The sequence below is a fragment of the Secundilactobacillus hailunensis genome (assembly GCF_005405185.1).
Taxonomy (GTDB): domain Bacteria; phylum Bacillota; class Bacilli; order Lactobacillales; family Lactobacillaceae; genus Secundilactobacillus; species Secundilactobacillus hailunensis.
On sequence record NZ_BJDO01000003.1, the window covers coordinates 1 to 115,343 of the forward strand.

General features: G+C 44.4%; 106 protein-coding genes, 1 pseudogene and 1 other annotated feature (1 of these 108 running past the window's edge). Of the genes and pseudogenes, 32 read left to right on the plus strand and 75 right to left on the minus strand.

Translation table 11 applies throughout. The features are described 5' to 3' along the window. Positions 1-181: 181 nt before the first annotated feature. The 25 genes and pseudogenes from rpmF to FFM73_RS01360 all read right to left on the minus strand — a co-directional run bounded on the left by rpmF (position 182) and on the right by FFM73_RS01360 (position 23,622). Positions 182-361, minus strand: coding sequence for a 50S ribosomal protein L32 (gene rpmF, locus FFM73_RS01245; RefSeq protein WP_137629976.1), 180 nt, complete (start codon positions 359-361; stop codon positions 182-184). Positions 362-414: 53 nt separating this feature from the next. Further along, positions 415-978, minus strand: coding sequence for a YceD family protein (locus FFM73_RS01250; RefSeq protein WP_137629977.1), 564 nt, complete (start codon positions 976-978; stop codon positions 415-417). Positions 979-1,069: 91 nt separating this feature from the next. Further along, entirely contained in the window at positions 1,070-2,206 is a 1,137-nt protein-coding gene (locus FFM73_RS01255) for a nucleotidyltransferase (protein ID WP_137629978.1), read from the minus strand. Between the two features lie 31 nt (positions 2,207-2,237). Continuing rightward, positions 2,238-2,972, minus strand: coding sequence for a class I SAM-dependent DNA methyltransferase (locus FFM73_RS01260; protein WP_137629979.1), 735 nt, complete (start codon positions 2,970-2,972; stop codon positions 2,238-2,240). Then, positions 2,969-3,325, minus strand: a complete 357-nt coding sequence (rsfS, locus tag FFM73_RS01265) for a ribosome silencing factor (protein WP_137629980.1) — start codon at positions 3,323-3,325, stop codon at positions 2,969-2,971. Before rsfS ends, FFM73_RS01260 begins: the two co-directional genes overlap by 4 nt. Before the next feature lie 13 nt (positions 3,326-3,338). After that, on the minus strand, positions 3,339-3,950 hold the full coding sequence (gene yqeK, locus FFM73_RS01270) for a bis(5'-nucleosyl)-tetraphosphatase (symmetrical) YqeK (protein WP_137629981.1): 612 nt from the start codon (positions 3,948-3,950) through the stop codon (positions 3,339-3,341). Further along, positions 3,943-4,575 (minus strand): nicotinate-nucleotide adenylyltransferase, encoded by a 633-nt coding sequence (locus tag FFM73_RS01275; protein ID WP_137629982.1) that lies wholly within the window; start codon positions 4,573-4,575, stop codon positions 3,943-3,945. Before FFM73_RS01275 ends, yqeK begins: the two co-directional genes overlap by 8 nt. A gap of 33 nt (positions 4,576-4,608) precedes the next feature. Continuing rightward, entirely contained in the window at positions 4,609-4,923 is a 315-nt protein-coding gene (yhbY, locus tag FFM73_RS01280) for a ribosome assembly RNA-binding protein YhbY (RefSeq protein WP_089136632.1), read from the minus strand. 12 nt (positions 4,924-4,935) lie between these two features. Next, positions 4,936-6,075 carry a ribosome biogenesis GTPase YqeH gene (yqeH, locus tag FFM73_RS01285; protein WP_137629983.1) on the minus strand — a complete coding sequence of 380 codons (1,140 nt, stop codon included), beginning with the start codon at positions 6,073-6,075 and terminating at the stop codon, positions 4,936-4,938. Further along, positions 6,059-6,601 (minus strand): YqeG family HAD IIIA-type phosphatase, encoded by a 543-nt coding sequence (locus FFM73_RS01290; RefSeq protein ID WP_137629984.1) that lies wholly within the window; start codon positions 6,599-6,601, stop codon positions 6,059-6,061. Before FFM73_RS01290 ends, yqeH begins: the two co-directional genes overlap by 17 nt. Positions 6,602-6,735: 134 nt before the next feature. Then, positions 6,736-7,089 (minus strand): 50S ribosomal protein L20, encoded by a 354-nt coding sequence (gene rplT, locus FFM73_RS01295; RefSeq protein WP_089136634.1) that lies wholly within the window; start codon positions 7,087-7,089, stop codon positions 6,736-6,738. 71 nt (positions 7,090-7,160) lie between these two features. Next, the gene (gene rpmI / locus FFM73_RS01300; protein WP_054654993.1) at positions 7,161-7,358 is read right to left on the minus strand and encodes a 50S ribosomal protein L35; all 198 of its coding nucleotides are present in this window, start codon (positions 7,356-7,358) and stop codon (positions 7,161-7,163) included. A gap of 30 nt (positions 7,359-7,388) precedes the next feature. Next, positions 7,389-7,910: a translation initiation factor IF-3 gene (infC, locus tag FFM73_RS01305; RefSeq protein WP_089136635.1), complete on the minus strand. Its 522-nt coding sequence runs from the start codon at positions 7,908-7,910 to the stop codon at positions 7,389-7,391. 41 nt (positions 7,911-7,951) lie between these two features. Next, positions 7,952-8,082, minus strand: a sequence feature (ribosomal protein L20 leader region). Between the two features lie 116 nt (positions 8,083-8,198). Beyond that, positions 8,199-10,142, minus strand: a complete 1,944-nt coding sequence (thrS, locus tag FFM73_RS01310; protein WP_137629985.1) for a threonine--tRNA ligase — start codon at positions 10,140-10,142, stop codon at positions 8,199-8,201. 358 nt (positions 10,143-10,500) lie between these two features. Beyond that, a complete protein-coding gene (dnaI, locus tag FFM73_RS01315) occupies positions 10,501-11,427 on the minus strand; it encodes a primosomal protein DnaI (protein ID WP_137629986.1) in 927 nt (308 codons plus the stop codon). A gap of 2 nt (positions 11,428-11,429) precedes the next feature. Further along, on the minus strand, positions 11,430-12,791 hold the full coding sequence (locus FFM73_RS01320; RefSeq protein ID WP_171001148.1) for a DnaD domain protein: 1,362 nt from the start codon (positions 12,789-12,791) through the stop codon (positions 11,430-11,432). 14 nt (positions 12,792-12,805) lie between these two features. Beyond that, positions 12,806-13,312, minus strand: coding sequence for a transcriptional regulator NrdR (gene nrdR / locus FFM73_RS01325; protein ID WP_137629988.1), 507 nt, complete (start codon positions 13,310-13,312; stop codon positions 12,806-12,808). Between the two features lie 11 nt (positions 13,313-13,323). Then, complete coding sequence (coaE, locus tag FFM73_RS12945; protein WP_171001156.1) at positions 13,324-13,959, minus strand: dephospho-CoA kinase; 636 nt, start codon at positions 13,957-13,959, stop codon at positions 13,324-13,326. A 36-nt stretch (positions 13,960-13,995) separates the two neighbouring features. After that, positions 13,996-14,805, minus strand: a pseudogene (gene mutM, locus FFM73_RS12950) (bifunctional DNA-formamidopyrimidine glycosylase/DNA-(apurinic or apyrimidinic site) lyase); the annotation flags it as partial. 21 nt (positions 14,806-14,826) lie between these two features. After that, positions 14,827-17,487, minus strand: a complete 2,661-nt coding sequence (gene polA, locus FFM73_RS01335; RefSeq protein WP_137629990.1) for a DNA polymerase I — start codon at positions 17,485-17,487, stop codon at positions 14,827-14,829. Between the two features lie 166 nt (positions 17,488-17,653). Continuing rightward, positions 17,654-18,358 carry a Bax inhibitor-1/YccA family protein gene (locus FFM73_RS01340; protein WP_137629991.1) on the minus strand — a complete coding sequence of 235 codons (705 nt, stop codon included), beginning with the start codon at positions 18,356-18,358 and terminating at the stop codon, positions 17,654-17,656. A 118-nt stretch (positions 18,359-18,476) separates the two neighbouring features. Beyond that, complete coding sequence (gene murC / locus FFM73_RS01345; protein ID WP_137629992.1) at positions 18,477-19,808, minus strand: UDP-N-acetylmuramate--L-alanine ligase; 1,332 nt, start codon at positions 19,806-19,808, stop codon at positions 18,477-18,479. Positions 19,809-19,957: 149 nt separating this feature from the next. Next, on the minus strand, positions 19,958-22,552 hold the full coding sequence (locus FFM73_RS01350) for a DNA translocase FtsK (RefSeq protein WP_137629993.1): 2,595 nt from the start codon (positions 22,550-22,552) through the stop codon (positions 19,958-19,960). A gap of 89 nt (positions 22,553-22,641) precedes the next feature. Beyond that, positions 22,642-23,277 carry a YtpR family tRNA-binding protein gene (gene ytpR / locus FFM73_RS01355; RefSeq protein ID WP_137629994.1) on the minus strand — a complete coding sequence of 212 codons (636 nt, stop codon included), beginning with the start codon at positions 23,275-23,277 and terminating at the stop codon, positions 22,642-22,644. Between the two features lie 27 nt (positions 23,278-23,304). Further along, positions 23,305-23,622, minus strand: coding sequence for a thioredoxin family protein (locus FFM73_RS01360; RefSeq protein ID WP_089136644.1), 318 nt, complete (start codon positions 23,620-23,622; stop codon positions 23,305-23,307). A 132-nt stretch (positions 23,623-23,754) separates the two neighbouring features. Between FFM73_RS01360 and FFM73_RS01365 the strand changes: the two genes are divergently transcribed. After that, positions 23,755-24,081, plus strand: a complete 327-nt coding sequence (locus tag FFM73_RS01365; protein WP_137629995.1) for a PepSY domain-containing protein — start codon at positions 23,755-23,757, stop codon at positions 24,079-24,081. 98 nt (positions 24,082-24,179) lie between these two features. Here the strand turns inward: FFM73_RS01365 and trmB are convergent, their stop codons facing one another. From trmB to FFM73_RS01380, 3 genes are all read right to left on the minus strand, one after another. Continuing rightward, on the minus strand, positions 24,180-24,815 hold the full coding sequence (trmB, locus tag FFM73_RS01370; protein WP_137629996.1) for a tRNA (guanosine(46)-N7)-methyltransferase TrmB: 636 nt from the start codon (positions 24,813-24,815) through the stop codon (positions 24,180-24,182). A 114-nt stretch (positions 24,816-24,929) separates the two neighbouring features. Next, the gene (locus FFM73_RS01375) at positions 24,930-26,141 is read right to left on the minus strand and encodes an ABC transporter permease (RefSeq protein WP_137629997.1); all 1,212 of its coding nucleotides are present in this window, start codon (positions 26,139-26,141) and stop codon (positions 24,930-24,932) included. Beyond that, a complete protein-coding gene (locus FFM73_RS01380) occupies positions 26,134-26,871 on the minus strand; it encodes an ABC transporter ATP-binding protein (RefSeq protein WP_137629998.1) in 738 nt (245 codons plus the stop codon). Before FFM73_RS01380 ends, FFM73_RS01375 begins: the two co-directional genes overlap by 8 nt. Before the next feature lie 128 nt (positions 26,872-26,999). Here FFM73_RS01380 and FFM73_RS01385 point away from each other — a divergent pair, with 128 nt between their 5' ends. The 3 genes from FFM73_RS01385 to FFM73_RS01395 all read left to right on the plus strand — a co-directional run bounded on the left by FFM73_RS01385 (position 27,000) and on the right by FFM73_RS01395 (position 28,792). Continuing rightward, positions 27,000-27,437 (plus strand): HIT family protein, encoded by a 438-nt coding sequence (locus tag FFM73_RS01385; protein ID WP_137629999.1) that lies wholly within the window; start codon positions 27,000-27,002, stop codon positions 27,435-27,437. A 15-nt stretch (positions 27,438-27,452) separates the two neighbouring features. Further along, the gene (locus FFM73_RS01390; protein ID WP_137630000.1) at positions 27,453-27,779 is read left to right on the plus strand and encodes a hypothetical protein; all 327 of its coding nucleotides are present in this window, start codon (positions 27,453-27,455) and stop codon (positions 27,777-27,779) included. 122 nt (positions 27,780-27,901) lie between these two features. Beyond that, a complete protein-coding gene (locus tag FFM73_RS01395; protein WP_137630001.1) occupies positions 27,902-28,792 on the plus strand; it encodes a peptidylprolyl isomerase PrsA in 891 nt (296 codons plus the stop codon). A 52-nt stretch (positions 28,793-28,844) separates the two neighbouring features. On the opposite strand, the gene FFM73_RS01400 is transcribed toward FFM73_RS01395, so the two are convergent. The 7 genes from FFM73_RS01400 to argS form a co-directional block, all read right to left on the minus strand. Beyond that, positions 28,845-29,831, minus strand: a complete 987-nt coding sequence (locus FFM73_RS01400) for a 3'-5' exoribonuclease YhaM family protein (protein WP_137630002.1) — start codon at positions 29,829-29,831, stop codon at positions 28,845-28,847. A gap of 37 nt (positions 29,832-29,868) precedes the next feature. Beyond that, positions 29,869-32,520: an ATP-binding protein gene (locus tag FFM73_RS01405; RefSeq protein ID WP_171001150.1), complete on the minus strand. Its 2,652-nt coding sequence runs from the start codon at positions 32,518-32,520 to the stop codon at positions 29,869-29,871. Then, positions 32,501-33,730, minus strand: a complete 1,230-nt coding sequence (locus FFM73_RS01410; RefSeq protein ID WP_137630004.1) for a metallophosphoesterase family protein — start codon at positions 33,728-33,730, stop codon at positions 32,501-32,503. Before FFM73_RS01410 ends, FFM73_RS01405 begins: the two co-directional genes overlap by 20 nt. 77 nt (positions 33,731-33,807) lie before the next feature. After that, positions 33,808-34,149 (minus strand): YlbF family regulator, encoded by a 342-nt coding sequence (locus FFM73_RS01415; protein WP_137630005.1) that lies wholly within the window; start codon positions 34,147-34,149, stop codon positions 33,808-33,810. Positions 34,150-34,299: 150 nt separating this feature from the next. Continuing rightward, positions 34,300-36,417 (minus strand): PBP1A family penicillin-binding protein, encoded by a 2,118-nt coding sequence (locus FFM73_RS01420; protein ID WP_373278616.1) that lies wholly within the window; start codon positions 36,415-36,417, stop codon positions 34,300-34,302. A gap of 139 nt (positions 36,418-36,556) precedes the next feature. Then, a complete protein-coding gene (gene argR, locus FFM73_RS01425) occupies positions 36,557-37,024 on the minus strand; it encodes an arginine repressor (RefSeq protein WP_089108245.1) in 468 nt (155 codons plus the stop codon). A gap of 308 nt (positions 37,025-37,332) precedes the next feature. Next, a complete protein-coding gene (gene argS / locus FFM73_RS01430) occupies positions 37,333-39,024 on the minus strand; it encodes an arginine--tRNA ligase (RefSeq protein ID WP_137630006.1) in 1,692 nt (563 codons plus the stop codon). A gap of 470 nt (positions 39,025-39,494) precedes the next feature. Here argS and FFM73_RS01435 point away from each other — a divergent pair, with 470 nt between their 5' ends. Continuing rightward, a complete protein-coding gene (locus FFM73_RS01435; RefSeq protein WP_137630007.1) occupies positions 39,495-40,925 on the plus strand; it encodes an APC family permease in 1,431 nt (476 codons plus the stop codon). Positions 40,926-41,000: 75 nt separating this feature from the next. Here FFM73_RS01435 and FFM73_RS01440 read toward each other — a convergent pair whose 3' ends face one another. The 11 genes from FFM73_RS01440 to FFM73_RS01490 form a co-directional block, all read right to left on the minus strand. Further along, entirely contained in the window at positions 41,001-41,516 is a 516-nt protein-coding gene (locus tag FFM73_RS01440) for a folate family ECF transporter S component (RefSeq protein ID WP_235874422.1), read from the minus strand. A gap of 130 nt (positions 41,517-41,646) precedes the next feature. Further along, complete coding sequence (locus FFM73_RS01445; RefSeq protein ID WP_137630008.1) at positions 41,647-42,408, minus strand: ABC transporter ATP-binding protein; 762 nt, start codon at positions 42,406-42,408, stop codon at positions 41,647-41,649. Beyond that, on the minus strand, positions 42,389-43,351 hold the full coding sequence (locus tag FFM73_RS01450) for a FecCD family ABC transporter permease (RefSeq protein WP_137630009.1): 963 nt from the start codon (positions 43,349-43,351) through the stop codon (positions 42,389-42,391). The genes FFM73_RS01445 and FFM73_RS01450 overlap by 20 nt, the downstream gene beginning before the upstream one ends. Before the next feature lies 1 nt (position 43,352). Then, on the minus strand, positions 43,353-44,240 hold the full coding sequence (isdE, locus tag FFM73_RS01455) for a heme ABC transporter substrate-binding protein IsdE (protein ID WP_137630010.1): 888 nt from the start codon (positions 44,238-44,240) through the stop codon (positions 43,353-43,355). Between the two features lie 13 nt (positions 44,241-44,253). Then, positions 44,254-45,090 carry an NEAT domain-containing protein gene (locus tag FFM73_RS01460; protein WP_171001151.1) on the minus strand — a complete coding sequence of 279 codons (837 nt, stop codon included), beginning with the start codon at positions 45,088-45,090 and terminating at the stop codon, positions 44,254-44,256. 95 nt (positions 45,091-45,185) lie between these two features. Continuing rightward, complete coding sequence (locus tag FFM73_RS01465) at positions 45,186-46,724, minus strand: hypothetical protein (RefSeq protein WP_137630012.1); 1,539 nt, start codon at positions 46,722-46,724, stop codon at positions 45,186-45,188. Between the two features lie 102 nt (positions 46,725-46,826). Continuing rightward, positions 46,827-47,456, minus strand: coding sequence for an NEAT domain-containing protein (locus FFM73_RS01470; protein ID WP_179951349.1), 630 nt, complete (start codon positions 47,454-47,456; stop codon positions 46,827-46,829). Positions 47,457-47,840: 384 nt separating this feature from the next. Further along, positions 47,841-48,233, minus strand: a complete 393-nt coding sequence (locus tag FFM73_RS01475; protein WP_137630013.1) for a hypothetical protein — start codon at positions 48,231-48,233, stop codon at positions 47,841-47,843. A gap of 136 nt (positions 48,234-48,369) precedes the next feature. Beyond that, a complete protein-coding gene (locus FFM73_RS01480; RefSeq protein ID WP_137630014.1) occupies positions 48,370-50,358 on the minus strand; it encodes a cation:proton antiporter in 1,989 nt (662 codons plus the stop codon). Positions 50,359-50,435: 77 nt separating this feature from the next. After that, a complete protein-coding gene (gene map, locus FFM73_RS01485; RefSeq protein WP_137630015.1) occupies positions 50,436-51,227 on the minus strand; it encodes a type I methionyl aminopeptidase in 792 nt (263 codons plus the stop codon). A gap of 30 nt (positions 51,228-51,257) precedes the next feature. After that, on the minus strand, positions 51,258-51,806 hold the full coding sequence (locus tag FFM73_RS01490) for a TetR family transcriptional regulator (protein ID WP_137630016.1): 549 nt from the start codon (positions 51,804-51,806) through the stop codon (positions 51,258-51,260). Positions 51,807-51,996: 190 nt separating this feature from the next. Between FFM73_RS01490 and FFM73_RS01495 the strand changes: the two genes are divergently transcribed. Genes FFM73_RS01495 through FFM73_RS01510 form a run of 4 tightly spaced genes read left to right on the plus strand, consistent with a single transcriptional unit; the run spans position 51,997 to position 55,413 of the window. After that, entirely contained in the window at positions 51,997-52,764 is a 768-nt protein-coding gene (locus FFM73_RS01495) for a lysophospholipid acyltransferase family protein (RefSeq protein ID WP_137630017.1), read from the plus strand. After that, positions 52,761-53,582, plus strand: coding sequence for a glycosyltransferase (locus tag FFM73_RS01500; protein WP_137630018.1), 822 nt, complete (start codon positions 52,761-52,763; stop codon positions 53,580-53,582). The genes FFM73_RS01495 and FFM73_RS01500 overlap by 4 nt, the downstream gene beginning before the upstream one ends. 11 nt (positions 53,583-53,593) lie before the next feature. Beyond that, positions 53,594-54,538, plus strand: coding sequence for a glycosyltransferase family 8 protein (locus FFM73_RS01505; protein ID WP_137630019.1), 945 nt, complete (start codon positions 53,594-53,596; stop codon positions 54,536-54,538). Next, complete coding sequence (locus tag FFM73_RS01510) at positions 54,535-55,413, plus strand: lysophospholipid acyltransferase family protein (RefSeq protein WP_235874423.1); 879 nt, start codon at positions 54,535-54,537, stop codon at positions 55,411-55,413. Before FFM73_RS01505 ends, FFM73_RS01510 begins: the two co-directional genes overlap by 4 nt. Here the strand turns inward: FFM73_RS01510 and FFM73_RS01515 are convergent. Both FFM73_RS01515 and FFM73_RS01520 read right to left on the minus strand, forming a co-directional pair. Then, on the minus strand, positions 55,377-58,475 hold the full coding sequence (locus FFM73_RS01515; protein ID WP_137630021.1) for an AAA family ATPase: 3,099 nt from the start codon (positions 58,473-58,475) through the stop codon (positions 55,377-55,379). The two genes, FFM73_RS01510 and FFM73_RS01515, sit on opposite strands and share 37 nt — an antisense overlap. Then, entirely contained in the window at positions 58,472-59,614 is a 1,143-nt protein-coding gene (locus tag FFM73_RS01520; RefSeq protein WP_137630022.1) for an exonuclease SbcCD subunit D, read from the minus strand. Before FFM73_RS01520 ends, FFM73_RS01515 begins: the two co-directional genes overlap by 4 nt. A gap of 158 nt (positions 59,615-59,772) precedes the next feature. Here FFM73_RS01520 and FFM73_RS01525 point away from each other — a divergent pair, with 158 nt between their 5' ends. The 4 genes from FFM73_RS01525 to FFM73_RS01540 all read left to right on the plus strand — a co-directional run bounded on the left by FFM73_RS01525 (position 59,773) and on the right by FFM73_RS01540 (position 62,419). Further along, the gene (locus FFM73_RS01525) at positions 59,773-60,267 is read left to right on the plus strand and encodes a methylated-DNA--[protein]-cysteine S-methyltransferase (protein WP_137630023.1); all 495 of its coding nucleotides are present in this window, start codon (positions 59,773-59,775) and stop codon (positions 60,265-60,267) included. A gap of 71 nt (positions 60,268-60,338) precedes the next feature. After that, complete coding sequence (locus tag FFM73_RS01530; RefSeq protein WP_137630077.1) at positions 60,339-60,911, plus strand: LOG family protein; 573 nt, start codon at positions 60,339-60,341, stop codon at positions 60,909-60,911. 109 nt (positions 60,912-61,020) lie between these two features. Continuing rightward, the gene (locus FFM73_RS01535) at positions 61,021-61,509 is read left to right on the plus strand and encodes a hypothetical protein (protein WP_137630024.1); all 489 of its coding nucleotides are present in this window, start codon (positions 61,021-61,023) and stop codon (positions 61,507-61,509) included. 100 nt (positions 61,510-61,609) lie between these two features. Next, the gene (locus tag FFM73_RS01540) at positions 61,610-62,419 is read left to right on the plus strand and encodes an alpha/beta hydrolase (protein WP_373278619.1); all 810 of its coding nucleotides are present in this window, start codon (positions 61,610-61,612) and stop codon (positions 62,417-62,419) included. A gap of 60 nt (positions 62,420-62,479) precedes the next feature. On the opposite strand, the gene FFM73_RS01545 is transcribed toward FFM73_RS01540, so the two are convergent. The 3 genes from FFM73_RS01545 to FFM73_RS01555 all read right to left on the minus strand — a co-directional run bounded on the left by FFM73_RS01545 (position 62,480) and on the right by FFM73_RS01555 (position 65,248). After that, positions 62,480-62,950 carry a glutathione peroxidase gene (locus FFM73_RS01545; protein WP_137630026.1) on the minus strand — a complete coding sequence of 157 codons (471 nt, stop codon included), beginning with the start codon at positions 62,948-62,950 and terminating at the stop codon, positions 62,480-62,482. Positions 62,951-63,095: 145 nt separating this feature from the next. Then, positions 63,096-64,622 carry an NAD(P)H-dependent oxidoreductase gene (locus FFM73_RS01550; protein WP_137630027.1) on the minus strand — a complete coding sequence of 509 codons (1,527 nt, stop codon included), beginning with the start codon at positions 64,620-64,622 and terminating at the stop codon, positions 63,096-63,098. Further along, positions 64,622-65,248, minus strand: a complete 627-nt coding sequence (locus tag FFM73_RS01555) for an NADPH-dependent FMN reductase (RefSeq protein WP_137630028.1) — start codon at positions 65,246-65,248, stop codon at positions 64,622-64,624. The genes FFM73_RS01550 and FFM73_RS01555 overlap by 1 nt, the downstream gene beginning before the upstream one ends. Before the next feature lie 327 nt (positions 65,249-65,575). Between FFM73_RS01555 and FFM73_RS01560 the strand changes: the two genes are divergently transcribed. After that, complete coding sequence (locus FFM73_RS01560; protein ID WP_137630029.1) at positions 65,576-66,127, plus strand: PadR family transcriptional regulator; 552 nt, start codon at positions 65,576-65,578, stop codon at positions 66,125-66,127. Further along, positions 66,127-67,710 (plus strand): MFS transporter, encoded by a 1,584-nt coding sequence (locus tag FFM73_RS01565; RefSeq protein ID WP_137630030.1) that lies wholly within the window; start codon positions 66,127-66,129, stop codon positions 67,708-67,710. The genes FFM73_RS01560 and FFM73_RS01565 overlap by 1 nt, the downstream gene beginning before the upstream one ends. 63 nt (positions 67,711-67,773) lie before the next feature. Here the strand turns inward: FFM73_RS01565 and FFM73_RS01570 are convergent, their stop codons facing one another. From FFM73_RS01570 to scrK, 8 genes are all read right to left on the minus strand, one after another. Next, a complete protein-coding gene (locus FFM73_RS01570; protein ID WP_137630031.1) occupies positions 67,774-68,424 on the minus strand; it encodes a TetR/AcrR family transcriptional regulator in 651 nt (216 codons plus the stop codon). A gap of 11 nt (positions 68,425-68,435) precedes the next feature. Further along, positions 68,436-69,581, minus strand: coding sequence for an ABC transporter permease (locus tag FFM73_RS01575; RefSeq protein ID WP_137630032.1), 1,146 nt, complete (start codon positions 69,579-69,581; stop codon positions 68,436-68,438). Next, the gene (locus tag FFM73_RS01580) at positions 69,578-70,303 is read right to left on the minus strand and encodes an ABC transporter ATP-binding protein (RefSeq protein ID WP_137630033.1); all 726 of its coding nucleotides are present in this window, start codon (positions 70,301-70,303) and stop codon (positions 69,578-69,580) included. Before FFM73_RS01580 ends, FFM73_RS01575 begins: the two co-directional genes overlap by 4 nt. Before the next feature lie 112 nt (positions 70,304-70,415). Continuing rightward, entirely contained in the window at positions 70,416-70,661 is a 246-nt protein-coding gene (locus FFM73_RS01585) for a YdeI/OmpD-associated family protein (RefSeq protein WP_137630034.1), read from the minus strand. Between the two features lie 106 nt (positions 70,662-70,767). After that, positions 70,768-71,517 (minus strand): DUF6198 family protein, encoded by a 750-nt coding sequence (locus FFM73_RS01590; protein ID WP_137630035.1) that lies wholly within the window; start codon positions 71,515-71,517, stop codon positions 70,768-70,770. Positions 71,518-71,540: 23 nt separating this feature from the next. After that, positions 71,541-71,939 carry a VOC family protein gene (locus FFM73_RS01595; RefSeq protein ID WP_137630036.1) on the minus strand — a complete coding sequence of 133 codons (399 nt, stop codon included), beginning with the start codon at positions 71,937-71,939 and terminating at the stop codon, positions 71,541-71,543. A gap of 41 nt (positions 71,940-71,980) precedes the next feature. Next, positions 71,981-72,988: a zinc-dependent alcohol dehydrogenase family protein gene (locus tag FFM73_RS01600; RefSeq protein WP_137630037.1), complete on the minus strand. Its 1,008-nt coding sequence runs from the start codon at positions 72,986-72,988 to the stop codon at positions 71,981-71,983. Between the two features lie 30 nt (positions 72,989-73,018). Continuing rightward, positions 73,019-73,903: a fructokinase ScrK gene (gene scrK / locus FFM73_RS01605; RefSeq protein WP_054654205.1), complete on the minus strand. Its 885-nt coding sequence runs from the start codon at positions 73,901-73,903 to the stop codon at positions 73,019-73,021. 435 nt (positions 73,904-74,338) lie between these two features. Between scrK and FFM73_RS01610 the strand changes: the two genes are divergently transcribed. After that, on the plus strand, positions 74,339-75,517 hold the full coding sequence (locus FFM73_RS01610; RefSeq protein ID WP_137630038.1) for an RNA-guided endonuclease InsQ/TnpB family protein: 1,179 nt from the start codon (positions 74,339-74,341) through the stop codon (positions 75,515-75,517). Between the two features lie 151 nt (positions 75,518-75,668). Next, on the plus strand, positions 75,669-76,655 hold the full coding sequence (locus tag FFM73_RS01615) for a LacI family DNA-binding transcriptional regulator (protein WP_137630039.1): 987 nt from the start codon (positions 75,669-75,671) through the stop codon (positions 76,653-76,655). A gap of 113 nt (positions 76,656-76,768) precedes the next feature. Here FFM73_RS01615 and FFM73_RS01620 read toward each other — a convergent pair whose 3' ends face one another. The 5 genes from FFM73_RS01620 to FFM73_RS01640 form a co-directional block, all read right to left on the minus strand. Next, a complete protein-coding gene (locus tag FFM73_RS01620) occupies positions 76,769-77,377 on the minus strand; it encodes a cadmium resistance transporter (RefSeq protein ID WP_171001152.1) in 609 nt (202 codons plus the stop codon). Between the two features lie 157 nt (positions 77,378-77,534). Further along, a complete protein-coding gene (locus FFM73_RS01625) occupies positions 77,535-81,251 on the minus strand; it encodes a DUF5776 domain-containing protein (RefSeq protein WP_137630041.1) in 3,717 nt (1,238 codons plus the stop codon). A 202-nt stretch (positions 81,252-81,453) separates the two neighbouring features. Further along, positions 81,454-82,065 carry a matrixin family metalloprotease gene (locus FFM73_RS01630; protein ID WP_137630042.1) on the minus strand — a complete coding sequence of 204 codons (612 nt, stop codon included), beginning with the start codon at positions 82,063-82,065 and terminating at the stop codon, positions 81,454-81,456. 575 nt (positions 82,066-82,640) lie between these two features. Further along, positions 82,641-84,815: a KxYKxGKxW signal peptide domain-containing protein gene (locus FFM73_RS01635; protein ID WP_137630043.1), complete on the minus strand. Its 2,175-nt coding sequence runs from the start codon at positions 84,813-84,815 to the stop codon at positions 82,641-82,643. 322 nt (positions 84,816-85,137) lie between these two features. Next, entirely contained in the window at positions 85,138-85,425 is a 288-nt protein-coding gene (locus FFM73_RS01640) for a putative quinol monooxygenase (RefSeq protein WP_137630044.1), read from the minus strand. Between the two features lie 356 nt (positions 85,426-85,781). Here FFM73_RS01640 and FFM73_RS01645 point away from each other — a divergent pair, with 356 nt between their 5' ends. The 4 genes from FFM73_RS01645 to FFM73_RS01660 all read left to right on the plus strand — a co-directional run bounded on the left by FFM73_RS01645 (position 85,782) and on the right by FFM73_RS01660 (position 95,347). Next, complete coding sequence (locus FFM73_RS01645; protein ID WP_137630045.1) at positions 85,782-87,287, plus strand: BglG family transcription antiterminator; 1,506 nt, start codon at positions 85,782-85,784, stop codon at positions 87,285-87,287. Beyond that, on the plus strand, positions 87,277-89,409 hold the full coding sequence (locus FFM73_RS01650; RefSeq protein WP_171001153.1) for a MucBP domain-containing protein: 2,133 nt from the start codon (positions 87,277-87,279) through the stop codon (positions 89,407-89,409). Before FFM73_RS01645 ends, FFM73_RS01650 begins: the two co-directional genes overlap by 11 nt. A 490-nt stretch (positions 89,410-89,899) precedes the next feature. After that, entirely contained in the window at positions 89,900-92,248 is a 2,349-nt protein-coding gene (locus FFM73_RS01655; protein ID WP_137630047.1) for a hypothetical protein, read from the plus strand. Between the two features lie 303 nt (positions 92,249-92,551). After that, positions 92,552-95,347, plus strand: a complete 2,796-nt coding sequence (locus FFM73_RS01660) for a KxYKxGKxW signal peptide domain-containing protein (RefSeq protein WP_137630048.1) — start codon at positions 92,552-92,554, stop codon at positions 95,345-95,347. Positions 95,348-95,519: 172 nt separating this feature from the next. On the opposite strand, the gene FFM73_RS01665 is transcribed toward FFM73_RS01660, so the two are convergent. Next, a complete protein-coding gene (locus tag FFM73_RS01665; protein WP_137630049.1) occupies positions 95,520-97,298 on the minus strand; it encodes a KxYKxGKxW signal peptide domain-containing protein in 1,779 nt (592 codons plus the stop codon). A gap of 443 nt (positions 97,299-97,741) precedes the next feature. Continuing rightward, a complete protein-coding gene (locus FFM73_RS01670) occupies positions 97,742-98,185 on the minus strand; it encodes a hypothetical protein (protein WP_137630050.1) in 444 nt (147 codons plus the stop codon). A gap of 209 nt (positions 98,186-98,394) precedes the next feature. Here FFM73_RS01670 and FFM73_RS01675 point away from each other — a divergent pair, with 209 nt between their 5' ends. Continuing rightward, the gene (locus tag FFM73_RS01675) at positions 98,395-98,790 is read left to right on the plus strand and encodes a hypothetical protein (protein WP_137630051.1); all 396 of its coding nucleotides are present in this window, start codon (positions 98,395-98,397) and stop codon (positions 98,788-98,790) included. 135 nt (positions 98,791-98,925) lie between these two features. Here the strand turns inward: FFM73_RS01675 and FFM73_RS01680 are convergent, their stop codons facing one another. Both FFM73_RS01680 and rihB read right to left on the minus strand, forming a co-directional pair. Further along, positions 98,926-100,155: a NupC/NupG family nucleoside CNT transporter gene (locus FFM73_RS01680; RefSeq protein WP_137630052.1), complete on the minus strand. Its 1,230-nt coding sequence runs from the start codon at positions 100,153-100,155 to the stop codon at positions 98,926-98,928. Positions 100,156-100,177: 22 nt separating this feature from the next. Continuing rightward, positions 100,178-101,110, minus strand: a complete 933-nt coding sequence (gene rihB, locus FFM73_RS01685) for a ribosylpyrimidine nucleosidase (protein WP_137630053.1) — start codon at positions 101,108-101,110, stop codon at positions 100,178-100,180. Between the two features lie 110 nt (positions 101,111-101,220). Between rihB and yeiL the strand changes: the two genes are divergently transcribed. The 4 genes from yeiL to FFM73_RS01705 all read left to right on the plus strand — a co-directional run bounded on the left by yeiL (position 101,221) and on the right by FFM73_RS01705 (position 103,268). Next, on the plus strand, positions 101,221-101,904 hold the full coding sequence (gene yeiL, locus FFM73_RS01690; protein ID WP_137630054.1) for a transcriptional regulator YeiL: 684 nt from the start codon (positions 101,221-101,223) through the stop codon (positions 101,902-101,904). 135 nt (positions 101,905-102,039) lie between these two features. Continuing rightward, positions 102,040-102,546 carry a DUF7679 family protein gene (locus tag FFM73_RS01695; RefSeq protein WP_137630055.1) on the plus strand — a complete coding sequence of 169 codons (507 nt, stop codon included), beginning with the start codon at positions 102,040-102,042 and terminating at the stop codon, positions 102,544-102,546. Positions 102,547-102,678: 132 nt separating this feature from the next. Next, the gene (locus FFM73_RS01700; RefSeq protein WP_171001154.1) at positions 102,679-103,119 is read left to right on the plus strand and encodes a MarR family winged helix-turn-helix transcriptional regulator; all 441 of its coding nucleotides are present in this window, start codon (positions 102,679-102,681) and stop codon (positions 103,117-103,119) included. Next, positions 103,119-103,268, plus strand: a complete 150-nt coding sequence (locus FFM73_RS01705; protein WP_137630057.1) for an amidohydrolase family protein — start codon at positions 103,119-103,121, stop codon at positions 103,266-103,268. Before FFM73_RS01700 ends, FFM73_RS01705 begins: the two co-directional genes overlap by 1 nt. A gap of 75 nt (positions 103,269-103,343) precedes the next feature. On the opposite strand, the gene mmuM is transcribed toward FFM73_RS01705, so the two are convergent. Next, positions 103,344-104,291: a homocysteine S-methyltransferase gene (mmuM, locus tag FFM73_RS01710; RefSeq protein ID WP_137630058.1), complete on the minus strand. Its 948-nt coding sequence runs from the start codon at positions 104,289-104,291 to the stop codon at positions 103,344-103,346. A gap of 125 nt (positions 104,292-104,416) precedes the next feature. On the opposite strand from mmuM, the gene FFM73_RS01715 reads away from it, so the two are divergent. Continuing rightward, complete coding sequence (locus FFM73_RS01715; RefSeq protein ID WP_137630078.1) at positions 104,417-105,793, plus strand: amino acid permease; 1,377 nt, start codon at positions 104,417-104,419, stop codon at positions 105,791-105,793. A 151-nt stretch (positions 105,794-105,944) separates the two neighbouring features. On the opposite strand, the gene FFM73_RS01720 is transcribed toward FFM73_RS01715, so the two are convergent. The 3 genes from FFM73_RS01720 to FFM73_RS01730 form a co-directional block, all read right to left on the minus strand. Further along, the gene (locus FFM73_RS01720; RefSeq protein ID WP_235874424.1) at positions 105,945-106,943 is read right to left on the minus strand and encodes a serine hydrolase; all 999 of its coding nucleotides are present in this window, start codon (positions 106,941-106,943) and stop codon (positions 105,945-105,947) included. Continuing rightward, positions 106,924-107,646, minus strand: a complete 723-nt coding sequence (locus tag FFM73_RS01725) for a hypothetical protein (protein WP_137630059.1) — start codon at positions 107,644-107,646, stop codon at positions 106,924-106,926. Before FFM73_RS01725 ends, FFM73_RS01720 begins: the two co-directional genes overlap by 20 nt. Before the next feature lie 232 nt (positions 107,647-107,878). Then, on the minus strand, positions 107,879-108,904 hold the full coding sequence (locus tag FFM73_RS01730) for a LacI family DNA-binding transcriptional regulator (RefSeq protein ID WP_137630060.1): 1,026 nt from the start codon (positions 108,902-108,904) through the stop codon (positions 107,879-107,881). Between the two features lie 186 nt (positions 108,905-109,090). On the opposite strand from FFM73_RS01730, the gene FFM73_RS01735 reads away from it, so the two are divergent. Next, positions 109,091-109,459, plus strand: a complete 369-nt coding sequence (locus FFM73_RS01735; RefSeq protein ID WP_137630061.1) for a hypothetical protein — start codon at positions 109,091-109,093, stop codon at positions 109,457-109,459. A 174-nt stretch (positions 109,460-109,633) separates the two neighbouring features. On the opposite strand, the gene FFM73_RS01740 is transcribed toward FFM73_RS01735, so the two are convergent. After that, positions 109,634-110,155 (minus strand): transcription repressor NadR, encoded by a 522-nt coding sequence (locus FFM73_RS01740; RefSeq protein ID WP_137630062.1) that lies wholly within the window; start codon positions 110,153-110,155, stop codon positions 109,634-109,636. A gap of 192 nt (positions 110,156-110,347) precedes the next feature. Between FFM73_RS01740 and FFM73_RS01745 the strand changes: the two genes are divergently transcribed. Further along, positions 110,348-111,760 (plus strand): nicotinate phosphoribosyltransferase, encoded by a 1,413-nt coding sequence (locus FFM73_RS01745; protein WP_137630063.1) that lies wholly within the window; start codon positions 110,348-110,350, stop codon positions 111,758-111,760. A 92-nt stretch (positions 111,761-111,852) separates the two neighbouring features. Here the strand turns inward: FFM73_RS01745 and FFM73_RS01750 are convergent, their stop codons facing one another. Further along, positions 111,853-112,110 carry a hypothetical protein gene (locus FFM73_RS01750; protein ID WP_137630064.1) on the minus strand — a complete coding sequence of 86 codons (258 nt, stop codon included), beginning with the start codon at positions 112,108-112,110 and terminating at the stop codon, positions 111,853-111,855. Between the two features lie 232 nt (positions 112,111-112,342). On the opposite strand from FFM73_RS01750, the gene FFM73_RS01755 reads away from it, so the two are divergent. Then, positions 112,343-114,478 carry a hypothetical protein gene (locus tag FFM73_RS01755; protein WP_137630065.1) on the plus strand — a complete coding sequence of 712 codons (2,136 nt, stop codon included), beginning with the start codon at positions 112,343-112,345 and terminating at the stop codon, positions 114,476-114,478. A gap of 288 nt (positions 114,479-114,766) precedes the next feature. On the opposite strand, the gene FFM73_RS13160 is transcribed toward FFM73_RS01755, so the two are convergent. After that, complete coding sequence (locus FFM73_RS13160; RefSeq protein WP_137630066.1) at positions 114,767-114,934, minus strand: amidohydrolase family protein; 168 nt, start codon at positions 114,932-114,934, stop codon at positions 114,767-114,769. 16 nt (positions 114,935-114,950) lie between these two features. Here FFM73_RS13160 and FFM73_RS01765 point away from each other — a divergent pair, with 16 nt between their 5' ends. Together FFM73_RS01765 and FFM73_RS01770 are read left to right on the plus strand one after the other, a co-directional pair. Beyond that, positions 114,951-115,124, plus strand: coding sequence for a transposase (locus FFM73_RS01765; RefSeq protein ID WP_137630067.1), 174 nt, complete (start codon positions 114,951-114,953; stop codon positions 115,122-115,124). A 127-nt stretch (positions 115,125-115,251) separates the two neighbouring features. Next, positions 115,252-115,343, plus strand: partial view of a TMEM175 family protein gene (locus FFM73_RS01770; protein WP_137630068.1) — the 5' end (the start) only. Its footprint extends 481 nt past the window's final position; only the first 92 of its 573 coding nucleotides appear in the window; the start codon lies at positions 115,252-115,254; the stop codon falls past the right edge of the window.

Here is a 115,343-nt window from a genome sequence, read left to right on the forward strand (position 1 = left end):
CGTATTTTTTTGGAACGCGTCTGGTTCAAACCATTGTCCAAAAAACTGCCAACTAAAAAAGCACCTAGACCAATTGAGGTCTAAGTACTCCTATAAATCTAAATCAACTCTACTTGACGAAGCGCCAAAAAAAGAAGCAGCCAGAGACCGCGGTTCTCTTGGCTGCTTCTTTTTTAATTAATTAGTTGTTAGTCTTAACAACCTGACGACCATCATAGAAGCCGCAGTTAGGGCAAACAACGTGTGACATACGTAATTCACCACAGTTTGGGCAAGCACTCAAATTAGGTACTTGCAACTTAATGTTTCCTCGACGCATACGTTTCTTCGTCTTAGAAGTTTTACGTGCTGGTACAGCCAATGGAAACACCTCCTTATTTTAAAATTATCCACTAGTGAAAGATTTTTAAAGCCTTACTTTTCATCGCCTTTCGACGACTCATCAAAGAAGTTTTTCAACTTAGCAAGACGTGGATCAACAGTTTGAGAATCTGATTCATCGGCCTCTTTGTCGCCCTCAACCGTTACCTGCCAGCCGTGGCCTTCTGGTAACTGATCAGCTGACTGTTCAGCCTTCGTCAGTACTTGCATCGGAATCTGCAATAACAGATTGTCAGCAATTGCTTTATCAACATCGATCTCGTCATCTGCGACCACCAAAACTACGTCGGTCTTTTCGTACCGGTCTACGGCTGCCTGTGAGGCAACGTAAAACTCAGTAACGTCAAACGCCATTGGTAGTTCAACGGGTGCTAATGAACGGGTTGATGGGACTGTCATAGTGGTCTTAACGTGCGCATAAAACAACGCATCGCCACCATCTTCGACACTCACCATCCCATTGATGTGAACTGGGGTTACGTCAAGCACTTCATCCGGATATCTTTCCATCAGATCTGCTTTTAAATCCAGGACCTCATCGAATTTAAGTGGTTCATGCCGGTACTCTTTTTGTAACTCGGATAACGACAATTTCAATTCAGTATCCTCCTAACGCAACTTTATTATTATAACTATGGCTTGTGGGGATGTCAAGGGAATTTACATGACACGTGGTAAACAATTTCAATTAAACAATGACGGCGTGCCGCAGTCGGTCTTGATCAATACCACTCACCATCTGGCGCAGCAAACCAGCCTGGTAATCAAGCCGGTATGGGCCATTGATCCAATCATCGGACACACGGGAAATTAACGGTAGCTCTAACCGTTTTTTCAGCCGGCTGAGGTGTTGTTGCCCAATGCTGTTAAAACCCAGCACACGCGCATATCTGACCTCAGTCGGCAACTCCACCCGGTTGACCTGCAGCAAAATATACACGCAGAGCCGCTGCAACCGCGCATAGGTAAATCGTTTCGTTTTAGCATCACGCAAAAACTGTTCAAAGCTTGAACTGGTCAGTGCGGCTTGCTTCAATCGATACTCAATTCCTTCGCTCATTTGATAGATCTCATGGAGGTCAGCCAACGATGTAGAAAGGATCTGGTACCTCAAGTACGGCCAATAATCGTCCCAGGTCACCTGCTGGTCCTCCCGTAATGCTGTGGCCGTTGCAGGCGGCACCATTTGGTCAACGGCTGTTTGCTGGCCATTTTTTATCGCTTGGCGAATAGCAGCACCACTGGCAATCGTCGCATTAGTATCAATGGCGGTCTCCTGATGAGCACTGCCCTGCCTTTTAATGGGTAGGATCTCCAGTGGCTGTTTTAATTGCTGTATAGCTGCTACATAACTGAATCCCAGGATATCGTTAGACGCCCGAAGATCCAGCCCCGTTTGCGACTGGAGATAGTCATTAAACAGCGTGGGATACGTTTCATCAAACTGTTTAAAATGACTAGCAGCATGGGCTGGCTGATTAGCGACCAGCTTAGCAAAATTAAGTTGCGGATGTTCAGCGCCAAACGCCAAGCTGGTACAGCCTAATTGCGATAGTAACAACACGGCACCCTTCGCAAATAAATCAGCAGGCTGCACGGCAAATTGAAAGGGCAGCTCAACCACGAGATCAACGCCCGCAGACAGTGCCAGTTTTGTCCGCTGCCACTTATCCAATAACGCCGGTTCGCCACGCTGCATCCAGTTACCGCTCATCACAACCACGGTCACGTCAGCGTCAGCTCGTTTCTGGGCCTGATCAAGCTGGTAAGCGTGGCCGTTATGAAACGGATTATATTCCGCCACGATTCCTAATATCTTTGCGATACTGCCGCCCCCTCAAGCTCAGACGATAGTCTTACTTGGTGCAAACAAAAAACCACCGCGTCGTATCGGCCTGCACACTGGTCTGACCAAAATCAGCACTCACTTCAACCTGCTTAAAACCGGCAGCCTTCAGCAACCGTTGATAAACGGCTAGTTCGTAGGTCCGTTCATGGTGCAGTTCAGCGACTTCATCGTAGGCAGCCTTAGTTTCATTATAGGTAAAGAAAGTCAGATCATGGTCCACTGAATGGGGCTCGTCACCCGCTTCACTGGACCACATGAACGCCCGATTCGTATCGCGGAAATTATACATGTAACCCGGATAAACGGTATCGGTTTGATACGGCGAGATCACGTCAAACAAAAATTGCCCATCATCGTCTAGATGACGTGCAACTTGTTCAAATGTTGTGGCCAGCGCTTTTTCATCAGGAAGATAGCATAATGAATCAGCAAAGCAGGTCACGGTGTGATAGATATCTAAGTCACTCAGATCCAGCATATTACCTTCAATTAACGGTAACGTCACCTCAGCCTCACGGGCATGCTGATCAGCCAGACTGAGCATTTCGTCTGACAGGTCAAAACCAGATACGTTATAGCCGTCTTTTGCTAGCAGTACGGCTAACCGGCCAGCACCGCAGGCCAATTCCAGTAACGGCTGCTGTTTATCTAAAACTCGCCGTTCAACAAATGATTGCCATTCAAGGTACAACTCGCTGTCAAACAGCTCATCGTATAGCTTGGCAAAGGTCTGATAGATCATGCTTCGACCCAATCATCAACGTTAACTAGCGGTGCTTCTGACCATAATTTTTCCAAATTATAATGGGCCCGTTCATCCTTTTGGAACACGTGCACCATTACGTCACCCAGGTCGATCAAGACCCAGCGAGCAGCGTTACGGCCTTCGATCCGTTTAACTTCAATCCCAGCTTTTTCACAAGCTTCCTGAACATTATCAGTAATCGCTTGAACTTGACGACCAGAAGTCGCGTCAGTGATCATGAAGTAATCCGTGATCAGACTCACATGCTGCATATCTAAGGCCACAATATCTTCCGCCCGCTTATCTGAAGCGGCTTTAACAACAACTTCCAAAATATCTTTACTGTTCATTAAAAATCCTCCGTTAATCTTTCAGTCCGCTTTGGGGAACCCAAGCGTTGTAAGTATCAATCGTTTTCGGATAAATCCGTTGATTATTTTCTAACAGGTACATTAAGGTATGCTTGGTCTGATAAGCGACTGCTAATTCAAGGCTTTGTGACGTCAGCAAACGCGCCTGCTCAACGCCATCGAAGTCGCGGGCCGGCTCAATATAATCCGCCATGTAAATAATCTGCGCTAACGTCGTCATATACCGGTTACCAGTGGTATGGTAACGCACCGCATCCAAAATTTCTTCATCATAGATGCCCAGCTCACTCTTGATCAACTCAGCACCGACCAAACCGTGCCAGATGGCGTTGTTCCAATTAACCAAATCTGGATCCAGCTGATAGTGATGAATGGCCTCAATAAAGTCTTCATCCGGCCGCTGCTTGGCATAATCGTGAACTAAACCAGCAATCGATGCCTTTTCAACGTTCACACCGTATTGTTTCGCTAACTTGACCGCGGTGTGCTCAACGCGCTGAACGTGGGCAAACCGCGCCGGCTTTAACTGTTTTTCAATCTTAGCCAGTAGCTGGTCACGACTATCAGCTGTGTACCGACCCGTATACGTTACTTCTTTACTCATGATATAACTGTCGCTCCTTAATGTACTTTGCGACTGAATCCTTTACAAAGTACCTGATAGATTGTCCCTGTCTGATCCGGCTGCGGATCATGGATGAACTAATATCAATTAAAGGAATATCAACCCACAGGATTGGGTATTTAGATGTCACCGGGTAGTTGCCGCGTCGCACACCAACAAACTGCACCAGTTTGACTAGATCGTCAATCCGGTGCCATTTTGGCAAATAATCGACCATGTCACCGCCAATAATAAAGTAGTATTCATTTTCAGGATGTTTGCGTTTCAATTCCAGCATCGTATCGTACGTGTAACTGATACCGCCACGCTGGACCTCCGCTAGTTCGATGCCAAAATTAGGGTTGTCGGCAATACTAGCCGATACCATTTTGACCCGGTCAGCAGCATCAATCGCTACTTTCCGGTCAACGTGCGGCGGATTTGCGTCCGGCATAAACAGCACCCGATCAAGTCCCAACTGCGTCATGACTTGGTCGGCCATGATCAAATGACCCACGTGCGGCGGATTGAACGTCCCTCCCAAAATACCAATGCGTTTCTTACTGACAGAAGCGGCTAATTGTTGAACAACCTTAGTCGCCGTTTGCTCGACTACCTTAACCATCGTGATTTCCCCTTACTTCAAACTTCAAAATGATTACGCTAATTTTTTAACTTGTAATGAAAGATCCTGATACTTCTCTTCTGATGCTGGTTGGAACAAGACTAGTACCCGGCCAATCGTTTGAACCACTTGGATCCGCGTGTTGTTTTCAATATAAGCTTGGACCTCTTCAACCGTTTCGTCAGCACTCTGCTGCAAGTTAATCTTGATGAGTTCCCGCTTTTGCAGGGCACCGTCTAACTGGGCCAGCCAAGTTTGGTTAAGCCCGTTCTTACCAACGGAAAAGATTGGGTTTAAATGGTGTGCCTGCGCACGCAAAAACCGTTTTTGTTTACCTTTTAAATTCAAATTGATTTCTCCTTATATCATTGCTCGACGAACCACAACACCCACGCCTTCAGGAGCGTAGCCAGCAACCACCGTCCCAGCCGGAACGGTGATCCAGCCTAAGCCTTCAAAGACTAGATCGCTTTTATCAGTGATCTTAAATTCGTGTCTTACCAGTGGTGGCAGGTCATTATCGGGACTTTCTGGCGGCGTCAGAAGATCACCGACGTGCTTGTCATAAAAGTTATCGGCATTTTCTAACTTAGTCCGGTGCAGCGGTAACGTATTTTCAACGTACACGGTAAAGCCGTGCTTAGGACCAGAAACGTAATCAAACCGCGCAACCCCTGCTAAAAAGACCGTCTGCTGAGCGTTTAACTGATAAACTTTCGGCTTGATCTGCTTTTGCGGTGTCACGATTTTAAGTTCTTTACCCGATAAATAATGGGCCATTTGTGACGGATGGATGATTCCTGGTGTATCTACTAATACGTGGTCGTCACCCAGTGGAATTTCAATCTTATCCAAGGTCGTTCCGGGGAACCGTGACGTGGTGATCACGTCCTTGGCACCGGTGCTGCGACGGATAATTTGATTGATCAAAGTTGATTTCCCTACATTAGTAACACCCACGATGTAAACATCCCGGTTACCGCGGTGCTTATCAACCTTTTCTAAAAATTGATCCACCGATTGATTAGTTTTAGCCGATAATAGGGAAACATCGATGGGGCGAATCCCCTGTTCATTGGCACGTTGCCGTAACCAGTCGCGTAACTTCGACCGGCGTAATGAACTTGGCAATAGATCTTCTTTGTTACCCACTAACATGACCGGATTATCACCGACAAACCGGTGCAGGCCAGGAATGATCGAACCGTTAAAGTCAAAGATATCGACCACGTAAACGATCAAAGCGTTAGCATCACGAATCTGGGTCAATAACCGCAGAAAATCGTCGTCTGTCAGACCAACTGGCACAATTTCATTGTAGTGCCGTAATCGAAAACAACGCTGACAGTATAGTTCACCGGTTTCAAGCCCCTTATCCAGCGCCGATTTTGGTGTATAGCCCGGACGATTCTTTTCCGTTGTCTGAATCTGGGCGCCGCAACCGATACAATAAACGGTTTCGCCATCAACTAATACTTCATCTTTATTTGTTTCGCTCATGAATTAAGTCCTTTCGAAACTTGAGTTCTGGATGCTTTTTAAGCATTGCGTGCATCACAAATCGTTCAAAGAAACGATTGATTTTCGTATTCCACGCATCACTTTCAATAATTGGTCTCACCAAAATGCTTGGAATCCCGCTAAAATTAGCAGCAGCCACGTCTGTGAGTAATTGATCGCCAACCATGACAACTTCATTTTTACTAACGTGATATTGACGCATTGCCCGCCGAATACCACCAGAAAACGGTTTGAGCGCACGGGAAATGAAGGGTAACTGTAAAGCAGCCACCGCTTTTTTAACTCGGCGATGGGAATTGTTCGACACAACCACCAACTGGATATCTTCACGTTCAAGTGACGTCATCCAGTCTCTTAGCTCTTCAGTCCCATAAGGATTATTCCAGGCAATGAGGGTGTTATCAAGATCCGTCAAAACGACTCTGATTCCTAAGTGTTTCAATTCCTTAGGGTTAATATCATAAGTCGCGTTAATCATCCAAGTTGGTGTAAATTGTGATAACATTACAGACTCCTTTATCCTACACTGAAAGTTTATTATACGAGATTTTCACCCATATTACTACGATTATGGCGTATCTCTAATGAATAAACAAAAACGAGGTTGGAAGTCTTCATCCAGCCTCGTTTAGGTTTAAATTATAATGCCTTTTTTGCTTCGTCAGCTAATGCCTTGAAAGCATCAGCATCGTTAACAGCTAAGTCAGCTAGCATTTTACGGTTAACTTCGACGTTGGCTTGCTTTAAGCCAAACATCATCTTGCTGTAGCTTAAACCGTTGATCCGGGCTGCTGCATTGATCCGAGCAATCCAAAGACGACGGAAATTACGCTTGTTGGCCTTCCGGTCACGGAAAGCGTATTGGCGACCCTTCATGACTTGATCCTTAGCAACCTTAAACAAACGGTGCTTTGAACCACGGTAGCCCTTAGCTAATTTAAGAATCTTTTTGTGACGTGCGCGTGTTACTGTTCCACCTTTTACTCGTGGCATATTGAATTCCTCCTAATACTTACGGTTATCATCGTTATAAAACGATTAAATTGTGTTCCCTCTTATCAAAATTACTTTTGCAGTAATTGACGGTAAGTTTTCTTAATCGTGTTAGATTTCATCATTGAAGTCCCACGTAATTGACGACGTTGCTTCTTAGTCTTACCGTGGAAACGGTGACTCGTATAAGCATTCGCACTCTTAATGCCGCCCTTGGCAGTAACTTTAAAACGCTTGGCGCTGGCGCGGTTTGTCTTCATCTTTGGCATAATCGAAAATCCTCCTCAAATACTAAACAACTAGTCTTCTTTTTTTGGTGCAAGCATCAAAAACATGCTCCGTCCGTCCATCTTTGGGCGTTGTTCAACAGAAGCAACATCGCTTGTTTCTTCAGCCATCCGGTTAAGAACTTGACGGCCAATATCCTTATGGGTAATAGCCCGACCCTTAAACCGAATTGAAACCCGAACTTTTTCACCCTTACCCAAGAACTTTTTAGCGTTCTTAAGCTTGGTATTGAAATCGTTCGTATCAATTGATGGACTTAAGCGAACTTCCTTAACGCTAACGACCTTTTGCTTCTTGCGGGCTTCACGTGCTTTCTTTTGCATCTCGAAACGGTACTTCCCGTAATCCATGATCCGGGCAACCGGTGGCTTTGCTTTCGCTGCCACTAAAACAAGATCCAAATCTGCATCTTCAGCCAGTTGAAGCGCATCACGCTTACTCTTAATGCCCAGTTGTTCGCCATCATTACCGATCAACCGTACTTCACGAGCGCGGATTCCTTCGTTAACCATCATATCGTTTGCTATGGTCATTCACCTCCGAGTGAGTTTAAAAAACAATCAAATATAAGTCTTGCCCAAATAAATAACGGGCACGCAATTGCGCACCCGTTAAATACCCAAACCCTTTCAGGTCCGGTTTATTTACGTATCAGCCAGGCAGCGTGAGCCACGAGGCGAGAAGCGGGTGCTTCTACTTACATTTTTTCAACTCCACTAATATACCATGACAGGCAATATTAGTCAAATCACTTGACTTTAAGCTCACGAATAACAAGTATATCCCTATTAATTCATGTGTCAAGCCACTTTTTTAAATTATTAGCCTTTGTAATTACTGTAATGGGCAATGTCATCCAAAACTTCGTCTCTGAACTTGTCAGCGCTCATGGTCTCACTGTTTTGTTCACCGTACTTACGAACACTAACAGCTTGGTCAGCCATTTCTTGATCACCAACAACTAAGGTGTATGGAATCTTGTGCGTTTGGGCATCACGAATCAAGTAGTTCATCTTTTCACCACGGTGGTCAACTTCGGCACGAACACCAGCAGCCAGCAATTTCTTGCTGAGACTTTCAGCATATTTACCATGCTTGTTGTCACTCACTGGGATGATCTTAACTTGCTTAGGTGCTAACCAAGTTGGGAAGGCACCCTTATAGATTTCAGTTAAGTAAGCAATGAAGCGTTCCATCGTCCCAACAATCCCACGGTGAATCATAACTGGACGGTGGTCTTCACCATCAGCACCAACGTACTTCAGGTCGAAGCGTTCTGGCAGCATGAAGTCCAATTGAATGGTTGACATGGTTTCATCATTACCCAAAGCCGTCTTAGTTTGGATATCCAGCTTAGGACCATAGAAGGCAGCTTCACCTTCAGCTTCGTAGTAGTCCAGGCCAAGGTCATCCATGGCACCCTTCAGCATGGTTTGGCTACGGTTCCACATTTCGTCATCATCGAAGTACTTTTCAGTGTTCTCAGGGTCACGGTATGAAAGTCGGAAGCTGTAATCATTGATGTTGAAGTCCTTGTAAACGTCCATGATTAAACGCAGGATCTTCTTGAATTCGTCTTGGACTTGATCCAAGGCAACGAAGGTGTGGCCATCGTTCAAGGTCATTTCACGAACCCGTTGCAAACCGGATAAGGCACCAGACTTTTCGTAACGATGCATCATCCCAAGTTCAGCAATCCGTAGTGGTAATTCACGGTATGAACGGATGTGGTGGTTGTAAATTTGAATATGGCTTGGGCAGTTCATAGGACGCAGTTCAAGCATTTCGCCATCACCCATGTCCATTGGTGGGAACATATCTTCACGATAATGTGCCCAGTGACCAGAAGTCTTGTACAGATCAAGGTTAGCAAGCACTGGAGTGTAAACGTGCTTGTAGCCATCGGCAACTTCCTTATCGATAATGTAACGTTCGATAGTCCGACGAATGGTAGCACCGTTTGGCATCCAGTATGGTAAGCCGGCACCGACTTTAGGATCAACGAAGAACAGGTCCAGATCGTTACCAATAACACGGTGGTCATGTTCACGAGCTTCTTGACGGGCTTGTAGATCAGCATCAAGATCAGCTTGCTTGTAGAATGCGGTCCCGTAGATCCGTTGGAGCATTGGGTTGGATGACTTACCTTCAAAGTAAGCACCGGCAACGGATAATAGACGGAAGAACTTGATGTCGCCAGTATTGTCGAAACTAACACCGCTAGCTAAGACGGAAACACCATCGATTTCGTAAAATGGAAATTCAGTCTTGTCACTGTCTTCAACCAGCTTAGCTTCGTATGAAGTGCCTTCGAGTTTCTTCAAGGCATCTGCCTTGCTCAAGACCACGTGCTTGATAGCTAATTTTTGATTAATGAAAGCTTGGACTTTGTCAGTAACGGCAGGTAATGAATCAACACTGACCTGACCATCCTGCTTATCAGTATCCACGTAAAAGCCGTCTGCATCGCCGACTTCTGAACCAAACTGAATCTCAGGGAAGGTTTCCTTCAAAGCAACCTTAGTGAGCAAGGCAACGGATTGACGTAAAACTGCCAAACCATCTGCGCTGTCCTTCGTCACGATTTCAATCTTGCCATCGCGCTTCAAAGGAGCGTTTAAATCGATCAATTGGCCATCTAACTTACCGGCAACCGCCTTTTTAGCTAAACTGATAGCGATTGACTGTGCCACATCTTTAGTGGTTGCATCGGCATCAAACTGTCGTTGCTTGCCATCTGGGAACTGTAACGTAATATCTGCCATTCTACTCTTCTCCTTTTATCTACTTGCTTCAAATGTTGAAAACCACCGAACCCGTGAAACTAAAAAATCCCGGTATGCACATTACTGTACATACCGGGACGTCTCTACGCGGTTCCACCCGAAATTCATCTGATCCATACTGCGAACCAAACCTTCATTCAGTGATAACGGGACAGCCGATGCGGTATTTCCACCGCACATTCGAGAAAGTGGTAACTTAGAATCGCTCACAAAGCACTTCCAGAAGTGGTGCTTCTCTCTTGGAGAGTTCAGCTAAATCTTGTCTTTCAAACATTTAAAATTTCTTTGAATTTGCTTACAATTCACATTAAACCACTTTGAAAAATAAGTGTCAACTCTATTTTTGCCGACGGTTTTCACCAATCATTTCAATTTCCTGCGATAAGAAGCGAATGCGTTCCATCAGCCGTTTGGCTTTTAAAGGCTCCACGTCACCCTTTTGCGTCTCAGCGAGGTGTTCTGTTTCTAACTGTTTCATTGAAAAATTCGATGAAAAGAAAGTTGGTAATTCGTTTTGCATCCGGTATTCCAAAATGACCCCTAAAATATCGTCACGGACCCAAGCGGACATCGCGTCAGCGCCAATATCATCGATCATCAGAATCTGCGCCTGCTTAACATCATCCAACCGGCCAGCAACCTGATTGCTGGCAATAGCATTCTTCATTTCAACCGCAAAACTGGGGAAATGCACCAGCGTGGTCTTGATGCCCATATCGGCCAGCTGATTAGCTATGGCCCCCAGCAAATAAGTTTTACCGACCCCAAAACTGCCGTACAGATAAAGTCCCTGATGGAAGTGTTTTTGATCCTTCGAATAAGCTTCAATAAAGGCCACCGCTGCCTGTAAGGCCTGCGTCCGGTCCGCATCGTTAATGAAATCATCAAACGTGGCGTTTTTGACCAGCTTAGGCATCATGATGGCATTAACTCGACGCTTCAAAGCCGCCTGCTTTAACTTGTCTTTTTGCTCATCCGTGGGTTGATAAGAAACTTCAACCAGGTGGTCACTTAAGACTAATTTGGGTTCATAACCGGGCGCAAACGTGGTCTCTCCCGCAGCCAGCTTATTGCGCTCGTTAACGTATTCATAAAGCTTAGCTGACGAGCGGTCGATCTGTTCCGCATTCAACTGATCAGCATGCTGCTTTAAAAACGCCTGCACGTCAGCATCCTGATATACGGTATTCATCAATTTCTGGTAATTAGCATTGAGCTGGTGTTGATCCATGTAACGTTTCATCGACTCACTAATATTTTCCACTGCTAGTCACCTCCATTTCGCAGTTTTTTGAGTTTATCCAGCTGCGCGTTAAATTGTTCTTTGTCAGACTGGGTCAACGGCTTTTTAGTGGTTGGCTGATAGTCGTTCTTGGCCCAATCCGGCAAGGTTTCTTTGATATTTTTCTGATTGTTTCGACGCCGGCCGGTTTTCGGTTTATCCCGGTCCGCCTTGAACTTGCGGATACTAGCGAGCGCATCCTCTGGTGTCTTAACACCGTCTTGTGCCCAGCGGTTAGCAATCGTATCCGTCAGTCGCTGCGTAATCGTAGCGTTATTTAAATCAATCAGCACTTCGTAAATTAAAATGTTGATTACCGGGCTAGAAAAAATTTGCTTGCTGGCAATTTGTTCAACGATCCGCTGTTCACCACTGGCAACGTAGCCGCCCTGCTGTTGCCTAATCTGCGCTAAAAAGGCCATCGGTTCGTACTGCTTAGCAGCGGCGATCAAGGCTGTCTCCTCTTGGCTTTCACTCGCCTTTTTAGCAGTGACCGTCTTTTGCGGTGCCACTACCGGCGTCGTTTCGCTCTGATAGGCTGCTGCAACCGTTCGCTTGAACTGCGTTGCATCCAGTTTATTGGTCGCTAAATTAGTGGCATCACCAATATAGCGCGCCATCTCAGTTTCATCGATGCCGTACAGCAGGTGTTCATTGATAATCAGCTGGCGGTACTGCTGCAGATCGCTTAAATCAATGTAAGATCGTTTAAGCAGCTCAGCTAATAACCCAAAATCAAAGTCGGGCGCAGTGGGCTGTTCAGGTTCAACAGCCGTTTGACCCTGATCAAAAGCCGCCTTAGTGGCTTCAATCAGCTTCGGTGGTGTGGCAATCAGTCGATGATCTAACGAAAAAACGTCTAAAAACGATTTCGAGATCTCATGCCACTTATCCCGTTTCAGCTGACGTGGCAAAAAAGCCTGCCGCAGACGTTCAAATTGCCGTTCACCGACGACTTCTAATAGCAGCAGGCTTAACAGATCATCCTTGAAAAACATCTCACCGCTAACCGGTTGCTGCAGTTCGTAGATCAACTCCGGCATGCGGTCTGGCTGATTTTCGTACGTGCGTAACAGACTGGCAGCTTCTAGCCGCTGACGGGCCGATTCAAGGGCCGACATGCTGATATTTAGCAGTGCCAAGAGGTCCGTATGGGTGACCTCGACTTTTAAATCAGCCGTCAAAGCGACCTGGCGCCACATCACGGTTGCCAGGCTATAGGCTGACACGCCTAAAATTGGCTGATAGAGGAGGTCTAACACTCGCCGGCGTTCATCTTGAAGCCGTGTCGTGGCCACAATGGCAACCGTTGTTTTTGGCATGAGTGGTTGTTTTGACTCCACCATGATTATGCCCCGTTTCATTTCGACTTGTCTGATTTATCGGATTTATCAGAAGAAGCTCCTTTTTGCTTATCCTTTTTCATCACATCTTTGAGTTCTTCTAGGAAGACACTCATATCCTTGAACTGACGGTAAACACTCGCAAAACGGATGTAGGAAATCTCATCGATATCTGCTAGCCGTTTCATGACGTATTCACCGATCAATTGACTGGAAACTTCATTTTCACCCAGCGCACGGACTTCGTTTTCAACTTCGTCCACCAGCTTAGTCATAACATCCATGCCCACTGGCCGTTTTTCCGCTGAGCGAATAATGCCCCGTAAGATCTTCTCACGATTAAATTCTTCACGGGTCCCATTTTTTTTAATCACTAATAATGGTGTGGCTTCGATGCGTTCAAAGGTCGTGAAGCGAAAGCCGCAGTTTTCGCATTCACGGCGCCGTCTGATCACTCGACCTTCATCCGTTGGCCGAGAATCAACGACCCGTGACCCATTATGGTGACAGTGTGGACAGTGCATAGTCTCACCCCTTATTCTTTATCCTTCAATTTAGTTTTTTTAGTTTCAATTAATGAGCCGAAACCGGCTTCATTCAGCCATCTTACCACTTGCGCTTTCGTTTTATCAACCGCGTGGCTGTTATCGATCACCACATCGGCCCGATTGACCTTTTCAGCCAATGGTAACTGCGAGTTGATCCGTGCCAAAGCGTCTTTTTTAGACAATTGGTTCCGTGCCATCAAGCGCTTCAACTGCAGCTGTTCTGGAATGGTAACGACCATGATCTCGTTGACGCCAGAAGCGCCGTGCGCCTCAAATAGCGTGGGGGCGTCATACACGACCAGCGGTACTTTGCGCCGGCGATAGCCCTGTAATTTACGGACAACTGCCGTCTTGATCAATGGCCCCATAATTTCATTCAACTGGATCAAAGCTTTCGGCTGACTAAACACCAGAGTGCCTAGTGCATGCCGGTCTAACGTGCCATCTGGTTGGATCATCTGCCAGCCAAAGGTACTTTGAATGGCTTTTAGCCCCTTAGTCCCCGGTTCAACCACCTTACGAGAAACGAGATCCGCGTCAATGATCGGTACCCCGTATTCCTTGAAGAGGTCGCTAACGGCTGATTTACCCGTTGCAATCCCGCCAGTCAGGCCAAGAACCATCGTCTCACTAGGATGTTCACGTAATACCTGACAGTCTGGACAAAAATGAGTACCCCGTTGAGCCACCTTGATTTTTTCAATCGGGGTGCCGCAACGAAAACACGGTTCACCTTTACGCCCATAGACCTTTAAATGATTTTGAAATTCACCGGCTTCACCATAGGCGGTTGAAAACGAGTGTACAGTCGTTCCGTGACCAGCGATTGCCCGGTCAATTTCCGCGATGATATTTTGCCGTAGCTGCCGAATTTGAAATTCAGGGATCGTGTTAGCCGGCTGTTCCGGATAAATGCGGCTTAACCACAGCGTTTCATCTACGTAAATGTTGCCTAGACCAGCAATGTTACTTTGATCCAGTAAGAAGGGCTTAATCGCCTTTTTGCTTTTACCAAAAATCTGCTTCATGTAGTCCACTGTCAACGTTTCTGCCGTTGGCTCCGGCCCCATTTTCTTTAGACCAGGGACTAATTGTGTCTCCTCACCCGTCTTTAACAGGTGCATCCGGCCGAATTTACGGGTATCGGTGTACCGCAGATCACGGTCATCATCAAGATGGAACACCACGTGAGTATGCTTCGTGATGGGGTTGCCAGCCGGCTGCACATCATATTTACCTTCCATTCGCAAATGTGACACCATGGTCAGTTCATCATTGAAGCGAAATAAGAGATACTTTCCCCGCCGGTCGATGCGTTCAATCGTTTTGCCAGCGAGCAGTTTTTTAAATCGATCAGCCTCAGGTGAGACCATTTTTTCATAATAGACATCCACGGTCGAAATTTTAGCGTGGCCCACTAGTCGTGTTAACCCCCGTCGAACCGTTTCAACCTCTGGTAATTCTGGCATCCAAGACACTTCCTTGTTTGATTACTTGGCTTCATACCAAGTATTGCCGTAATGGGATTCCACTTTTAATGGAATTTCCAGTTTGACAGCTGAATCCATGATACTTGGGACTAATTTTTCCAGTGTGGGGATCTCCTCGGCAGGTGCTTCAAAGATCAGCTCATCGTGGACTTGCAGCAGCATGGTCGCCTGCAAGTCTTTAATCGCATCTTCCATGTTGATCATGGCAATTTTAATGATATCGGCCGCACTGCCTTGAATTGGTGTGTTCATGGCAGTCCGTTCAGCAAATGACCGCTGGTTGAAGTTCCGCGCGTTGATATCCGGCAGATAACGACGGCGATGGGCAATCGTTTCAACGTAACCCTTGTCCTTAGCGGAAGCCACGATATTGGTCATGTATTTTTTAACGCCGGGATACTCTTCAAAATAAGTATCGATGAATTGGCGCGCCTGTTTCCGGGTGATCCCGATATTTTGCGAAAGGCCAAAATCACTGATTCCGTATACGATTCCAAAGTTCACGGCCTTGGCCTGACGCCGCATATTCGGATCAATTTCGGCATCCGGTCCTAAATGAAAAATGCGCCGAGCAGTAGACGCGTGAATATCTTCGCCCTCTCTAAAGGCTTCCTGGAGGTTAGCGTCATGGGTAATATGTGCTAATACCCGCAGTTCAATTTGTGAATAGTCCGACGAAAAGATCTGCCAGCCCTTGTGACTAGGGATAAACGCCTGACGAATACGCCGGCCTTCTTCGGTGCGAATCGGAATGTTTTGCAAGTTAGGATCCACGGAAGATAGCCGCCCGGTTTGCGTTAACGTCTGCAAGTAACGGGTGTGGACCTTCTGATCGGTACTGTGAACTACTTTTAGTAATCCTTCGACGTAGGTCGACTGAATTTTAGAGATTTGCCGATACTTCAAAATATTTTCAACGATGGGTGCTTCAGCAGCCAGTTTTTCCAGTACATCCACGGAAGTTGAGTAACCGGTCTTGGTCTTTTTAATCGGTGTTAAGCCTAATTTTTCAAATAAAATGTGCTGTAGTTGCTTGGGCGAGCCAATGTTAAATTCTTCGCCAGCCTCTTGAAAAATGGTCTGCTGAGTCTGCGCTAGCAGTTCAGTAAACTCACTTTGCATGGCTGTCAACCGGTCAGTATCAACCATGATCCCCGCAATTTCCATGTGTGCTAGGACATAGGCCATCGGTAATTCTAGCTTGCGGTACAGCTCGCTTTGCTCATTATCTTCCAGCTGTTTAAAGAGTGACTTCTTCAACGCTTCAATCGTGATCCCCTTGCGCGTTAAATGCTCAAAGAAGATTTGGTCATCATCTGGGATAGCACGTTTAGCACCCTTCCCATAGACTTCCTCATCCGATTGAATCTGATGGTAGCCATGCTGAAATGCTAAGCGGCCAAGGTCATTGCTGTTTTCGTTAGTATCCAGCAGATACGACGCTAATAAAAGGTCAAAATCAACGTGGGCTAAATGGATTCCCAGCCGGTTTAAGCCAACGTAAGTTCGTTTGACGTCGAAAACGTCCTTTTGAACTTTGTCGCCACTTAATAGAGCCTTCAATGGCGCCTGTTTTAACAGGTCGACATCACGACTCACAAACCACTTGTCGCCTTCACCGATCACAAAGCCCGCAAAAGTTGACGTATGGTAATTAGCTTCAGGCATTTCCAGGTAAAACGACATGTGGTCGTTAAACTGGTCCAGGTCGTTTAAATGATCAGCGGTCAGCACCGTAAACTTGACGGGCTTTAATCCCAAAACATCTTCATCACCAGAGTCTGCGTTCATTTTATTTAAAAATGACTGGAAGTTCATTTCCTGATAGAACTCAACCAGCGCATCACGCTGATCACCCTTGTAAGTCAGGTCACTGAGCTTAATTTCAAGCGGTGCATCCCGCCGAATGGTCGCCAGGTCGCGAGATTGAAAAGCGGAATCCTTATCTTCAATCAGGTGTTCCTTCATTTTTTTAGCCGTGATTTTATCAATGTTATCGTAGACGCCATCAATGGTATCGTACTTCTTGATCAAAGAAACCGCCGTCTTAGGGCCGACACCGGTAACCCCGGGATAGTTGTCGGAAGTATCTCCTTGCAGTCCCTTGATTTCAATAATCTGGTTAGGGTGCACGCCTAATTTTTCTTCCACGTGTTCTGGAGTATAGGTTTCAACTTCAGTAACCCCTTTTTTAGACACTGCAACACTGGTTTTATCAGAGGTCAACTGAGTCAGATCACGATCTCCAGTGAAAATGGTCGTTTCATAACCAGCTTCTTCGGCCTGCTTTGCCATGGTTCCGATAATGTCATCGGCTTCGTAATTTTTTAATTCGTAAGATTTAATGCCGCGAGCGGTCAATAATTGACGGATCACTGGCATCTGCTCTAAAAGTTCTGGCGGGGTCTTAGAACGACCACCCTTATAATCGGCATATTTTTTGGTCCGAAAAGTCACTTTCCCCGCATCAAACGCTACCAATGCTTCAGTGGGCTTAACTTGTTCCAGCATAATATCGAGCATCCGGTTAAAGCCAAAAATCGCATTGGTATGCAAACCGTCTGCGTTCGTGAAACTATTCAATGACGTGTACAGCGCAAAGAAAGCTCGAAAAGCCACACTGTTGCCATCGATAAGTAATAATCGTTTTGATTCAGTCATCGTTAGCCTCCGCAATTTGTCATAACTCTAGTTTACCAGAGAATTTAAGCAATTAAAAATCAGTTCAGCGGTAAATTAACCTGCTGTTATTCTAGTCTTCCAAATTAGCAAAAAAAGTAGCGCACAATGTACGCTACTTTTTTGAATGGTTCATATTTTATTCAAATTAATCCCGGTCACCCATGCCGCCAAAGATCTGCAGTAACAGAATGAACAAGTTAACAAAGTCCAAGTAAAGCTGCATGGCACCAATGATTGCCAGTCCAGTAGACGTGGTGGTGCTGCCATCACTTTGTAAGTAGATTCGCTTCATCTTTTGACTATCTGAAGCGGTCAACGCTGTGAAAATCACTACCCCAATAATGGAGAAGACAAATGCGATCAAAGAACTCTTCAGCAAAATATTGATTAGGAAGGCAACAATCAGTGCAATCAGAGCTGCGCTTGCCTGAGCACCAACTCGAGACAAGTCGCGCTTAGTTGCGACACCATAAACTGCCATTGCAATGAAGATCGTCGCACTAGAAACGAACGCACTGGCAATCGTTGTGCCGGTGTAGACTAACGCGTACATCGACAAAATACCACCGGTCAATAACGCGTAAACCATTAATAACACAAAACTAACGGCTGGCCGTTTCATTGCTTGACCGCTAACTAGGAATGGAAAGACAAACCAAACAATGATTGGCACGATTCGGTATGAACCGGTAAAGAGCGACATCAAGGATGGCGTGGTGGTGACGTAAAGTGCAGCCACTGCTGACAGCAGCACAGCTACCGCCATCCACCCATACATCTTGGTTAAAAATTTGTTCAAACCAACATCCGCATTGACCACACGCCGCGGCTGTTCATCGAAATTGTTCATCAAGGTTCCTCCTTCTATTATTCTTATTAACGATACATTCTAACAATCTTAGAATAAAAAGCAATGAAAAACGATTGTCTGGGTTAGAAATAGATTATCCTTTAGAAAATATTAAGCTTTAATTATTCTTTAAAGACAGGTGACTCAATAATTCTTCATAAGCCCGTTCGTACTTCTGGACATCGCCGGCACCCATAAAGACGACAACGGCATCATGGTAATCAAGCAGTGGTGACATATTATCCAATTTCAGGATTTCGCCGCCCTTATTGATCTTTTTAGCCAGATCTTCGCTGGAAACTTTACCGTTGGATTCCCGGGCTGAACTGAAGATATCAGTCAAATAAACTTGATCAGCATTATTCAACGCCTTAGCAAAATCGTCCATCAACGCAATTACCCGGCTAAAGGTATGGGGCTGGAAGACCGCAATGACTTTCTTGTCAGGATACTTTTGACGTGCTGCATCTAAGGTTGCTCGAATCTCTGAAGGATGGTGGGCATAATCATCAATAATGGTCATGTCAGCAACTTTACGTTCAGCAAACCGACGCTTAACACCCTTAAAGCTTAAAATTTCATCTTTGATAGCGTCCAGGTCAACTTCTTCAAAGTAAGCCACCGCGATAACTGCCAAGGTATTCAAAACGTTATGTTCACCAAACAGCGGAACGTGATAGTTGCCTAAGAATTCATCGTGATAGTAAACGTCAAACTGTGAACCCTTAGTGGTCCGCTTAATATTGCGAGCCTGAAAATCATCTTTGTCACCAGTACCGTAATAGTAAATCGGCACATCTGACTTCAGCCGACGCAGATTTTCATCGTCGCCCCAGGCAAAGATACCCTTGGTCACTTGGTTAGCAAACGTCTGGAAAGCACTGAACACATCGTTGATATCCTTGTAATAATCAGGGTGATCAAAGTCAATGTTGGTCATAATGGCATAGTCGGGCTTAGCGGCTAAGAAATGACGCCGATACTCGTCAGCTTCGTAAACGAAGAAACGGGCATTAGGTGTCCCCTTGCCAGTCCCATCACCGATCAGGTAACTGGTTGGTGCAATTCCGGACAACACGTGTGAAAGTAAACCAGTCGTACTGGTCTTACCATGAGCGCCGGCAACCCCAATACTGGTATAGCCTTCGATTAACTTACCCAGGAATTCATGGTACCGGTAGACCGGTAGACCCATGTCCCGTGCTTTTTTGATTTCTGGATGATCATCCGTGAAGGAATTCCCAGCAATGACCGTTAAGCCCTCGTGAATATTCGCTTTGTCGAATGGGTAAACCGGAATTTTCGCCTGTTCCAGTCCGCGTTGCGTAAACGTGTACTGGGTAATATCTGATCCGGCTACCTTATAACCTTTGTCGTGTAAGATGAGCGCTAATGAGCTCATCCCTGATCCTTTGATTCCAACAAAATAATACGTGGTTGTGTTGTCCATCAAAATCCTCTTTTCATCGTTTCAATGATTAATTTAGGCCGACTATTGCTGGTTAATCAGCCATCATTGGTCCATATCAATATTTTAGCAGAGCGAACACATCTTGAACAGTGCATTTTATGCAATGTAACATGAGTGGCTTTCACTCTTTAATCGGTTCTTGGCGCACGCATTTCAGCCAGCTGTTTTTCAGTGAGAAAAACATCGCGAGGCTTTGAGCCGTTTTGTGCCGAAATATACTGCTTGTCTTCCAAGGTATCAATTAAGTTGGCCGAACGGTTGTAACCAATGGAAAAGACCCGTTGCAGCTTAGAAGTCGAGACCGTTTTTTCCTGAACAATATAGTCCAAAACTTCCGGCAGCAATTCATCTTGGCTCTCAGCAACCTGCTGTTTTGCCAGCAGGCCGTCGGGATCAAACGCATAGTGCGGTTTGCCTTGTGTCCGGACAAAGTCAGTGACGCGGTCAACTTCTTTATCAACGTAGGTGCCTTGCAGCCGAACCGGTTGGGAAGCACCGTTGCCAAGAAAGAGCATATCGCCCTTCCCTAGCAGACGTTCAGCACCGGACGTATCAATAATGGTCCGTGAATCAACTTGCGATGATACCATAAAGGCCACCCGTGTTGGAATATTGTTCTTGATAGTGCCGGTGACAATATCCACGCTTGGCCGTTGCGTGGCAATCAGCAAGTGAATCCCCGCTGCCCGCGCTTTTTGCGTGATCCGCACGATGTAGTCTTGAACCTCACTAGAAGCCATCATCATCAAATCAGCTAATTCATCAATGACGATCACGATGTATGGCAGCTTTTGTGCATCATTATCCGTTAGTTCGGCACGCTCATTATATTGTTCAATATTACGAACGCCAGCCGCTGCTAAGCGGTCATAGCGGTCATCCATTTCTTTAACTGCCCATTTAAGTGCCGCTGCTGCTGCCTTGGAATCAGAGATCACTGGTGACAGTAAATGCGGTAACCCATCGTAAGGCGCTAATTCAACCGCCTTTGGGTCGATCAGCAGTAACCGCAGTTGAGCCGGCGTTGCTTTGTACAGTAACGAGATCAGCAGACTGTTGATAAAGACTGATTTCCCAGACCCTGTCGCACCAGCAATCAGACCATGCGGCATCCTGCGCAGATCGTAGACTCTAGGCTGTCCAAATAAGTCAACCCCAAGGGCCACTGTCAACGGTGATTTGCTGTCTTTAAAGGCTTTTGAACCCAACACTTCTGACAGCATGACCGGGCGCGTTTTCGGGTTAGGAATTTCAATTCCAACGGTAGTCTTACCAGGAATCGGTGCTTCAATCCGAATATCTTTCGCCGCTAAAGCAAGTTTCAGATCATCCGTTAAATTCGTAATTTTATTAACTTTCACACCCAGTGCTAAATGAACCTGGAACTGAGTCACAGTTGGTCCCACTGTCCAGTCCACCACGTGTGCATCTACGTGAAAAGCCTGCAGCGTTTCATCAAGAACTTCGCCTTGATGTTCGATCCATTCGTCTAACGCGCTTTCATCCGCCACTACGGGTTTAGTTAATAACGACGTTGAGGGGAATTGATACCCCCGCTCATCTGAATTGACCTCGCTCACCGGTTTGGCCGTTGGCTTATCGTGAAATAATGCCAGTTTATTCATTTGCGAACTGGTATTTTCCTCTTGTAAAATATCGCCTAAAGAATGGCCTAAGCCATGTTCAGGCTGTGATTCTGGTTTCGACTGTGTTTTTTTTGGTGCTGGTGTTTTCGTTACTGATTCTTTCGCTGTTGGTGCTTTCGGTTCCACTGGCTTAGGCTCTAGCTGCTTATCAGCCGTCTGCACTGGTGTCGTCGATTGAGGATCAGAAACCGTCTGTTCCGGCTTTAATTCGGTAACCGGTTTAGCTGCCAAAGCTGACGCATTAGCCGCTTCAATCTGTGGTTGATTCGGCTGCGGCTGAACGACTTCTTGACCATCTGCAGAACTGGCTGGCTGATCTGAAACCTCATCATTATTTTTGTGAGTTGCAGTATCAGTTACCGTTGAAGCTGCTGAATCAGTGGCTGGTTGCGCTGGTTGTTCTGTATCAACTGGCTCATCAGACACTGTTTCATCAGCTAACTGGTCATTTGGGATTTCAGTCTCTGATTGTTCATCATTAGGCTGAACCGGTTCTTGATCATGGGTATGATGCTCTTCCGGTGTCTGCTCAGGCACTTCTGATTGCTCAGTGGTAGTGACTGACGGCGTAACAGAATTATCAATATCGTGTGTTGATTGTGGTTGAGCTTGTTCTACATCCTGGTTTAACGGCTCACTGCCATCGTCAAACAGGATCACGTCACTATCCTCTTTTTGAAAATAGCGTTTAATGATGGCCCCGTAATCAATTTTTGGTTGTCGTTTCACACTTCGATGAAGCTGTTTGGGAATTTTAGTCGGCCGAAACGGTGTCGAATTACGCCTTTCATCTGGGTCTTGAGACTGCCTTTTAGACTGTCGTGGCACTTCGCGTACTGGCTGCGTTTCGCGCTGTCTTCGTTCTTCACGCTGGCGCTGTTCTTCTTGTTGACGGCGTTCTTCGTGCTGCAGTAATTCTTGCCGCTGCGCCTCAGTTCGCCGCAGAATTGCCGGTTCCTCAGACGTTTCGTGTGACTGCTTACCAGGATCTTTAAATTGCAGTGAAGCGGGTTCTTGAGCCGACTTTTCTGGTCGGCGATATCTCCGGTAAAAAGCTGGTCCATCATAGTGATTCATATTTAGTCATCCATTCAATATTCAAGTTAGTTAGCTTATCAATTCAGGGCAAAATAAAAAGGAGCCAAGGCCCCTTTCGCGTCGTTCATCTAACTGAATAAAGTCTGTGCCTTGTTAAAGTCAAATGGCGTTCCAACTTCGTAATCATCAGGTAAAATCAACGCGCCCGGCCGATCGGGTGCCCCAGGAATCTTTAATTCTCTTCCTGATGAAATCATACCATCACTTTCAACGCCACGCAATTTACCAGGCCAAATAATCTCGCCATTTGGCATCATTGCACCAACTTCAGCAACCACCACTTTGATATCGGCTTGCATGTTCGGTGAACCGGACACGATTTGCAATGTCTGACCGTCCTGAACACGGGTTTTAGTCACCAATAAATGATCAGATTTAGGATGCGGTTCAGCTGATTCGACATAACCGACAATGAATCTGGCGTCTAAATCGGCCTTTAATTCCGGTTTAAACCCAGCATCAGCCAGTGCCTTGTTCAGCGTGGCAACCTGCTTAGCTGATAAAAACACCTGACCATTCTGATCGATCGGTCCTAAGATAGCTGACACGTGAGCCACGTTATAGCCCAAGGTAGTATCAGTTTTGGGATCAAAAATTCGGGTAAAATCACCCTTAGTGACAACGGATTGTTCTTCGGCATCTGGTGCAACGTAGATAATCATTACGTCACCCAGTGCTTTTTGATTATAACTAGAAATTAACATGGAGCATCCTTTCAAAAGCAGGAGAACTTACAGTGCGTTAATAAAGTCTTCTACTTGCTGTTTTGTTTTACGGTCTTTGTTAACGAAGCGGCCGATTTCTTCACCATTATTATACGCAATAAAGCTAGGAATGCCTAACACATTTAAGTCAACTGCCAGATCAATGTTTTCATCACGGTCAACGGCCAAGAACTTAAAGTCCGGATATTCAGCTTCAATTGCCGGCATTGCGGGCTTGATAAAGGCGCAATCAGGGCACCAGGTAGCTGAGAAGAACAGCATATATCTGCCGTCCTTAATTTTTTCAGATAGTTGGTCTTTCGTCATTTGAGGTAATTTTTCCATTGTGTATTCTCCTTGCTTACTTTTAATTAGTAAATTGATTATACATCATTTCCCAAAAAAAGACATTAATGTGGTATCAAAACGTAATTTGAGCTACCATAATACTAAACAACAGCGCAGGAGGAAACGCCTATGGAACTCAATGTCAAAGATTATCAGCAACTCAGTCTGCTATCCCTGTTAAGCATCTTATTTGGCTTTTTAATGGGAAGAACTGTGTTTACCCGTCAGTATCTGACACCGGATGCCATTCTAAGTCAGGTCAAACAGGCCTTTCGCAAAGAATCGACGATCGAGGGCGCTTGGATCGATGAGCATCCGCACAAGCACGCGCAGTTTGCGATTCACACCATGGTTTATAGCGGCGGTCTTTCCCGTCTGGAAGATAACAAGCTCGTTTCTTACGAGTTCATTGCGGATGCTAAGACTGGCAGTATTTTAAAAATGCAGCGCCTTTAATTGACCTGCACATCATCAACAAACTAACTGAGCTGTTGACCTCATCTAATCATTAAATGATGCCCCACTGTAAATTTACAGTGCGGGCATTTTTTCACTTAAAAATGAGCAACCAACTTATAAATGGGCCCCTTAGCACTAAACTTCTCTTCATATTCGGTCTGCACATTACCGACGTTACCGTCACTGTTATGCAGATCGAGCCAAACTTCTTCAAAGGTCATGCCAAAGTTGTTGAAGCTCATCAACGAATATTCAAATAAACCGCGGTTATCCGTTTTAAACTGAATTCGACCCTCTTTTTTAAGCACTTTTTGATAGTGAACTAAAAAGTTGGGTGCGGTCAGGCGACGCTTAGTATGCCGCTTTTTAGGCCAAGGATCTGAAAAGTTCAAGTACAATTTATCGACTTCGCCTTCAGCAAACAAGGTGTCGATATTGGCACCATCCGTTTCGACCAGCTGCACGTTCGTCAGCCCGCTTTCAACTAATTTACGCAGTGCAGTGGCGATTACCGATTCCTGAATTTCAATTCCCAAAAAGTTGATTTCTGGGTTTTGACGAGCCATTTCGATAATAAATTGTCCCTTACCGATTCCAATTTCAACCTGAATGGGTTGCTGGCTTGGAAAACGTTCCTGCCAGTGACCCAGCTGTGATGCCGGATCCGTTACGATCAAATCTGCGTGATCCTTAATGTAGGGTGCTGCCCACGGTTTCTTACGTACCCGCATGATATTCCTCCGATTTCCAAGATAAAACGGCGAACTTAAGTCAAGCTCGCCGTTTAAGATTACTGTTTATTTTAGGCAAACAAGCCAGTTCAGTCAACTGGTTTTTGCGTTTCACTACTTTTTCCGTTTCAATCGCAGCGGCAGATAGTACTGCACCATCAAAACCACTTCCGCTAATTCAATCACTAATGTAATCAGCCCCATTTGCCAACTTGGGTTAGCGATGATGACCATGACCAAGAATAAAATGGCCGTTAATCCCGTTAAGGCAAACATTAACCGTCTGAAGCTGTTCACCCGCTGAGATTCGGCAATCGGATACAGATGGGTAAACACGATATCGTCAAACTGCCAGTAAAACGGGATCAGCTGGAAACCAATCAGGTACAAGAACAGTGCTGCTAAAGCAATCGGTAGCCAAGTCCCACGCACGAAGTACAACAGGATCATGCCCAAAATCGTGAGCCGTAAATAAAGGCCACTAAATTCACCGCTACGCACAATACCGTGGCTGTAGAGGTAGAGATAGGTGTTTTTCGGCGTGGCTTTGACGCTATTTAACAGCCAGTCCAAATAACGGCGACGCTTAGCCACCCCTTTGAGCATGGGCACGTTAGTAAAGAGGTTAAAGAACCGGTAAACGCCTAACATACGGTTATTTTCTAAGCCAATAGCGTGCCACCAGTCAAACGGTACCGCATTGAAGCGACGATCGGCGACGCGCAACCCAACTGCCAAAATTAACGCCAACAGCAGTCCAATCAGTGGCATGCCATAAACGCTGACTAGCAAAATAATCAGTGGAGCTAACCACTTGAACCAGAAGGATTGCTTTAGCCAGCTAGTCTTAACTTGAAAACGGCTAACAATGGCTAAACTAAACAAACTATCCTTTAGCAACAATTGCGCGACCGCTATCATGGCCAGATCAACGACTGGCATCCCATCAGTCACCTGAATGAAAGGTAATAGAACAAACATCCCAAACAGTTCATAAATAAAAGCTAACCCCTCACTATACAACCGGGCACCCTTCAAATACTGGCGAATATCGGCTTCTCGCGGTAACAAGAAGACCACATCGGCGTCTTGAAACAGCGTGGCAAACCGGCCCATTTGAAGAACCAATAATAAAACGACCACAATCACGGGCTTGGCCCACCACAAATTAGGCTGCAGTTCCTTTAACCCATTGGAATAGGCTAACCCAAGACCGCCGATAAAAATCAGCAGCGCAAACACAAAGTGGTCGTTGAAGACCAGTCGCAGGTACTTAAACATTTCTTTTAAATGACTGGCTAAACGTTTTCGATATAAATTATTCATGCTGATCAGCCCTCGTCATTGACATGTAGATGTCATCTAAGGATTCTCCTGCATCTGGCAGTGCCTTGCGCAATTCTGGCAGCGTGCCTTCCGTCTTGACCGTACCATCGTGCAGCAACACGAAGCGGTCACAGTATTTTTCAGCGGTGTCTAGCACGTGTGTCGACATCAGCACACTGGCACCCCTTTGTTTTTGCTCATCGATCAAGTCCAGCAGATCATGCACCGCCAGCGGATCCAATCCTAAGAAGGGTTCGTCAATGATGAATAATGGCGCCTCCGTAATGAAGGCACACACGATCATGACCTTTTGCTTCATCCCCTTAGAAAAGTTGGCTGGAAACCAGTCCAACTTATTATCTAAGCGAAAAATACTGAGCAAATGATTGGCTTTCTTCCAAGCCTCATCTCGGTCTAAGCTATACGCCATCATGGTCATTTCCAGATGTTCTTTTAGGGTCAGTTCCTGATAAAGGATCGGGGTTTCTGGAATATAGGCAATCTGTTTTTTATACCCATTTTTGTCTTGATTTAAAGTAATACCGTTAATTTTGATTTCACCTTTAAAAGGTGTCAATAGTCCGATAATGTGGTTAATGGTGGTCGATTTACCAGCCCCATTCAGTCCAATTAGACCCACCAGTTCACCATTTTGAACGTCAAATGTCACTTCTTTTAAAACTGGTATTTGCGAATAGCCACCAACGAGATTCGTCACCTGAAGCGTCATAAACATCCCTCATTTCTCTGTTATTTTTAGTCAATTAGTTTCATTATATCATACGCAACGGTGTATAGAATTTGGGAATAATGCGGTATACTTAACGTAGTTTTATGATTTTTAAAGGAGGAACTGAAATGATTCATAAATATGATGATGATTGTATTTTCTGTAAGATTATTAAGGGTGATGTCCCTAGTTACACCGTCTACGAAGATGACGATGTCAAAGCCTTTTTGGATATTTCACAAGGTACACCGGGTCACACCTTAGTGGTGCCAAAGACCCACGTGCCAGATATTTACGCCTATGATGCCGACTTAGCTGCCACCGTCTTTAGCAAGATTCCGCTAATTGCCAGAGCCATTAAAGCCTCTAACCCAGAGATCAAGGGTCTAAACATTTTAAACAATAACGGTAAGGTCGCCTATCAGTCCGTCTTTCACTCTCACATTCACCTGATTCCCCGTTACACCGATCACGATGATTTTGGAATGACCTTTAAGGATAACTCCAGCAAGTATGACGAAAAAGCTTATACCGATATTCAAAATTCAATCAAATCACAATTTTAAGGCTGAGGTGAAACTATGAAACGATTTTTAACCAGTGCCCTGCTCACGGCTGGGGCCTCGTTAGCGGTTCATCTTTACCGCAAACAGCAGTCCCCAAAGGCGTTCGTCCAAGAAACCGTTGATCATGTGCAAGCCCGCAAAGCAGCCTTAACCAAGGTGAATCAGCAAGCTACTGACGTTAAGACCCGCTTGGCCGACTTTCAGGATGAACTTAAAAAAGCGCAGCCAGCCATTAACGGCATTGAAGCCGCCGTTGGTCAATTTCAATTTAAGATTCAGCCCCACGTGGACGAGATCAATGGCCGTCTATCAAAATTAGGGGAACCTAAATCGAATGAATAGAAGTATTCAATTTTTATTAAGTTCCCTTTACAACTGAAAATTGTTTTCAGTTTATGTTATATTAAGTAAGATGTCCCATTGGGATGATACTAATCTAGAAAGAAATGGATGTGTTTTCGAATATGAAAAAATGGCTCATTGCGCTTGCAGGTGTCATGTTAAGTTTGACTCTTGCTGCATGTGGTAGCAAAACAGTTGCCACCACTTCAGGTGGTAAAATTACGGAAGACCAATTTTACAGCAGCCTGAAAAATACTTCTAGCGGTAAGCAAGTCTTACAGCAGATGATTTTGAACAAGGTTCTTGACAAACAGTTCGGCAGCAAAGTTAAGGATTCGGCCGTAACTACACAATACAACGATTACAAGAAGCAGTACGGTTCATCATTCAACAGTGTTCTTTCTCAAAGCGGTATGACGGCTTCTCAATTGAAACAGCAGATCCGCAGCAACTTACTTTTGAAGGAAGCTGTTAAGGCTGACACCAAGGTAACTGATGCACAGCTTAAGCAGCAGTTCAAGGGTTATCAACCAAAGGTCACGGTTTCTCACATCTTAGTTTCTAAGAAGTCCACCGCTGACACTGTTATTAAACAGTTGAAGTCTGGTAAGAGCTTCGCATCATTAGCTAAGAAGTATTCCACTGACAGTGCGACTAAGAACAAGGGTGGTAAGTTAGCACCATTCGATAACACTGATACACAACTGGACGGTACCTTTAAGAAGGCTGCCTTCAAGCTAAAGACTAACCAGTACACCACTACGCCAGTTAAGACTTCTTATGGCTATCACGTCATCAAGATGGACAATAACCCTGGCAAGGGGACTTACAAGCAACATGAATCTGAACTAAAGAATCAGATCTATGACAAGCGGATGAATGACAGTGCTACTTTGAAGAGCGTCGTTTCTAAGGTGCTTAAGAAGGGTAATGTTTCAATCAAGGATAGTCAATTACAAAACGTCCTTGCTGACTACTTGACTTCAAGCAGTTCATCAAAGGTTTCTAAGTAATAATAAGCTAAATAAAAAGGTCGATCACATTGTGGTCGGCCTTTTGTTTAGCTTATTTTTGATCATCTTGACTACTAGTACTGCCAGTCTCTGGTGCATTTGGCCGATAAAACGAACGGCCATCCATGGCAAACAGCCGTTCACCAAATTCACCGGGAGTCGTATTTTCAACGGCATTCGTCATCATCCTAATCGAAGCATCCAGTTCATCTAATTGATGCAGGACTTCTGCTTCTAACAAACGGGGCCGCACTGGTGACCCATATTCCATCAGACCGTGATGGGCCAAGATCATGTGCCGCAGCAGCACCACGTTTTCATTATGCACATCAAACTTAAGTTCATTGCAGGCCGACACGATCTCGCCGTCCACAATACTAATATGCCCTAAAAGGTTCCCCTCCACCGTGTACTGCGTGGAAACAGGACCGGATAATTCAATCACTTTCCCAAGATCATGTAAAATGGCACCCGCGTAAAGTAACGGGGCATTAATGGTTGGGTACTGCTTCACCACGCTATGGGCCAACCGCAGAATCGATAGCGTGTGAAAGGCTAAACCACCCTCAAACGCATGGTGATTATGTTTGGCCGCCGGATAGGTGAAAAAAGCGTCCCGGTGTTTAGCAATGAGGAAGCGAACGATTCGGTTCCAGACCTGATTAGTGATCTCAAAGACCACTTGATTCAGCTCATCTTCCATTTCACTGGCCTTCATCGGCGCGTGAACCACGAATTCACTGGGATCTTGCGGTTCGTCAGCATTGGCAAGCCGCAAAGCGTTGATCTTAACCTGTGGCGAGCCCTGATACATTTCCCGTTTACCGGTTAAATGTACCACTCGGCCAGCTTTAAACCGTTCAATATCAGCGGCACTGGCATCCCAAAACTTACCGGTGATCTCGCCAGACTGATCTTCAAAGGTCAGATCAAGGTACTGCTTGCCATTTTTGGCAACGCGGACGTTGACGTTCTTTAAAAGTGCCATCAGATTCATCTGTTCACCCACTGCATGAGCCATTAATTGTTTTTCTGCCATGGTTAATCCCCCTCGTTTAAGCTAAGTTTACCGTTTTTCAAACCGACTTTCCAGCCAGCTGATAGACCTCATGTTCGTCAACCAGGGCTAAATTATCGTGATTAGCCGTTAAATAGATGATTTGACTGGTCTGGGCTAACTGTTTGAGCATTTTTAGTGCCGCCTGGGTCCGCGGACGGTCAAAGTTCACGAAAGCATCGTCAATAATAATCGGCATGGCGATCACATCCGCCATAACTTTAGTAAACGCGAATCGTAATGCAACGTACAACTGTTCAGCAGTTCCACTGGACAATTCCCCTACGTCAAAGGTTAAATCATCTTCGCGGATCACCTGCACGGTGGCATCCGTAAAATTGATCTGCCGGTAGCGGTTATCCGTTAACGCTTGGAAATACTGTTCCGCCACCTTGATAATTTTCGGCTGCCGGCCCTGTGACGCATTGATTAACGTCTGATCGATCCAGTTTATCAGCAACTTTTTGGTCAGCCAATCATCCGTTAGCTCGTTGATCTCAGTCTGTAAATCCGCTTGGTGCTGCAACAACGTCTGATACTTATCACTGGAAGCTAGCTGCTGCAACTGATAATGCTGCTGGCTGGATTGGGTCAGTAATTCTGACTGTCGCTGCTGTTTTTCTAGGTACTGCGTGTGAATTTTCTGGCTGGTTTGTTCCAGAACAGTCTGTGAGGCAGCCGCATCTAGAATTTGGCGATCAGCCTGAGATAATTGCGCATTTAATAGCTTCAACCGCTCATTTTGCTGGGCGGTTGCCTGATCCTGCTGATAACGTGCTTCAAACGCCGTAAACGTGGTTAACCCATACTGATTTAATAGTTGGGTCAGCGCAGTTTGCTGCGCTTCTAACTGCTGTTTAAGCTGGTCTTGCCGTTGCGTACTGGTCGTCAGCGCTTCATTAGCCCAGTGCAGGCGCTGGCCTTCATCGCGCCTAGCTGACAAGAACTGACTGAGCTGCTGCAGTTGCTGGTCATTGCTACCCGCTAGATCAATCACGTCACCCGCAAACTGCCACTGTGACAAGAAGGATTGAATTCTTTGACTCGTCTGATTACGTTGTTCCTGAAGAGATTTTTGCTGAATTTTCGCCGCCTGATAGCGACTGATGTCAGTTTGCAGGTCCAGCCACCGCTCGGGTGCAAAACCCTGCAAATGATGTTCCGCGCCAAACTGGGTAACCTGCGCATCCGCGTCGATCAGCTGCTGATCTAGGCTGGCTAACTGCTGACGGTCCTCATCTAGCTGCGACGACAGTAACGCCAGCTGTGAGTCAATGGCCGACTGCTGATTGCCAGAGATGATCGGTTTAAAGATTCCATAGGCTGCAATGCCGATTCCAAGAATGCCACCAATGGTTTTCAACACACCGCTGAGGACAAATAAGGCAACTAGCACAACGCCAACGCCGCCAACCAACCATTTTAAGTTCATCCCCGAAGAGGTATCCGCATCCGCTTGCTGCTGTAATTGTCCAAACGTTTTTTGGTGAGCTTGCCACTGATTCGCCCGGGAGTCCCGTTCAATACTCAAATGCTGCTGCTGATCAAATGAGGCTTCAATTTGCTGCTGCTCACTGGATGTTAAAGGCTTTAAATTAGTTAATGTCGCCCCATACTGCTGATTCAAGGCTGTAAGTTGCTGATCTAATTGCGCTAACTGCGTCTCAGTTTGATGTTGCCGCTGCTGCGATTGCTGCATAGCAGGCAGTTGCCCCGCCAACTGGTCGATAGTTTGCTGATGCGCCGTGTAAAATTGCTGGGCATCACTGGCAGCTTGGGTCGCTGTTTGCTGTTTAACCGTTTCCGTCTGCGTTGCCAAATCGGACTTCAGCTGTTTGACCGTGGTCGTTAACCGGGTCGCCTTTTGCCAATCAGCCGTACTGATCGGTGTTTTGGCTGATACCGGTGTGTCATTTTTAAATTGCTGATACTGCGGGTACAGTAATATCAAGCGCTGATATTGATCTTGCTGATGCGTTAACTGCGTAAGCTTTTTTTGAACTGCTGTTAAGTCGCTGGATGTCTGCTGAGCATCAGTCTGCAGCGTCTGGTACTGCTGAAACTGTGCTTTAGCGGTGGTGATTTTAGCCGTCAGATCATCATATTCATGAAGTAAGCGAACCAATGGCTGAACCCGGCCTCGTGGTTTGTAGATATCGCCCGCAGTCGCCGTGAGTTTTTGGGTCAAGCCGATCCAGTTCTCACTGCCGATCGCCCCAATGCGCTGAATCCGTTTCACGAGATCAAAGCGAGTCAAATTAAAGACCGCCTGCAATTCCCGTTCACCAAAGCAAAAGATTTGGTAGAATAATTCCTTATTTAAGGGCTGTAGTAATTGGGATAAGTCATCTTTGGTCAACGGCATATCAGTTGTCAGATCACGAAAGGTCACTTTACCGCCGTGCGTGCCACCCACCCGTTTAAGCCAGTACTTGGTCTGGCCATGGGTAAAATACAGTTCGCCACCGTATTGCGACCCAGCTTTTGGCCGGTACATAGCATAGCGGTGCTTAGCGGTTTCAAAACCAAACAGCAGACTGGTGATGAAGGCCACCAGAGTGGATTTACCCGCTTCATTTTCACCATACAAGAGTGTGAATTGATCAGGCAATTCGATGGTTGTATCGTGAAATTTGCCGAATCCATAGATTTTAATTGTTGTGATCTGCATCGTCGTCATCCTCCAAACGCGATTGCGCTAATAGTTCGTTCTTAGCCCGGTCAGTTAATCTGACAGTGGTTTTAGGATCGCGTAAATGATCCGCGATAAACGAATACTGCATTAATTTACCGGCTGTCATTTCCACGTTATCGGTCGTAAAAACCGTTGCTTGCGCCCGTTGCCAGAAAGCAGCATCTAATTTGGCGTACTGCACCGGCTGATCAGTTGGCGCCACGGTCACTTCATAGACCCAGGCGTGAGTTTGTTGATAAGTCCTTTTTTGAGTCTGATCAAGCCGTTCCAGCCAAGTGCCATCGTTTAATCGGCTCAGCAAACTGGCCGAGAGTTTTTCGATCCCGGCCAGTTTCAGTTCAACCAATTCAAACACGTCTGGTTGGGCCGCCTTAAGGGCTGCTTGCACAGCCTCGATTAACTTAACGTCCGTGGTTGTCTCATCTACCGTTAACGATAGCGACGACCAACGCAGTGAATCTGCCGGAACAAATTGATGGCTTAACTGCTGGCCTTGGCTGCTGACCAACTGATAGCCATGTTGACCTGATTCAAGTTTATGACGCCCCTGAAGCGTGCCAGCGTAAATTATCGGTGGCTGTTCGGACAGCACACTGGGCTTATGAATATGCCCCAAAGCCCAGTAATCGTAATGGGTCGCAGCTAATTCACTGACTGTAAATGGCGCATAGTGATTGACCGCGCCCTGCTTAACAGCACCGTGCAGCATACCGATCTGAAAATCAACTGGACCACGGTCCGGAAACTGCGGCACCACGTCTTCTTCCAGCCAACGGTCAGCGTAGCTAAACCCACTGATGGCCACTCGGGTATGGTCGTGCGTGGTGAGCATCTCAGTCGTCACGTCACTGCCAAAGACACGGACCCCTTCAGGTAAAGATAGCTGCTGATCATCCGTCAAATAATCATGGTTGCCAAATGAAACCAGCACTGCAATCTTGGCATCTACTAATCGCTGCAGCTGTTCGTTTAAGAAGACTTGAGCCTGAACACTCTGAGTCTCGCGGTCGAATAAATCCCCTACCAGCAAAACGAAGTCGACTTGTTGGTTGATGGCGTTTGTGACCATTTTTTCAGTCGCCTTGAACGGTGCCTCGTGAATCCGTTGCCAGAGGGTTTTAGGCAAACGCTGCAACCCTTCAAACGGGCTATCTAAATGTAAATCTGCTGCATGAATAAACTTCACTAATTGTCACTCCTAAAAAACGCCGAAGAAAATTCTTCGACGTTTTTGATCTATTTAATCACTGATAAGATTCTGTTTTAGCTTTGATACAGGTCTTGAATCGGTTTTGTAATATCGTTATTCAGTCTTGCCAGCAGTTGATTGACGTCCTTTTCTTTTTCCATCAAATCTTTGATAACGTCCTTAGCACCAACTTTGGTTGCCATATCCTGAGCCTGCTTCATTTCGTCTTGATCAGGCTGTTGACCCTGCATCTGTTTTTGCTGCAGTTTCAATTGTAATTCCTGAAATTTCTTGAATAGATCATAGGCTTCAGAATCAGCCTTCATTATGTTATAAGCACTTTGTAACGCCGTAAATTCATCGGAACTAGCTAGCTCCTCACGTAATTCACCAGCGGTTTTTTCAATGTCTGCCATAAAAAATATCCTCCTGTCTTCAATACTTTCATATTGTATCATGAATTGAAAGTGGGCGAAAGCTGGGGAATGAAAGCTCTTTAATCTTACCTAGACTAAACGTGTTTCGTCAGGCAGCGACCTGCATATAAGCGCCTGACTACACACTCTCTACCCAAACGTATTTTGCCACCACTTTTTAACGGTATTCGCAGCGTTATTAGCACCTTGCTGAATTTGGTCACCCACGCTGCCAGCGCCCTGCTGCACGTTGTCCCACAAATTATTATTAGACTTCGACGCTTTCGCCAAAGTTGAGGCATCCTGCGTATTAAATTGGGTTTGTTTCGTATACGGCAAGATTTCTTCCATTTCCGTCTTGAACAATGGGCCAACACCCGTCCCACTCAAGTTTTCCAAATGGTGACTGCTATTAGTATTGTCAAAACCTTCCCAGGTCGTTAAGACAACATCCGGAGTGTAACCCACGATCCATTTATCACGGGTCGCATCACCATCACCCGTGGCATCGGCTTCAGTACTCCCAGTCTTACCGGCAACGGAGTACCCGTACGGTTTAGCGTCAACACCAGTCCCACTGTTGAAGACACCCAGCATCATACTGGTCATTTGCTTGGCAACCTTTGGCGACATGACGTTATGCGTTGTCACCTTCGGATTATTAACGACCACGTTGCCCGAAGCATCCACGATTTTACGAATGTAGTGAGTATCCGTCCGCGTGCCACTATTAGCAAACGCCGTGTAGGCCCCCGCTAATTCCTGCGGTGAGACCCCTTTGCTCAAACCACCCAATGCCAAAGCCAAGTTCTTATCCGACTTGGTAACAGGTATCCCAAACTTTTTGACTGAATCATAGCCTTTATTAACGCCAATTTTATTCAACAGCCAAACTGCGGGTGCATTAACACTATTAGCTAGTGCTTCGTACATTGGAATCTTACCGGAATAAACGTTATTGTAATTTTTCGGCGTGTAGTGGTTAGTGCCATACGACGTCTTTTTATCTTGCAGTTGAGAATCATAGAAATAACCGTTCTCAAGTGCTGGCGTATAGACCGCTAATGGTTTAATGGTCGATCCTGGCTGCCGCTTAATTTGGGTTGCCCGGTTATAACCTCGGAACACATGCTTGCCACGGCCACCGACCACGGCCATCACACCGCCGTTATTCGGATTAACCGCCACTGAAGCTGCCTGAACTTTAGTCCCATCAGCAGCATTTTGCGGGAACAAGTAACTGTTCTTGAAGTTTTCCTGCAACCGTGACTGGTAATTTTGATCCAAATACGTGTAAATTTTATACCCATGATTCATAATGTCTGATTCCGTTAACCCGTACTTAGAAATAGCTTCGTCGATCACAGCGTCAAAGTAGTAGGGATAACGGTAGGAATCCTTATACTGATACGTGTCTGCGGTGGTTAGTGGTGTTTGCTGGTACGCGGTTGCCTGTGATTTAGTAATATCACCCGTTTCAGCCATTAAGCCCAAGACAACGTTACGACGGTCCTTAGAGGCTTGCGGATGATCGATAGGGTTATACCCGCTTGGTGAGGTCAGCATCCCGGCTAATACCGCTGACTGCGGCACGGACAAATTAGCTGCATCTGTTCCGAAATACTTCTGTGCCGCATCCTGAACACCCCAGACACCATTGCCAAAGTAGGCATTATTTAGATACATGGACAAGATATCCTGCTTTGAATACACGTTTTCAACTTCAATGGCCAGAAAAATTTCCTTTAATTTACGGGTCATGGTCTGCTGCTGCGTCAAAAAGGCGTTTTTAACTAACTGCTGTGTGAGCGTACTACCACCGCCGCTAATATAATCACGGTGAAGCAGCTTGTTTTTAGCCAGCAAGAAAAAAGCCCGGGCAATCCCTTTGACTGAAAAACCGTGTTCATGATAAAAATTACGGTCTTCAGTTGAAATGACCGCCTTAGGTACGTTTGGCGAGATCTTAGACAGCGGCACATACGTCCCCTTCTGCGCATACAGTGAACCAGCCCGGTGATTGCTTTTATCGTAAATATAAGTTGTTTTTTCCAGCTGGGCCTTTAAATCACCAACGTTGGCCGTTTTGGCCTGAAACGTTAAGGTGGCGCTCACGACAAAGATCAGCGCTAAAATGGCAACAATGATCCAGCGGGTCAGCTGATAACGATGCCAAAACTTACCAAAATGGCTTTTAAACCGTTGATAATACGGCGACATCATCGCTTTGAACCCTTGATTTGATTGATTTCCCCGATTATTATTCATTCGTTTCCCTCAATAAGTAAAAGATTTGCTTCATTAATTCTATCATATTATATAAATGCAGCTAAATTACAACTCAAATTTTAACAGTCCTTAAACAAAAAACACGCCAATGTTGGCGTGTTTTGTACCCAGTAAGCTATTAATGAACAATATCTGGGTTCATATTTTCAGCAATTTCATCATTTAACTGCTGAGCAACTTCAGCATTTGGACTAATGACTAAAATCGTATCATGCCCTGCTAACGTCCCCACAACTTCAGGTAACTTTAAATCATCTAAAATTGCGGCTAGCAGATTGCCATTACTGGGTAACGTTTTGATCACGTTCATAAATTCGATGCGTGTCAAACCGATGACCACTTCATTAATGGTTTCGCGCAGGTGTTCTTCTTCAGATTTATTGCCGGGTTTAAAAATCGTGTAACGCAAGTGTCCATGGCCATCTTGGGCTTTGACAACCTGCATCTCGCGAATATCACGTGAGATCGTTGCTTGCGTCGCCTTAATCCCAATTTCATTTAGATGACGCATTAGGTCTTCTTGTGTACCGATCGGATACTGATTGATCAACTGTTCAATCCGTGATTGACGAATACTTTTTTTCATCCTAATGCAGCCCCCTTCAACTGAACTAAATACTGTAATTATTATAACAAAATGAAAAACGAAAAGAAAGCAAGATTTTAAATAAGTATTCAATGTTAGTATAATTTAGAATATAAATTAATCAGTTGGAAGTTAAAATTCGGTTTACCGCCCCCAATCTGTCTTCATAGTAACTAATATAAATGCAGGAATACTTGGATTGCCGCTCAATCTATAATAACATCAACCTAATACGTTTCTAATGTTATCACACCAAAAAAGATGCGGCCGGAAATTTTTCCAGTCGCATTATCAGATATTAGATTAAATTACATTTCGTCCGGAGCTTCAACGCCTAATAGCCGAAGCGCTTCTTTCAAAACAGTTGAAACACTCTTAACTAACGCCAAACGAGCAGGCTTTTCTGCGTCGTCAGCCAAGATTTTGGAGTGCGCGTAGTACTTGTTGAATGCCTTAGCCAACCGAATGGCGTATTTAGCAACGTCTGAAGGTTCGAATTCCTTTAGAGCTTCCACAATAACATCAGGGAAGTCGGCCAACGCCTTCACGGTTTCCCAAGCTTCTGGGTCAGAGATCTTAGCGTCACTGGTTGGGACGGTCACATCGCTTGCCTTACGCAAGATACTTTCGGCACGAGCATGCGCATATTGAACGTAAGGACCGGTTTCACCCTCAAACTTCAGCTGTTCTGCCAGGTTAAAGTCAATACTGTTCATCCGTTCGTTCTTCAGATCACCGAAGATGATGGCGCCAACACCGACCTGCTTAGCTACCTGATCCTTGTTAGGCAGATCAGGGTTCTTTTCCGCAATCTGCTTTTGCGCCATTTCAATGGCATCATCAAGCACGGCATCCAGTAAAATGATCCGGCCAGAACGCGTTGACAGCTTCTTACCGTTAACGGTGATCAGACCAAATGGAATGTGGTGCAGGTTCTTAGCGGATGGCAAGCCCATTTCAGTTAAAACGGCCTTTAACTGCTTGAAGTAGTACATTTGTTCAGAACCAACCACGTAAAGGTTCATGGCTGGATGATAGGTATTTTCACGATAAACCGCGGTCGCAATATCTCTGGTGATGTAGAGTGAGGCCCCATCACTCTTTAAAATCAATGCAGGGTTCAAATTATACTTTTCCAGGTCAACCACTTGGGCGCCTTGGGATTCTTTCAGCAGACCCTTTTGCTTTAAGTCGTCAATAACTGCCTGCATCTTGTCATTGTAGAAGGCTTCACCATTATAGGTATCAAATTTAACACCCAACTTGTCGTAGATGGTCTTGAAGGCCTTTAAAGATTCATCACGGAACCATGACCAGAGGTGACGCGCTTGTTCATCGCCATCTTCGAGCTTCTTGAACCATTCCCGAGCTTCATCATCCAATTCAGGATGTGCCACGTCTTCTTTATGGAACTTCACGTAGTACTTAACCAGGTTAGTGATTGGGTCTTTCTTAACGTCGGCTTCGTTCCCCCACTTCAAATAAGCAGTGATCAGCTTACCAAATTGAGTTCCCCAGTCGCCTAAGTGATTATCCTTGATTGGGTTGTAGCCGTTTTTCCGTAAAATTTCAGCAATTGAATTACCAATAACCGTTGAACGTAGGTGACCCATGGAAATTGGCTTGGCAATGTTAGGTGATGACATATCAATCGGCACGTTACCGTTATTACCGGACTGGTTTTGACCATAGTCTGCACCGGCCGTCAAAACTTCGCCTAGAATTTGAGCGCTAAAAGCAGCCTTATCCAAGAAGAAGTTCAGGTAAGGACCAGCAACTTCCACTTTTTCAAATTTACTGGTATCGATTTTTTCAACTAGGTCGCTAGCAATTTGCTGTGGCGCCTTCTTAAAGGTCTTAGCTAAGGTAAAGGCTGGAAAAGCGTAATCCCCTTTGCTGGTATCCTTGGGCCGTTCAATTTTTTGATAAATATCTGCTGCTGAAAGTACGTCCGTTAATGCTGGTGCTAACGTATCAGCAACTACTTGTTTGTAATCCATAATATTAACTCCTCACGTAATAAATTTTGACTGCGATTAAACTACTGGCGATATCAGGGCAATAAAAAAAGTCCCCCTCCTACACTGAAACATGTAAGAGACGAGACTACCCGCGGTACCACTCTTGTTGATATTACTATCCACTCAACTTATAACAATATCATTCTAAAAAGCGCGCTTCATCAGCGTGATCATTCGGCTCCCATCATTCCGAACTCGCTATTCATCACTAACTGATTACTCTTCTTTTATTATCGAACTGGGCTACCGTGGTAACCTCACTTGTTGCATTCTATAACATCTCGATGTAAAGCACAAGAACAATAATGATTTTTTGTCCTTATCAGATTTAGAAAGCGCTTTATTAAGTCGATTCTCATTTGCCAGCTCATTTTATTAAAATTTGATGTATAATAGGATATTATATTCATGTATTAATATTTTATTCATTTCATGAAAGGAGTTTAGGAATGAATCATAACAAGAAAACTTCCACGCTCTTCCTTCGTAAAGACATCAAAACTGATCTTTACAAGAAGACTGGGCTGGAAAAGTCGCTCACAGCTTTTAGTCTGATCACAATGGGTGTCGGCGCAATCGTGGGTGCTGGGATCTTTATTACTCCCGGAATCATCGCCGCCAAGTATGCTGGGCCCGGTGCGTTTTTGTCGTTCGTTGTGGCCGCGATTGTTTGTTCATTGGCTGCACTCTGCTACTCGGAATTTTCATCAACCATTCCACTAGCTGGTAGCGCATATACATACATATACGCTGTTTTCGGGGAATTTATTGCCTGGATTTTAGGCTGGGCACTAGTCTCAGAGTATTTATTCTCCGTTTCAGCGGTTGCAGCAAGCTGGTCGTCGTACTTTCAAAACATTTTAGCTGGCTTTAACTGGTACCTGCCAGAAGCGTTCCGTGCAGCATACGGCACCGCTGGTATGCCCCACGCCATCTTTGATCTGCCTGCTTTTATCATTATCATGTTAATTTCATTCCTATTAGTCGGCGGTGTGCGTGAATCAGCGCAGATCAACGCCATCATGGTTATTCTTAAAATTATCGTGATCATCCTGTTCATCGTTGTCGGAGTCTTCTACATCCGACCTGAAAACTATCATCCCTTCTTGCCATTCGGCATGAAAGGCGTGGTTTCAGGGGCGGCCGTCGCGTTTTACGCCTACATCGGGTTCGATGCGGTCTCTACCGCGGCTGAGGAAGTCAAGAATCCGCAAAAAAACGTCCCACTTGGGATCATTGGCTCCCTATTGATTGCCACGGTACTTTATATCGCTTTGTCACTGGTCCTTGTGGGAATGGTCAAGTATACGCACTTAAACGTGGCTGACCCTGTCGCTTACGCGTTACACTTCATCCATCAAAACTGGGTCTCCGGCATCGTTTCCTTAGGGGCCGTAATTGGGATGACCACCGTGCTCATGGTGTTCTTATATGGCGGTACGCGACTGGTCTTCGCCATTAGCCGTGATGGTCTGCTACCACGAGTCTTCAGTCGTTTAAGCACTAAAACTCACGTGCCAGTGACCAACACTTGGTTATTTGGTATTCTGGGCAGTTTCTTCGCCTGCGTGATCCCAATTGATAAGATCACTGAACTGGTCAACATCGGAACGCTGTTTGCCTTTGCGATGGTCTCGATTGGAATCGTCTTTCTCCGGCGAAATCCCGAATTTAAAGAACTTGATTCAGCCTTTAAAGTACCATTCTATCCCGTTTTACCAATCATTTCGTTTATCCTTTGCCTGTTCTTAATGTTCGAATTGAAAGCCTTCACTTGGATTGCTTTCTTCGTTTGGTTGGTAATCGGCTTAGTCTTCTACTTCAGTTACGGTTACCGTCACAGTGTCGTGCGGAATCGCTATCATGCAGAAAATAAATAACGATTAAATAAAGGACGTGGAAATTTAATTTCCGCGTCCTTTTTATTATGGCATCTTTAACAATTATCCAAACGCTTAGCGGTTCGTTAAACGCTCGATTGGTAACACTTTAAACACAATCGTTATTACAACCGTATAAATCACAAAGGAAAGCAGTTCTTGCGGTATTCGCGTTGCAAACAAAACGTTCCAGGTCATCCCATACATGATGTGAAGCCAGAGACTATTCAAGAATAGGTTCCAACCGATCGTCACGATAAATGAAGCTAAGGTAATTCGCCACAGTTTAACTGGCTTTTGATAAAACAGTTTGCCAAAGGTGTATCCAGTAAGTGCGGCGGTAATCAGAAAACCAAAGAAAAAGCTAAACTTCGGAAACAGCAGCATCCCGATTAAATTGGCCATGGCGGTGGCACTAGCCGTTAATTTTGGCGGAAATAATCGCGCCATAATGGCAGTCACAATAAATGAAAACGTGATTTTAGTGATTAAAAATTGAATCGATAACAGACTGCCCAAAACAACCTGCATTGCAATCAATACGCTCATCACCGCAACAGTGTACGCTGAATTAATTCTAACCTCTTTCAACCCTAATCAACCTCTTCCCTCTTCTATAATAGTCCATTTCCGAACGGTTACACTTATTATTTAACAATAGTTCGGCTAAATTGCCAACCTTTTTTAAAAATTGGCACAAAAAAAGCGGTTTGCACCGCTATTAGGCCGCGAGTTGAATCACATAAGGGCCATACTTTTCGATCTTAACAATTTTAATTGGTACTTCAAACGCCTGACTAAGCAACTGCTCGTCTAACATCGTCGCCGGTGTACCAGCTTTAAGCAATTTACCCTGCTTGATCAGCCACAGTTGGTCGCTGACCTTCAACGCCTGGTTGATATCATGCAAGACCATAATGATCGTCATCTTTTTTTTAACGTTTAATTCCTGAATCAGCGCCATTAAATCATGGGCATACCGGATATCAAGGTAAGTTGTTGGTTCGTCTAAAAAAAGGTACTGCGGTTCTTGCGCCAAGGCTGCTGCCAACCAGACCCGCTGCTGCTGGCCACCTGAAAGTGACGTCAGCGGCTGATCCATGGCATCCGCGAGATCAACTGCTTGTAAAAACGGCCGGACCTCTTCATCCGAAATAGTGGCTAATAGCGAATGGAATGGTAACCGCCCCGTTTTAACCACTTCTTTAACGGTCATTTCGTCATACAGCTGATGCTGCTGGCTGACGACCGCAATTTTAGCCGCCCGTTTTCGCGGTGATAAGGCGCTGATTGGCTGACCATCTAATTCAACCGTGCCCGAATCTGGTGAAAGCCGTCCCAGAAGTAGTTTTAATAACGTAGACTTGCCCGCACCATTTTGACCAATAATCGACAGAATTTGGCCAGTTGGAACCGTCGCCGTAAAATCAGAAATGGTTTTTTTTGAATTCGAATAGCTGTAATTAACCTGCTTTAATTCCATGAGCTCCCCCTCTTTGAACCAACACGATTAAGAACGGGCCGCCAAGTACCGCCATTATCGTTGCTGCTGAGATCTCACTGGGCAGCACAACGAGCCGGCCAATCGTATCCACCACTAATAGCAGCCAGGCACCGCTTAACATCGAAAATGGCAAAATGGTCTGGTAATCATGGCCGACAAAATACCGTGCCACGTTAGGGACAATAATCCCAATAAAGGCTATCGTCCCCACAACTGAGGTCACGTCAGCTGATAAGTACACGACCAAGGCTAATAACCCCAGCCGTATGGCAGTCACTGGAATACCAATTGAAGACAGCTGCTCATCAGGCAGCTTTAAATCATTAGCCCAAGGTGCCATCAATAAGGCCACCACTAAACCGAGTATTCCGGTAATTAGTAAGGTGGTTACTGCTGACCAAGTAATACCGTTAAAACTTAGTGAGCTGCTAACGTCAATATTCTTGGTGAATAGCTGTGTCAACGCCATAAACGTGAAGTTTAAAGCCACCCCCACAATAATTAATTGGTAGGGCTGGCGCATCGTTTTCCGATTGGCTAATAACGCAAAGGCTAACAAGCCACCAATTAAAGCCAGCAACTGCTTTTGAAAACCGAACACCGGCAGCACCATGCCACCTACTAGCATTAGAAACTCACCAGCACTGGTGACACCCAAAATAGTTGGGTCGGCTAACCGGTTACGAAAGACGGCTTGACTAATGGCCCCTGCCGTTGCCAGCATTCCGCCGGCAACCATAGCCGCTAAAATTCGTGGCAGTCGAAAAGTCATGATAGTTGCCAATATTGCCGGCCGCTGTCCCATCAATGCCTGCCACAGCTGAGGTAACGAATAAAACTGAGTGCCTAACATGAGTGCCAAAATGATAGTGATGACCATGGCACCACAGACAATGGCATAGGCTAAACGTTCTTTTAACATCTTAACGACTCCCTGGATATAACCATTGCGACACTTCACCTAGTGCTTTAGCAGCATGCATATTCGCCGTCGCGTCAAAGTCGGGTTCCTGCAAGTCATAGACCCGTTTTGACTGCACTGCTGGTGTCTGGTGCCAAAACGATTGCGATTTAAATTCACTGTTAAACTGAGCTGTTACCATTTCAGGCATCGCGTGTTCCAGTCGTAGAATCACCTGAGGATGGGCTTTTTGAATTGCTTCATCGCTGGGCTGAATGTATTCTTGATCCTTCGATGGAAAGACGTTTTGACCACCAGCAAGTGTCACCAGATTGCCAACATAAGCGTGGTTCGTCGCAATCATGTAACCTGCGCCAGGTAATCCCATGAGTACCAGCACGCGTGGTCTTTGACGCCCCTTTGCCCGCTGCTTAGCCGTCGTAATCGCCTGATTGATTTCATGATTAGCGCTACGAGCTTCTTTTTGCCGGTCATATTGGTGCCCCATTTTAGTCACGACTTGCTGCAAGTCACTGACGCTTTGGAGCTTTAAAAAGTAGGGCTTGATGTGCTGCTGTTTAAAGGATTTGCCAAATTGATCTTTCAGCGTAGTCACGCTATACACCGCCGTTGGCTTGACGGAAGCAATCTTTTCTGCACTGGGATTCATGGGACTGCCTACCTTAGTCACATTTCGATACCTTGCTGGCATTTTATTAGCTGTGTTAGGAACCCCCACCAAGGGTAATTTCAGCCTATCTGCAATCTGGACGACTGCATACGTCGTCGCCACGATCCGTTCTTGATGGCGTTTTTTAAATGTTTGCTGGCTGGCAAATAAACCGCCTAATATGCCTACGATCAGTAACCCGATCAAAACGATCAAAGCCGTTCGCCTAGGTGATTTCAAGTTCGCACCCCCCTTATTCTCGCTTCTTCATCACGATCAAACTGCCACTCACAACAACGGCGATGATCACAACGACTCCCACAATTAGCAGTGGCAGCCGTGAAGTTGCCTGACTGTGATCTTTTTTAGTCGTGGCCGCTTTCTTGGGACTAGCTGACGGCTGTTTAGCTGCAGTAGCCTTAGCTGACTGACTTGAAGCCGATGATGAATTACTGGTTGTCTTCGGGTTTGAAGCCGCCTTTTTGCCATCTTGTTTATGATGACCTAGCTGCTTAACCGCCCCGTTCTTAGCTTGGCTTTGCTTTGGTTGGTTATTTGTTGCTGCCTGCTGGTTCTTATTCTTATTGGTCGCAGTCGTACCCGTCACTTTTGCTGTAGCGGCAGTGACAGCCGCTTTACCTTTTAAACTCGGTAACCCCTTAGTACTAAACTTAAATGAAATTAAATGCTTAGCTTTATACACCTTAGGGACATTAATCGATAATTTGGCATTGATTCGCTGCTTCAGATTTTTGGTCGTGAATGAATAGTATAGGTTGGAGTTACCTGCATGGTCCCTTACTCGACGGACGTTTTGCGGTGCTCCGCCGTTAACTGATAACACTGTCACCGGATAAGCCGACAACTTTTTAGCCGTTCTGATCCGCATGGTCACTACGTACTTATGATGTGACACCTTAACCTGAGCTGGTTTCACAAAATAGCCACTCGCCATTGACGTTTGATTCGTATGGTATTTTAACGCCTGATAGTTGATTGACTTAGCTTGGGCAGTTGTACTGCCCGCTGAAAATAGTAGACCTAAAGTGAGAAAGGCTATCAGCCCCATCACCCATTTGAGATGCTTCATGATCTTATCCCTCTTTCGATTAAATAAATCGCATTTCATATTAAAACCACAAAAACTACTTCGCTTGAAAAAGTTTAAATAGCTTTTGGTTCAGCTTATTGAACTGATTTTTTTCTAATAATTGCTGTTAACGTCACTAGAACCACGCTAATGATACCAACCACTGCTACCATGCCGTTCTGCACGTCACTAGTCTGTGGTAATCTGCCGGATGATCGTTCCACAACGTGGGCTTTAGCCTTTGGATTAGAACCCTTACCTGGAACGGCATTGGCGCCAGCAGCATCCGTCTTGGCTGCGTTGGTTGTATCAGTCCCACCACCAGCAGCAGGAGCACCCGTAAACTGATAGTAGATATCAAAGTCAGAACTAATACCTGCCATTGGCACTGACACGTGAATCGTGCCTTTAATGGGCGCCTTAGTTAAGTCAGCAAGTGTTGGCACGGTGAAACTAAAACTGGCAGTATACATTTTATCCGTCGATCCATAGGTAACGTTAGAGACTTTGTGACCCATCACTGTCAGCGGTACAAACCCCTTAGCTGACATGCCGGAATTCTTACCATATTGCACGTGCATGGTGACCTGATAAGACCCGTTGGCTAACTTTTTAACATCCGCTTTATGCGTATAGAATCTGTTGGCTTCAGAAATTGATTTGTCGTTAGCTTGGAGGACTTTGTAACTCATTTTGCTAACTTTATCATTGGTTGTTGGAGTAGAGTCTGATGGTGCGGAAGAACTATCGGTACTAGGAGTTGAAGAATCATCAGCATCATCTTTATTAGTTTTATCGGTTCCACCAGCGCTAGTAAACTGATAATAGACATCAAAATCAGAACTTATTTTCATCGTTGGCACTGATACATGAATCGTACCTTTAACGGGTGCTTTGGTTAGTGCATCTCGTGTCGGAGCAGTGAAACTAAAACTAGCGGTATACATTTTATCTGTCGATCCATAAGTAACGTTAGAAACCTTTCGGCCATTCACTGTCAGTGGCACAAAACCTTTAGCTGACATACCAGAGTTCTTACCATATTGTACGTGCATAGTGACCTGATAAGATCCATCACTTAGTTTTTTAACATCTGCTTTTCGAGTATAGAACTGATTGGCCGCAGAAGTTGATTTGTCGTTGGCTTGAAGAACTTTGTAACTTATTTGGCTAACTCCTTTATTATCATTGGTTGTTGGAGTAGATCCTGATGATGCAGAAGAATTATCAGTACCAGAAGTAGTTGCATCGGTTATATCTGTTCCACCGGCAGTAGAAGCGTTAGTAAAGTTATAGTAGACATCAAAATCAGAATTCATACCCATCGTTGGCACTGATACATGAATCGTACCTTTAACGGGTGCTTGAGTTAGTGCATCTGTTGGCACAGTGAAACTAAAACTAGCAGTATATGATTTATTTGTTGAACCGTAGTTAACGTTAGAAACTTTTTGGCCATCCACTGTCAATGGCACAAAACCTTTAGCTGACATACCGGAATTCTTATCATATTGCACGTGCATAGTGACCTGACAAGATCCATCAGATAACTCTTCAACATCTGCTTCATGGGTATAGAACCGATTGGCCATGGAAATTGATTTGTCGTCGGCTTGAAGGACCGTATAACTCATTTTATTAACTTGATCTGTATTCGGAATAGGTTTTGCTGATAATAAACTGCTAACACTTGAAGACGAAGAACTACTTGATGATGACGATGAGAAAATACTCGATCATGAAGAGCTGCTCGACAATGCAGAACTATTTGATGATGAAGATGAGAAAATGCTCGATGATGAAGAGCTGCTCGACAATGCAGAACTACTTGATGATGACGATGAACTGCCAGTGTTTGAAAATACAGAACTGCTTGATGATGAAGAACCATCTGTATTGGTAGTTGAAGAGCTCGAACTACCAGAACCCTTGACAGCCGTTACCTTTGACCAATCAAACTGTTCATATGCAGACTGATTCATATCCATGTGAAACAGCGCAACTACGATGTGGTAATCGACTAAGACTTTCGGAGTTTCATCAGGCATCGTAAACGTTAAATTAGACCCATCTAAAACAGAACTTTGACCAACAGAGGCACTCTTTAAATCGGCTTGCCCAGCCGAAGTTATCGGCACTGATACCTTGTAGGTCCCATTATTTACAACAACGTTCGCTGTGTCCCCTAGAAAGGCCCCAGCTGCACTAGTGCCCCCCGTATCTTTATTAATCGCTTTCGCTGGTACGGTATACGACCCATCCGCCAGTGCGTCCGCTTTAACCTGACCTAGAGCGCTTACACTTACTAGTGCAAAAATGAGCAATAATGTGTATCTGAACATCTTTTTAACCCAATTTTTCTTCATCAATAATTCCTCCCACGCGAGAATAATCTATATTATGGCAAAACCGTCTACTCACTTTAACCTTCAAAATCGAACTATAAAGTTCAACAGCTAAAAGCTACAATACTGTTCCACGTTGAAAAGTATAACTCAAAACCATTAAAATATAAATTGAAATATTCCAAATAAGTATATTTATTTAAAACTATTAGTATCGTAAAATAATTATTGATTGCTCAATAGCTTTATAGTTATGAGTTTCACTTTAGCAACGCGGCATTGAATCCCCCCAGAAATTTACGAATTACACCTCCCTTAATGATCTCCAGCTTCAATCATTCAATTTCACACGCTAAAACAGCGCGTAAGAGTTACAAAAAAAGCCCACCGAAGTGAACTTTAGACCTAGCCTAATTTAAATGGTGTAGAAATTGACACATTAATCGCCTGATGGCCATTAGCCACACATGTTTGAGCAACGTGACTAAGCAAGTGATGCGATTGAATATAGGTTCTAAACTCTGACAATTTTGGCACTTGCAACTGCAGACGGTTAGCCGATTGATCAACTTCAATTCGGTCAAGCTGGCAATCTTGATTGAGCCGTAGAATCACGGTTTCGACAATTCCTAACACAAACTGACTGTTCGTCAGGTAGTTAACGTTGGCAGTTTCAAGGTTGAATTTCATTGATCCCGTCGTTAAATCCTTCTGTTCATCATCCATCGTGGCACGATATGTAACCACAATATCGCGTGAAGTTACTTTGTTGCGAATCTTCAACGTATAAGCAATCAAAAGATCATCTCCTGTCAACACTATCTGACGGACTAACCATTAATCGAACTATCGTTATTATACTAACTACCTAATATTCCTACTATATCTTATAAACATAATGTTACTAATTTCACACAATAAATTCAACCTTTATTTATCGATATGATTCGCTATTTTGAATATACGTAATTTCGTCAAAGGAAATCCGCTGCTGCAATTTTTCTGCGAGATCCGCGGAAATATCGCCCTTAGCAATTGCTCGCTGAATCAGTTCGTATTCTGCATGAAAGGCACGCATAAACAGCTGATAAACCATATTGGGGTCAACATCGCCGCCACGAATTCGACGGTGACGAGTTCGATAGAAGCGCCGGACAAGGTTTGTTTCAACCCCGTTTTCTCCACTATTACGTTTAAGATAGTCCATCACTGCTTCAAAGCCAGCTGCTTCGATTGGCAGAATATCTTCACCGTGTTTTTCAAACGCCTCACGCCAATAAACTTCTTCCAACGCCACCGGTGCGGTCAAAAAGGCTTCCTGCGCGCGATGCAGATCCTTGTAGAGTGTCCCAATGTGAAGACTGAACCGAATTCGCAACCAAACGTTTTTCCAGACTTTTTCATCAGCGGAAAAATGGTTTAACTCCAAGAATTTATTATAGTAGGTCATTTCATCTTCCGTGATCCGACCGTTCTCATACATTTCCCGAATCTTTTGGCTTTCAACCTTGTGCGCTTGTTTCATAATCTGCCGTTCGATCCGTAAATTCGGTGTCGCATCCAAGATCAAGGCCTGCTGCAATGAATCAATGACGATCTGAGCTTCAGCCGGATACTCCTTTTCCGCAACTAGATCACTGATACCGGCTTGAATCATCCGTCGAACCCACTTATACCGTGGCTGCGTTGATTCCTGACTCGGCAGTAATAGCGGAACAAAAATGGTTGGTAGCAACAAACTGGTTAAGATCACGACTGCGGCCAGAAAAATCAACGGTCCTCGTAACAAAAACGCATGCCCATTGACCATCGTTGGAATTGAAAAGGCCAAGGACAACGTAATCGTCCCGTTAGCACCACTTAACGCCATAACCAAACTATCACGCCAGATATGATCACTCTTTGTTCGGCGCTTGAGTAAAAACCGGGTCCATAACAGACGAATAATACCCTTTAACGCATACAAGAAAAGACCCAGTAATAATAATTTAGGAATCGTGATCTGCGTATTGGTATGCACGTCCAAAGCGCGAATAACGTCTGGCAGCGAAAGCCCTAAAAGCACGAACACCGTTCCAGACAAGACGCCACTAACAATTTCCCAGACATTGCTGGTCACCAGCTGCATTCGCGATGACGTCAGCCGTAGCTTATCCCGTTCAGAACCCTGTACCAGTCCAGCAGCCACAACTGCTAGAATACCAGACAAGGCCAGCTTTTCAGCTAATAAATACACCAAAAACGGCGTTAATAGTTGAATCAGCACCATAATCAGTGGCGTGTCATCGTTGTGCCGAATGAGAAATAGTCGTGTGCTGACGACCATTACACCAATAAAGGCCCCAAATAGCAGCCCACCAAGGAATTCCCAGACAAACATCCCCACGGCCGTGCTAATTGAAAACTTGCCTGACATATAAGCCGCTAAGGCCATATCGAAAATAACGATCCCAGCGGCATCATTAAACAGCGATTCATGCTGCAAAGTGGCCGCCTGTTCTTCCGCAATCGGGTTTGCCTCAAAAATCGAGTTCACCGCAGATGCATCGGTAGGCGCCACAATCGCAACTAACGCAAAACTTAAGCTCAATGGCAAAATTACATAAAGCGCATGAATGCTTATCCCGACAACGAGCACCGTGACCACTACCAGTCCAACAGCCAACGATAAGATATTAGTAATCGAGCGTCCGATCCAAAACCGAGAACTGTTCTGCGCTTCATTGAATAGCATTGGTGCAATAATCGCAAACGCAAACGTTGATGGGTCTAGATGAAATCCCCTATAGGCTGGCAGTAATGCCAGCAGTAGCCCTAATATAATCAGAAAAAATGGCAACGGAATGGCTGTCAGGTGCCGCGATAAAATATTAGCGAGCACCACCACAGCTAGAATAATAATGAGTAAAAGTACTTGATCCATAATTACCCCTCACCCCCACTTATGAAACCAGTATAACGGTGTTAAGGGCATTTGCCACAGATTTTGTTTGGCTTTATCTATAAGTATTTAGCATCTCTAATTGGATCTTGAGAAGTTAAGATCTTGGGGCCATCTTTAGTAATGACCAAAGTGTGCTCAAACTGCGCCGATGGTTTCCCGTCGGCTGTCACGTAGTACTCCCATGAATGATCAGCCGTTTCCATTGAGCGAATCTCACGGGTCCCCAAATTGACCATGGGCTCAATGGTAATAGTCATGCCTTCACGCAGGCGCAAGCCCTTTCCAGCCGTTCCGTATGCTGGCACGTCCGGCTGCTCATGCATCGTCGGCTGGATACCATGGCCGATCAGTTCGCGGACATCGCCCATTTTATTTTCAGTCTCTACATATTGCTGAATGGCCGCACCAACATCACCTAACCGGTTACCGATCACAGCCTGATCAATACCGCGATATAGCCCCTCTCTGGTAACATCAAGTAAACGTTGGCTTTCTACTGAGATGTCACCAACCGCATAGCTGCGGCAGGCATCGCTTAAGAATCCGTTCAAATTCACAACGAGGTCCACTGCCACGACGTCACCGGACTTTAAGATCAGCGCCTTTCTAGGCGTGGCATGGGCCACCTCATCGTTGACGTTCACACAGGTAGCGTACTTATAACCTTCAAATCCCTTTTCTTCAGCGGTCGCACCATGTTCTTCAATGTAGGTATTGGCAAATTTCTCGATCTCCCAAGTTGAGATGCCCGGCTTAATGACTGTCTTGAGACCGTTTAATACCCCTGCTAATACCGCACCGGAGGCACGCATCTGTGAAATTTCACGGGTTGATTTTAACGTAATCATGGATAATTCTCCCTTATTAATTAATTTAATTCATTTAAAGAAATCTTTGATTCGGGTTAGTCCTTCAGCGATTTCTTCATCCGTCGGCAAACTATTATACTCCAACAGATAGTTAAAAACGCTATTAACAACGCCACTCACCACGGCCAGTTCAAACGGCGACGCTGACTCACCCAGCATCTGACTCGTTGCCTTCTTAACCTGATCGGTAATTTGCTGGGTCAAATCAAAATCATTGAGGTGAATGGTCCGTAAAGCTAAAATTGGTCGCCGATAGTTTTTAATTAAAGCCGTCAACCCAGGTCTTAAACGGTCAACGATCTGAATAACCGTCAGCTCCTGCTGAATTAGTTGAATGCGAAGCTGCGCAATGTCACCAAACCCTGCCACGACTTTTTGACTCAGCTTTTCTGCCAGATCGTACTTATCTAAATAGTGAGTATAAAAAGTTTGCCGGTTGATCATCGCACGTCGAGCTAGCCCGCTCACCGTGACCCTTTCGAACCCTTCAGTCAGGACTAGATCCACAAAAGCATCTTGAATAGCACGCTTAGTTTTCAATACTCTTAAGTCTGTCATGATATTCCTCCACTTCTAATTTATCATCATTTCCCTTTAATGTGTATAGTTAAACGACAAATCAGTTATAGAATGTAACATAAACCACAGGTCGTCACAAATTGACAATTGTATGGTACAAAGCCGTTATCTATACTCGATGTAAGGGAAAAATGATGTGAGCACTCACTTTTGAAAGGAGATGATCAAAGTGCATTTCAAAATGGGACAAACCATCTACTACACTAATACTACGGAAGATATTGTCGCAACTCGACAGCAAGATTTTCAATTATCAGCGGATTATCACTGGCAAACATCGCCAGTCGCCACGAAAATGCGGTATTTTTTCCAATTTATTATTCAATTATTCGCCCGTGTTTACTGCCGCTGGGCGCTGCATATTCGCTACGTCAATCGTCAACTGCTGAGAGATAACCCTAACGGCTGCTATTTATATGCTAATCATACCCAACAAACGGGCGACGCTTTCAGTCCATTTTGCGTCACCGCCCATCCTGCTATTATTATTTCACCTTCAAATTTAGGGATTCCCATTGTTGGTCGCCTGCTTTCAGCCGCTGGCGGTTTGCCGATTCCATCCACGCCACGTTGCTTGAAGCCATTTTTACAAGCAGTTTATCACCGGCTTGACGCCGGCGAAACCGTTGTAATCTATCCGGAATCCCACCTGTGGCCCTATGCCACTCAGATTCGACCATTAGCACCAGCTAGTTTTCACTATCCGGCTAGCCACCCTGCCCCAGTCTACACTATGACAACAACGTATCAGCACTCTAGGTGGCACCGCCGTCCCAAAATTACGGTTTATCTCGACGGCCCCTTTCAACCGGATACTTCGCTGTCCCTGAAAGACCGTCAAAAAAGACTCCAGCAGCAGGTCAGTTCTCAGCTGCACAAGCGTAGCCAGAACAGCACTTACCAATATGTTACCTACCAGAGGAGGTCACAACCTTGAATGTCTTATACTGTGGGGACCAGCAAATGGAAGATGGCGTATTGATATCAACGCTTTCCTTGCTTGATAACATTTCTGAACCGTTACACATCTACCTGTTAACTGCAACCATTAAGACGCCAAAACGAGATTATGAACCATTTACAATCAAAAAGACGCGGTCACTGAACGCATTAGTCCAATCCTATGATCAGCGAAACAGCGTCACTAGGATCGATATTACTGACCAATTTGCTCAGCAGCCGCCGCTTGCAAATATGAATACTTTATTCACCCCTAATTGTATGCTGCGCTTATACGCCGATGATATCGCAGCCTTACCCGACCGCATTCTTTACCTTGATGCAGATGTGGTCTGTCGCCGCGACTGTTCAGCCTTTTATCATCAGCCAATTAAGAACATCGAATTAGTTGGGGTTTTAGATCACTACGGCAAATGGTTCTTCCGTCAGCCACTGAAAAAATTTAGTTACTTGAATTCTGGGGTCTTACTGTTGAACTTAAAGGTCATTCGCAATAACGGGCTGTTTGCTGATGCCCGCAGGCTCTGCCAGGTTCACCGCATGTTTATGCCCGATCAAACCGCGATTAATAAACTGGCGGCTGAAAAGCAAATTGCCCCCACCCGTTTTAACGAACAGAAAAAGTTAAAATCCAATACCGTTTTTCAGCATTTTACGACCAGCTTTCGTTTTTTCCCCTGGGTCCATACCCAGACGGTCAAGCCTTGGCAGATCGACCGGATGCACACCGTTTTAAAATTACACGCATATGATGATCTGCTGAAACAATACCAGCAGGTTAAGAAAACACTTTAGGAGAGATACTCATGAAAATTCCAATTTTTTACGCCATTAATGACCAATACGCATCACTATTAAGTGTCAGTCTGCAGTCTTTAGCTGACCATGCCAGTCCCAAGAACCAGTACCAGATCACCGTTTTGTACCAAACGCTTTCTGCTGAGAATCAGCAAAAACTATCATCCGTTGCTACTGACAACGTTCACATTCACTTTTCAGCCCTTGACGATCAATTTTCAAAATTATTTGAAAAAGACCATAACCTGTTACTGGCAGATATCCGAACGTTAACCATTTATTACCGATTATTCATTGCGGCTATGTTTCCCAACTATCAAAAAGCCATCTATCTCGATGCCGACACACTGGTCATGCAAGATATTGCCGGGCTGTATCAGATTGATTTAGGCCAGCACGCGATTGGTGCTGTCACTGATCAATTACTCGCCATTGACCCCGATTTATCCGCTTATCCCGCACAAGTTGTCGGCGTGAATGCCGCAAACTATGTTAATTCCGGCGTACTTTTGTTAGATCTAGCCAAACTGCGCCAACAAAAATTCTCGCAACGTTTCTTAGCACTGCTGCAGCAATATCACTTTAAACTGATCGCTGCTGATCAAGATTACCTGAATGCCATGGCTAAGGATAAGATCACTTTCTTACCGGTAAAATGGAACGATCAGACAACGGTACCCTTTGATGAAAATGGGGATGTTGGTTTAGTCCATTACAATCTCTTCCGCAAGCCGTGGCACTATCTGGATGTTCCCTGCCATCAGACCTTCTGGAAAACGGCGGACCGCACCCCCTATGCTCAAGATCTGCACGACACACTGGCACAATATGATGACAAGGATACCTCGGCGGATGATGTGAAACACCAAAGCCTTGTAAATACTGCCAACCAGTTGTTTAAAGAAAAGGTGACGTTGAAAACGGTTCTTAGTCAGGGGGCGGCTTCATTGTGAGCAATGACGAACAGGTAGTGGTTAATAATATCATTCAAGCTGTTAACGACGGCGCCTTTCACCGTAAAGTTGAGGTCTCTGACCCAACACTGTCACCGACAGACGCTCAGGCAGTTCTCACGCAATATTTAAACCGGCGTCACTCACCCTCATTTGCGGTTAAATCATGGCTGGCTGGGCAAATTATACTCGCAGCGGTGCATCATGTGAACCGTAAAACGACCGTCTCCGGACTGGAAAAGATTAATCAGATTAAGACTGGCGCCATTGTCACCAGTAACCATTTCCACCCAATGGAAAACACGGCTATTCGATATGCTCTGCGCCAAGCGGGATTCAAGAAAATGGCCATTGTCAGTCAAGTCACTAACTTTCAAATGACCGGGTTCCTCGGTTTTATGATGAACTATGCCAATACGTTGCCTATCAGCACCAATCTGCATTATTTAGGTCAAGAATTTCCCCAGCTGATTCAAGAAAAATTGGCTGCTGGCGTACCCATTTTAATCTATCCCGAACAGGAAATGTGGTGGCGCTACCGTAAACCCAGACCGTTCATGTCAGGCACTTATCACTACGCTGCCAAATTCAACGTACCGGTGATCTCTTGTTTTACCGAAATGCAGTTAACTGATCAGCCAGCCGTCAACGGTGTGACCCCCGTCACCTATCACGTGCATGTGCTTGACCCGATTTACCCAGATACGACGCTCAATGAACACGCCAGCTGTGAACAGATGCGCCAGCAAGATCAGCGACAAAAAAAGGCCGCCTACGAGGCAGCCTATCATGAACCATTAACCTATCAATTTGAACGTGACGATATCGTGGGCTGGGACTATGGTAATACCACCTTGGCCACCGACTTGCCCTGACCCATTGGCTGAACTTGAATCTGATACGAAATCGTTTCTTGCAGTAAGGTCACATGACTGATAATACCAATCATCCGATTACTGGATTCGACGTTTTCCAACGCCTTCATCGCCGTTGATAGCGATTCTTGATCCAGTGATCCAAAACCTTCATCAATAAATAGCGCATCGATACTAATGCCACCGGATTCATTTTGAATGGATTCGCCAAGTGCCAGTGCCAAACTTAAAGCAGCGATGAAGCTTTCACCGCCAGACAGCGTGTGCACACTGCGAACTTGCCCGACATTATCATCGTAAACATCGATTTCAAGTCCGGTATTTTTTTGATAAGCACCCGCTTCTAGATGAAGCTGCATTGAATAACGTCCAGAACTCAGCTGGTTTAAATGCTGGTTGGCAATCGTCAGGATTTCAGCCAGTTGAGCTCTTAATACATACCGTTCCAAGCCGAGTTTATTATCACCGCCACCTGCAACGGTCTCGACTAAGAGCTGAAGCTCATTCAGTTCATCCAATTGGGCTGCAACTTGCTGAGTTGCAGCCTTTAATTGTGCCAAAATATCACCGTTTACGGTAACTTGCTTTTGACTTTCATCAGCTTGTTTTTGAGCCGTTTGCAGCTGCTCATTACAGTCAGCTAACTTCTGTCGGTTCTCGGTTACATCAACCAGCTGCTTATCACCAACTAACTGCTGATATGCTGCCACATCCGCTTTGGCAGTCGTTAGCGCTTGCTGATGATCCTGAATGGCCTTCTTAAGGATGGGTATCTGATCCAGTTGGCCGATCAATTCAACAAACTGAGCCATTTTATTCGAACCTAAATGCACTTTAACTGTCTTTTCTAAAGCATTGGTAACCTGAGTTAACTTCTCTTCAGTTTTCTTTAACGTTGCTTCTGTGTTCTGTAAATTAGCTTGCGTCGTCGCCACTTGTTCCTTACTGTGTTGCAAAGCCTGATCATTCTGCTGTACTTGTTGCTGGTGCTTGGTCACTTGCTGCTGTTGCTGCGTCATATAATTATCAAGAGCGGTCAAATCGGCAAATTCAGCTGGCAGCTGTTTTTGAGCTGTTTCCAGTTTAGTCTGGGTGGTTTGCAGGGCTAATTTAGCCGATTGAACCCTTCCCTTTAGCGTTTGAATCGTCTGTTGCTGGTCTTCGATTGCTGCGGTCTGCATTTGTCGTTCAGCAATTGCCTGATCAACTTTAGCCAACTGCTGGGTGACATCGCTCAGCTGCTGTTCAGTTTCAGTTGCCTGTTGCGTAATCTTTGAAAGCATGACTGCCACCGTCAGACTAGCCTCAACTTTAAGCTCATCTCGGAGCTGCTGTTCTTGTTGGTTAACGGCTTGTCGCAGCGTCTCTAGTGCTTGCTGTTGATTGGTTAAGTCAGCAGTGGCTTTTGTACGTTGATCTTTTAACTGCTGCAGGGCCTGTTCAGCCACTTTGATCGTTTCATTGTCAACTGGTTTCGTTGCGGTCACCGCGTGAGGTGCCGGATGAGAGACACTGCCACAAACTGGGCATGGTGTTCCCGGTTTCAACTGACTGGCCAACACAGCAATTTGTCCCGCCAGCCACTGATTTCTTAACATCTCATATTCAGTATTGGCAGTGGCCGTCTTTTGATTTAGGTCAGTGACTGTTGACTGGAGAGCTGCAACTGTTTTTTCCTGCTTAGTTAATTGGGCTTGCTGGTCAAACAAATCACTGACCCGTTTCTTCGTGCTTGCCTGATCAACTTTTAGCGCCGTTAGCCGAGCACTGGTTTTCAGCAGATCCGCTTGCTGTCCAATTTGGTCGTTCAACTGTTTGAGTTCAGCTTGCTGAGTAACTTCAGTCGCCTGAGTTTTTGACAGCTCAGCAGCCAGCTTCAAATGATTGCGATCATCTTGATCCAGCTGCTGATTCAACTGGCGTACTTGTTCATAGAGTGGCCGTTGCTTTGAAAGAACCGCAATTTCAGACTGAATTTTAGTCATTTTCTGAGTGATTTTTGTTAATTGCCCCCGTTGTGCTTCAAACTGTTGAGAGGTTGTCGTTTGGGTTTTTAAGTCATTAGTTAAAGTAACTTTTTGCCGTTTCAATTGTTGTTGCTGTGTGGCTAACTCCTGTTGCTGTCCATAATCATGCTGCTGTTCGTTCACCCAATTCAGCGTATCTAGTTGCTGCTGTTGCTGGTCAATTTGTGGCTGATCCGCTTGCAGTCTTTTTTCTTCTTGGTGTTTAACGTTTAATTTCTCAATGTTTTGGTTCATTTTTTGATCAGTCTCAATTTGATTATTCAGCTGATTAACTTTTTTTTGCGTGGCCGTTAATGCTTGCTTAGTAGCCGTTAAATTCGTCTGATCCTGCTGATACTGACCTTCAAGCTGTTCGAGACCATGTTCGCCATCAGTAGTCGTCCAGCGTACCCGTTTCAGCCCGCTATCAATCACCGACCGCGCTGATTTGATCTGCTCTCGCTGGGTATTCAGCTGCTGTTTTAAGACCGTTGCCCAGCGCTGAAACAGCTGGGTCCCAAATACTTTTCTGAGGATGGCTTCTTTGGCACTGGAATCCGATACCAAAAAACGTCTAAATTCACCCTGTGGGAGTAAGACAATTTGCACAAACTGCTTGCGGCTGATCTGCAAAATATCGGTCAGTTTAAGATTGATTTCCTGCATCCGGGTAATTTCATCGGTTTTCACACCCGCTTTAAAAATCATCAGTTTACCGCTGCTGGGATATTCACGAGTACCCGTCCCACGCTTTTTAGCTAAAGTTTGTTTGGACTGACGTGTAACCTCGTACTCTAGCCCTTTATGTTCAAACCTCAACGTCACCGTAGTGGGCTCATCGGTTTCCGCAAAATCCGAGCGTAACGCTGAAGGATCACGGTCATCACTGGCACTTTCACCGTATAACGCAAAGGTCATCGCATCAAAGAGCGTGGTTTTACCACTGCCCGTGGGTCCAGCAATCAAAAAGATTGAAGCATCGTCCAATTGAGTAAAATCAATGGTTTGCTTAGCGTACGGTCCAAAATTAGTCATTTTCAGTTGCAATGGTTTCATGCTTGCTCCCCACTTTCATTTGCCCGTTTGAGTGCTGCCTTCGCCCATTTTTCCTGTTGCGGGGTCAGACGCTCTTTTGCCACCTGCTCGTAAAAATCCCCTAATAGGTCCATTGGCGATTTTTGTCGAATCTGCTGACTAGTTTCACCATGGTAGCGAACTTGCGGGTCAAACCCATCTGCCCGCCCTAAAGTAACGATTCGTGGAAAGATTTCCCGTAAGCGTGCCATGACGTTGGGAATCGGCTGCTTATCGGTCAGCGTGATGCCAACGTAATCTTCGTGATTGACGGTAATATCATCAGCCGTAGCCATTAGCTCTTCAAAACTACTGGTGATCTGTCGCACGTCATGAATCGGCGTAATCGATTTGAACGTGACCTTGACGGGTGTCTGGTCGGTATCCACGATCCAAACGCCCTTTTTCTGGCTGGCTTCTGATAAGGAAAACTTAACTGGCGAGCCACTGTAACGGGCATTGGGCAGCTGCAACGCATCTTTTCCGTGTAAATGTCCTAAAGCAACGTAGTCAAAATCCGCTAATAGATCCGTTGGCACCGCGGCCAAACCTCCAACGGTTAAATTGGTTTCCGAGTCAGTAGTTGAACTGCCGGCTACAAAGAAATGTGCTACTAATAGGTGCTTCTTAGAAGAATCAAAGTGGGTTTCCATTTCCGTAACAACTCGTTCAAACGCTTGATCCAAATGCTGAATAGTATCATCGTTAAAGTATTGCTGAGCCGCAAAGGGTTCAAAATAGGGACAGAGGAAAAGTTGCGTATCAGGTAATTCAATCGGGGTAAACGCTTGGCTAAGATCAGTATGCAGGTATAGATTAGTCGCCTTAAACCACGGCGTACCCGTTGCCAACCGTGTCGCACTATCATGATTACCAGAAATGGCGTAGATGGGTAAGTGGTCCGTCAGGTTCAGTTGCTGCAACATCTGATTGACCATTGCCACTGATGCTTCGCGGGGTAATCGTCGGTCGTAGACATCGCCCGCAATAATCAGGCCATCAACTTGTTCTTGTTTAGCGATCTGTTCGATCTGGTCAAAGGCGTTTTGCTGCTCATCGGTCAGATCAAAACCATGAAGCCGGCGACCAATGTGCCAATCCGCTGTATGTAGCAATTTCACTCTTATCGCTCTCCGTTCGTATTCGATACCTTTTATTTTAGCAAATTAACAGTCGCTGGAAAAGCTAATACGCGAACATATTTTCGATTTATTTGTCCCACTTGCCAAACTCACCAAAATAGCCTAATCTGCAGGTAACTTATAAAGGAGCTGATGATATGCTGCAGACAACTTACGCGTCACCGTTAGGCCAATTGATCCTGTTGGCGGATACTTCGCACTTATTGGGTGTCTGGTATTCTGACCAGGCTCATTTAGGCGCTCATTACCCACTTGCATCGATCAAACATGGCAGTTCAACTGTGCTGAAACAAACTGCCCAGTGGTTAACCGCTTATTTTAATGGTCAAAAGCCATCCATTAAGCAACTCCCATTAGCACCAGAGGCCACACCCTTCCGCCAGCAGGTCTATCGTGTTTTGACAACGATTCCCTATGGCCAAACCATGACTTATCAGCAAATTGTTGAGCGACTGTCTGAATTAAACGGTCAGCCAACTGGATCAGCTCGGGCAGTTGGTGGCGCCGTGGGCCACAATCCAATTTCAATTATTATCCCCTGTCACCGGGTTATCGGTACCAACGGCAACTTAACTGGTTATGCTGGGGGCCTAGCACGTAAAAAAGCGCTGTTAGCGCTGGAGCAGGCCTAAATCGGGTTAATTGTAATACCCAATTTTACCTGCAAAATGCTTGATAGCAACTTTTAGGAGGAATCTGAATGATCCAAAAAATTGCGGTTTACTGTGGTGCATCCGCAGGAAATCTACCGGTCTACCAGCAAACGGCTGCTGAACTTGGCCGTTACCTGGCTAAGCATCAGCTGGAATTAGTCTATGGTGGTGGCAGTGTCGGCTTAATGGGCGTACTGGCAACTGCCGTGATTGATGCCGGCGGTAAAGTACACGGCGTCATGCCGCAAAACCTCGTTGACCGTGGTGCTGCAGCTCACAATCTCACCGATCTGACGGTGGTTGACAATATGGCGCTGCGTAAACAGCGAATGTTAGCCATGGCCGATGGCTGTATTGCCCTGCCCGGTGGTCCAGGAACGTTAGAGGAAATCGTTGAAGCCTATTCTTGGGCGCGAATCGGCGATAACCCTAACCCCTGTGTTTTTTATAACGTCAATCACTATTACGATCCGTTAAAGACCTTTTTTGATCAAATGGTTCAGCAAGGCTTTCTCACTGCTGAACATCGCAGTAAGGTGTTGTTCGTCGATCGGCTCACTGAGATTTTTAACTTCATGGCCCATTACACCCCCCCAACCGTTAGAACCAACTATCATCACTAAAAAACAAAGCCCTGCCATATCTGTTGGCAGGACTTTTTAGTGTTCAATTAACTGGATTCTAGTTATAATCATACTCAAAAAGTAATCATTAAGAAGGGAGCTGTCTATCATGCTTGCTGATGTGCACTACTCCACGCAAGTACATACGGACGTTTTTCAGGGACTCATTGTATTGGATAAGCAGGCGCAGCGCCATTTTTGGGCAACCTGCTCACAGTTGGTTTGTCTAGTCATTTTATTAGCGTCAACAATTGGCATGATGAGTATACCGCCACTTTCATCAATGAACTATACGACGGTTAGTCTACAAGCAATTTGGGCTTCGCCAGTTGAGCGCTTATTTATATTCTTAATTATAGGGTCATTTGGCATCTCCTGGATCTTTTGGCTTCGCGACCTTAAATATCAAACCCTAGCTTCAAAATACGATCAGCTATATCGGGAACACTTAGCCATGATCAAAGCTTCAGCACCCCTAACGGAACTGAATGCCCATTACCGCTATCTGATGTCGCTGGCAAGCCACTTTACACTGACCAGTAATGTGATTTTACTGGCATACGCGGCAGCCATTATTATTTATCATCTACAACCCTGAACCACACTGCTTTTTAGAATTCAAAAATGGGATAGCCAAACCAAATACTTGACCTTGTCTCATTTTTTTGGCATACTCACCGTGAATTTAATCTTTGGAGGTGGGTAAGATGCAAGTGAAACATGATATTGTTTATGATGAAAATCGCCATTTAACGCTGGATGCTTACCACGATGGGACCAAGCCATTTTTAGGACTCATTATTGATATCCACGGTGGGGGCTGGTTCCGTGGTGATAAGGGCAAAGATGCAGATTGGGCATCCCGTTTAGCTGACCTTGGTTATATGGTACTCGTACCCAATTATCGCATGACTCCTGACGTTTATTACCCTGAACCGCTAGCTGATATGGCATCATTAATGGAGTGGATCTCGCGCAGTGAATACAACCAGATGCCAATTGGTGTGGTCGGCTCTTCTGCAGGGGGCAACATGGCGGTTGAAATGGCCATTCGCTACGGGATTCCGGCAGTTTCGCTTTCCGGTATTTTAGACATTGATGACTGGCTGGCCAACCACAAAGACGTGGTGCCTGCTGAAGGCGACACCAGTGGTTTTAACCAGCAAGCCAGTTCAACAATTAATCAAAATGGTGCTAACGACGCCTTTTACAAGTGGTTTGTAATGAACTACTTTAACCAACGGACAGACGAATTAACCGCCGCAACCCCCGTTCACCGGGTAACCAGTGAGACTGGTCCAATGTATCTAGCTAATTCTTTAAATGAATTTGTGCCGACCAGCGGGATTTTATCAATGGCTGATGCTTTGACGGACGTTGGTGTCCCCTTTGAATTGAATATGGTGCCCGGTACGCGTCACGCTAAGGGTTATTTAGATGATGTTTACGATGAAACCGTCGACTTTTTGAGGCACCATGTCTTAGTTAAACACGTTGATGCCGTTTAAATATAGTTCAGAGAAAAGTAGCGTTGGTAACTTGAATGAGTTTACCAACGCTACTTTTATTTAATCTTTTAGCGCTTTCACAATTGCTGGTTCAACTTTTTCTGGTTTAGTCACCGGCGCATACCGACTGATCAGCTGTCCGTCACGACCAATCAGAAACTTCGTAAAGTTCCACTTGATCCGACCATGACCGGCAGTATCTTTCAAGTAGGTAAACAATGGATCTTCGCCATCACCGTTGACTTGGACCTGCTTGGTCATTGGGAACGTCACGCCATAGTGTAGTTGACAATACGCCTCGGTTGCTTCATCTGAATCCAGTTCCTGGTGAAATTGGTTTGATGGCAGCCCTAATACTTCAAATCCCTGTTCATGATACTGCTGATAGAGCTTTTCAATGCCTTCTAGCTGCGGTGCCAGACCGCACTTACTAGCGGTGTTCACGATCAGCAAAACTTTACCGGCATAGTCGGCAAAATTGATTGCTTGACCACTCATTTCAGTTTCTTGAAAATCATATATTGTACTCATACTTCTTCCTCCTCTTAAAAGCATTGTGCACAATCAATATAACGCTTTTAAGCGACACTAACAAGCTATTGCAACGATTAAAATAACCCGTCAAACAGTCCAGTTAACTGTTTGACGGGTTATTTAATGACTTATTTAAGCTTAATTAGCTTTCTGACGCCCCAGATGTCGCATCAGTATCCGCTGACTCTGATTCTGGTTTCGGAGCAGCTGCAGGCTTCTTAGCCGGTGTCGAATCATCATCAGATGTGTAACCGGTTTCTGATGAAGTTTCCTCAGAAGCACCAGTTAAAGCATCTGCATCGATGGGTTCTTCCGCAGCTGCAGGCTTTACAGCTTCAGTTGATTCAGAAGCCCCACTGGTTGTATCAGTTGCTGGTTTTTCTTCAACTGATTTAGAAGCTGAAGCCCCACTCGTAGCATCCGCTGCAGGCTTTTCTTCAACTGACTTAGAAGCTGAAGCCCCACTCGTAGCATCGGCCTTGGTCGGATCGGAATGCTTAGAAGCACTGGTAACGGCATCCAAACCAGTAATTGGTGACATTGGAACAGCGTCCGGATCCTTAACCAACTTTTGACCCGTAGCAGCCAAGTAATACTTCAAGATCGGCATAATATCGATCACTAATTCGTTGACTCCACGGTAACGCCGGTTTTCATCGCGCATTGCCCGGTAGTAATGCATCACATGCTGATTAGGTCCCGTTTGAGCTGGCATTGAAACGACGTCGCTTTCACCGGTCCGTAATGCATAAAGCACCTGCTTAACGTGTTCAACCACTCGAGCTGGGTGAACAGCACTTAACGGATCACCTGCTTGATCAGGGGTTCTTGGTGCCAGCATATGTGCTGCATCGGTCTTCTTGTTGTAGTAAATGAACTGGTTATTGTCATCGGCAAAGGTCAATTCACCCGCCATGGAATTCAGGAAGTAATTGAGCTGATCGACGGTCAAGAGTCCACGGTCAAGTTTGACGTAATCGCCACCGCTAGCAGCATGGGTCTTTTCAGCAGCCTTTTCAACCCATTCCGGATCAGTCATATCAACGTCAGGAACCGTTGTATTGACTGGATGTTTAGATTCCATGTCTTCTTCGTGGGAATTCTTTGGATCTGGTGCGTCCAACATTTCAATCACCCTCATAAACGTTAAGAATTTCTTCATGACTGATTCCAAGAAACCAACGGTCCCTGAATCCTTCAAATTACCATCAGCATCAAAGGCTTCCTTGGCATTACTCAAAAGAAATTCATTACCGGGCATCACAAACGCGTTGACTCCAGGAGATTCCAAAATTTGCTTTAAGTGCAGCTGGGCCCGTGAAGACCCCTGAGTATGGTAGGATGCCCCAACGATCCAAACCGCTTTGCCATCCAGTGGATGAACGTTGTTGGACAACCATTCAATCACGTTCTTCATGGCTGCGGGTACCGTATGATTATGTTCTGGTGTTGCTAAGATGACACCGTTAGCACCCGAAATCTTACGCGCTAGTGCGTGAACTGCTGGGTTATCATCATGATCTTCGTCTTCATTAAATACGGGGATATCATTAATATCTAAGATCTCAATATCAACCGTCTTTTTAAAGTGGTCACGGATAAATTCCAATAACATCCGATTATATGATTGTTCACCGATTGAACCGGCGATTCCAACTAATTTAACCATTACTTATCATCTCCTGTTGTTCCGTTATCCCAAGAAAACGTTGCTGCTTGCTGCTCGTGCAACTTCTTCGAATGATCCAGCTGATCGGTTAAATCAACAAAATCCAAGAAGTCATCAAACAAGCCATCCAGCTTTTGGGCTTCAGTAGCCGATTTTAAATCGCCCTTATCATCAAAAGCTTGTAATGAGTGACCTAATAGGAACTCTGAGCTTGGTAGCACAGTTGCCTTTAGTTCTGGTGAATCCAGAATCTGGCGTAACTGAGCCTGCGCTCTAGAAGCCCCTAAGGTTCCGTATGAGGTACCAACGATCATGACTGGTTTATCCATTAATGGATGAATCCCGTATGATAGCCATGCTAATGCACTTGATAACAGTGCTGGGATAGAATGATCATATTCTGGTGTCCCAATAATTACGCCGTCAGAAGCGTCGATCTTATCAGCCATATCACGTGCCTGTTGAGGAACGAAAGCTTCCTTCGTTTTCTTAAAGATCGGTAAGCCTTTCAGTTCAACAACGTCGATTTCAGCTTCGTCCGCATACCGCTTTTTCATATACTGCAATAGCTTCCGATTGGTTGATTTAACAGTGTTGGTCCCGACAAGTGCCACAAACTTTTTCATTTGTTTATTCACCCTTTCTAAGGGTCTCTGCAGACTGTTTCAGTGAATCAAGCAAATCAGTTCACCACGCTTGCAGAAACTTCTTGTGAAAAAATATACATACCAATATAGGATTGTATCTTCTGTTAATATCATACCACGAATGCGCCAATATTTTGAGTAAAAATTCTCGTTATTTGGAGAATAATATATATTTTTGGAATTTTTTATATAACTGGATTGTTTAGTTTCTTATTTGACCGTCGCTTTATTTTTTTAAAGTTTTTCTTGCATTACCCGTCGAAACGACCTATACTCGATAAGTCGCTCAGACCTATGGAGGCTATTATGTATGAATTATTGATTCTTGGCATGCTCATGTCCCGCGACATGTCAGGCTATAAGTTACGGGGCGTTTTGGGCAGCGCGCTAGTGCCTCAGCGAAAGATTTCAAACGGCGTCATGTATCCGCTGCTTTCCAAATTGGAAACTAACGGTGACATCGTCTTCATTGAAAATCCCAAGGACCCTCGCAATAAGAAGTTAGCTCACATTACGGATACTGGCCGAACTCTTTTTTATCAACTCATGCAACAGCCAGTGCCAGAAGGCGCGCGTAATGAATCTATTTATCGCTTCAAGTTTCGGGGCATGTTTGCGGTGGATCGAACACAGCAACAGCAACTGCTGCAAGAGTATGCCGATAAAGTGCAAGAAGACCTCAATATTTATCGTAAAGTTCACGCGCATTTATCAGCGAAGTTAACTGATGAAGGCGTTAATCAAGACGCCCTAAAAGCTGGCATCCATTCAATTGAGCTGAGCATCGTCATCTGCCAGGCTAAACAGACCTGGGTAACGCAATATTTATCAGAAATTCAAAATAAGGAGTCAAAATAATGACACAAAAAACAAGTATTAAGCAGTGGATCGCATTAGCGGCCATGGGGCTAGGCGTTTTCATGGGACTACTGGATGTCACCGTTGTTAACGTCGCACTGCCAACCATGGTGCGTGATTTCAACACCACCTTTACCAACCTGCAATGGGTCTTAAACGCCTATACATTAGTTTATGCCGTCACCTTAATGATCATGTCAAAACTGGGTGATATGTACGGCCGGAAGAAAATCTTCCTGGGGTCGTTGATCCTGTTCGTTATCGCCTCAGCCGTCAATGGAATGGCCTCTAGCCTGTTGATCTTAGATATCGGTCGTGGCGTGCAAGCCATCGGTGGTGCCGGGATGATGTCCTTATCAATGGCGTTAGTCGCTTCCAACTTCTCCGGTAAGGGCCGCGGTTTAGCGCTGGGTATTCTCGGCTCTGTCATTGGTGTTTCAACAGCATCTGGTCCGTTGATCGGTGGTTATTTGGTCGAAAACTTCGGCTGGTCATCGATCTTCTACGTTAACGTTCCCTTTGGAATTATCGCAACGATCTTAACCATTCTCTACGTTAAAGAAACCCCTAGTTATGGTAAGAACCAAAAAGTTGATCTGCTGGGCATGTTACTGTCCGCATTAGGGTTATTCGCAATTATCTATGGTCTGATCGTCAAGGAAGGCCATCCACACTGGGACTGGACTGATGCGCGGGTCAGCAGCTGGCTGATTGGTGGCGTGGTCGTGATGATCGCCTTCATCATCGCCGAAGCTAAAGCCAAAGATCCCATGGTCAACCTGAAAATGTTCAAAAAGCCCCATTTCATTGGGGTCGTAATCGTCGCTTTCGCGTTAGGGGCTGGATTCTATGCCTATAACGCGTTCTTAACGGCGCTGATGCAGAACTACATTGGCTATTCTGCTACCCAAACTGGGGTCAGACAACTCGTCATGAGTGTTTGGTCACTGGTTTTGGGCCCGATTGTTGGAATCTTAAGTGCCCGCTACTCCAAGAAATGGATGATCAGCATCAGTATGTTCGTTGGAACACTGGGCTTTTGGTTAATGGCACGGGCAATCAGCCCAACCGTGAGTTTCGTCGATCTTTGGCCTGGCATGGTGTTCATGGGAATTGCTAACGGAATGGTCAACCCCTTGCTCAACACTGCTGGGATGGAAGGTATTCCCGCCAATGAAATGGGCATGGCTTCTGGTTTACTGAACGTCTTCCGTCAATTAGGGACCACCATTGGCGTGGTTGTATTGGGCCTGCTTCAGGACAATCAATACGAAACCTATCTGAATAATCACCTGTCTTCGATCAATATGCCGGCACCAGCACTTAGCGGTCTTAAAAAAGCGCTGATTGACGCTGGACCATTTTCTGGCCACGGTATCGCCTTTTCTAATCGATTGAGTCACGCGCCATTTGCACAAGACTTTCAGCGGATCGTCATTCACGCTTATGATAACGGGATGATAACCGTTGCAATCAGTTCAGCAATTCTGGCTTTAATCGGTGGTATTGCCGCTGCCGTCTTGCTGCAACGGAATCCGAAATCAGTTGAAATTCCAGTTAAGCAGCCAGAAGAAAATAACTAATTTATCGCTAAAAATGACCTGGTTACCAGTTAATTCTGATAATCAGGCCATTTTTATACCATTTTATTTGGAATCCTTACTGAGTGCGTGTACGATCAAGTCTTCAATCGTTTGTAAATCAGCATCTTCATCGAATTTAGCATCCGGCAGTAAGACTTGCTGCTGAATAAAGTAAGTTAATAACTGACCGGAAATCGTTCGTAGGACCGCTACTGGAGCTAATTCTGTCCGCAAACTGCCGCTCTTTTTTAGTTCCCCGTAAATATTATCGATGAACATCGGTGCGGTTTCCTTCATAAATGTTTGAAACATTGCTCTGGTATTGGCGTTGGTCATAATCTGTGTCAGAAAGATCAAAGCCACTTCCTTATTTTGCTTCACGAATTCGTACCGGTTGCGGACTAGAAAATGCACGGCATCCCGCAAAGAAGCTGGCTTAGGGATATCTGACAGAAAATCTTCTCGATATTCAGGTAAAAGATGATCGATCATAGGCTTTAAAATTGCCGTCAGTAGATCATCCTTAGTCTTAAAATACTTAAAGATCGTTGCCTGACTAATACCGGCATTTTTAGCAATGGCCATGGTTGAAGTCCCGTCAAATCCTTGCTTGGAAAACAACTCCAAAGCTGATAGCATGGCAGAGCGTTTACCATTAGGCATTTCCTGTGCTTCAAGCCAATCACGATAACTTGCTGAAATTTCTTGTTTCAATGTAATCCCCCCTATACTTTCCGGTAGCGTCTGAGCCCTCTGATATTTAGGAAGGTCAGCACGACTAAGAAGATCAGCAAGACACCAATATCACCACCGAACGTGAATAGACTCTTCCCCTGCATCATGATTCCAGTAACTGCATCGCCGGAATATTTGATTGGAATGATATAGGAAATATCTTGAATCCAGCTGGCCATGGAATCCATTGGAATGATACCAGAGAAGAAAATTTGTGGAATGATCAGGATTGGGATAAACTGCATCATTTGGAATTCGGAGTTGGCAAAGGTCGATAATAAAATACCAAATGCCAGCGCCACTAGGGCCAAAATCAAATTGATGACGATAATACTGATAACATTACCAACAACTTCAACCCCTAACAGCCAAATTGTGGCCATGACAATCAGAATAGTTTGGAAAATTGCTAAAATACCATAACTCCCCATGTAACCAAACACGATTTCTGAACGTCTAACCGGCGTTGCTAGTAACCTGGAGAGCGTTCCACTGGTTCTTTCCTTTAAGAGTGCCATGCCTGAGATCAGGAATACGAAGAAGAAAACAAAGAAACCCATCAGAATTGGTAGCATTTTATCAAAGAAACCGGTACTAGAATCACCGTAAACATAGTGGTTCGTAATTTGCGGAGTGGCGGCTTTTTTCTGTGTTGGCATCTGCTGTTGCATCTGCTTTTGTACTGGTGTTGGTAACGTTGCCTGTAATTTACCAATGGTTTTCTGAGCAACACCCAACTGGGTCTTCATTTGATTAATATTGGTTTGGGTCAAAGCAGACTTGAAAGCCATTTTGACGGCCGATGTTTTACTAGAATCCGTATTCGCATAGGTTAAACTATAATCATTGCCAGTCTTGTGGATAATCGCATCGATTTTATCAGCCTTCATGGCCTTTTTGGCATTAGCTTGACTGGCGTAATGCTGAACGTTAACGTGCTTGACCCTATCTAAATTAGTTGAAACGCTAGTCGTTACCCCCACTGTTCCAACCTCTACGTTGGTGGTGGAGTTCGCCGTAAAAATGACACTCATCAACCACAAAACCAAGATCGGTGCTAAAAACATCAAGGCTAATGAACGCTTATCACGTAGCATTTCGGTTAATACCCGTTTCATAATTGCAAATGTTCTCATTGTAATTCACCTTCTGCCTTCAAAAATACGTCTTCAATTGAATCGACTTTGTACTGCATTTTAAGTGCTACCGGTTCATCAAAAGCAATCACCGAGCCGCCCAATAATAATGCCACCTTATCTGTCAGTTCAGCTTCATCCATCACGTGGGTAGTGATGAGAATACTGCGGCCTTCATCGCGAATAGAATCAAGCTCACGCCAAATTTGTCGTCGTAGCGCTGGATCAATACCCACAGTTGGTTCGTCTAATACCAGTAATTCAGGATTCCCTAATAGCGCGATTGATAATGAAAGTCGACGCATCATGCCACCAGAATAACCGCTCACCCGCTTGTCGAGATCATCTTGCAGATCAACCACCTTGGCCACGTGATCGATAGAAGCGCTAATTTCAGCCTTCTTAATGCCTTTCATCTGAGCGAAAAACTTTAAATTTTCTCGGCCAGATAAGGAATCATATAATGCGTCAGTCTGCGCCATATAGCCGATTCGTGACAGTAACTTTCGATTAGGCATCACTTGTCCAAAGACCGTTGCACTGCCACCGTCCGCAACTTCCATACCCAAGGCTGTTTTAATAACCGTTGATTTGCCAGCACCCGATGGACCAATCAAACCAACAATCTGTTTGGGCATAACCGCTAAATTCACATCCTTCAAAACCGTTTGTTTGCCAAATTTTTTAACTAAATGTTTCAAATCAATAATTGCATTAGGCATTTCAATTCCTCCATTCAAGGTAAGTGATTGATTACTCACTAGTGAGTAATCAATCACTTTTTTAAAAATGCAATAAAAAACGAACTTCATTTACACGAAGTTCGTTAATACCCTATTCCTTAGGTCGTGAATCATACGCCCGTTTTGATTTGTAGCCCGCTTTAAAGACCACCTTCATTTGTTCAATGTGACGCTGTTGAGTAGCTTCAGCTTTAGCCCCGAAAATAAAACGAGCCCACTCCCGCTGGTAGCCTGGTGTTAAGTCAGTGAAGAACTTTTGTAAATCAGCATCTTTAGCCAATAGTTCAGTGACTTCAGGAATATCTTTTTCGTAATCTGCTAATGGTTTTTGTGCCATCTCTGATCACCCCTTTTTTATAATGCCATCAGTATAGCATTTTTAACGACTAAAATTGACAAAAAATAAGACCCACCAGCAGTCACTGATGAGTCTTATTATTTGATTAACGCCCGACATCCAACGCCTGATGTTTCAGGTTCGGAAAGACGATCCGATCGGCAATTCCCGTGATGCTGCCTTGGAATAGAAAGGCAAACAAGGTACCAATCCCAATATTGACTAGACTGCCCGTCATGAGCACTGCAATCAGCCCCATGATAGTCGGTGGTACGTAGGAGAACCACATTGCAAGCGTCACGTTACCATGACAATACCGGTAGCGCAGAATCTGAGTGAGATCATCGGCTGGGTGCAAGACCAAGTTCACCCGCTGATAGATGGAGATGGCAGTTCCCATGCAAGCCACACCGATGAAGTTAATCAGCACGTACAACGTCACCATGCCTGGCGAATAAGCGTTTGGCATAATGCGGTTGAAAATGTCACCAAACCACTGAATAAATAGTGAGAATGGTAGCAGAAAGGCAAAGTTACCTAAAACCCGTTGCCATTCAAAGTGGTGCATTAACGCTGCATTGAGCAGTGAGATGATCATCCCTAATACTAGGAAAGCCCAAAACAAGACCATTGAATTATTTCCCAGTAAGGCATGACCTAAGTTCGATTCAGCCGCGGTCCAGTACGCGGAACCTAGAAACGACGGGTGAATATGCGTGCTAGTAACCAACGTAAGGACGTTTCCCAGCGAGTTGATCACAAGCGAAATAGCAAAATATCCTAGCGATGCTGCCATACTAATGTTACGTTTTGAAGATTGTGCGGATAGTGTTACTGGTTGGTGAACTGCATTCATCGCTTTTTCACGCCCTTTCGTCATTACTTTGTCAGTTTTTCACAGAATTCAATCTTTTCATGGTTAGGTCCCTGAATATTGAAGAACCGAATACCATGATCCCAGAATGAAGGAATTGATTGAATCTCTTTATCCAAGAAGGTAATCCCATCAAGTTCATGAACGGCCTTCCAAGCATTATCAATGTCCGTTGCATTTAATGAAACATGGTTGATAGCACCGGTCTTCATTACCACCGGATCACCTTCCCAGGTTTCGATGATGTAGTTACCGAGCTGCAAGAAGGCACAGCGGTTCTCACCGTTATGGAACAAACCGGCAACCTTAAAACCCAGTTTCTTGTAAAATGCAATGGTGACGTCTAGATCTTTTGATGGGATCCCAACGTGTTGGATACCCGTTACGTAATCAGTTAGTTTCATGATTTATTACTCCTTAGTCTGATTTACTGAAACAACGTCCGTTACTTCTCGTCGCTGACTTTAACAACGGCTTTAGAAACATTCGGAACCTTGCCTTCAAGTACATCAGCAACTTGTGAGAAGTTCAATTCATGACTGATCAATGGCAATACATCAACTTTACCGCTTGCAAGAAGAGCAATAGCATCTTCGAAAGCGTTCGGGTTAATGAATGAGCCTTGGATGGTCAATTGCTTTTGATAAACTTCGTAAGTGTTCATCTGGAAGTGTTGGTTAGGTTTGCCGACACCAAACATCAAAACTTGAGCACCTTTACGAGTAGCTTCAACGGCTTCTTCTTGAGTTTCTGGTAACCCAACGGCTTCAATCACAACATCGTAGTCACTAGGAATCTTGTCACGAGTAGTGTTATAAATGTTAGTAACACCGAACTTGTCCTTGTTGAACTTCAGTGTGTCGTCAATGATGCCGGCGAAGTCGACTTGGTGAACACCATAAGCTTCAAGCAATTGTACGAATAATTGACCCATGAAGCCATCACCAATAACCAAAGCCTTTTGATATGGGGTCAACTTCAAGAGTTGAACACCATGAACGGCACATGATAATGGTTCAGTAGTAGCACCGGCCTTTAATGAAACGCTGTCTGGTAAGTGATAAACGACCTTGGCTGGAGCGGTGAAGAATTCTTCTAGGCCACCATCGCGGGTAACACCAACGGCTGACAAACTGTCACATAATTCTGGGCGGGCAGTCCGGCAGTAGAAGCACTTACCACAGTAGATGTTAGGGTCAACGGTCACACGGTCGCCGACTTTGAAGCCATCAACATCAGCACCAACAGCTTCAACGATCCCTGAGTTTTCATGGCCTAAAACGATTGGTGGAACGGCGTTAGCTGAACCAGGAAGGCCATTGTACAGTGCATGGTCAGTCCCACAGATACCAGCATAGGCAGTGTGAACTAAAATCTCGTCAGCTTTAGGGGTTGGCTTGTTGTATTCCTTAATTTCCATTTTCTTAGTTCCAGTAAGTACTAAACTCTTCATAAATAATCTCTCCTTTAAATTTTTAAATCATTAGTCTACTAATTGATTAACTTCGCGAAAGGCTAAAGCAAAATTGCCAATCGTCGCTGAACCATTATGCTTTGCCAGTGGCATGGTGATGTATTTATCCAAATCACCGACATCGACATAATCATTCATTAAATCAGCGAAGTCCTTGCGTACCTTCTTCAAGAATTCCTCACTGACGACCCCGCCGCCAAAGACGATCTTTTGGGGACGAATCTGCAACGTGGTCTGCAAGGCTGCTTGCGCAACGTAGTAAGCCATGATGTCCCAAACATGATCGGTCAGCGGAATGTCTTGGCCCTTCTTGCCTGTCCGCGCTTCAAACGTTGGGCCGGCAACCAGACCTTCCAGACAATCACCGTGATACGGGCAAATGCCTTTGAAATCTAAGTCATCCGGATGACGTTTCAAGCGAACGTGACCGACTTCAGGATGGCCCAAAGTCCCAATAAACTTACCATCCAGCACGGTGCCGGCACCAACGCCAGTACCAATGGTGTAATACGTCAACGCTTCAATCTTTTCGTTGAATAACGTTGATAAGGTATATTCACCGTATGCTGAGCCATTGACATCCGTCGTCCAATAAACTGGAATGTCAAAGGCTTTTTTCAACATCCCCAAGAAATTGGTGTTTGCCCAACCAGGTTTGGGGGTATCGGTAATGTATCCATATAATGGTGCGTTTTTACGAATTTCAATTGGCCCAAATGACGCAACCGAAATGGCCTGTAAATCGGGAAACTTCTTAAAGAAATCAATTGATTTTTGAATCGTTTCCTCTGGGGTTGTTGTCGGATACTGGATCCGTTCCTGCACCCGATAATCTTCATTACCAACTGCCGCAACGAACTTGGTACCACCCGCTTCGATACTTCCTAATAGCATGTCATTCACCACTCTTCAAAATTATTTAATGTATCTTGTAACCGCTTTCAGTTATTAGATTAGCATGGTCAGAGAAAATAAAACGGGTTTTATCGGGATTGGTAAAAATTTCCTTTTCCTCCAGAATCCGTGAAAGCGCTTCAAGACAGCGCTTTCATACTTCGTAAACGTTTACGAAAAAAGTACCCTTTTTATTCAAAATACCTTAAAATAGATTTATAAAATGAATTTAGTAACTCATTCCAACTTACGTAAGCATTATAAAAAAAGGATAGTATCATGCTGTTTTGACAGTCTTAAATAACCTGACTGATTTGAAAAATAGTTTCCCTCATAATTCCCTTAAAATGACTTTTAAAGGGATCTATCCGGTATAATTATCACGAACCCACTGGATAAAGTGGGGCATCAAATTTAATTAAACGAGGAAATGCGATGTTAATTACCTATAAAGTTGAGCTTAAGCCAACTGATAAGCAGGCTTGGCAGATTGATCAGCAGATATCCGGCAGTCGATGGGCCTACAACCTCTTTTTAGATATTAATCGTCAGCGTTATGAGTGTGGTTATCACTACATGAGCGCCTATGAGTTTTCTAAGTGGTTTAATCATGATTATTTGGATGCTAATCCAGATGATCAGTGGATTAAAGAATTGTATGCCAAGTCCATTAAGCAAGCGTTTATTGATGCGGATACGGCCATGAAACGTTTTTTTAAGAAGCTAAGTGGTTATCCGCATTGGCGTTCGTTTAAACATGGTCAGGGCAGCTACTATTTCGTTAAGAACGGGCAGAAACAAATTATTGCTTGTGAACGGCACCGGATTAAATTGCCTAAACTGGGCTGGATACGGTTGAAAGAATTCGGCTATATTCCTACAGATGCCGAACACTTTATCATTAAAAATGGGCGGGTGAAAGTTAAAGCTGGTCGGTATTATCTGACCTGTGTTGTGGAACAGGTTGATCCGATTCAACCTACATTAGATGGCTGTCCTATCGGCATTGACCTAGGATTAAAGAATTTCGCCATCTTAAGTGACGGTTCCATTTACGGTAATCAGAACAAAAGCAGTCGTCTAAAGCGAATCAGGAAACGGCTCCGACGGCTACAAAGAAAATTATCACGCCAGTATCGTGCACTGAAGGCTAGAAAACAGAAGGAAGGCAGATCTGCTACTGATTTAAACCTAGCTAAAACTCAGCTGAAAGTGCAGCGGCTCTATCAACGGTTAACTAATATTCAAATCGATTATCAAAATAAGCTGATTACCACTGTGGTGAGAACCAAACCGCAATGGGTTGCTCTAGAAGATTTGAATATTAGTGGGATGATGAAAAATCGGCATTTGGCTCAATCTATCGCTCAGCAAGGTCTCTATAACTTTAGAGCGAAACTGATTACTAAATGTCAGCAATTAGGAATTCCGGTGCATCTCACCGGTCGCTTTGAACCGACTTCCAAGCTTTGTCATAACTGCGGAACTAAGAAAGTGAGCTTAAAGCTGAGTGAACGTACTTATCACTGTCCTAATTGTTACTATACCAATGACCGTGATTTAAATGCTGCCCTGAATATCAGGGATACTAAAAACTTTGCCTTAGCCTACTAAAACAGGCTGCAAAGTATGTACCGGTGGCTAGCCGGGAATTAACGCTTGTGGACTATCATATCAACCGCAGTAGCGAGCATTATGCGAGACGGGATAGGAAGAAGCAAGAAAAATCGTTAACTTTTTATAAGTTATCAGTAGCAGGCTTTTGATGACTGAAAATAATCGGCGCATTACCATTAAAGAAATTGCCAAAAAGGCTGGCGTCTCGATTGCAACCGTTTCGCGCGCGTTAAACGACCGGCCAGGCATTAGTCTCGAAACTAAGGAACACATCCAGCGCATCATCACCCGTTCCGGTTATCGGCCAAGTATGTTTGCGCGCAATATGCGCTCACAGCAAAGTAAAATGATCGGTGTTATCGTGTCAAACACGGCTAATGATTTCTTTAAAGACGTCAACCGAGCCATCCAAGACCAAGCAACGAAATATAATTTCACCGTTTTGATCATTAACTCTGATGAAGACCCAGTAAAAGAACGCCAGGCCATTAAAATTTTACGTAACTATGACGTTTCCGGTTTTATCATTGCCAGCACTGACGAAACCATCGACTATCCGAGTTTAGTCGGTAACACCCCAACGGTCTTTTTTGACCGCGCTCCTAAATCCGAAATTGCGCAGTTTGATACCGTGCTCGTGAACAATGAATTCGGCGCGAAACTGGCCGTTGAAGAACTGATTCGCCAAGGCGCATCCAAGGTGGGTATTGTCGTCAGCGGTGTCCAGACTTCGGGTCAGGAACGTTTAAAGGGCTACAAACAAGCTTTGAGAGAATACCAGTTACCTATCGATGATGAGCTGATCTACACCAGTGACGTCCAGCAGCTAAAAGCCATGGGTTACGTGAGAGACCTGCTGATCAACCAAAAGTGCGATGCACTGTTTGCGGGTGATAATACCTTACTGATGGTGGTACTAGAAGAAATAAAGCTGCTGAACCGAACGGATGTTAAAGTCGCAACCTTTGATAACATCACGTGGTTTAACTATTTTAAACAGCCGGTGATTTCGGTTAAGCAGCCGACTACGACCATTGGACATGAGACAGTTGACGCGCTCATCAACCGCATGAAAGATCCTCAGCGACCAGCAAAAGTACGGCGGCTTTCCGTGCAGTTGATTCGGCGATCGTAAACGTTACTTAATTAGAAATAACAAAAATAGTGACTAACTTGCTGCACTTTGATGTGTCTTCCCAAAGTACAGTAAATCAGCCACTATTTTTGTAACAACTAAGCAGTTAGCACTCATAATAAGTTCATTAAAAATCTAAACGTTCCATTATTCCACATGACATACAACCCAAGTCCAATATAGACTGCTGAGGTGATCCAGCGACCGTAATTTTCCAGCAAAAGTGCAATTGTAGGTAATTTCACCATGCCATACCCCACAAAGCAGAATACTATCAGCATAACTAGGAACGTTGCCAAAATAATCACGATTCCATTTGCTCGTAATGTCACAAACAGGGGTACAAAAATACTGAGATTATCAGCACTAGTGGCAATGGTGATCAAAACCACGTTCCAGAAGAGCTTTCGCTTAGCATTCAATGTCTGATCGACCGTTGCTCTATCGTCATCATCTGACCCATTAAATGCCAGTCGCACACCCATCCAGATTGGGACTAAACCAAGTAGTCCAAGCATCCAAAGGCTGGGAATAAAGTGCAGGATAAACGCCATCACTAAAGCCACCAGTACAACTAATGCGGAACCTAATAAGTCGCCTAGAAAGACTGAAAAGCGTTCATGCCACTGCTTGGTGCGGCCAAATATTAACATCAAAATAATTAAATAATCAACATTCGCTGACGTATAAGCCACGATGCCTGAAATAATTAAATGGCTCAAAATGACTTCTCTCCACTTCATCTATTAGTTTTCAATACTTAATTTTCACACTATCCCCTATTATCATATCGCATATTTAAGTGAGAACATATTAAAAACCTCACTAACTAGCAAAAAGGCATCACGATCCCGACTTTGGTCACCGTGATGCCTTTTTTTAAAATTGGGCCTTAACTAATACTGAATAGGCGGTAATATAACCACCGCTCACCAGATAGCGTTTTAACGATTTAACCTGATAATTATATCCATTAGAGTAATCCCAGCCCTTGATTCGGAAGGTTTGCGGTGCAATTGCCGGGTAGTGCTGATTGCGCTTCGTTAGCTGTAGATCGTCATACCGGTTCAACGCTGCCAATTTGTTAGCTGAGCTAGGCATTGGCACCACACCCATCTTAACCAGCTGTTTGTTAGCCGTGATGTAGCTGCCATCCGCTAGAATAAAGCGGGTTGCCACCCGGTCAGCCACGAGACTAACGATTTGGAGTACAGTCCCCTGCTTGTAATGATCGACCTTACCCGTTAGATCAGCGGTGCTGTAGCTGTTAATGCCCTTAGGATTTAACACCGTGATTGCACTCGGCAGCGTCTGATAGTAAGCGCTGCGCACCATGGCTGGATCAGCATCCACGTAACCTGTCAGTCCGTAAGTAGCGCTCTTTTCATTAATATCACGAACTTGGTAGCGCAGCTGGTTTTGCGAATCATAGACCCATCCGATCACCATGAACCGGGGCCGGTAGATACGGGGCTTCTTCACGTAAGTTGCCAGGACGTTACTGGTTGCAAATTCAGGCGAACTGTACAGCTTTAATGTAGTCAAAGCATAGATCACGTGCCCCACTAACCACGGCTGAATTTCCGCTGGCGGCGTCGTTATTGGACTACCTGGCGTGCTTGGATTTTCCGGCAGGGCATCCTTAGTGTAGACCAGTAATAAAATTGACGGTAAACTGCCATAGAGCGTTGGTAGCTGAATCACATCTCGTTGCGCATCCTGCAGTGTTTTAAAGGTGTACCCCGGAATATTTGCAATCAATTTTGCCAGCACCGTAGCGTTGAGCTCATCAGTGGCTGGTCCCGAAATACTCAAATCAGTACTAATGAGGTTCCCCAGCTCATCCATTACCCGAACGGCTACGTTGACCTGTTTGACTGCGTAAACCGCCCTAATACCGCCAACGATATCCGCGTACGTAAAGTTGTCGAGCAACGCTGAACCATCTGCAGCCACCAAGTGATCAATCACGTAATGTGGCAATGTTGGTGCCAGCATTGCTAGATCTGCCGGTGTCAAGGCACCGTTAGCTGGTCCAGAAATGGTCGTTTCCGTTAGGGGATTGCCATCTTCATCTACCTGCTGAACTGGAATGATTAAGGTATTAGCATTAAAGATCACGACTAACCCATCCTCAACATCGCCAAACGTGAAGTTGGCTCCTAGCGCTGAACCATCTAATTTAGTCACGTGATCATACGTGTAGTTCGAAATATTAGGTAACTGTGCTTGCAAATCCGTCAGTGGAAAAGTAGCCGTGTACGCGCCTGAAATCCCAGAACCCGTTGCCAAAACCGTTCCTAAATTATCCTTTATCGTGATTGGCACCGATACGGTCACGGGGGCGTAGGTCAAACGCAGCGTGTAGCCCGGAATCAGGTACGGTACCGTCGTTGCACTGATCGGTATCACCACCCCATTGGGATCAACTACCGCAGCGCCGGAAAAGGTATAGTGCGGAATCGACTTGACCGTACTGCTGATCAACGGCCCACCGTTAATATCTGTGTCCACCTCATCATCTTGGCCAAAGGAGATAAAGTTGCCACCTTGATAGTAGCCATGCTGAACGGTAGCTGGAATAGTATCCGCAAATAATACAGTCAGGTTAGTATCTGCTGCAGCAAAGGTACCCGTTGTGACAACCCGATTTGCCTGCCCGTTGCCTGCCAGATAATCACTGTATTTACCAGTGCCATTCAAGACGATGTACTTAGAGCCAAGTTTATCTACCAGATAACTCATTGGAAAATTAGTCGCCGAGTTGTTGTTGAGGTCAAATGCTGTGCCAATCGTATTAGTAAGGGTGGCACTAGCGCCAATCTCCGGTTGCTGGCCATCCGTCTGCAGATACTGATAATTCACGTTCACCCGCCCACGAGTATTTGAAATCAGGTATGGGATGGTAATGTAGCCATCAAAGGCGTCCTGAGTAACCCCATTGGGCTGAGCCATTGGAAAGAACGCTGTCAGTACACCATACCGGCCATTGGGCGGTGTCAATAAATTACTGAATACGATGGTATTTGTTCCTACCCGAGCGGCATTTGCGGTACTGGCGATTACGCTATATCCATTATCACCAGGATACGAAATACCACCATAAGGATTAACAGTACGCGGCAGTCCATCGGTACCAACAACGTTAAAGGTGATTTGAACACTCGTTGTGCCAACGGGGAAAACCATTGGACTGATTGGAATATATTGGTACCGCAAAATACTTTGCGGATAGTTCACATTCAATCCGGATGGATCAGACACTTGCCCCCAACCTATATCGATGCTCGTTAACTGCGGTAACGACCGCAGGACACTCATATCCTGTATTGGCTGGTCTAAGATTTTAACGGCTTTCAGATTGGGCAAGCCAGCTAATGCTGAAATATCCCACAAGTTACCAATCACATCTTGACCGAACGTTGCTTGAGTAACTGCCGAATAGTCATGGACATCGATATTTTGTAACGAGGTTGCATACTGCATTCCCTCCATCGTCCACCAACCCTGCATCATATAAGCATAAAATTGAGTGTATGCATGGGTGGTCGGACCCGATTCTTGCAGTGAATTGGCAGTTGTGAAATCGGTCATGGTTGCTAAATTAGCTTTAGAGAACTGACTTCTAAACGCATCAAACGTTGCGTAATTAGTCTGATAATTAGTCATATACGTTAGGTACTGCATGCCCGTGTCTGGCATCCATTCGTCGATATACAGTTTATTGGTTGCTGGATCGACCCCAGTCGCTGTCGCTGGAATCGCTGCTGCATAGGTACTGCCTTGCCAGCCCTGCTGACCAATCGTGGTCATCTTCGGATGGACATTTAACTGTTTCATGTTGGTTACAGCGGCATTAGTGACGTTAAAAGCGTTCGTTGCCGTAATAGCATTCGTCCCATTGGTTGGGACCGGAACGTTTAACTTAACGTCCTTGATCAGATCAACGCCGATCTTGGCTGGTGCCACCGTCTGCACTTCAGGCAACGCCTGCGTCGCAACTTGCGGATCCGTTTCTGATAACACTCCGGATCGATCTTTTAGTGATGTACTAGCTGCTGTTGACTGTTCCCGCTGTTCAGGTATTTGAGTCACCGGTTGCGAACTCGTTTTACTAATGCTCGCCGGCTGTGTACTTTCATTAGTTGCACTAGTTACGTTAGTTTCATTAGTCGAGACAGTCTCACCTACTGGCTGATTCGCTGGCGTTTCAGTTGCCACACCTTCAGCATCCCCCTGCTGAGGCGTAACCGCACTTTCAGTTGTAGTCGTTGCACTGCTAGCCGTTGGTACGGTACTCGCAGTCTCGTTTTCAACAGACGCATTATTGGCTGGCGCACTGTTTGTAGCCGGTACTGAGCCACTCTCTGCCACCGGTGCCGCAGTGGCGACACTTTCAGCCGTTGGGGTATCAGCCACACTTTGCTCAATATTGGTTGAAGAAACGGCTGTTGTCCTGTCTTCAGCATGAGCTTTCACATTTAACATCAAAGAACCCAATAACAAACTACTAGAGAACAATGCCGAGGTCATCAAAACATGCCATGGTAACTGAACAGTTTTGGCGGTCAAACCGCTATGACGCTTTTTTAACATTTTATCGCCCTCTTCTCCTATGCCGATGCCGAGTTTCACCGGATGTGAAATTCTGATGAGATATTAGCACGCAAGCTTGATTTCGTCACGTAAATACACTCACATTATTCTGTCAGTAATCAACACAATAATCCTGAATTATATTATTCAAAAAAGTCTTAATATGATAAAGTTAAATTCCACTACACCATAATAATTCTAATCAGTACTGTTCAGAAACCACTCGCACAGCTTCTTTTGTCTGTCGAGTAAAAACCGTTTTAAGCAAAGCATCGCTGGCAATATCGGTATTAGTGTTGGTCGTCGTTGTCGTCACTGTCGTGTTAATAAAATACTGTGCTGGTGGCAGGCTGTACAGGTACTGCACGTTGCTTACATCCACCGGTTGAATATCCACGTACCGGGTCGTTTTGTACATCACGCTTTGCTTATTCGGATTGTGGGCTAAGCCCATTGCGTGCCCTAACTCATGTTCGGCAACGTTGACCCGCTGTGTAGTCGTATAAGCATACTTCTTCAACAGCGTATGAATCAGGTGTACTTTTACATCAGTGATTCGTTTAGTCGTATCATAATTTACATAGGCCACCCCAACGTAATTATGGGTGACTAACGATGCTTCGTTGGCCTGAGCAGGCTGAATCGTAATCTGAGCTGGTCCGTTCAAAATGTTAAACTTAAACACTTTTTTGGCGTTCCAGGCTGTAATTGCCCGTTTCCAAACCGCGGTGTAATAGGGACCCGTCTTAATTTGAACCGTGGCTTGCGGGGTTTCAAAACGCCATGGGTTAACAGGGATACGCCGCCTTTGCAACTTGCCCTAAGCTCAGCAATAACAGGATCAATACGATAACGGTTACCCAGAATTTTTTTAACATTGTCTTCACTTTCTCTCTTGTGTTGGGATTTAGAAAACTGGCTCATCAAAATTGGTCTACTTTAGAATAAGAATATTGTACTTGGTTTCAAAATAAAGTCCAAAGATTAGCTTGAAAATCTCAAGTGTTTTTAGTTGCCATTGTCAGTCAATGTTGATAAAATGCCACCGTAATCAATTCAACGGAACTGGTTACAAAATACCCGTATGTTTCTACGGCTTCCCTGACCGTTTTCACGGGTTACACTGGTCCCCTCAAGCAGTTGCTCCTTATCCCTTCAACTGTTATCCAGCGTAATCAGCATTAGTCGACAATTTTAAACTACTGTCCCGGTTTAAAACTATGACTGAAAACGGTTTGTTTCAGCAACACGCTGAAACAATATGTATCACAGCCCCTCGTACCTGCATACCCCGGGCTGTTTTTATGCAATAAAATAAAAGTCCTGACCAATTTTTAGATTGATCAGGACTTTTATATTTACTACGTTGATTACTCTTGCAAAATAAGTCTATTCGTAATGCCGTTTAAGTTTCAAACCAAACAGTCCCAGCAAACTGGTTAATACAGTCATTCCCATAACCGTAATTACAGATGAGTTAGCCTCATTGGTCTGCGGTAGATTCTGAGTTGCTGGACGAGTTTGCGTTAATTTTGAATTAGCGGGCATTTCCCTTTGAGCAGTAGTAACCACTTTAACATGAGCAACAGCGTTAGACTCCTTTTGACGGCTAATAACCGTATTCTTGTCAGAAACCGTTGTTACTTTATTAGACTTTGGCGTTTTATTTGAATTTGGAACCTGTTTTTTAGAAGTCGTTGGGGGAATGACAACGGTCGTTTCGGGCGTTGACGGTGTTGTTCCTGGTGTTTCCGGTGTAACTGGTGTTATGGGTGTTGCTGGCGTTACAGGCGACACTGGTGTCACCGGCGTTGTTGGTGTTGTTGGCGTTACTGGTGGCGTGACCGTTCCACCACCGCTTCCGGGAGTTGTTGGCGTATATCTAACAATTACCGTTGTTGACTCTGGTGCTGTCCATAATAAGCCCACTCCCAGCATTGGTACAGTCGCAATTTCCGGCGTATATCCTGCTACGATCGGTGAATTAAAGGCGTTATAAACACCAGTTGGCACGTAGATCACGTTACCGCTCACCGCGTTTTTGATTGTGGTGTAGGTCATGGTTTGAATTTCATCTGGCGCTAATTGCGTAGTGCCATCCTGTTTGGTGAAATGAATGGTCCGCGTTGAGGTCGCCGTACCGTAATCAATTCTCGGTGTGAAGTAAAAATTAAAGTTTTGCGTCACGTTTGAATCGGTATCCATGTACCAAGTAGTCGTTGGATAATCGCTGCTGATGAATCGGTAACCTTCATTTTCAAAGTATTGAATTGATTTAGTCGGTGACCAAAAAGCTGGTGTGATCGGCATTTCGCTAGGATTCACAGCGGAAAGCTGATCGAGCTGCTGATTGGTACTGGAATCAATAAACGTTAGCGTCCATTTCTGTTTTTCAGGCAGGTAAGTTGTCACCACGTAATCTGAGTGGGCTGTAATGCCAGTTTCACCCTTTGTCACATCCCAGCCATTCAGATCGGTAAGTTTAAATGGTTTGACATCAATCAACTCATAGGGGTAATCCGTTGGACTATCCGCCCGGCTACCCTGATTCCACTGGGCTGGCTTGTACCCCTTGATATCAGGTAAGCTCGTCACGTTGGGATATTTAAAGGTCGTCGCCAACTGACCGTCAGCGGTTTGCCAGTCAGACAGCACGATCTTACCAGCTGTATCCACACTAGCCGTCCGGTAAAAGGTTTCCGTAAAAGGCGTTCCAAATTCCCAGGCCGTCTTTATAAACGTCACCGGATTGGGATTAACTTTGGCTTGGCCTGTCCAATCATTGATTGTGTAATAATAACTTCGTTCCAAGATAGCCTTTAAGTTATAATCGCTATCGACCTGAACCCCGCCAATGGTACTATTCTTTGACAGCCAGCCGTTAGGATTCCCTGTCTGATCCCAGGTAATCGTACCCGTTGGCAACGTTTGCGGCTTCAGCGGGTTAACCGTTGTGGGCGCTTCAGCAGTTTTTAGTGACTGTTGCGCTGCGGTTGATTTAATTGTTTGCGTTGTTTGGGTATTATTGGTCGTTTTTAGTGCTTCTGGTGTTATTTCTGAAGTTTCTGATTTAGCTGACTTACTAGTAGTTTCTGGCTTCGTAGTAGTCTCTGCCTTGACAGCAGTTACTGTGCTTACCTGTTCTGAAGCTGTGTCTTTAGTGCTTTCCGCAGTCTTAACCGGTTCTACTTGTGAAGAGTCAGCTTGGACTTCTGCTGGATCAGTTTTCACAACAGTTGTATCTCGAGTTGAGACCTGATCGTCAGTCTTTTCAGTGTCCGCACTCTGAGTAGTTGCAGTGTCCACTGAAGACGACTGGCCGTGGCTTAAAACAAAGCTATCGCCAGAGATGCTGTTAGTTTCAGTTGAGGAACTAATAGTCGTTGTCTCACTTGTTGCAGTTGCTGCAGTTGTTGCAGTCTCAGCGGAGGCGTTTACTTGGCCACCAAACAAGGCCAGCGAAACTGTTGCAATTCCCATGGCAACCCAAATAGTTCCAGATTTATATAGTTTAAAATGCACCTTTTGTTCCGCATCAGGTCTACTTGCACGATATCTGGTCATGATTAATTCCCCCTTTAGGCATTCATTACCGCCTCAAAAGTTAACTAGTCCAATTTCTACTTACCGAATGTCTAAAAATTAGTCATGCCAAATCAATCCTGAAGTATAAGTCTCTCTTTACCTATAACAATACTTATTACACCGTAAGCGTAACCTATACCTTTATAGATTACAATTGAAGTGTCTCCAAATAGTTTCCCAATTTTTTCAAGAAAAAACGAGAATATGAGAATTATTTCACAAAAATAGATTACCGCGTTAAAATCATTCAGATCTTAGCGCGGTAATGTGAATTCTAACCGGTTATTCAATTATGAAACCACTACTCACCATAGGTCATCCGGGTAATCACGGGATCTTCAGTTAGAAAATCACCCACGCCGGCTAAAAAGGCTTTGAAGTGCGGCGTTTCATTATGGAAATCAACAGCGGCACCGTCTTGCCAATGCTCGATAATTTCATAATCCGTATCGCTGCCGATCTTTTTAAAATGGTCGTAACTGACATTGCCAGTCTCCGCCCGGGAGCCTTGAACTAACTTATCGATGAATGCCTCATATCTGTCCTGTTCTCCAGGCTTCACAACCAGCTTAACGTTAATGACTTTCATAACAGCATCCCCTTTTTATTTAGTGCTCTTATTATGACTTATTTCACTATAGAGCGCTACTAATTAAGCCTCAAAATTGATCTGCAGGCTTGATGGCTACATGACGATGCCAACTTCAACCGTAATCTTTCGGTTAAATGTTCCTTTTTTTTGAAATAATTTTTTAAAATCCCAAATAGTTGGTACACCTTAAATACTGCTAAGTCGGTAAACTATGGGTTAAAATACGGTATACTGAGATTAGAAGAATGTTGTTTTGTATTCATTTGCAAGTATTGAATTTAAATTTTAGCGTTAGGCAGTTAGGGGGTTGCATGTCATTCACTAGTCAAATAGTGAATCATGCGAATTGATAAATGAACTATGATTATCTTTTCACAAAGAACGATACCGTTTGTTACCGCATTCTATCGGAATTTAATGTCCGCACTGATTTCACCATCACGAAGAGTGACCTTGGTGACATTTTTGATCTGACCTATTATCAGTTCCATAAGTATTTCGATCAAATCAACACGGATCTCGCGGCCGTATCGAAGGGCACCCCCTGCTACATTGACGAAGCACCCAATTCGTCCTGGAAAGCCTTTGGGCTCAACACGTTTACGTTGCAAAAGATTGCCCTCGTTTACTTAAACCGCTCGCCGTTTATGATGGCATTGGAATATCAATTTTTCTACGACAATCTGCATACCAAGCGGGAGTTTATTACTGCCAATTATCTCAGTTCATCCGTTTTTTACCGGGCACTGGAATCCTTAGAACGAACGCTGAAAAAACACCATTTTTACCAGCCTAGTTCACTTTTTTCAGATCAGGAGTTTACCATCCGGCTCCATCTGTTTCAACTCTACTACACCATGTACAACAGCGTTTCAGAACCCTTTGAGTCCATTAACGATCTCATTGCAGCAGTCATTCAGCAAATTTATCACGTGCTGCCAGTCGAAGTTGGACCAACGTCTGAAACCAAATTATCCACTTTTCTCAGGATTTGGCTGCTGCGAATCTTTAATCAGCATGAGATCACGGACGATGCCTTGGTACAAATTAAGCTGGATGACCGTGGTAAACAGTTATTTGAATCACTTAAAACGTTATTTGCGGATCAAATCACCCTATCTAGCACTGAGTTTAATTACTTATATAATTTCTTGATTTCTCAAGGCTACTTGGGCAGCAAGATTCAAAACCAGACTGCTTCCTCTTTTCCAAGCGTGGTTCAGCTTTCAAAGCAGTTCATGGATGGTATTTTACACGAGAACGTCTTAGTGGATACCAAACTGATGAACACCGATAAGCTCTGGAGCCGATTGCTGCAGATCCATTTACAGTTCACCACGTTTTATATCGAACCCACCACCTTTATCAATCCTAACCAGATGAAGTTTTTCTCCGACTTGTACCCGACCTTTGACATCGCTATCCGCAAGATGATCGGCTCGCTGCAGCAGCGAACGGATTTACACCTGACTAGCGATATGGCAGTTAACCTCTACTTTAGTTATATGTTTGCCTTGATCAACTCGATTCCACCAGAGCTGATGAAAGACCAGGTACACATCTGCGTTGATTTCTCGGAGGGGTCGCTATACACGGACTATGTAATTCAATCACTGGACTCCTTCAACCACGCCCACTTGATTATCGACAAGGTTGTGAAGCCCGAAACTGACATTTATATTTCAGATTTTCATTCGCCCAAGGTCAAGCAACCGCAAATTATTTGGCAAGATCCTCCGACCGCACCAGATTGGGCCGAACTAGCCGATACTATTTTGGCCACCAAACACGCCAAGTTAATTGAATTTTATCCAAATGCACAACCGTTTTGGGGAGGCGACAGTTCTAATGAAAAATAACACGAAATGGTTCTTCACTAGCCTATTTTCAGCCGTTCTTTTGAGTACCCTTCAAGCTCAACAGGTTCAGGCTGATACTGCGTCTACTACTCCGAGCTCAGACACGCAGACCACGCAAGCAGCTGGAACTTCTGAAACCCAAACGAATCAAGAAGTCCCACTACGCAACGGTAGTTCAAGTCAACCTGATGCCAGTTCTTCTGCGGCCACCCAACCGACGAATAGTACCACTAACAGTTCAGCTGCCAATTTAACGAAGCCAACCGCGGATAGTGAAACAACCAAACCGGCAGCAACGGCAGCCGAACTCACCGCTGCAAAACAGGCGGCGGCCAAAGTCTTTCAGCAAACTCATCAGCCGCAAACGGTTACTGCGGTAGACACACCACTTGAAGTAACCGGATCCATGACTTTCAAGTACATCGACAGCACCAATCGTCAGCCGATTATCTTCGACGGCGCGGAATCTTCATCACCAGCCTTAGTTAACGATCATAACGTCGCCAGTTTAACGATTCACACCTCTGAACCTGATCCCACTACAGCTAATACTGGTGACAAGACCCAGTATGCGGTGGCAATACCGGGCTACGCCTACGTTGGCAATCCTGCAACAGACGTGCCGGATACTTTTTCCGCTGGCAGCCAGACAGTTAATCTAACGTACACGCCATTGGCCGGATTAGACGTGAAGTACGTTGACGTCAACGATCCCGATAAACTCCTATGGTCTTACAAACTAGACTCCAAGTATCAATTTGCTGGCGACAGCTACAAAACGGATTACTTTCCGATTCCATTTAACGGTTATGTTTTTGACCATGTCGATGGCGATGCCACTGGTCAATTCGGTCAGCTAGTTAAATCAGCGACTGATACCAATCCAATTCAAATCACTTATTACTATGCCAAAGACCCAGCTTATACTGGACCAACAGGTACCCCTCTAACGGCTACCACGCTGTACCAGCAGCAATCGCCAATGGCCAGTACCAAGCGCCCTGGTGATTTAATTGCGACAACGCCAAGCCATGTTCCTGGTTACACCTTGATTTCTACCATGGGTATCTTCCAAGGCACTATGCCAGACCATGGTGAAAACGCTATTGAGGAGTACCTGAGCAACTCACCCGTTACCGTCAACTATATTGACAAGGCCACTGGCGCGGTGCTTAAAACAGTAATGATTGGCACAATCGATGCCGTCCACGGAATCTTCCCAGACGGTCAATACCAGACCAATGTTCAGCCAATTGCCGGCTACCAATTGGACCACATCATCGGCGCAACCAGCGGTAGTTTCGACCCGGTTAATAAACAGGTCAACTACTACTATCACAAAACAGCCGTGATCCCGTCTGATTCAGAAACAACTAGCTATGGGTCAACCAGCACAGTAAGCAGTGGCCCCAGCACCGTTAAACCGAGGGCCACCATTAACAATGCTCCTACTGTAACGCCAACTGCCAAAATACCAACTACTTTGAGCAGCGCGATCATTAATTATATTGGTCCCAATAATCACCTGATCGACATTAAAATCGTTTCCGGCAGGATTGGCAATTTCATCAAGCCCATGCTGAGTTCCACGATTATTAAGCACAGTAAACAAGGCTTTCAAACGATTTCGTCAAACATCCAAGAAGCGACGATCTTCACCCCTAAAATTCAGGAATACTTTGTTCATTTGGTAGAATCAGGTTCCGGCAACCCGTTTGTGCAGCACACCATGCCAGCATTGAACCGCTTAAACGACCTCGTCAAACATAACGATGACGTAAAGAATTCCGCAGATGATGATCAAACTGAAACTAACCAGGGTTATGGTCAGAATACCAATAATAAGTATTCTAATAAGAACGGTCTGCCAGGCCGGCTTCAAGAACTAGATGCTGTGCACAAGTCCCAAGACCAATCCGATGATAAATCAAATCACGGTAATAATTACAACCGTCAAATCAGTGCCACTTATCAAGATGATCTGGCCAGATTAGCCCACTTCTACCATAACGGTGGTGGCGGTAGTGGCAATGATAATTCATTTTCATCACTAGCAGACTATTTTGAAATCTTATCCGGAAAAATTAACTTTGGTGAACGCCCAGTTAAGGGCAGCGAATAATAGATAAAAACGGAAGCGCTTAAAGGCACTTCCGTTTTTTAGATTGATGTTCAAGATTAACTGTGTACCTTTGTCACGACTATCTTAAATAGGTAATAAATCATCGTTTGTCCATTTGCAGATTCACACTAACGTAACTGCCAATTTGTACAGAGGTTTCATATAATTTTGCTTTAAATTGAAATCAGAAATAAGTTGTTATTTAAAACCACTATTAGGCTAATATATGAAAACTAATATGTGAAAAAATATTAATTGCTAAAATTTGGGCTACCCTTTTATACTTATTAACATACTGACTGCCGTACGCTTACTAGTGTTCCTGAACACATTATAAATATATGTTAGTTTTCAATTACTTAAATTATATATAACAGGGTTATTATAGCTTGTGATTATCATAACTTGTGTTACTATGATGGCGGAGGATAAATGTTATAGTTTTTGATTTTTGTTTGAAAGTTTCAAGTAGGAGAGGGGCAATTTTACTATGTCAAGAAACAATTTAGTATCACCATTTATTGAAAAGAAACACACTGTTAGGCTCTACAAGCAAGGAAAGTGCTGGGTAACAATCGGGATTACCATGGCAACCTTAGCTGGTATTTCATTGGCTACTGGCACCACTGCAAAAGCTGCGGACAACGCAGCTGGGGATGCAGCACCAGAAACAAGTCAAAGTACAGCTAATACGCCATCAAATACCGCAACCTTGCGGACACCAGCCAAACCTGCTGCAAATGCAACAAATAATGCAACGGAGTCAGCAAGCGCTAATGCCACAAATACGCCAACAGCTAATTCAACCAATAACAAACAAAATGCAGCTGCAACAGCCAATCCAAAAGTAGCACCTACTCCTGCACCAGCACCGGCTCCGGTTCAAACACCTCAAGCGACCGAAACTAATACAATCGTTAAGACCACTGATGCCAAGGGTAATGCATCCACTGACCCGACTAAGACCGAGACCAATACTCCTGTTGAAGTCAGCGGTCAAGAAGTTGCGAAAGGATTTACGACTGGCGGTACAGCTAACCCAGATGTTGAAAATGGGTCTACTAACCCAACGCAACCTAAGTTTGAAAAAAATAATGGTAATACCGTTAAATTAACTGATCCTTCTGATAAGAACTATGTCCAAGTTGGTGTGGCAGCCGCTAAAGATGCTGTTGATTTCAAGACTGACTTTAGTTTAAGCGCTACCGTTAACGTTAAATGGGATCCATCGATGAACGACTGGCTTGGCGGTGACGGCATGGCAGTTTCACTGCAACCGATTTCCAACCAGGATACTTTAACTAAAGCTGTCCAAGGTAGCGCTATGGGATTAGCCGCACAAGACTCAGCTGGCAATCCTGTTGTTGGAACGATTGCTTACGTTATTTCAACCAATCCTCTGGGCCTTTCACCACAGTCTGTAAACACTGCAAACGGCACCAAAGTAGCTTATCATGGCGATGGTAACTGGGTCATCTATCCTTCTAGTAGCGATACCATGGTAGCCAAGGATAGCGTCTATGACACTGGCATTGGCGTACCACAAGACAAGACGACTGGTCAATTAAATTACACCTTTGACGTGGCTTACACTACTAACAATAACCAATTAGTCACTACTGTTTTGGATACTAATAATCATCCGGTTAAAACCTATGTTCAGCAAATCGACAATTCTGAAATTGGTAAAAACTATGTATTAAGTGTCAGTGGTGCGACTGCTTCTTCTAAAGCCGCTTATACTGCTACCATCAATGGTTACAAGTACGTTCCTGCCGATGCCAAATTAGATATTACCAACAATATCAATACACCTAGCGCTGAACAATCCGGTATTCTGGGTACACCAGGCCAAGTTATTGCCTTCTACAGAGCTGGTACTCAAGCACCAACGACTGATGCTAATGGTAAAGCCGTTTCAGTCGCCTATGCAGTGCCAACGGTTCCTGACTATACGCTAGCCGGATCGCAGTTCATCACGTTAGCTGCTGGCGGTGTCAATAACATTGAATTAAACTACGCTAAAGCACAAACGGTTACGGCAACTGTTACCATTCCAAGCAATCTCGGTAATCAAATTGTTACTAATGTAACCGGGGTTGTTAACACAATCGTCAACGTTCCCGTTCCAACTATTTCTGGCTATACCCAAGACAAAACAACGGTTCCATCTACTGTTAACGATAATGGTACAATTACCGTAAATGGTCCTAAGGCTAAAACTGGCGATGCGGGTTATGTTACTTATACTAAGACAAAAACAACTGATGATAATAATCAGCCAGGTGGTTCAACCACAGAAACTACCCAAACAGATACGACAACACCGCCGACCACAACGGATTCAAACACTGACACCACAACGCCTACTACTACGGATTCAGATAACGATACAACGACACCTACAACTACTACGGATTCAACAACACCTGCCGTTACTACGGATTCAAGCAACGATACGGCAGCGCCTACAGCTACTAAGAATTCAAAGGACGGCCAAGTAACACCGTCGATCTCAACGGATTCAAGCAAAGGTACAGTTGTCCCTGAAGCACAATCCGCAACTCAAAGTGGCAGTCAATCAACCACTGAACAACACGCTACAACAGTTTCACCATCAGCGACTGGTCAAACCAAGGTTACTGAATTATCCAATTCAATAACCGCTCCAAGCCAATCACCAACTGGTCAAAAGGAAACCACTCAAAATGCCAGTGGTCAACTACCACAAACTAATGAGCAATCTGATCAGACTAAAGCAACTGGTTTCTTGGGATTGATCATGCTGAGTCTCCTAAGTTTCTTCGGACTTAGAAGAAAGCAGACTGGTGATAAATAAAGGACAGTCATATTCTGAGAATGAAAAATAGTTAGACAAGTAAATATCGTTTAAACCAAAATGACCTGATTTCTAAATTCAATTGAAATCAGGTCATTTTTGCGGTCAAATTAACGACTATCACTGCCTATTTAAATAACCATTGGCAGCAAAAACACCTCTTAAATAAAGCTTTTAAATCTAAAGCATATCCACCTACATTACTGATATTCTATGATATGATTAATTTTGGAGGGGTATTGTCATCGCACCCTATTATTGGGATGCTGATAGCTAAATTAAAAAGGAGTGGACAATTTTACTATGTCAAAAAATAACTTAAGGTCACCATTTATAAAAAAGAAACATACTGTCAAACTATATAAGGTAGGTAAACAATGGACCATCATGGGCATGACCGTTGCTACCCTTGCTGGTATTTCATTCGCTACTGGTACTACTGCAAAGGCAATGGAGACAACGACTAACGATACAGCCCCTGCAACTAGTCAAAACCTGCAGAATTCCGGTGTTGATGAATCGCAGCAAGCCACTGATCCCGCAACAAGCACGGAAACAAAGGCTGCTCCAGCATCAGCAAATAATGCGGAAACACCCACTAATGCAGCAGCTTCCAATACAGGCAATGCCGAAGTTTCAGCCAACAACACATCGGGTCAAGTCGCAAATGCTAAGACCGATACTGCGTCAAATACCCCAACTGGTTCAACAACTGCTGAATCCCAAACAGCCCCTGCAACAAATGCCACTGTAAATCCAGTTGCCGCACCGGCACCAGCACCAGAAGCGCCAACTGCCGAAACAAGCCCAATCGTCACCACCACTGACCAGTCTGGTACCGCCTCCACTGACCCAACGAAAACTGGGAACAGCTCACCGGTTAAAATTGAAGGGCAGCAAATTGCCGACCACTTTGTCGCCGGTGGCAACGGTGGTCCAACTACCCCTCAGATCAATGGCAATACCGCCAATCTAACTAAACCAGACGATCCTAATTACGTTCAAAACGCTGCTGTGGTCGCTAAAGACGCCGTTGATTTTAATAGTGATTTTAGTTTAAATGCCACTGTTAACGTTAACTGGGACCCTAGTATGGGCTCTTGGCTCGGTGGCGATGGCATGGCAGTCGCCTTTCAGCCAATTTCCACTAATGATGCTTTAACCAAAGGCGCAACCGGTGGCGGTATGGGATTAGTTCAAACTGATAATCAAGCTCAACCGATTGCTGGCACAATTAGTTACATCATTTCAACGAATGCGCTTGGTCAATCACCATTAACGGTAGATGGTGCACCCAATACTAATAACCATCACTGGGTAATCTATCAATCAGGTTCTGCCAGCAGTCAAGCTACTGGTGGCGTCTATGATACTGGCGTAGCAGTACCATCGGCAACTCAATCAACTGGTAACTTAACCTACACCTTTGATGTCAAATACGAAGCTGATACTAAACAATTAGTCACTAACATTTTAGATACTAACGGTAATTCGGTTAAAACCTTCACCCAAACTATTAAGCCTGAACAAATGGGCAAAAATTACGTTCTGGGTGTCACCGCTTCGACAGCTGCCTCAAAGGCTGCCTACAATGTCACTATTAACAGTTACGCCTACGTTCCTGCTGATGCTAAATTAAACATTACGAGTAACCAGCCCAGCGTTGGCCAATCAGGCATCAACGGGACACCTGGACAAGTGATTGCCTTTTATCCATCAGGAACTGCTGCACCAACAACCGATGCTAACAACATGCCCATTTCAGTGGCATATGAAGTACCAGCTGTCCAAGGTTATACCTTAGCTTCACCGCAATTCGTAACCTTGACGGCTGGTGGTGAAAACAATGTCAATTTAATTTATACGGGTAATCCAGTGACAACCGTGGTTACCATCCCTTCCAATCAAGGTGATCAAACCGTTACTAATGTCACTGGGCACGTTGGTGATACCATCAACGTAACTGTCCCATCGCTTACTGGCTATACTGCTGATAAAGACAAGGTTGCAGCTACGATTAATCCCGATGGTACGATCACGGTTAACACGCCTAAAGCTCAAACTGGCGATGCAGGCTATGTCACCTATACGGGTGATCCAGTAACAGCCACGGTAACGATTCCTTCTAACAAGGGTAATCAAACCGTTGCTAACGTTGCCGGCAAAGTTGGCGACACTGTCCAAGTTTCGGTACCAACAATTAACGGCTATACAGCTGATAAATCCACGGTAGCTGCAACAGTTAATCCAGATGGTTCCATCGTCGTTAACGTCCCTAAGGCTCAAACTGGCGATGCAGGTTACGTCACCTATACAGGAGACCCAGTAACAGCCACGGTCACGATTCCTTCTAATCAAGGCGACCAAACCGTCACCGGCGTAACGGGTAAGGTTGGCGATACGGTCAATGTATCCGTACCAACGATCAACGGCTACACTGCTGATAAATCCACGGTAGCTGCAACGGTTAACGCAGATAAGACGATTACTGTAAACGATCCTAAGACTAACTCTGGTGATGCGGGCTATGTTACCTACACGGTAATCTCAAGCCAACCTAGTAATAATCAATCTAATAATCAGCCCGGCGAATCAGCGGGAACTAACCCACCAAATCCAATAACGCCAACGACTACAACTGATGCTAATAATGATACGGTAACACCAGTAACTACCAATGATTCAAATGATGGATCAACCACATTGACCGACACAACAGATTCAACGAATGGCACAAAACCATCGGCCATCACAACGGGTCCAAGTAACGCTACCGCTATACCTGAAGCTGAAACACAATCAACGAATCAAGGTAGCAACCAATCTCAAAATGTCAGTCAGTCAACTACTGAACAGCATTCAGCAGTAGTCCCATTGTCAACAACTAACCAACCACAGATGACGAAATCATCAAATTCAGTAGCAACTCCAGGTCAATCAACAATGACTCAAAAAGAAACGGTTCAAAATAACAGTGGTCAATTACCACAAACTAATGAACAACCTGATCAAGCTAAAGCAACTGGTCTCTTAGGCTTGATTATGATTAGCCTGTTAAGTTTATTCGGTCTTAGAAGAAAACAAACTGACGATAAATAGTTTTAAAAGAGAGGTCATCAAAATTTTGATAACCTCTTCTTGTGTGCTTAGAACAGTAATCGTCGATACTCGTGAAGTCAGTTAAATCTAACGCATCCAAAAGCCCCGTTCATCCATAAATGAACGGGGCTTTTTAGGATTCTACATAAAATTTTGTTAATCCATCACCATTTTAATTTTCATGCTTACGTTTCTTTACATCAATACCTAAAGCGCCAAGAATACTCATACCCAGCAAGGCAATCAAACTTGCAGAAGCAGACTCGCTAGTCTGTGGTAACGTTTGGGTCTTGGTGCTTTGAGCTTTAGTACTTTGAACATTAATATTCTGCGATGCCACCTTCGTTACAATAGCCCTACCAGCAGCACTTTGAGCTGTCACAACACTGGCATTTTGAACGGCTTGACCTTTTTTAGCAGCAGTCGATTGACCACTCTTAACAGTGTCAGGTTGTGTTGAAATCGTTGTTCCCTGAGTTCGGGTATCCGGTTCAGCTGATGTAGCTGTTCCTTCAGAAGTTTGCATAACTGGTTCCGCTGAAGTAGGTGTTGAAGACGTTGGTGATACAGTTTGATTTGTATCAGGAGTCGTGGTGTCATAGGCAGTAGTCGTTTTAACTGGATTATTATTTATTGGATTACTATTTATTGGTCCTGTACCCGTATCGACCTGCTTGTAAGTTAACGTTAAGGTCATCTGGTTACCATAAGCCGTTCCGTTTGTTACAGTCTGTGTTGGATTGGCAAGTTCGTAACCGGGAATTACAGGCGCAGTGATTCCAAAATTGATCCCTTGATTTTTAGTATAATCATTGGAATTTTGAATGGACTGTCCGTTTTGATCAACGTACTTGACGGTAATATTGGTCGTACCTAATCCATCTTCTGCAACGGTTCCTAAGGGCCGATATACAAAATTAGCGATTAAAAGCAATGGCGTATTTCTTATCGGAAAGGTGATTGTGCTTCTATTAGGATCAACTAGTGTATAGCCCACAAGCGTTGAAGCATGGACACTATCAAAATACTCATGACCTGGCGTACCGACTCCGAAATAAATGGTCTGAGATGATTGAAGCTCCCTACCTGACTCATCAACCAATCGCTGAACTACTGGTACCATTCTTGCGTAAGCAACTTTGATAGTTATTGGTGTGTCGCTATAAATACCCATAAGTACGCCGTTTTTAAATCCGCTATTAGACATACCATCTAAAATTGAATAATGTACCTTATCAGCACCTACAAGAATCTGCGAAGGCGCATGACCGCCATTATATAGAGTCTCCAACGATCCAGAATAACTGACCTGACTTGCTACCGGCGAGATAGTTGACTTACCATTGGCATACTTAACTACACTGGCATTTTTAATTGCATTGCCAGTATCATCAACATACTCCACATTAATTGAACCAATTCCAGTATCATCAACGCGGGTTAATTTTTGCGGAATCCCCGCTTTTTCATATTCAGTCTTGGCGACAACCTGTGCATTTTTAAATTGAGCATCCGTTTGTGGCGCCTTTTCTGTGACTATGTTTTTGTCTGTTGGTATTGTTTTTGCTTCTGAAACTGGCTGCTTAGCTACTGAAGTTGGTTGCGTTTTTTGAACATTTTGACCAGCAACTGGTGTAGAAGGTGCTGTTGAATCGGTTGATTGCGTAACCTTATTTGTCTGAGTAGTAGCTGTTGTCCTTGCAGTATCCGTTTGTGATAATACTTGGGTCTTTGAATCACTTGCAGTAGCTGCTTTTGTAGTCTGAGTGGAACTTTGAGGTGTGTTGTCTGCTGTACTAACTGTCGCAGCATTGGCATTAGTTACAAATGCTCCGGTACCAATGGCTAAAGCAGTAATCCCCATAGCTACCCACTTTTTCCCATCTTTATATGTTTTAACACGATGAATCTTTTCCTCTGAATTAAATAACCTCATTTTGCGATTCTTCATACTATTTCCTCCAAAATATCTTAACAACCAGCGTTAGCAGTAAGTAGAATACTTCTAATAGCTCAATAGCTAACAGTAGACTGTCATAGTTACCCCAAACTGACCAATCTTATACGTTACAACTGTCATTGAGCTTTGCCTTTTCGATAATGCCCCCCTACTTTATTTCAACAAACTGCTGCTTTTTAAACCGCTTTCATTATGGACTGATTGCTTCAAAATGTCTAGTTATTATTTACAAATGCTGATATATCAATAAAGTGTGGGATAAGTTAAAGCCATTTTGAGATATATTTGTTAATATGTGTATTATATTTAATGCTTAAATATAAAAGTTAGTTTCCACATTCAAATCAAAATTTTAACATCATTTTTCAGTCTCAAAATAGACAAAAAGAACCGACTCTTCCGAATCGGTTCTTTTGCGCACTCATTTATACAGCTTATTTATAATACCAGTGACCATAGTGATGTTCGGGTGAAAACTTATGACCATTATTGATTGTGAGATAGTTCATCAGATGCATTTTATTACCCTTTTGGTAAAATTTATAATAGAAAATTTCTTTTCCATTGGTATAAAGTGTTTCATGACCCTTTACATAGTAATAATGACTCCCCGCTTTGTGATGGTAACTTTGGTTGTTACTTACCATTGGATCACCAAATCCACCAGCATTATTAATCAAATTTTTACCAATTTTAACTTCAAATCGAGTATGCGTCCCTGCAACTGTAATCGACTTTGTTTTCCACGTACCTCGTAAAGCTGATGGCGTCCCTCTATGCCAAGTTGTCGCGTGAGCGGTAGTACCAAACCCAATAGCCAAGCCTAAAGCAGCCACAAAACCAGCCAATAACAACTTTCCCTGCTTAAATAATTTCATCCGCTAACTTCCCCCTCAAATTGATTGAATTTATTATGCGTGTTTATTGTAGCATAACTTATGGCTTAGATATCGTTGAAATTTGTCTACCTGCTTAAATCGATTCGCTTAATATTAGAGGTTCTATTAGCCTTTATTTCGCGTTAGCAGTGGCTTATAATCTCAGATGTGACGTTAATTTCAATTCAGTAAGAAAGTGAGCGATCAACGTGGCATTTCAAACACACTATAACTTTGGCGGTGCTAAAACCCATAATGGCGGCAGTAAGTCCGCTGCTAAAAAAATACTTAAGCAGTTCTGGCAGTATATTCAGCAGCAAGGTGCCCAGTTAAGCGACCCCGTAACCGTTAGTGAGGTTGCAACATTGCAACATCATCTAGTCGCATATGGCAACCAAAAAATTAACGGTTATAAAGTTTCCGGTGGCACCTATGCGGATACGTTAAGCCAATACATGGCTGATTGCAGGACTTATCTGGACCAGTATTTAACTAATAAGACAGATACATCGCTGACAATGAACCGGCAATCATTTATGATTCAATATGAACATCAAGTCAACCAGTTAATTCGCCATTATGAAGCGATTATTGCCAAGGGGTAATTGGTTTGAGTTTACGCATAACTGTTAACCTAAGTACCAAAAAAGTCATTCGATTAAGCAACCGAATGACTTTTTTAACGCAACCTTAGATTGTCTAGAAATAGTCAGTGCTTCATTGTAAGATACGCCGTTCAACTACCACACAAACAAGCCCACTAGACCAGCTGATAGCAGCGAAACTAAAATACCAGATAATAGCATATAACCAACGTTTTTAGCGACTAAATCATTCTTTTCCTTATCCACTAAGCCCTTAAAAGCACCAATGATCATCCCGGTGGTACCGAAGTTCGCAAAGGACGTTAAAAAGACGGTGAGGACCGCGCGTAAATGTGGTGTGTAGCCGTTAATGACGTTGCCAGCGACTTTCCCCATTACTACGAACTCGTTAGTGACTAATTTCAATCCCATGTCCTGCGATAAGATCCACGCATCATGAACCGGGAAGCCTAACAGCCAGGCAGCTGGGAACATAATCGCACCCACAATGTGTTCTAGGGACAGCGGTTTCCAGATCAATCCCAGCAGCTTGTCCGCTAAAGCGGCTAAGGCAACAAAGGCAATAACATTAGCCGTAATAATTAAGATCAACCGACCGGCGCCTAAAATAGAATCGCCCAAGTATGAAAAGAAGGGTTCTCTTTTCGCTTCTTTACCCTCATCATCACTGACAGTGGCAATCGTATCCTCTTCTGGAGAGACTTTAACCGGATTAAGTAAATTAGTCACAATAATGGCGTTCAGGCAATTAATTGGCACCGCGGTCAAAACGAACTGCCCTGGCACCATTTGAGTATACGCACCCAGAATCGAGGCCGTGACGCAGCTCATCGACATCATCGCCAAAGTCACGTTACGAGCGGCACTCATCTGCCGAAGCTGTCTGCCTGAAATCGCCAGGACCTCAGTGTTCCCCAGAAACATCATTTCAATCGCGAAAAACGATTCAAACCGTGGCTGTCCGGTAATAAAGGATAATCCCCGACCGACCCATTTGATGATCCAAGGTAACACGCCGATATAGGTTAAAATATCAAAGACTGGCACGATCATGAGGACTGGTAATAGCGCGCTGGTCACAAAGTTCATGGTTCTAGCAGTCCCGCCGAATTGTGGTGTGACCCAGTTCGGCAACGCAAAGACGATTCCCTGATACGAAACCTGGACTAACCAGTTAAAGCCATCAGCCGCAGCCTTAACCGCGTCACGACCGGCTGAAAAGCTAGTAAAGAACCAGGCTAATGCCAGATTGATCAGTAACATGATTCCAATCGACCGCCAGTTAATGTCCTTTTTCTTTTTTGAAAATAGGAAACCAACTGCCACGAACACGATGATCCCAATCAAATTAATAATGATATACATGCCGACCTACTCCTCTCTATGACTACTTGTAGGTCTTAATGCAGTCAGCAACCAGGTCAAAGAACTTGTCCCGGTCGATCTTCTTACCCACTTTGGCGTTCGGTGTTTGCTTCAGTACGTTGAGTTCATCACAAACCGTCCGGCCGTAGCAAGGTCCGCGGTTGATATCAACTTCCACGAACATGTCCTGCATCTCAAACATGGTTGGATCGATCAGATAGCCAATCGTGGTAGCATCGTGAATGGGACCAGCTTCCAGGCCAAATTCTTCAAATTGGGTCTTCAGTGTAAAGCGCATCAGATCACCGAATAATTTACCGGCCTTATTGCCAATGGCTTCCATTCTGTCGATCACGTCAGGGGTACATACCGTCTGATTAGTCAAATCCAAGCCCATCATAACAATTGGGACACCGGACTTAAAGACGACGCGAGCAGCTTCGGGATCAGCAAAGATGTTAAATTCAGCTGATGGCGTGAAGTTACCGGTACCGTAAGCCCCACCCATCAAAATGATTTCTTGGATCTTAGGGACGATCAGCGGTTCCATCCGCATGGCAGTGGCAATGTTCGTCAATGGACCAGTTGGCACTAACGTAATGTCGCCATCACTAGCCATTAAGGTGTCAATAATGAATTGTACCCCGTTGAGCTTTTCAGCTTCCCGGTGCAGTTCTGGGAAAACGGGCCCATCTAAACCAGTGGTACCATGAACGTTACCAGCAACCACCTGTTGACGAACCAATGGCTGAGGCATGCCGGGATAGATTTTAGCATCCAGATCCAGCAATTGCGCAACGTTTAAGCCGTTGTGCGTGGTCTTAGCTAAAGTTTGGTTACCAGCCACAATGGTGATCCCCAATAGATCAATTTTGGAACTCGCGTTGGCCATTAACATGGCAATCGCATCATCGTGTCCTGGATCACAGTCCAGAATAATTTTTTGTGCAGTCATAAGTATATCCTCCTTGTATTGACGGGCGTGTAAGCCCTTACTGACAAGTTGAATTATAACCAGCAAATTGATATGGTAAGTATGAGAAATCTCACACTTGGAGAAAAAACATGAAAAAAATTTTAAACGATCATTTAAAACAGCAATTGATTAATACCAACCACTTTAACGATCTGTTTTCAACGGATATGAGTGCTAAGACCCAATTGCTCAGCGTACCTGCTGGCGGTTATATTATTGAAAACACGAAGCGGCCAGCCTACTTATTTTACTTAGTCCGCGGTAAAGCCAAGTTGTACGATGCCCAGTCTAACGGTAAAACCGTGCTGATTGATTTCTTCACCCCACCGTGTTTTATGGGTGAAATGGAACTGCTGGATCCTGATAGCGACCCCTTCAGCATGCAAGCTATTGAAGACTGCCTTTTATTAGCCTTACCAATTAACCAGTATCAAAATCAGCTACTTTCTGATACAATATTTTTGCGCCATATTTGTCTCTACTTAGCCTATAAGGAAGCCCGCGATGTGCGCACGGCATCTAAAAACCAGTCGTTTACGCTGAATCAAAGGCTGGCCGCCTTTATTCTACTTACCGAGCACAACGGTACCTATAACGAAAAACACACCCAAGTTGCGCAGTATCTGGGGGTATCTTACCGGCATTTACTATACGTATTGGCCACCTTTGTTGATCAGGGTTACTTAGTCAAGCACGGCCGCCACGTTTATCAGATTGCCAATCGTGAAAAATTAATGGCACTTTCGTCAGAAATTCGTAATGAGCCGGAATAAAATCTTTCATCATATTATTCTGGGACACTTGATTTGCCGAACTATCTGGCATAAGATTGTTCATGGTAGCGCTACCATAGTTGCTATAATAGTATTTTTGTATTCACAATCTTTATGATTAAGGGGGAATTCATAATGAGCGATCAACTTTGGTGCGCAGATATTATTCGGTCTAACCATCAAGCACAAACTTACCGGCTCTCGGGTGATCTGCAGTATGCACTCACCATTGACGAAGCCGGTCAAAGACACCTTTTACACGGACTCATTGTAGTGCCGCTCGCACCCTACATATTTTCCAAACCGCGAGGAACTAAGGAAGATGTTCTGCCACCATATGGTGTGGGCTATGTCAATCGCGTTTATCAGATCGATCAACCAGCAGCCGGTCAGCTGACGCCCACCCGCAGTCAATTTATTGACTACAAGTACTGGCCCAACGAAACTAGAAAAAGTGTCAGCATCTATTTGCAACACGATTATTCTTGGTTAAATAAAAAACAAATTGACGCTGATATTGCCTACTGGCAGGGTCAGGATAGCCATCGTCCGGTTCCAGTTAACCGCTTGTGGGTACTGGTTTCTAAGTATCGTATTCACCGGCATTTAAAACGGATTGCGGCTTATCGTAAACGACATTAAAATCACCCATCACTGTTTGTCATGTGATGGGTGATTTTAATGTCGAAGCGAATCCGCTTGAGCCGTAAATTGCTTTTAAATAATCAACATGCTAAATTGAATTGTAAACTAATACGCGAAAGAAGTGCTACCATGCAAGATACAAAAAATTATCCGGCAACAACTGCCCTTTGGCGTATGACCAGCGCCTACCGAACCTTAGTCACTAGCCAGTTACGGCAGGTAGGTATCTATCCGGGTCAAGAAAATGTTTTGCTAGAATTACAAAAATGCGGCGAGTTATCACAAAACGACCTGGTGAAAAAAATCGTGGTTAACCACTCAACAATTGCCAAATCAGTTTCCCGACTAGTGCTGTCCGGCTTTGCATCAACCACTAAATCATCCAAGGACCGCCGAATAACGCTGGTTTCTTTAACTGATTCAGGGCAAATAGTTGCCAGTCAGGTTAAGCAGATCCTCGACCAGGCCGAATCAGCCGCTTTAAGGGGCCTCACAACCGCTCAACAGCAAGATTTTATCACCATTGCTGCTCAAATTGCTGCTAATTTATCGGCGGAAGCTAAGCGGTGATGGTCCCGCTTTTAATCATCATGTGGGCTGAAGATTACCCCTTCGTTAAAACCGGTAAGGCAGCGCAATTCTTAGAGGATTTACCAATTAGCCAATCCAATAAGGAAAAGATCGGCCATGGTACGGCAGAAAAGCTGTTTAAACTTTAAAATAATATCAAAAAGGGTGGCCGTCAACTGTTAGATGTAGCTCTAACAGTTGACGGCCACTTTTGTAAACACCGATTATTCTATGACACTCGCCGCAATTTCTTGAATGTCTACTGGTGTGGTCCGGCAACAGCCACCGATCAGTGATGCTCCAGCTGCTTGCCACTTAGGCGCCAGTTCCGAAAACGATCTCGCATTCGGGTTACTTTCCCAGGTCTTAGTCACTGGATCATAGGTATCGCCATTATTAGGGTAAACAACGATGGGTTTATCCGTAACCTTAGCAATCACCTTGATCAAGACCTCGATGTTAGTCATTGCTGTACAATTGACACCAATGGCGATAATGTTTGGAAACTGGTTAAAATAGGTCACCGCTTCCGTTAAGGGAGTGCCATCACAGAGCTTGGCTTCAGCAGTCACGCTAAACGACAGCCAAGCCGGAATACCAGCAAATTCGTTCCGCGACAAATCCGCCAACGCCTTGGCTTCAGCAAAATTAGGCTGGGTCTCAAACGCAAATAGATCGATCCCCGCACCGGCCAGTAAATTCATCCGAGCGCGATGAAAATCCTTATATTCACGGTCAGTCAATGAGTAGTCACCGGTATATTCACTGCCGTTAGCGAGGTACGCCCCATAAGGCCCCACACTGCCGGCAATCAGTAGCGGTGTCGTCTGGCGAGCGTCTTCCGGTAGCGTTTTAACATAATCGGCCCGGGCCCGCTGCGCTAATTTAACCGAATCAAAAATCATTTTACCGCTTTGTTCCTGCGTTAAACCGGCTTTTTTAAAGGCGGGAATATTCGCCTGGTAGCTATCGGTGATAGCAATGTTAGCCCCCGCGTCAAAGTAGCTGCGGTGGACGGCTACCACAGCATCCGGGTCGTGAACTAAAGCCATTGCTGACCACAGCTCGTTGTTCGTATCAACCCCTCGTTTTTCTAATTCGGTGGCCATGGCCCCATCCACCACTAAGGCGGATTGCTTTTCTAGCCAATTTTTAATTAAATCATTATTCATAGAATTAGACTCCTTCATGTCGCACTTGCATGATACTGCTTTTTAATGATATTCTAATCTAAGCAAAGTTGCAATTATTGGAGGAATATCAGTTGGAAAAAACAGATACCAAGCTGGAACGTAAAATGACGTCCCGGCACTTATTTATGATCTCACTAGGCGGTGTCATCGGAACCGGCTTATTTCTAAGTTCTGGTTACACGATCCACGAAGCAGGACCCGTTGGTACCATTTTAGCATACGCCATTGGGGCAGTCGTCGTTTATCTGGTCATGCTGTGCTTAGGTGAGCTTTCGGTGGCCATGCCAGAGACTGGGTCCTTCCACGTCTACGCGGACCGCTACATTGGCCACGGTACGGGCTTTACGGTTGCGATTCTGTACTGGTTAACTTGGACGGTCGCATTAGGTTCGGAATTTACCGCTGCGGGGCTGATCATGACCAAATGGTTCCCGCACTCTCCCACGTGGATTTGGAGTGTTCTTTTTATGGTTGTCATTTTCACGTCAAATGCGATGTCGGTTAAATTTTTCGCCAATACTGAATTTTGGTTTTCCAGTATCAAAGTGGTTGCCATCATCGCCTTTATTATTTTAGGAGCTTGCGCGATGTTTGGCGTGATCCATATGAAGGGTTATCAGCACGCCCCCATGTTTTCTAATTTATTCAAAGATGGCCTCTTCCCTAACGGCTTTAAAGCCGTCTTTACAACGATGCTGACAGTTAACTTTGCCTTTTCTGGTACGGAACTGATCGGCGTCACTGCAGGCGAGACTAAAAATCCAGAAACCACGCTGCCCCGGGCAATTCACACGACACTATTTCGCCTGATCATCTTCTTCATCGGTAGTATCGTTGTCATGTCCGCTCTTATTCCGTGGCAAAAAGCCGGTGTTAATCAAAGCCCGTTCGTATTGGTATTTAACAGCATCGGTCTGCCTTTCGCTGGCGATCTCATGAACTTTGTGGTGCTGACAGCAATTTTATCAGCCGCTAATTCTGGCTTGTATGCGTCAACCCGGATGCTGTGGTCCCTGGCCAATCAAGGTACGATTCCCATCAAAATTGCCAAAACCAATCGCCATGGCATTCCAATGCTAGCACTTTGCCTCAGTATGGTCGGTGGTATTCTCGCCTTGGCTTCCAGTGTCGTTGCTGCTTCTACCGTTTACCTCGTATTAGTGTCAATTTCCGGTTTAGCGGTTGTTATCGTTTGGATGGCTATCGCTCTGTCAGAGATCAATTTCCGCAAACAGTGGTTAAAAGATGGCCACACAGTTGCTGAACTAAAGTTTAAAACGCCCTGGTATCCGGTTATTCCCTGGACAGCGTTTATCATGAGCCTGCTGTCTTGCGTGTTAATTGTTTTTGACCCCACCCAGCGACCAGCATTATTCTATATGATTCCGTTTATCGCGTTGTGTTACGCGGTTTATTATGGAAAAGTGGCCTGGGGAAAACATCATTCAGTCGTCGAAAAACCAAGTGATCAGCATAGTTAATCTTTTTAAATTTAATCAGCCTGCTACTAAGTTAGTTGTCACAACTAATAAAATACAACAGCGGTTCATTTTTCCGGTTGGATACTTGCCACACCGAAGAAGTGAACCGCTTTTGTAACTTGCTTATCCCCATTTGAATGAGATAAATTAATCAAAACTTTAATTGGCTATTTTGGAGTGAAAATAAGCGTATATAATTGACTGCCAAGCTGTTGCATTGCGTTAATTTGCCTACTTTGAACACCCTTTTGAGAAAGAACCACGACGACAAATGCTTGATTGCCCTTTTGAGCAATATGGCCGCATCGTTTTGAACCCCGTAATCTGGGAATTCACCGGTTTTATTAAAAATAGTGGCTTTTTGATTGATCAAAGCCGGCAGTTTACTTTGATTCGCATTATATCGCAATAGCTGCAGCATTTTAGTATCGTAAGGATCGCCTAGAACTCGGTGCTGGTAAAGTCTACTCAGTAGGCTACCAACGTCTTTTACGGAAGTCATGTTATCTTTGCCATTCTTTAAGGCTTGATAGTCCAGCATTTTTCGCTGCAACCGGGTCTGCGTGCAGCCCAGCCGTTTGATCTCTTGATTAATGACCGTTAGACCGCCTAGCCGATCAATGAGAACGTTAGTCGCGGAATTATCACTATTGCGAATCATTAGCGTTAATAACCGGCTGACTGAAAGCTGGCGAACGCTTTGATGTGCAAGTTCACCAGTGCCACCAACACGGTCAGCCTGAGGAATCGAAACTTCCTGATTCAGTGCTAACCGGCCCGCCTTTATCTGACGGAACGCTTCAACCATGATAAATAATTTAATCACGCTGGCAGATCGTTGCGAGCGATTATTCATAATTACCGGCTGCTTAGTGTTAAGACTGTCAACGTAAATCGACGTTTGTCCAGAAGCTGCTGTCAGACACTTTTTCTCAACTGATCGAATGTTTCGTTGATTTAAATTGGTTTTGGACGTTGCTTTAGGTTTAACTTGGGCAGGCTTAGCGTGCTTGGAACTCGACGCTAACTTCTGGCTTGATTGAGAGGTCGATTGCGCTTTACTGGGCTGACGGTTAGCCCTAGAACAGCCACTAACCATGATCAATCCCAGCAGAAAACTGCCCACTAATTTACTGAACCCAAACTTCATTGACTAAATCTCCCTTATATGGCTTGCCATCGGTCAAAACAGCCCCACCGGCATAGGACGTGTAGCCATAATAGGTTTCATTTTCACCGTTACTCCAAGCAACAACGATTTTGACATTCGCGTTAATGGACTTGGTGTCATTGGTATTCGAAGTCACGTCATAGGATAGCACACCACTTTGACTAGAGGGTGAAATCGTGGCAACACCATGAAAGCTGGTCCCATCATTATTTTCCTGGACAACGGTGCCGTCAGAATCAATCACGAGATCGCTTTGTTGACGGTTGGAATCATAATTGTAAAATGAATAGTCACCAACAAATTTGGAATAGTTGTCAAAGCTATTGTTAGTATTCAAATTAGTGGTGCCATTACTTTGGGCCGCCTGATTTTGCTGCTTCCCCTGTTTCAAGAGAAACGCGTCGTTACTCTTTTGAATCTGAAAGTACTCCGTTTTGAGCGAGCTGAAACCTTTTTTATTTAAATCAGTCAGTTTGATGCCGTTTAATGCCTTATTAGATGACTTATAGTTCCCGTTTTCATTCAAATCACGCGCTGTTTTGATAACACCTTCATCTTCAGAGAGCTGATCCTGATTCTTAGCAGAACTGCTAGTACTTGGACTGGCCTGAGAATTGCTGCAACCGGCAAGCCCTAATGTCGCCATCGTCAATAAACTAAGTAAAACTGGAATTTTCTTCATACGAATGCCTCTTATAATTTTATAATATGTAACCTTTGCTCAATTATTATCATAGGCTAATCTTTTAGTTAATTCAATTTGAATATTTAAATAAGCAGTCAGCAATCACAATTTTCTAATAAACAGCGCTGCAGATAATCCGACTTAGATTTTCTGCAGCACTGTTTATTTTGGAAAAATATTAAAAATTATCAGAGTTCGTCAACATGATCAGTTATCTGAATACTCTAAACTAACAAGTTTGCAGCGGATAGGTCTCGCCAGTGCCTAAGTGTCCCGGAATCGTCGTTCTTGATATCCATTGGCGACGATGCGCGATTAAATCACAGATTTGATTGACTGCGGTAATGCCTAATATTTCCTTGGGTAACGAAAAACTGGTAATTGCCGGTGTCAAAAAGGAAGCCACGTGAATATTATCAAAGCTGATAAGCGGCAGATCCTTACCGGGAACAATTTGCCGTTCCAATAAACCTTTGACAACGCCGATTGCGATTGAATCGGATGCGACCAGTAAACCGCCAATTGGCGTTGTTACTTCCGAGAGCAGCTCATTGATTGCTGATAGACCCGCTTGAGTGCCCCAAGACGTTAATTTCATTAATGCCGACTGGTTATTAACCGCTAACCAGTCACGGTAAGCCTGTGTGCGCAGGTCGTCACCCTTTTTTTCAACCGACCCATCCAGGCTAAATTCCATCCGGTAACCGCCAATAAAGGCAATCGGACCGTTGGCTTGTTTTTTGAGCAGTTTTAACGCCTTAAGGGTCAAATTATATAAATCGGTCCCAATAGTATCAACGAGCGAACAATTGGTATTAACATCATCAATAACAATAATATTTGGATTATAGTGTTTTAATCGTTTGATTGCTTGTTCTGACAGCGAGCCTAGAATAATAACGCCATTATAATTAGCAACGATTCCCGGATTAATACCAACTTGAATCTGAAAAACGTTTTGAATATTCACATTCCGCTTTCTAGCAGTCTCGTAAATGCCTTTTCGAACAAAGTGCCAATATTCATCTTCAATTTCATCCTTCAAGAATAGTGTGGTAATTAAAGCACAGTTAATCTGCGTTGCCATCTGCTTAATGCGGTGATGCACTGGTTGATAATCTAAATCAGAAGCGATTTTCTTAATTCGCTTTAGCGTTTCAGGTGCCACCATTTGTGCCAAATCAGGGTTGAGCGCATTGGAAACCGTTGCCGGCGATACGTGAGCTGATTTGGCAATATCTTTAATTGTCGTCATAATTATACCTTCTAATAAATGCGTTAATTAGTCTCTCTCAAAACCTTGTTTACGTATTTAAGTATGACGAATTTGTAAACCAAGTGCAATACCAATTAAACAAAAAAGGTTGCATTAATGACCGCAAAATTGCTACATTTAATAATGGATAAACAATAATCTCTAATGCAAAGGACTGGTGGCAACATGACTCAAATCAAAGGGAATCCAATTTTAGAAAAAGAAGCCGAAAAGAACCAAGCAATGAATGCTGAACGTGAAAAGGCCTTAACGCAGGAGCTTGAAAAAGTGCGTTCAGAATTAGCTTATACCAAATCCGAAGCCTTCAACAGAGATCTAAAAGCCTGCCACGTTGATTTATACGCCCGAACACGCAAGGAAGACGGGACGGCTGACCCCAAGTTGCAAGCCTATGTTGATCAATTCTTTGGTAAAGTTACTCAGAATTTAGATCATGATGAAATGTTACTGCTGAGAGATTGCATCGTAAGCGCGTTTGAAGCTGGCGGTAAGGGCTTGAAACAAGATTGGACAGAGACTAAGGAACCGTTCTAACCGTAACTATTTTTCGAAAAAATACTAAAACAACAGCCTTGCTTACACGAGCAGGGATGCTGTTTTGCTTTTGCTATTCTTCTAAATTTTCAACGTAATGATTAAAAGAACGTGTTTCCTTGTCCTTAATCAAAAATTATCAAGCTAGACTGGTTAAACTTCATCCGCTTCTTGTCACTCATCGAGGTGGTCTTCATAAAGATAGCCGGCCGCACGCAGCGATGCCTGAATCGCAGCCAACTGCTCTGGCGTGTCGTAAGCAATCGTATGGGTGTGTACACCATCCGTTAGTTCCGATAATAAGTGTGCGCTCTGCCGTTTCAGCTTAGCCACAAACAAGTTCACATCACCAATATCTCTGACCTGTAAAGTTGCTTTGAGCTGGCCGTACAGCGGATGGTCGACCACAACGTCTTCAATCACACCGCCTGCTTCAACGATTCGTCGCATCTCATCAGCAGTGTCATTGGGAAAATGCCGGCAGACTAGAACCGCTTCATGGACCGCCTTTTTCTGATATTCATAGCCACGCAAAGTCGCCACGATTGCTTCTCCCCCCGCTCTTAACAGGGAAACATCCCCGACGATTGTTTGCCGGCTCACGTGGAATTTGCGCGCTAGTTCACTGGCGCTAATAGGCAACTGACTCGTTGATAAAACCGATTGAATCTGTGACCGTCTTTCCGTACTTGTCAAGACACCATCTTCTTTTAAAAAAAATTTCGATATACGCTTATCGTTTCTCTATTATTTTACCAAACTAGGCGATTAATGGGAACGTCTATTTAAATTAGATTAAACCTTTTCGCTCAGGTATGCTAAGATATAGGCAATATTTCATGGGGTGTCAAGACACCAATCAAACATGAAAAGATTGGACGATCAGTAATGCTTAACCTTTCTTTATTAACCGACCTTTACGAATTTTCGATGGCCAACGGGTTTCAAAAAGATCTGCCCGATACCCGAGCAACCTTTGATATTTTCTTCCGGAAAGTGCCCGATCAAGGCAGTTTCGTCATCACTGCTGGGCTTCAGCAAATTATTGATGAATTGCCGTTTTCATTTACTGCTGACGACATCGCTTATTTCCGCAGTCTCCATCTTTGGGACGAGGAATTTTTAAACTTCTTAGCTACCTTTAAATTCGATTGTCACTTACGGGCAATTCCTGAAGGCACCCCCGTTTTCCCACGGGAATCGTTAATGACCGTGGAGGGACCGATTGCGCAGGCGCAGCTGTTAGAAACGCTGCTGTTGACCATTCTGAATCACGAGTCACTCATTGCCACCAAGGCTAGACGGATGACCTTCGCCGCTGGTAACCGGCCCATCATGGAGTTTGGTGCGCGCCGGGCGCAAGGACCTCAAAGCGCAATCTATGGCGCTCGTGCCGCGGTTATCGGTGGTGTCGCCAGCACATCCAACGTTTTAGCGGGCAAGCTATTTTCGATTCCGGTTGCCGGCACCATGGCCCACAGTTGGATCGAAGCTTATCCCGATGAACTAACCGCCTTTCGTCAGTGGGCTAAATATTATCCGGACAACAGTGCTTTGCTGGTTGATACCTATGACGTTCTGACTTCTGGTATTCCTAACGCCATTACCGTGTTCAAGGAATTACGCGCTAAGGGCCACGAACCCGTGGGCATCCGTATTGATTCCGGTGACATTGCTTCACTATCGCGCCAAGCAAGAACCATGTTAGATGAAGCTGGTTTCCCTAAAGCTAAAATTACGATTTCCAACGCGCTAGACGAAAACATCATCGAATCGTTACTGCATCAGGGCGCACCAATTGATAACTTCGGGGTTGGTGAAAAGTTGATCACCAGTGCGTCAGCGCCCGTATTAAGCGGTGTTTATAAGCTAGCCGCTATCGAGCAAAATGGTCAACTGATTCCGAAAATTAAAATCAGTGACAGTCGTGAAAAAGTCACCATTCCCGGTCAAAAACAAATTTACCGGCTTTACCGCCAGGGTACTCACGACGCCTTTGCTGACCTGATTGCGTTAGCTGACGAAGACGTGGTTAATCAACACCACCTCGAAGCCTTTGACAGTAACCCGCTCAGTGTCAGCAAAGTTCAAAAATTAAACGACTTTGATGCTCAACCACTGTTAAAACCAGTCGACTTGAAGCAATCTGCCGTTAGCCCGTTGGAAATTCAAAAGTTCAGTAAGCAATGCTTAGCCGAATTGCCGGATGAAACTAAACGGCTGACCAATCCGGATACTTATCACGTTTACATGACGACAAAATTGGCCAAATTGCAGGATGAGCTGATCAACGCTAACTAAGATATACAAAGGGCACCTCAGAAATACTGGGGATGCCCTTTGTGATAAAATGTTGCACTTGATTTGACAATTCAGACCATAAAAATACTATCCTAATCTAACTCGAAAACAGCATCCGCCGTATCCCAATCTTGCACCCAATCCGAAATATTTTTACTGTCAAGATCACCGTCGACCATCCACTGAATCTCGTATAATTTATGAGGATTTCCATCCAGCTTGTACCCCTTACCATGGACGATTTTAATCGTTTCGCTGACACCCATTACGGTGCTTTCAAAGATTTCATCGGTAGCGGGCTGGGTCACCACGTATTTGACACCATCAACACTAACAATTGGTTTTGCCATAATTAAACACTCCTTCGATATTTGATTAGCTTTTACATTAATTATAACCAAATTTTTGAATCATTTAAGGTCTAACCCTCATGTGCCTACTTTTTACTGTTCTTTTATCCCTCAACAGACACACATTCCAAATTATTCAATCAATGGGGCGAACACATTAACAGTCCCTAATTGTATATCACATCTACTTTCAAGTATAATAGCCCTATCAAACAATCGAGGGGGCATCGCAATGCCGAAACGAATCACACGGGAATCAGTTCTTGATACTGCGACTGCAGATATCAGTGACTTTATCAAAACCAAACCTTTTCTTAATTATTACGTCCACAATCAGGCTAGCAAGCAACTGGCGCCAGAATACCTGCTGCAGTTTTGTACCCAGATGTATGATATTTGGGGGCAGCATCCGCGTAAATGGACTCAAAAATCAATCAGTACAACTTTACTGATTTCAAACCCATATTGGCCGTTGCTAACAAACAAACTACAGTCAACTGAATGGTTTAACATCCTCACCAAATATGTCGCCTATCTCATTGCCAATGGCGAAATAACGGGTAATCCTAATCTTGCTAAAAATATTGAACACCATCTCGGCACTCGCTTAAATATTGGTCCAAATTTCGCTAGTAGCTACTGGTTAGCAAAACTTCGTCAACTGCAAAAAACACCCAATTTCACTTCAAGTGATCAGTATAAAAACTATGAAATGCAACACGTTAGCGATATATTACTTCTGGCCAATAACACCTCTTTTGCAACACTTTTTCAGATATATCGGGAACTGACTATTTTTCAATTTGATATTGATAACGTCGCAGACTACTTGCAAGCAGGCCTGATTAGCATTTACCCCAAAAACAAGACCGTCCGCTCATTAACTTTTCAAAATGATCTAGAAGCCATCTTTGATAAACATAAAAATGTGATTGCTAGTCTATTGGATCGAATTGTAATCGTTGCCGCACAGAATCATCTGAACTTACGACAAAATGCTTCTAGAAAAGCCTTTTTCAAACAATACCAAACAGTTCTTGCTTCAATTGCGCCTATTGATCAGATTCAATCTGATCTGCAAGAAGTGCTTAATGGAAAACCGCTTAATGTCATGTCTTTACTCACCCAAACTCCCAATACTGACACCACTGTTAAGGGTGGCTATGATTGGCACGGCGATCTTCGCTACCATTTCATTGATTTCAAAAGTGGTAAGGCCAGCTACCTAGCCCCTAATACGATGGTATCCATCATGCATTTTTTCACAGCAAACGAAAAACCTGCCACGGTTCTTAAAACCACCAAACAAGTCTTGCAAAGTCATTCAAACATCAAGCATGCCACCGATTACGCACTACAAACAGATATCTTAGTACCATTTGTGTCAAGTGAGCAATCGATTGTTGAAGTATTCTTAACCGATTTTCAAAGGCACTTTCCGACCAAATTGTCAGGCTTCAAAATGAATATGACCGAGGTTGCGGCCACGATTTACCGTTTTTATAACGATTTATTCATACAGACTGGTCGTTTCCGACGTAAATGGACGGGCAGGTCAGTGGCACAAATACTAAATGATTCGCAACTCGAATGGATCAACATGACCCCTCAGCAAGCTAGCGATAGTTATGAGATTCTAGCACCCTACATTGATTTTCTGATAGATAATCGTTACCTAACTCCCAGTGAGGCTATCCAGAACGTCTTATCCGATTTCGTTGATGAGCTTAACCCACTACTGGATGAGGATAATGATGTCCTCACAGATCAAGATAGGGTATTGCGGTTAATACTCAAGCTGGCCGATCTTTTTGACGTAACCGACCTCACTGATGATGCTGACTTTACTAAACTTATTGCTGAACATGAAATTGAAGCCATTTTACTTGCTGAAGAATTTCGTTTGGGTGAACTTATCAACCTCCAAGCAAATGCAATTGAGTTTAATTCTCAGGAGGCTTATAACAATTATTGTTTCAACTGGTTTACGTCTTTCCTAAAACCAACCTACACAAAGGCCACGGTGGCTAAATTAACCGGTATTCCCAGTGTCTTGCAAGACAACATTTTCTGGTCACAAGTGTTCAATAAATTAATCACATCTGATGACCCATTACCATGTCAAAAACGTCTTCAAGTTGCGCTTCAAATTTACTTAGGGCAAACTGAAGCACCCAATAAAGATCAAATCAAAAACTTTGCAGCTAAGTTTGATCAGTGTCGTAAAGCGTTGGAGATATCCAAAACAGAATTCAAAGACTTATTAGCACCTGACCCACAGTTGACACAGCAATCAATGGTTGCTAATAATGTCATTTCTTTAGATGAAGCGCGTAAATTAGCCAAAAAGCGTCATAAGAAACGTTAACGATCAGGATTGGCTCAGATAATCGGTTAGCGTCCCAAGATACTTTTTTTAAATATCGCATATGCTCTGGTTTCGATATCAATGTTCTATTGATATTAAGAAATCTCTTGGTATAACGAATTATCTGTCCTCGCATAGTAGTTATTCCTATTTTTCACCTAGGAAGATATAAATACAACAATCCCCTAGAGGCAGACAACCACATTGATTCAGTTGTCTACCTCTAGGGGATTATTGTATTTTGTATGATTATTGACTATTTGAGTCTACAACCGTTATATTTGATGCCTAAAAATGAAACAATCTCTCAGCATTTCCATGCCCAATCTTTTCCTTAATCTCTTGGTCGATCGGCGCATCAACAAGAAACTTCTGTGCACCATCCGGTTGAATATAAGGATAGTCAATAGCATAGAGTAGATGATCAGGACCGAGTTCGGTTAAATCAAGCTGCAACTGTGGCCAGGTTCAGATGGTGATCAGTTTTCCACCTAAGTCAGCGCCATCTTCAATCGTTAAAGCTTTTAAAGGTGGTTCATGGTTTATTCAGTTTCCACAAACCAAAAAATCACTCTGGGGCAGACATTTATGGTCTCTTAGCTTCTTTATGAGTACCCTTGGTAATACTCTTCAAAAGAAACAATAGTTCAATACGTTGACTCACAATTAGACCGATACAACGGTGGACGTCCAAGGCGTTGATTCATCTCGGCATTAAAATACCGAGTTTTCTCAACTGACGCCACTTATAAAGTTAAATTGGAGGCGTTAAGATGAATAAGGGACGATTAGAAGCATTTAAGGATGCTGTCATTGCGATTGCAGCCACAATCATGGTACTCGAGTTACGCCCACCTAAAGGCGT

What these genes read in the sequence shown, in the direction of transcription:
- FFM73_RS01260 (WP_137629979.1), bottom strand. Translation starts at nt 2,972, where the DNA reads ATGATCTATCAGACCTTTGCCAAGCTATACGATGAGCTGTTTGACAGC.
- rsfS (WP_137629980.1), bottom strand. Translation starts at nt 3,325, where the DNA reads ATGAACAGTAAAGATATTTTGGAAGTTGTTGTTAAAGCCGCTTCAGAT.
- yqeK (WP_137629981.1), bottom strand. Translation starts at nt 3,950, where the DNA reads ATGAGTAAAGAAGTAACGTATACGGGTCGGTACACAGCTGATAGTCGT.
- FFM73_RS01275 (WP_137629982.1), bottom strand. Translation starts at nt 4,575, where the DNA reads ATGGTTAAGGTAGTCGAGCAAACGGCGACTAAGGTTGTTCAACAATTA.
- yqeH (WP_137629983.1), bottom strand. Translation starts at nt 6,075, where the DNA reads ATGAGCGAAACAAATAAAGATGAAGTATTAGTTGATGGCGAAACCGTT.
- FFM73_RS01290 (WP_137629984.1), bottom strand. Translation starts at nt 6,601, where the DNA reads ATGTTATCACAATTTACACCAACTTGGATGATTAACGCGACTTATGAT.
- rplT (WP_089136634.1), bottom strand. Translation starts at nt 7,089, where the DNA reads ATGCCACGAGTAAAAGGTGGAACAGTAACACGCGCACGTCACAAAAAG.
- rpmI (WP_054654993.1), bottom strand. Translation starts at nt 7,358, where the DNA reads ATGCCAAAGATGAAGACAAACCGCGCCAGCGCCAAGCGTTTTAAAGTT.
- infC (WP_089136635.1), bottom strand. Translation starts at nt 7,910, where the DNA reads ATGACCATAGCAAACGATATGATGGTTAACGAAGGAATCCGCGCTCGT.
- thrS (WP_137629985.1), bottom strand. Translation starts at nt 10,142, where the DNA reads ATGGCAGATATTACGTTACAGTTCCCAGATGGCAAGCAACGACAGTTT.
- FFM73_RS01320 (WP_171001148.1), bottom strand. Translation starts at nt 12,791, where the DNA reads ATGGTGGAGTCAAAACAACCACTCATGCCAAAAACAACGGTTGCCATT.
- nrdR (WP_137629988.1), bottom strand. Translation starts at nt 13,312, where the DNA reads ATGCACTGTCCACACTGTCACCATAATGGGTCACGGGTCGTTGATTCT.
- coaE (WP_171001156.1), bottom strand. Translation starts at nt 13,959, where the DNA reads ATGGTTCTTGGCCTGACTGGCGGGATTGCAACGGGTAAATCAGCCGTT.
- polA (WP_137629990.1), bottom strand. Translation starts at nt 17,487, where the DNA reads ATGACTGAATCAAAACGATTATTACTTATCGATGGCAACAGTGTGGCT.
- FFM73_RS01340 (WP_137629991.1), bottom strand. Translation starts at nt 18,358, where the DNA reads ATGAACAATTTCGATGAACAGCCGCGGCGTGTGGTCAATGCGGATGTT.
- murC (WP_137629992.1), bottom strand. Translation starts at nt 19,808, where the DNA reads ATGGACAACACAACCACGTATTATTTTGTTGGAATCAAAGGATCAGGG.
- FFM73_RS01350 (WP_137629993.1), bottom strand. Translation starts at nt 22,552, where the DNA reads ATGAATCACTATGATGGACCAGCTTTTTACCGGAGATATCGCCGACCA.
- ytpR (WP_137629994.1), bottom strand. Translation starts at nt 23,277, where the DNA reads ATGTTAATTTCTAGTTATAATCAAAAAGCACTGGGTGACGTAATGATT.
- FFM73_RS01360 (WP_089136644.1), bottom strand. Translation starts at nt 23,622, where the DNA reads ATGGAAAAATTACCTCAAATGACGAAAGACCAACTATCTGAAAAAATT.
- FFM73_RS01365 (WP_137629995.1), top strand. Translation starts at nt 23,755, where the DNA reads ATGGAACTCAATGTCAAAGATTATCAGCAACTCAGTCTGCTATCCCTG.
- trmB (WP_137629996.1), bottom strand. Translation starts at nt 24,815, where the DNA reads ATGCGGGTACGTAAGAAACCGTGGGCAGCACCCTACATTAAGGATCAC.
- FFM73_RS01375 (WP_137629997.1), bottom strand. Translation starts at nt 26,141, where the DNA reads ATGAATAATTTATATCGAAAACGTTTAGCCAGTCATTTAAAAGAAATG.
- FFM73_RS01380 (WP_137629998.1), bottom strand. Translation starts at nt 26,871, where the DNA reads ATGACGCTTCAGGTGACGAATCTCGTTGGTGGCTATTCGCAAATACCA.
- FFM73_RS01385 (WP_137629999.1), top strand. Translation starts at nt 27,000, where the DNA reads ATGATTCATAAATATGATGATGATTGTATTTTCTGTAAGATTATTAAG.
- FFM73_RS01390 (WP_137630000.1), top strand. Translation starts at nt 27,453, where the DNA reads ATGAAACGATTTTTAACCAGTGCCCTGCTCACGGCTGGGGCCTCGTTA.
- FFM73_RS01395 (WP_137630001.1), top strand. Translation starts at nt 27,902, where the DNA reads ATGAAAAAATGGCTCATTGCGCTTGCAGGTGTCATGTTAAGTTTGACT.
- FFM73_RS01400 (WP_137630002.1), bottom strand. Translation starts at nt 29,831, where the DNA reads ATGGCAGAAAAACAATTAATGGCTCATGCAGTGGGTGAACAGATGAAT.
- FFM73_RS01405 (WP_171001150.1), bottom strand. Translation starts at nt 32,520, where the DNA reads ATGCAGATCACAACAATTAAAATCTATGGATTCGGCAAATTTCACGAT.
- FFM73_RS01415 (WP_137630005.1), bottom strand. Translation starts at nt 34,149, where the DNA reads ATGGCAGACATTGAAAAAACCGCTGGTGAATTACGTGAGGAGCTAGCT.
- FFM73_RS01420 (WP_373278616.1), bottom strand. Translation starts at nt 36,417, where the DNA reads ATGAATAATAATCGGGGAAATCAATCAAATCAAGGGTTCAAAGCGATG.
- argR (WP_089108245.1), bottom strand. Translation starts at nt 37,024, where the DNA reads ATGAAAAAAAGTATTCGTCAATCACGGATTGAACAGTTGATCAATCAG.
- argS (WP_137630006.1), bottom strand. Translation starts at nt 39,024, where the DNA reads ATGGATTACAAACAAGTAGTTGCTGATACGTTAGCACCAGCATTAACG.
- FFM73_RS01435 (WP_137630007.1), top strand. Translation starts at nt 39,495, where the DNA reads ATGAATCATAACAAGAAAACTTCCACGCTCTTCCTTCGTAAAGACATC.
- FFM73_RS01445 (WP_137630008.1), bottom strand. Translation starts at nt 42,408, where the DNA reads ATGGAATTAAAGCAGGTTAATTACAGCTATTCGAATTCAAAAAAAACC.
- FFM73_RS01450 (WP_137630009.1), bottom strand. Translation starts at nt 43,351, where the DNA reads ATGTTAAAAGAACGTTTAGCCTATGCCATTGTCTGTGGTGCCATGGTC.
- FFM73_RS01460 (WP_171001151.1), bottom strand. Translation starts at nt 45,090, where the DNA reads ATGAAGCATCTCAAATGGGTGATGGGGCTGATAGCCTTTCTCACTTTA.
- FFM73_RS01465 (WP_137630012.1), bottom strand. Translation starts at nt 46,724, where the DNA reads ATGAGTTATACGGTCCTTCAAGCCGACGACAAATCAATTTCCATGGCC.
- FFM73_RS01470 (WP_179951349.1), bottom strand. Translation starts at nt 47,456, where the DNA reads ATGAAGAAAAATTGGGTTAAAAAGATGTTCAGATACACATTATTGCTC.
- FFM73_RS01480 (WP_137630014.1), bottom strand. Translation starts at nt 50,358, where the DNA reads ATGGATCAAGTACTTTTACTCATTATTATTCTAGCTGTGGTGGTGCTC.
- map (WP_137630015.1), bottom strand. Translation starts at nt 51,227, where the DNA reads ATGATTACGTTAAAATCAACCCGTGAAATTTCACAGATGCGTGCCTCC.
- FFM73_RS01490 (WP_137630016.1), bottom strand. Translation starts at nt 51,806, where the DNA reads ATGACAGACTTAAGAGTATTGAAAACTAAGCGTGCTATTCAAGATGCT.
- FFM73_RS01505 (WP_137630019.1), top strand. Translation starts at nt 53,594, where the DNA reads ATGAAAATTCCAATTTTTTACGCCATTAATGACCAATACGCATCACTA.
- FFM73_RS01515 (WP_137630021.1), bottom strand. Translation starts at nt 58,475, where the DNA reads ATGAAACCATTGCAACTGAAAATGACTAATTTTGGACCGTACGCTAAG.
- FFM73_RS01525 (WP_137630023.1), top strand. Translation starts at nt 59,773, where the DNA reads ATGCTGCAGACAACTTACGCGTCACCGTTAGGCCAATTGATCCTGTTG.
- FFM73_RS01535 (WP_137630024.1), top strand. Translation starts at nt 61,021, where the DNA reads ATGCTTGCTGATGTGCACTACTCCACGCAAGTACATACGGACGTTTTT.
- FFM73_RS01545 (WP_137630026.1), bottom strand. Translation starts at nt 62,950, where the DNA reads ATGAGTACAATATATGATTTTCAAGAAACTGAAATGAGTGGTCAAGCA.
- FFM73_RS01550 (WP_137630027.1), bottom strand. Translation starts at nt 64,622, where the DNA reads ATGGTTAAATTAGTTGGAATCGCCGGTTCAATCGGTGAACAATCATAT.
- FFM73_RS01555 (WP_137630028.1), bottom strand. Translation starts at nt 65,248, where the DNA reads ATGAAAAAGTTTGTGGCACTTGTCGGGACCAACACTGTTAAATCAACC.
- FFM73_RS01560 (WP_137630029.1), top strand. Translation starts at nt 65,576, where the DNA reads ATGTATGAATTATTGATTCTTGGCATGCTCATGTCCCGCGACATGTCA.
- FFM73_RS01565 (WP_137630030.1), top strand. Translation starts at nt 66,127, where the DNA reads ATGACACAAAAAACAAGTATTAAGCAGTGGATCGCATTAGCGGCCATG.
- FFM73_RS01575 (WP_137630032.1), bottom strand. Translation starts at nt 69,581, where the DNA reads ATGAGAACATTTGCAATTATGAAACGGGTATTAACCGAAATGCTACGT.
- FFM73_RS01580 (WP_137630033.1), bottom strand. Translation starts at nt 70,303, where the DNA reads ATGCCTAATGCAATTATTGATTTGAAACATTTAGTTAAAAAATTTGGC.
- FFM73_RS01585 (WP_137630034.1), bottom strand. Translation starts at nt 70,661, where the DNA reads ATGGCACAAAAACCATTAGCAGATTACGAAAAAGATATTCCTGAAGTC.
- FFM73_RS01590 (WP_137630035.1), bottom strand. Translation starts at nt 71,517, where the DNA reads ATGAATGCAGTTCACCAACCAGTAACACTATCCGCACAATCTTCAAAA.
- FFM73_RS01595 (WP_137630036.1), bottom strand. Translation starts at nt 71,939, where the DNA reads ATGAAACTAACTGATTACGTAACGGGTATCCAACACGTTGGGATCCCA.
- FFM73_RS01600 (WP_137630037.1), bottom strand. Translation starts at nt 72,988, where the DNA reads ATGAAGAGTTTAGTACTTACTGGAACTAAGAAAATGGAAATTAAGGAA.
- scrK (WP_054654205.1), bottom strand. Translation starts at nt 73,903, where the DNA reads ATGCTATTAGGAAGTATCGAAGCGGGTGGTACCAAGTTCGTTGCGGCA.
- FFM73_RS01610 (WP_137630038.1), top strand. Translation starts at nt 74,339, where the DNA reads ATGTTAATTACCTATAAAGTTGAGCTTAAGCCAACTGATAAGCAGGCT.
- FFM73_RS01615 (WP_137630039.1), top strand. Translation starts at nt 75,669, where the DNA reads ATGACTGAAAATAATCGGCGCATTACCATTAAAGAAATTGCCAAAAAG.
- FFM73_RS01625 (WP_137630041.1), bottom strand. Translation starts at nt 81,251, where the DNA reads ATGTTAAAAAAGCGTCATAGCGGTTTGACCGCCAAAACTGTTCAGTTA.
- FFM73_RS01635 (WP_137630043.1), bottom strand. Translation starts at nt 84,815, where the DNA reads ATGACCAGATATCGTGCAAGTAGACCTGATGCGGAACAAAAGGTGCAT.
- FFM73_RS01640 (WP_137630044.1), bottom strand. Translation starts at nt 85,425, where the DNA reads ATGAAAGTCATTAACGTTAAGCTGGTTGTGAAGCCTGGAGAACAGGAC.
- FFM73_RS01645 (WP_137630045.1), top strand. Translation starts at nt 85,782, where the DNA reads ATGAACTATGATTATCTTTTCACAAAGAACGATACCGTTTGTTACCGC.
- FFM73_RS01650 (WP_171001153.1), top strand. Translation starts at nt 87,277, where the DNA reads ATGAAAAATAACACGAAATGGTTCTTCACTAGCCTATTTTCAGCCGTT.
- FFM73_RS01655 (WP_137630047.1), top strand. Translation starts at nt 89,900, where the DNA reads ATGTCAAGAAACAATTTAGTATCACCATTTATTGAAAAGAAACACACT.
- FFM73_RS01660 (WP_137630048.1), top strand. Translation starts at nt 92,552, where the DNA reads ATGTCAAAAAATAACTTAAGGTCACCATTTATAAAAAAGAAACATACT.
- FFM73_RS01665 (WP_137630049.1), bottom strand. Translation starts at nt 97,298, where the DNA reads ATGAAGAATCGCAAAATGAGGTTATTTAATTCAGAGGAAAAGATTCAT.
- FFM73_RS01670 (WP_137630050.1), bottom strand. Translation starts at nt 98,185, where the DNA reads ATGAAATTATTTAAGCAGGGAAAGTTGTTATTGGCTGGTTTTGTGGCT.
- FFM73_RS01680 (WP_137630052.1), bottom strand. Translation starts at nt 100,155, where the DNA reads ATGTATATCATTATTAATTTGATTGGGATCATCGTGTTCGTGGCAGTT.
- rihB (WP_137630053.1), bottom strand. Translation starts at nt 101,110, where the DNA reads ATGACTGCACAAAAAATTATTCTGGACTGTGATCCAGGACACGATGAT.
- yeiL (WP_137630054.1), top strand. Translation starts at nt 101,221, where the DNA reads ATGAAAAAAATTTTAAACGATCATTTAAAACAGCAATTGATTAATACC.
- FFM73_RS01695 (WP_137630055.1), top strand. Translation starts at nt 102,040, where the DNA reads ATGAGCGATCAACTTTGGTGCGCAGATATTATTCGGTCTAACCATCAA.
- FFM73_RS01700 (WP_171001154.1), top strand. Translation starts at nt 102,679, where the DNA reads ATGCAAGATACAAAAAATTATCCGGCAACAACTGCCCTTTGGCGTATG.
- FFM73_RS01705 (WP_137630057.1), top strand. Translation starts at nt 103,119, where the DNA reads ATGGTCCCGCTTTTAATCATCATGTGGGCTGAAGATTACCCCTTCGTT.
- mmuM (WP_137630058.1), bottom strand. Translation starts at nt 104,291, where the DNA reads ATGAATAATGATTTAATTAAAAATTGGCTAGAAAAGCAATCCGCCTTA.
- FFM73_RS01715 (WP_137630078.1), top strand. Translation starts at nt 104,417, where the DNA reads ATGACGTCCCGGCACTTATTTATGATCTCACTAGGCGGTGTCATCGGA.
- FFM73_RS01720 (WP_235874424.1), bottom strand. Translation starts at nt 106,943, where the DNA reads ATGAAGTTTGGGTTCAGTAAATTAGTGGGCAGTTTTCTGCTGGGATTG.
- FFM73_RS01725 (WP_137630059.1), bottom strand. Translation starts at nt 107,646, where the DNA reads ATGAAGAAAATTCCAGTTTTACTTAGTTTATTGACGATGGCGACATTA.
- FFM73_RS01730 (WP_137630060.1), bottom strand. Translation starts at nt 108,904, where the DNA reads ATGACGACAATTAAAGATATTGCCAAATCAGCTCACGTATCGCCGGCA.
- FFM73_RS01735 (WP_137630061.1), top strand. Translation starts at nt 109,091, where the DNA reads ATGACTCAAATCAAAGGGAATCCAATTTTAGAAAAAGAAGCCGAAAAG.
- FFM73_RS01745 (WP_137630063.1), top strand. Translation starts at nt 110,348, where the DNA reads ATGCTTAACCTTTCTTTATTAACCGACCTTTACGAATTTTCGATGGCC.
- FFM73_RS01750 (WP_137630064.1), bottom strand. Translation starts at nt 112,110, where the DNA reads ATGGCAAAACCAATTGTTAGTGTTGATGGTGTCAAATACGTGGTGACC.
- FFM73_RS01755 (WP_137630065.1), top strand. Translation starts at nt 112,343, where the DNA reads ATGCCGAAACGAATCACACGGGAATCAGTTCTTGATACTGCGACTGCA.
- FFM73_RS01765 (WP_137630067.1), top strand. Translation starts at nt 114,951, where the DNA reads ATGGTGATCAGTTTTCCACCTAAGTCAGCGCCATCTTCAATCGTTAAA.